The organism is Streptomyces capillispiralis, assembly GCF_007829875.1.
Lineage (GTDB): Bacteria > Actinomycetota > Actinomycetes > Streptomycetales > Streptomycetaceae > Streptomyces > Streptomyces capillispiralis.
Map to the genome: position 1 here is coordinate 7,396,190 of NZ_VIWV01000001.1, position 115,343 is coordinate 7,511,532.

At 73.8% G+C, this 115,343-nt stretch carries 70 protein-coding genes and 2 pseudogenes (2 of these 72 running past the window's edge); 36 read left to right on the forward strand and 36 right to left on the reverse strand.

From position 1 onward, the window contains the following. From FHX78_RS32370 to FHX78_RS32380, 3 genes are all read right to left on the reverse strand, one after another. Nucleotides 1-243, reverse strand: partial view of a beta-ketoacyl-[acyl-carrier-protein] synthase family protein gene (locus FHX78_RS32370; RefSeq protein ID WP_145870906.1) — the 5' portion only. Its footprint begins 1,026 nt before the window's first position; 243 of the gene's 1,269 nt are visible here — the first part of the coding sequence; its start codon is at nucleotides 241-243; its stop codon lies beyond the left edge, outside the window. Further along, the gene (locus FHX78_RS32375; protein ID WP_145870907.1) at nucleotides 240-707 is read right to left on the reverse strand and encodes a cupin domain-containing protein; all 468 of its coding nucleotides are present in this window, start codon (nucleotides 705-707) and stop codon (nucleotides 240-242) included. Before FHX78_RS32375 ends, FHX78_RS32370 begins: the two co-directional genes overlap by 4 nt. Nucleotides 708-776: 69 nt before the next feature. Next, nucleotides 777-1,901, reverse strand: coding sequence for a SchA/CurD-like domain-containing protein (locus FHX78_RS32380; protein ID WP_145870908.1), 1,125 nt, complete (start codon nucleotides 1,899-1,901; stop codon nucleotides 777-779). A gap of 272 nt (nucleotides 1,902-2,173) precedes the next feature. Here FHX78_RS32380 and FHX78_RS32385 point away from each other — a divergent pair, with 272 nt between their 5' ends. Beyond that, nucleotides 2,174-3,826: an FAD-dependent oxidoreductase gene (locus FHX78_RS32385; protein ID WP_145870909.1), complete on the forward strand. Its 1,653-nt coding sequence runs from the start codon at nucleotides 2,174-2,176 to the stop codon at nucleotides 3,824-3,826. A 20-nt stretch (nucleotides 3,827-3,846) separates the two neighbouring features. On the opposite strand, the gene FHX78_RS32390 is transcribed toward FHX78_RS32385, so the two are convergent. Together FHX78_RS32390 and FHX78_RS32395 are read right to left on the reverse strand one after the other, a co-directional pair. Further along, nucleotides 3,847-4,815, reverse strand: coding sequence for a hypothetical protein (locus FHX78_RS32390; protein ID WP_145870910.1), 969 nt, complete (start codon nucleotides 4,813-4,815; stop codon nucleotides 3,847-3,849). Nucleotides 4,816-4,957: 142 nt separating this feature from the next. Continuing rightward, a complete protein-coding gene (locus FHX78_RS32395; protein ID WP_145870911.1) occupies nucleotides 4,958-6,403 on the reverse strand; it encodes a glyceraldehyde-3-phosphate dehydrogenase in 1,446 nt (481 codons plus the stop codon). 198 nt (nucleotides 6,404-6,601) lie between these two features. On the opposite strand from FHX78_RS32395, the gene FHX78_RS32400 reads away from it, so the two are divergent. Further along, nucleotides 6,602-7,006, forward strand: coding sequence for an SseB family protein (locus tag FHX78_RS32400; protein ID WP_145870912.1), 405 nt, complete (start codon nucleotides 6,602-6,604; stop codon nucleotides 7,004-7,006). Nucleotides 7,007-7,033: 27 nt separating this feature from the next. Here the strand turns inward: FHX78_RS32400 and FHX78_RS32405 are convergent, their stop codons facing one another. The 5 genes from FHX78_RS32405 to FHX78_RS32425 form a co-directional block, all read right to left on the reverse strand. Beyond that, complete coding sequence (locus FHX78_RS32405; RefSeq protein ID WP_145870913.1) at nucleotides 7,034-7,423, reverse strand: MarR family transcriptional regulator; 390 nt, start codon at nucleotides 7,421-7,423, stop codon at nucleotides 7,034-7,036. A gap of 93 nt (nucleotides 7,424-7,516) precedes the next feature. Next, the gene (locus FHX78_RS32410; protein WP_145870914.1) at nucleotides 7,517-8,548 is read right to left on the reverse strand and encodes a LacI family DNA-binding transcriptional regulator; all 1,032 of its coding nucleotides are present in this window, start codon (nucleotides 8,546-8,548) and stop codon (nucleotides 7,517-7,519) included. Next, nucleotides 8,545-9,462, reverse strand: coding sequence for a carbohydrate ABC transporter permease (locus FHX78_RS32415; RefSeq protein WP_145870915.1), 918 nt, complete (start codon nucleotides 9,460-9,462; stop codon nucleotides 8,545-8,547). Before FHX78_RS32415 ends, FHX78_RS32410 begins: the two co-directional genes overlap by 4 nt. Continuing rightward, entirely contained in the window at nucleotides 9,459-10,385 is a 927-nt protein-coding gene (locus tag FHX78_RS32420) for a carbohydrate ABC transporter permease (protein ID WP_145870916.1), read from the reverse strand. Before FHX78_RS32420 ends, FHX78_RS32415 begins: the two co-directional genes overlap by 4 nt. Continuing rightward, the gene (locus tag FHX78_RS32425; RefSeq protein ID WP_145870917.1) at nucleotides 10,382-11,704 is read right to left on the reverse strand and encodes an ABC transporter substrate-binding protein; all 1,323 of its coding nucleotides are present in this window, start codon (nucleotides 11,702-11,704) and stop codon (nucleotides 10,382-10,384) included. The genes FHX78_RS32420 and FHX78_RS32425 overlap by 4 nt, the downstream gene beginning before the upstream one ends. A 207-nt stretch (nucleotides 11,705-11,911) precedes the next feature. Here FHX78_RS32425 and FHX78_RS32430 point away from each other — a divergent pair, with 207 nt between their 5' ends. The 4 genes from FHX78_RS32430 (at nucleotide 11,912) to FHX78_RS32445 (ending at nucleotide 16,407) form a co-directional block, all read left to right on the forward strand. Next, a complete protein-coding gene (locus tag FHX78_RS32430) occupies nucleotides 11,912-13,933 on the forward strand; it encodes a beta-galactosidase (protein ID WP_145870918.1) in 2,022 nt (673 codons plus the stop codon). Nucleotides 13,934-14,045: 112 nt separating this feature from the next. Then, nucleotides 14,046-15,605, forward strand: coding sequence for a glycoside hydrolase family 53 protein (locus tag FHX78_RS32435; RefSeq protein ID WP_145870919.1), 1,560 nt, complete (start codon nucleotides 14,046-14,048; stop codon nucleotides 15,603-15,605). Between the two features lie 95 nt (nucleotides 15,606-15,700). After that, nucleotides 15,701-16,003, forward strand: a complete 303-nt coding sequence (locus tag FHX78_RS32440) for an ArsR/SmtB family transcription factor (protein ID WP_145870920.1) — start codon at nucleotides 15,701-15,703, stop codon at nucleotides 16,001-16,003. Further along, entirely contained in the window at nucleotides 16,000-16,407 is a 408-nt protein-coding gene (locus FHX78_RS32445; protein ID WP_145870921.1) for a VOC family protein, read from the forward strand. Before FHX78_RS32440 ends, FHX78_RS32445 begins: the two co-directional genes overlap by 4 nt. A gap of 109 nt (nucleotides 16,408-16,516) precedes the next feature. On the opposite strand, the gene FHX78_RS32450 is transcribed toward FHX78_RS32445, so the two are convergent. Both FHX78_RS32450 and FHX78_RS32455 read right to left on the reverse strand, forming a co-directional pair. After that, nucleotides 16,517-17,593: a response regulator gene (locus FHX78_RS32450; RefSeq protein WP_189908644.1), complete on the reverse strand. Its 1,077-nt coding sequence runs from the start codon at nucleotides 17,591-17,593 to the stop codon at nucleotides 16,517-16,519. Further along, a complete protein-coding gene (locus FHX78_RS32455; protein ID WP_308439680.1) occupies nucleotides 17,586-17,783 on the reverse strand; it encodes a hypothetical protein in 198 nt (65 codons plus the stop codon). The genes FHX78_RS32450 and FHX78_RS32455 overlap by 8 nt, the downstream gene beginning before the upstream one ends. Before the next feature lie 434 nt (nucleotides 17,784-18,217). On the opposite strand from FHX78_RS32455, the gene FHX78_RS32460 reads away from it, so the two are divergent. Beyond that, on the forward strand, nucleotides 18,218-18,475 hold the full coding sequence (locus FHX78_RS32460) for a winged helix-turn-helix domain-containing protein (protein ID WP_189908643.1): 258 nt from the start codon (nucleotides 18,218-18,220) through the stop codon (nucleotides 18,473-18,475). A gap of 56 nt (nucleotides 18,476-18,531) precedes the next feature. Here FHX78_RS32460 and FHX78_RS32465 read toward each other — a convergent pair whose 3' ends face one another. After that, complete coding sequence (locus tag FHX78_RS32465; RefSeq protein WP_145870924.1) at nucleotides 18,532-19,449, reverse strand: fatty acid desaturase family protein; 918 nt, start codon at nucleotides 19,447-19,449, stop codon at nucleotides 18,532-18,534. A gap of 360 nt (nucleotides 19,450-19,809) precedes the next feature. Between FHX78_RS32465 and FHX78_RS32470 the strand changes: the two genes are divergently transcribed. The 3 genes from FHX78_RS32470 (at nucleotide 19,810) to aspA (ending at nucleotide 23,210) form a co-directional block, all read left to right on the forward strand. Continuing rightward, nucleotides 19,810-20,502 (forward strand): FadR/GntR family transcriptional regulator, encoded by a 693-nt coding sequence (locus FHX78_RS32470; RefSeq protein WP_145872261.1) that lies wholly within the window; start codon nucleotides 19,810-19,812, stop codon nucleotides 20,500-20,502. A gap of 64 nt (nucleotides 20,503-20,566) precedes the next feature. Further along, nucleotides 20,567-21,583, forward strand: a complete 1,017-nt coding sequence (locus tag FHX78_RS32475) for an asparaginase (RefSeq protein WP_145870925.1) — start codon at nucleotides 20,567-20,569, stop codon at nucleotides 21,581-21,583. 223 nt (nucleotides 21,584-21,806) lie between these two features. Continuing rightward, nucleotides 21,807-23,210: an aspartate ammonia-lyase gene (gene aspA / locus FHX78_RS32480; protein ID WP_145870926.1), complete on the forward strand. Its 1,404-nt coding sequence runs from the start codon at nucleotides 21,807-21,809 to the stop codon at nucleotides 23,208-23,210. Nucleotides 23,211-23,219: 9 nt separating this feature from the next. Here aspA and FHX78_RS32485 read toward each other — a convergent pair whose 3' ends face one another. From FHX78_RS32485 to FHX78_RS32520, 8 genes are all read right to left on the reverse strand, one after another. After that, nucleotides 23,220-24,383: a D-alanyl-D-alanine carboxypeptidase family protein gene (locus FHX78_RS32485; RefSeq protein WP_145870927.1), complete on the reverse strand. Its 1,164-nt coding sequence runs from the start codon at nucleotides 24,381-24,383 to the stop codon at nucleotides 23,220-23,222. Between the two features lie 91 nt (nucleotides 24,384-24,474). Beyond that, entirely contained in the window at nucleotides 24,475-25,614 is a 1,140-nt protein-coding gene (gene rho, locus FHX78_RS32490) for a transcription termination factor Rho (RefSeq protein ID WP_145870928.1), read from the reverse strand. A 532-nt stretch (nucleotides 25,615-26,146) separates the two neighbouring features. Then, nucleotides 26,147-27,316: an alanine racemase gene (gene alr, locus FHX78_RS32495; RefSeq protein WP_167531914.1), complete on the reverse strand. Its 1,170-nt coding sequence runs from the start codon at nucleotides 27,314-27,316 to the stop codon at nucleotides 26,147-26,149. A 61-nt stretch (nucleotides 27,317-27,377) separates the two neighbouring features. Beyond that, the gene (locus tag FHX78_RS32500) at nucleotides 27,378-28,613 is read right to left on the reverse strand and encodes an MFS transporter (protein ID WP_167531915.1); all 1,236 of its coding nucleotides are present in this window, start codon (nucleotides 28,611-28,613) and stop codon (nucleotides 27,378-27,380) included. Nucleotides 28,614-28,648: 35 nt separating this feature from the next. Beyond that, nucleotides 28,649-29,419: a thioesterase II family protein gene (locus tag FHX78_RS32505; RefSeq protein ID WP_145870931.1), complete on the reverse strand. Its 771-nt coding sequence runs from the start codon at nucleotides 29,417-29,419 to the stop codon at nucleotides 28,649-28,651. A gap of 10 nt (nucleotides 29,420-29,429) precedes the next feature. Next, the gene (locus tag FHX78_RS32510) at nucleotides 29,430-31,157 is read right to left on the reverse strand and encodes a non-ribosomal peptide synthetase (protein WP_145870932.1); all 1,728 of its coding nucleotides are present in this window, start codon (nucleotides 31,155-31,157) and stop codon (nucleotides 29,430-29,432) included. A gap of 1 nt (nucleotide 31,158) precedes the next feature. Beyond that, nucleotides 31,159-32,196 carry a TauD/TfdA family dioxygenase gene (locus FHX78_RS32515; RefSeq protein WP_145870933.1) on the reverse strand — a complete coding sequence of 346 codons (1,038 nt, stop codon included), beginning with the start codon at nucleotides 32,194-32,196 and terminating at the stop codon, nucleotides 31,159-31,161. A 104-nt stretch (nucleotides 32,197-32,300) separates the two neighbouring features. Further along, complete coding sequence (locus FHX78_RS32520; protein ID WP_145872262.1) at nucleotides 32,301-32,519, reverse strand: MbtH family protein; 219 nt, start codon at nucleotides 32,517-32,519, stop codon at nucleotides 32,301-32,303. Between the two features lie 353 nt (nucleotides 32,520-32,872). Between FHX78_RS32520 and FHX78_RS32525 the strand changes: the two genes are divergently transcribed. Further along, complete coding sequence (locus FHX78_RS32525; protein ID WP_145870934.1) at nucleotides 32,873-45,286, forward strand: non-ribosomal peptide synthetase; 12,414 nt, start codon at nucleotides 32,873-32,875, stop codon at nucleotides 45,284-45,286. Here FHX78_RS32525 and FHX78_RS38290 read toward each other — a convergent pair. Beyond that, entirely contained in the window at nucleotides 45,270-45,719 is a 450-nt protein-coding gene (locus FHX78_RS38290; protein ID WP_425282237.1) for a helix-turn-helix domain-containing protein, read from the reverse strand. The two genes, FHX78_RS32525 and FHX78_RS38290, sit on opposite strands and share 17 nt — an antisense overlap. A 237-nt stretch (nucleotides 45,720-45,956) precedes the next feature. On the opposite strand from FHX78_RS38290, the gene FHX78_RS32535 reads away from it, so the two are divergent. Together FHX78_RS32535 and FHX78_RS32540 are read left to right on the forward strand one after the other, a co-directional pair. After that, complete coding sequence (locus FHX78_RS32535; protein ID WP_145870935.1) at nucleotides 45,957-46,685, forward strand: class I SAM-dependent methyltransferase; 729 nt, start codon at nucleotides 45,957-45,959, stop codon at nucleotides 46,683-46,685. An 87-nt stretch (nucleotides 46,686-46,772) separates the two neighbouring features. Further along, entirely contained in the window at nucleotides 46,773-47,102 is a 330-nt protein-coding gene (locus FHX78_RS32540; protein ID WP_308439679.1) for a hypothetical protein, read from the forward strand. On the opposite strand, the gene FHX78_RS32545 is transcribed toward FHX78_RS32540, so the two are convergent. The 6 genes and pseudogenes from FHX78_RS32545 to FHX78_RS32565 all read right to left on the reverse strand — a co-directional run bounded on the left by FHX78_RS32545 (nucleotide 47,072) and on the right by FHX78_RS32565 (nucleotide 51,580). Next, nucleotides 47,072-47,815, reverse strand: a complete 744-nt coding sequence (locus FHX78_RS32545) for a GntR family transcriptional regulator (protein WP_145870936.1) — start codon at nucleotides 47,813-47,815, stop codon at nucleotides 47,072-47,074. The genes FHX78_RS32540 and FHX78_RS32545 overlap by 31 nt on opposite strands. Nucleotides 47,816-48,061: 246 nt before the next feature. Then, entirely contained in the window at nucleotides 48,062-49,036 is a 975-nt protein-coding gene (locus FHX78_RS32550; RefSeq protein ID WP_145870937.1) for an acetylxylan esterase, read from the reverse strand. A 165-nt stretch (nucleotides 49,037-49,201) separates the two neighbouring features. After that, a pseudogene (locus FHX78_RS36940) lies at nucleotides 49,202-49,345 on the reverse strand (Rv1733c family protein); the annotation flags it as partial. Nucleotides 49,346-49,592: 247 nt separating this feature from the next. After that, nucleotides 49,593-50,396, reverse strand: coding sequence for a ferredoxin reductase (locus FHX78_RS32555; protein ID WP_145872264.1), 804 nt, complete (start codon nucleotides 50,394-50,396; stop codon nucleotides 49,593-49,595). A gap of 4 nt (nucleotides 50,397-50,400) precedes the next feature. After that, complete coding sequence (locus FHX78_RS32560) at nucleotides 50,401-51,006, reverse strand: sulfite oxidase-like oxidoreductase (RefSeq protein WP_145870938.1); 606 nt, start codon at nucleotides 51,004-51,006, stop codon at nucleotides 50,401-50,403. A gap of 88 nt (nucleotides 51,007-51,094) precedes the next feature. Then, nucleotides 51,095-51,580 (reverse strand): MarR family winged helix-turn-helix transcriptional regulator, encoded by a 486-nt coding sequence (locus tag FHX78_RS32565; RefSeq protein WP_145870939.1) that lies wholly within the window; start codon nucleotides 51,578-51,580, stop codon nucleotides 51,095-51,097. 224 nt (nucleotides 51,581-51,804) lie between these two features. Here FHX78_RS32565 and FHX78_RS32570 point away from each other — a divergent pair, with 224 nt between their 5' ends. Continuing rightward, nucleotides 51,805-52,617 (forward strand): putative protein N(5)-glutamine methyltransferase, encoded by an 813-nt coding sequence (locus FHX78_RS32570; protein WP_145870940.1) that lies wholly within the window; start codon nucleotides 51,805-51,807, stop codon nucleotides 52,615-52,617. 145 nt (nucleotides 52,618-52,762) lie between these two features. Here FHX78_RS32570 and FHX78_RS32575 read toward each other — a convergent pair whose 3' ends face one another. Continuing rightward, complete coding sequence (locus FHX78_RS32575) at nucleotides 52,763-54,844, reverse strand: SpoIIE family protein phosphatase (RefSeq protein WP_145870941.1); 2,082 nt, start codon at nucleotides 54,842-54,844, stop codon at nucleotides 52,763-52,765. Nucleotides 54,845-55,097: 253 nt separating this feature from the next. On the opposite strand from FHX78_RS32575, the gene FHX78_RS32580 reads away from it, so the two are divergent. The 3 genes from FHX78_RS32580 (at nucleotide 55,098) to FHX78_RS32590 (ending at nucleotide 58,211) form a co-directional block, all read left to right on the forward strand. Further along, nucleotides 55,098-55,469, forward strand: a complete 372-nt coding sequence (locus tag FHX78_RS32580; RefSeq protein WP_145870942.1) for a hypothetical protein — start codon at nucleotides 55,098-55,100, stop codon at nucleotides 55,467-55,469. A gap of 119 nt (nucleotides 55,470-55,588) precedes the next feature. Then, nucleotides 55,589-57,604: an NADPH-dependent 2,4-dienoyl-CoA reductase gene (locus FHX78_RS32585; protein ID WP_145870943.1), complete on the forward strand. Its 2,016-nt coding sequence runs from the start codon at nucleotides 55,589-55,591 to the stop codon at nucleotides 57,602-57,604. A 31-nt stretch (nucleotides 57,605-57,635) separates the two neighbouring features. Beyond that, nucleotides 57,636-58,211: a PadR family transcriptional regulator gene (locus tag FHX78_RS32590; RefSeq protein ID WP_145870944.1), complete on the forward strand. Its 576-nt coding sequence runs from the start codon at nucleotides 57,636-57,638 to the stop codon at nucleotides 58,209-58,211. A 72-nt stretch (nucleotides 58,212-58,283) separates the two neighbouring features. On the opposite strand, the gene FHX78_RS32595 is transcribed toward FHX78_RS32590, so the two are convergent. Then, a complete protein-coding gene (locus FHX78_RS32595) occupies nucleotides 58,284-58,817 on the reverse strand; it encodes a hypothetical protein (RefSeq protein ID WP_145870945.1) in 534 nt (177 codons plus the stop codon). A 174-nt stretch (nucleotides 58,818-58,991) separates the two neighbouring features. After that, nucleotides 58,992-59,990: a fibronectin type III domain-containing protein gene (locus FHX78_RS32600; RefSeq protein ID WP_145870946.1), complete on the reverse strand. Its 999-nt coding sequence runs from the start codon at nucleotides 59,988-59,990 to the stop codon at nucleotides 58,992-58,994. 389 nt (nucleotides 59,991-60,379) lie between these two features. Between FHX78_RS32600 and FHX78_RS32605 the strand changes: the two genes are divergently transcribed. Beyond that, a complete protein-coding gene (locus tag FHX78_RS32605) occupies nucleotides 60,380-61,081 on the forward strand; it encodes a glycoside hydrolase family 75 protein (protein WP_229924036.1) in 702 nt (233 codons plus the stop codon). A gap of 126 nt (nucleotides 61,082-61,207) precedes the next feature. Here the strand turns inward: FHX78_RS32605 and FHX78_RS32610 are convergent, their stop codons facing one another. From FHX78_RS32610 to dhaK, 3 genes are read right to left on the reverse strand one after another with little or no spacing between them, the layout of a single operon-like run. Continuing rightward, nucleotides 61,208-61,618, reverse strand: a complete 411-nt coding sequence (locus FHX78_RS32610; RefSeq protein WP_145870947.1) for a PTS-dependent dihydroxyacetone kinase phosphotransferase subunit DhaM — start codon at nucleotides 61,616-61,618, stop codon at nucleotides 61,208-61,210. Further along, nucleotides 61,611-62,228, reverse strand: a complete 618-nt coding sequence (gene dhaL, locus FHX78_RS32615; protein WP_145870948.1) for a dihydroxyacetone kinase subunit DhaL — start codon at nucleotides 62,226-62,228, stop codon at nucleotides 61,611-61,613. Before dhaL ends, FHX78_RS32610 begins: the two co-directional genes overlap by 8 nt. 49 nt (nucleotides 62,229-62,277) lie before the next feature. Next, nucleotides 62,278-63,270, reverse strand: a complete 993-nt coding sequence (gene dhaK / locus FHX78_RS32620) for a dihydroxyacetone kinase subunit DhaK (RefSeq protein ID WP_145870949.1) — start codon at nucleotides 63,268-63,270, stop codon at nucleotides 62,278-62,280. A gap of 335 nt (nucleotides 63,271-63,605) precedes the next feature. Here dhaK and FHX78_RS38295 point away from each other — a divergent pair. The 7 genes and pseudogenes from FHX78_RS38295 to FHX78_RS32655 form a co-directional block, all read left to right on the forward strand. Further along, nucleotides 63,606-63,740, forward strand: a pseudogene (locus FHX78_RS38295) (IS5/IS1182 family transposase); the annotation flags it as partial. Between the two features lie 320 nt (nucleotides 63,741-64,060). Further along, the gene (ureA, locus tag FHX78_RS32630) at nucleotides 64,061-64,447 is read left to right on the forward strand and encodes an urease subunit gamma (RefSeq protein WP_145870950.1); all 387 of its coding nucleotides are present in this window, start codon (nucleotides 64,061-64,063) and stop codon (nucleotides 64,445-64,447) included. 10 nt (nucleotides 64,448-64,457) lie between these two features. Next, on the forward strand, nucleotides 64,458-65,036 hold the full coding sequence (locus FHX78_RS32635; protein WP_229924035.1) for an urease subunit beta: 579 nt from the start codon (nucleotides 64,458-64,460) through the stop codon (nucleotides 65,034-65,036). Between the two features lie 32 nt (nucleotides 65,037-65,068). After that, on the forward strand, nucleotides 65,069-66,943 hold the full coding sequence (gene ureC, locus FHX78_RS32640) for an urease subunit alpha (RefSeq protein WP_145870951.1): 1,875 nt from the start codon (nucleotides 65,069-65,071) through the stop codon (nucleotides 66,941-66,943). A gap of 6 nt (nucleotides 66,944-66,949) precedes the next feature. Continuing rightward, nucleotides 66,950-67,603, forward strand: a complete 654-nt coding sequence (locus tag FHX78_RS32645) for an urease accessory protein UreF (RefSeq protein WP_145870952.1) — start codon at nucleotides 66,950-66,952, stop codon at nucleotides 67,601-67,603. Next, the gene (ureG, locus tag FHX78_RS32650) at nucleotides 67,569-68,342 is read left to right on the forward strand and encodes an urease accessory protein UreG (RefSeq protein ID WP_167531916.1); all 774 of its coding nucleotides are present in this window, start codon (nucleotides 67,569-67,571) and stop codon (nucleotides 68,340-68,342) included. Before FHX78_RS32645 ends, ureG begins: the two co-directional genes overlap by 35 nt. Then, nucleotides 68,339-69,085, forward strand: coding sequence for an urease accessory protein UreD (locus FHX78_RS32655; protein ID WP_145870953.1), 747 nt, complete (start codon nucleotides 68,339-68,341; stop codon nucleotides 69,083-69,085). Before ureG ends, FHX78_RS32655 begins: the two co-directional genes overlap by 4 nt. 467 nt (nucleotides 69,086-69,552) lie before the next feature. On the opposite strand, the gene FHX78_RS32660 is transcribed toward FHX78_RS32655, so the two are convergent. Further along, on the reverse strand, nucleotides 69,553-72,063 hold the full coding sequence (locus FHX78_RS32660) for a DUF4118 domain-containing protein (RefSeq protein WP_145870954.1): 2,511 nt from the start codon (nucleotides 72,061-72,063) through the stop codon (nucleotides 69,553-69,555). A 110-nt stretch (nucleotides 72,064-72,173) separates the two neighbouring features. Continuing rightward, nucleotides 72,174-72,650, reverse strand: coding sequence for a GbsR/MarR family transcriptional regulator (locus tag FHX78_RS32665; RefSeq protein ID WP_145870955.1), 477 nt, complete (start codon nucleotides 72,648-72,650; stop codon nucleotides 72,174-72,176). Nucleotides 72,651-72,743: 93 nt separating this feature from the next. Between FHX78_RS32665 and FHX78_RS32670 the strand changes: the two genes are divergently transcribed. The 11 genes from FHX78_RS32670 to FHX78_RS36945 form a co-directional block, all read left to right on the forward strand. Continuing rightward, nucleotides 72,744-73,673 carry an ABC transporter ATP-binding protein gene (locus FHX78_RS32670; RefSeq protein WP_145870956.1) on the forward strand — a complete coding sequence of 310 codons (930 nt, stop codon included), beginning with the start codon at nucleotides 72,744-72,746 and terminating at the stop codon, nucleotides 73,671-73,673. A gap of 49 nt (nucleotides 73,674-73,722) precedes the next feature. Then, complete coding sequence (locus FHX78_RS32675; RefSeq protein WP_145870957.1) at nucleotides 73,723-74,493, forward strand: ABC transporter permease subunit; 771 nt, start codon at nucleotides 73,723-73,725, stop codon at nucleotides 74,491-74,493. Between the two features lie 123 nt (nucleotides 74,494-74,616). After that, the gene (locus FHX78_RS32680; protein ID WP_145870958.1) at nucleotides 74,617-75,807 is read left to right on the forward strand and encodes a cytochrome P450; all 1,191 of its coding nucleotides are present in this window, start codon (nucleotides 74,617-74,619) and stop codon (nucleotides 75,805-75,807) included. A 321-nt stretch (nucleotides 75,808-76,128) separates the two neighbouring features. After that, nucleotides 76,129-78,978 carry an ATP-binding protein gene (locus tag FHX78_RS32685; protein ID WP_145870959.1) on the forward strand — a complete coding sequence of 950 codons (2,850 nt, stop codon included), beginning with the start codon at nucleotides 76,129-76,131 and terminating at the stop codon, nucleotides 78,976-78,978. A gap of 246 nt (nucleotides 78,979-79,224) precedes the next feature. Next, nucleotides 79,225-79,725 (forward strand): hypothetical protein, encoded by a 501-nt coding sequence (locus FHX78_RS32690; RefSeq protein WP_145870960.1) that lies wholly within the window; start codon nucleotides 79,225-79,227, stop codon nucleotides 79,723-79,725. Between the two features lie 35 nt (nucleotides 79,726-79,760). Further along, nucleotides 79,761-80,273: a MarR family transcriptional regulator gene (locus FHX78_RS32695; RefSeq protein ID WP_145870961.1), complete on the forward strand. Its 513-nt coding sequence runs from the start codon at nucleotides 79,761-79,763 to the stop codon at nucleotides 80,271-80,273. 105 nt (nucleotides 80,274-80,378) lie between these two features. Then, nucleotides 80,379-81,800 carry a PfaD family polyunsaturated fatty acid/polyketide biosynthesis protein gene (locus FHX78_RS32700; RefSeq protein WP_145870962.1) on the forward strand — a complete coding sequence of 474 codons (1,422 nt, stop codon included), beginning with the start codon at nucleotides 80,379-80,381 and terminating at the stop codon, nucleotides 81,798-81,800. Then, nucleotides 81,797-82,663, forward strand: a complete 867-nt coding sequence (fabD, locus tag FHX78_RS32705) for an ACP S-malonyltransferase (RefSeq protein ID WP_145870963.1) — start codon at nucleotides 81,797-81,799, stop codon at nucleotides 82,661-82,663. The genes FHX78_RS32700 and fabD overlap by 4 nt, the downstream gene beginning before the upstream one ends. Nucleotides 82,664-82,771: 108 nt before the next feature. After that, the gene (locus FHX78_RS37985) at nucleotides 82,772-95,605 is read left to right on the forward strand and encodes an SDR family NAD(P)-dependent oxidoreductase (protein WP_145870964.1); all 12,834 of its coding nucleotides are present in this window, start codon (nucleotides 82,772-82,774) and stop codon (nucleotides 95,603-95,605) included. 2 nt (nucleotides 95,606-95,607) lie between these two features. Beyond that, a complete protein-coding gene (locus FHX78_RS37990; protein WP_145870965.1) occupies nucleotides 95,608-106,206 on the forward strand; it encodes an SDR family NAD(P)-dependent oxidoreductase in 10,599 nt (3,532 codons plus the stop codon). Continuing rightward, nucleotides 106,203-115,343 carry the 5' portion of an SDR family NAD(P)-dependent oxidoreductase gene (locus FHX78_RS36945; RefSeq protein ID WP_167531917.1) on the forward strand. It continues 5,154 nt past the right edge of the window, so 9,141 of the gene's 14,295 nt are visible here — the first part of the coding sequence; its start codon is at nucleotides 106,203-106,205; its stop codon lies off the right edge, out of view. The genes FHX78_RS37990 and FHX78_RS36945 overlap by 4 nt, the downstream gene beginning before the upstream one ends.

Here is a 115,343-nt window from a genome sequence, read left to right on the forward strand (position 1 = left end):
CGCCGCGACCACGGCGAACTGGATGTAGCGGTCCATGTTCCGGCACAGCTCGGCGTCCAGACCGTGCCGGTACGGGTCGAAGTCGCATTCGGCGGCGATGCGCGAGCGCAGGCCGGCCGGATCGAACAGGGAGATGCCGCGGGTCGCGGTGCGGCCGGCTGCGAGAAGGTCCCAGAACGCCGTCGCCCCGATGCCGCCGGGAGCGACCACACCTATACCGGTGACGGCCACTCGCCGGGTCATTTTATGGCCTCACTGGGCTCGGCCGGCCGGCCGTCCCCGGGCCCGCCGACCGTCAGCTGGGGCCCGGCGGAGGCACCTTCCGTCTCCTCCGTGTCGACGTGTCCGAGGCTCGGGTGCGGGGCGAGCGGCCCGAGGTGGAAGACCATGCGGGCCTCCTGGTCGCCGACGTTGCGGAAGCGGTGCCGCATGTCGACGGGGATCATCAGCCCCTGGTCGGCGCGGAGCGCGAACGGCTCGCCGTCCAGGTCGACTTCGAGCGCGCCGCTGACCACGTACACGAACTCCTCGGAGTACGGGTGGTAGTGCTCGCCGATGCGCTCGCCGGGCCGGATGATGGCCAGGCCCATGAAACCGCTGGTGGAGCCGACGGTGGCCGGGGTGAGGAGGGTTCTGAGGTCACCTCCGCGCCGGCGGTTGGGTTCCGTCTCGCTGAGGTCCACGATGCGTGGGTGCTGCTGGGACATGGTTGATACCTCCGGGTGTGCCGGTGACGTCCGGGCGGGCAGGGCCGCGGACGTCACCGCGGTCGAGCGTCAGGACTCCGCCGCGCTGCGGTCGGTGACGGGCAGCATGTCGGCGTGCGCCAGGAGACGGTTGAGGTTGCGTTCCGAGTCGAGGGCGCCCTCGACGCCGATCGCGGCGCCGTTCAGGAGACGTTCCAGCTCGGTCGCCTTCCCCGGGCCCGCGATGCCGAGGGCGGCGCGCGGGTCCAGGTCGAGCTCGCCGGTGACGTCGACGAGGCGCACCACGATGTCGTCCCGCTGGAACACGGTGCTCGCGTACACCGGGTTGTCGGGGATCTCCGCCGCGGCCTCGTCCTGGTGGGCGAGGAACCGGGCCAGATCCATGCCGCGGCCCGCCACGGCCGGGTAGTACAGCGCGTGCCGCCGCAGGGCGGCGGGCTCGGGGCGGCCGGCCGTCACGTGGTGCACGGCCGGGAGCGCGGCCCGGGTGAAGAACACCCGCGCGGAGTCGGGGTCGGTCAGGTCCCGGTCCTGCTCCAGATAGGGGTTGATGGCCTCCTCGACCGCGCGCACCTCGGGCTGGCGGGCGACGTGCCGCAGCGCGGCCAGCAGGTCGCCCTCCACCTCCACGGCCCGCACGACGCGGTTGCCGTGCATGAACAGCGAGGTGCGGCGCAGCCGCGTGGTGTCGTCCACCTGCGCCCTGGGCGACTTGTAGCCGGCCAGCAGCTCCGCGACCTTCGACTCGGACCCGGGCTTGACGGTGAAGGTGAGGGCGTGACGCGCCACGCCGTCGCCGACCCGGGCCGCCGACTGGAGCCCGGCCTTCGCGGCCTCCGGCGTCAGCGGCCGGCCGGGGTGGGTCTCGCGCAGGATGCTGTAGCGCATCGACCGGGTGTCCCGGACGCAGCTGTGCATCGGCCGGACGGTCTCCACGTGCTCCTCGCTGTTCACCCACGCGAGGAACGGCGGGGCGCTCTCCCACTCGCTGGTGATGAGCCACTGCGAGGGGTTCTCGATGGACTGGCACAGCTGGTCACTGATGTGACCGGGGACGGACGCGACCTTGTTGCGCATGTGCTCGTACGCGTCGAGGAACTGCTCCTGGGCCCCCTCGTACAGGTCGAGCAGCAGGATCACCCGCAGCCTGGAGCCGTCGAAAGCCGACTGCGATATGCGTCCTGACATGGTCATCCGGCGCACCTCTCCTCTTCTCCACGAAGCCCCGTCGGCGAGGCTCCGGTCCGGAAGCTCTTCACGGAAGGTCAGCAACGACACCGTGTCCGATGGGCCGGGGTCGCCATGTGTCGATGGTTGACGCGACCCCCGCGGCGCGCGAGCGACACGGGGCACCCGGGTGAACCCCGCGCCATCCGGGTGCCGCCGGGGCGCGAGGGGGCCCGCACCGGGCATGGAATGGGCGTCCCGTTCCTCAGCCCGACGCGGGCGACGCTGGAGGCGTTTCAATGAACCGATCGGACACGGCCGGCGAGGCGGTTCACCGCACGCCCGTCCTCATCGTCGGAGGCTCCCTGGTGGGGCTGTCGACATCCCTGTTCCTGGGGCGGCTCGGGGTGCCGCACACGCTGGTGGAACGCCACGCGGGCACCTCGATCCACCCGCGCGGGCGGGGGAACAACGTACGCACGATGGAGCTGTTCCGGACGGCCGGCGTCGACCGGCGCATCGAGGAGGCCGCGTCCGTCCTGGCGGACAACCACGGCATCCTGCAGACACCGACCCTGGTGGGTGACGCCGGCGAGTGGCTGTTCCGGGAGATCGACCCGGGGGGCGGGCTCGCCCGGTTCAGCCCCGCCGGATGGTGCCTGTGCAGCCAGAACGATCTCGAACCCGTGCTGCTGGACAGCGCCCGCGAACTCGGCGGTGACCTGCGCTTCGGCACCGAGATGATGTCCTTCGACCAGGACGGCGAAGGAGTGACGGCACTGGTCAAGAGCCGCGAGACGGGCGAGCACACCACCGTGCGGGCGGACTACCTCGTCGCCGCGGACGGTCCGCGCAGCCCCGTCCGCGAACGGCTCGGCATCGGGCAGAACGGCCCCGGCGACCTGTTCCACAACGTCAGCGTCACCTTCACCTCCCGCGACCTCGCCGACGTCGTCGGCGACCGCAAGTTCATCGTCTGCTACCTCACCGCTCCCGGCGCCGACGGCGCCCTGCTGCCGGTCGACAACCGGGAGCACTGGGTGTTCCACGCCCCCTGGCACCCCGAACACGGGGAGACCCTGGAGGAGTTCACCGACGAGCGGTGCGCCGCCCACATCCGGCGCGCCGTCGGCGTACCGGACCTCGATGTGACGATCACCGGCCGGGCCGCCTGGCACGCCGCCGAGCGGGTCGCCGAGCGGTACGCCGACGGCAGGGTGTTCCTGGCCGGCGACTCGGCCCACGAGATGTCACCGACCGGGGCGTTCGGCTCCAACACCGGCATCCAGGACGCCCACAACCTCGCCTGGAAGCTGGCCGCCGTGCTGGGCGGCTGGGCCGGACCCGGACTGCTCGGGTCGTACGACGCCGAACGCCGCCCCGTCGCCGAGGCGACCAGCGCCCGCGCCTCCTCCCGCTCGGTGGAGCACAGCCACCCCGGGTACACGCCCGCGGGCGGGGCCGCCGGTCCCGGGGGCAGGAAGGGCGGCATCCTCAACGTCGCGCTCGCCTACCGCTACCCGCGCGGCGCGGTGCTGGGCGCCGATCCCGCGACGCCGGTCGTCCCCGACGGGGTCGCGCTGAACGGCGAGCCGGGCAGCCGCGCCCCGCACCTGTGGCTGGACCGCGCCGGCACCCGGATCTCCACGCTCGACCTGTACGAGCGGTCGCTGGTCCTGCTGAGCTCCGAGGGCGGCGCCTGGCACGCCGCGGCGGCCGAGGCGGGGGCACGGAGGGCCGTCCCCCTCGACGCGTACCGGATCGGCGACGGGCCCGACGCGGACCTGAGGCCCGAGGCCGGTGCGGACTGGGCCCGGTCGCACGGGGTCACCCCGGACGGCGCGGTGCTGGTCCGCCCCGACGGCTTCGTCGCCTGGCGCTCCGAAGGCCCCTCGACGGACCCGGTGACGACTTTGCGCGAGGCGGTCGACACGGTCCTGGCCCGCGTCTGACGGGACGGCGGGTCCCGGCGTCAGGCGCCGCCGAAGCCGCCCTGACGCCCCCGTTCCGCCTTGGCCAGGTGCTGCTCGAACCGCTGGAGCGCGGGCCCGTCCACGTTCCACGGCCAGGGTGTGGCCATGCCCTCCAGCGCCTGGAAAACAGGGTGTGCGTCGGCGGCGCGGCCGGCCGCGCACAGCGCGTACGCCAGCACGTTCAGGTCGGCCTGCGCCGCCGCGTGCTGGAAGAAGCCCGGCTTCGCCCACAGCCCGGCGGCCTGCTCCAGCGCCGCCGCTATCTGCCCGCCCTCCCACAGCTGACCCGCGGTCATGGCCCGCACGCCGCCCTGTGCCAGCAGCCCCTGGTACTGGCGGACGGCCGCGGTCAACTCGACGGCGGCGCACGGCGCGTTGGCCGGGATCCGGGTGCGCACCACGTCGACGAAGTCGAGGACGGCCGCGCTGGAGCCCCCTTCCTCCGGCGACAGGTACGCGAGCATCTGCAGGTACGCCTCACGGTGCCAGCGGTCGCGTCCGGTGGCCTCCCGCCAGACGGCGTTGACGTCGTTCTGCCCGTACCGCTCGATCCGCGCCACCCCGAGCAGCACCACCCACGGCAGCGGATCCTCGGGTCTGAGTTCGGCGGCCAGGTAGCAGCGGGAGACCACCTGCCCGGCGTCCTCGAGGACTCCGTCCCGCAGACCGCGCGCCAGCTCGACCCAGGCGTGGAACAGCAGGGCGTCCGGGTTCCGCGGTTCCCTGCCCAGCCACGCCGCCGCGATCTCCGCCTCGGCCGTCGCCTCGGCCAGCACGGACACGCGGTGACCGAGCCGGTCCCAGTCGTCCCCGGTCTCCTCCAGCAGGGACGCGACGAGCGTGACGTCCGCGGTCCTGGCGCTCCCGCCCCGCTTGCTCAACCGCCCCAGCACACGCGCCAGCTCGGCGTCGTCGAGGGCCGGCACGATACGGGGACGTCTGCTGGTGCGACTGCTGAAGAGGGGCATGCCGGAAGACTAGGAACTGCGCGGGCCGCGGCAACCCGCACGCGACGATCGTTACCGATCTGGCCCTTGCCGCGGGGCGGCGCGGGCACACCGGCAGCGGGACCGGCCACCTCACCGGTCCCGCTGCCCTCGCGTGCTCCGGTCAGACCGCCGGGGCCGGGTACGTCGGGTACTCCACCCCGGAGACGTACTGGACGACCCGGACCACCTGGCAGGAGTAGCCGAACTCGTTGTCGTACCAGAGGTAGAGGATGGCGTTGTCGCCCTCGACCTTCAGCGCTCCGGCGTCGACGATCGAGGCGTGGCGCGAGCCGATGAAGTCGCTGGAGACCGCGTCGGGGGCGCTGATGAAGTCGATCTGACGCTTCAGCGGCGAGGTCAGCGACACCTTGCGCAGGTGGTCGAGGACCTCCTGGCGGTTGGTGGCGCGGGCCAGCTGGAGGTTGAGGATCGCGATCGACACGTCCGGCACGGGGACGCGGATGGAGCTGCCGGTGATGGTCGCGTCGAGGTCGGGCAGCGCCTTGGCGACGGCCGAGGCGGCACCCGTTTCGGTGATCACCATGTTGAGCGGCGCGGAACGGCCGCGGCGCTCCGACTTGTGGTAGTTGTCCAGCAGGTTCTGGTCGTTGGTGAACGAGTGGACCGTCTCCACGTGCCCGCGCAGCACGCCGTACTCGTCCGCCATCGCCTTGAGCGGCGGGACGATCGCGTTGGTGGTGCAGGACGCGCAGGACAGGATCCGCTCGTCCGGCTTGAGGGTGTCGTGGTTGACGCCGTGCACGATGTTGGGCACGTCGCCCTTGCCGGGCGCGGTCAGCACCACCTTGTCGATGCCGGGCCGCAGATGCAGCGAGAGCCCCTCGCGGTCGCGCCACTTGCCGGTGTTGTCGATGAGGATGGCGTTCTTGATGCCGTACGCCGTGTAGTCGATCTCCGTCGGGTCGCCCGCGTAGATCACCTTGATGGTGTTGCCGTTGGCGACGATCGTGCTGTTCGCCTCGTCGACGGTGATGGTGCCCTGGAACTGGCCGTGCACGGAGTCGCGCCGCAGCAGCGAGGCCCGCTTGACGATGTCCTGCTCCCCGCCCCGGCGGACCACGATCGCACGCAGCCGCAGACCGTTGCCGGACCCCGACTTCTCGATCAGCAGCCGGGCCAGGAGCCGGCCGATGCGGCCGAAGCCGTAGAGGACGACGTCGCGCGGCTCACGGCGGTCGATCTTGTGGGCGCCGGTGGCGCCGGCCACGGCCTCGGCGGTGAACTCCTCGACGGACAGGCCCCGGTCGTCGGACCGGTACGCCTCGGCGAGCAGGCCGATGTCGATCTGGGACGGGCCGAGGTCGAGCGTGGTGAGCGCCTGGAGGAAGGGCAGCGTCTCGGTGACCGAGAGTTCGACGCCGGCGATCTGCCGGGCGAAGCGGTGGGTCTTGAGGATGCTGACCACCGACTTGTTCACCAAGGAGCGGCTGTGCAGCAGGACGGTGACGTCCCGCTCGCGGTGCAGCTTCCCGATGATCGGGATCATCGACTCCGCGATCTCCTCGCGGTGCTTCCAATGCGTGAACGAGTCTTCGTTGACAGTCACAGGTCCATCTTTCGAGCTAGAGGGTGCTCATATGATAGCCATGCGGGTCATGGGGTCCCGAGGGGGTGCCCGGCGGTGCCGCAGCACCCGGAATTCCGCAGGATTGCCCCGCGGGCGATCGGGTACGCGTGCAGCACCGTGCCCGGGCCGGATCATGTCCCGGGTGGGCCGTACGACCACCGCTACCAGGGATCTGTCATGGAAACACCCGCGCACGAGAACAACGCCCCCACACCCGCCCAGCGGGCTCTGGACGCGCTGTCGGAGAACACCGAGGACGCGGTGGCGCTGGACGCCCTCGCCAACAGTGACGTGCTGATACCGGTACCGGACGACGCGGGCGACGAGGAGGCCGCCGACCCGGGCGCCGTGGCCCTTCCGGTGCTGGAGCAGCCGGGCGGCACCCAGGTGGTGCCCGTCTTCACCTCCGAACTGGAGATGGCGGGGCTGCTGCCCTTCGTCTCCCGGTACCGTCTGGTCCCGCTCGGCGCGCTCGCCGCCCAGTGGCCGGCCGACGACCTCTCCCTCACCATCGACGGCAGCTCCGAGCACCGTCTGACGCTCAGCTCGGAGGGAGTGCGCACCCTGCTGGCCCGCCCCTGATCCGGAAGGCCCCGGCGGGCCCGGCCGCTACTCGCCCAGGGCGCGGGCCAGGGCGGCGCGCTGCACCGGCAGCACCTCGGCGTGCAGCTCGCGGCCCCTGCCGGTGAGCGACACGAACACGCCGCGCCGGTCCTCCAGGCACATGCTGCGCTCGACCAGGCCGTCCTTCTCCAGCCGGGCGATGAGACGGGACAGCGCGCTCTGGCTGAGGTGCACGCGGCCCACCAGGTTCTGCACCCGGCACTGCTCGGCGTCCTGCGGTGCCGCGGTCGCGAGTAGGTCGAGCACCTCGAAGTCCGAGGCGCCGAGACCGTACGGGTGCAGCGCGCGGTCGATCTCGCCCAGGGTGCGCGCGTGCACGGCGAGGATGTCCCGCCACTGTTCCGCGAGCCGCGCGTCGGCCGTCTTCGCTGCCATACTCGAACGGTAACACTCGTTCGATATTCAATGAACGCACCGTGACGGCCCGTTCCGGCAGGTCACGCGGGCTCCTATGGACCGGGGGAGACCTCAGGTGGAGGCCCGCTTCACCAGCTCCGTCGGCAGGATCACCGCGGCCGGGTCCTCGCCGCCGATCTGGGCCAGCAGCACCCGCACCATCTCGCTGCTGATGCGGTCCCACGGCTGGCGGATGGTGGTCAGTTCCGGGCTGGCGGCCACCGCGGCGGGGGAGTCGTCGAAGCCGCCGACCGCGATGTCCTCCGGGACCCGGCGTCCGGCCCGGTGCAGTGCCGTCAGCACCCCCTGGGCCATCAGGTCCGAGGCGACGAACACGGCGTCCATGCCCGGTGCCCGCGCCAGCAGCCGCTCCGCGCCCGCCTCACCGCCGGCCCGGGTGTAGTCGCCGGAGACGACGAGCCGCTCGTCCGCCTCGACGCCCGCCTCGGCCAGCACCTCCCGGTACCCGGCGAGGCGTTCCACACCGCCCGGGGTGTCGAGCGGACCGGTCACCACGCCGATCCGCCGCCGGCCCAGCGCCAGCAGGTGCCGGACCATGTCGCGGGCGCCGTCCCGGTCGTCGGCGGCCACGTAACTCACCTTCGAGCCCAGCCCGATGGGCTTGCCGCACGCGACCAGCGGCACACCCGCCGCCCGCAGTTCCTCGGCCACCGGGTCACCGGAGTGGCTGGAGACCAGCAGCACCCCGTCGACGTGCCCGGCGGTGATGTACCGCGTGATGCGCCGCCGTTCGTCGTCCGTGCCGGCCAGCATCAGCAGCAGCGGGATGTCGTGCGCGGCCAGCGCCTGGGTGCAACCGCGCAGCAGCACATTGAAGTTGGGGTCCTCGAAGAACCGCTCCTGGGGCTCCGTGAGCAGGAAGCCCACCGAGTCCGAACGGCCGGTGATCAGCGAGCGGGCGTGCCGGTTGACGACGTAGCCCGTCTTGCGGATGGCGGCCTCGACCGCCTGGGCCGCGGCCGGGCTGACGTAGTGGCCGCCGTTGAGCACCCGCGAGACGGTGCCGCGCGAGACCCCTGCCTCGCGCGCCACGTCGTGGATCGTCGGCGGCCTGCGCCTGCCCCCCGTGTTGCTCATGGTCATGACTTTACGGCCCCGGAGAGCAGATCCAGACTCCAGAACCGCTGGACCACCAGGAACAGCGCGACCAGCGGAAACACCGCCAGGAACGCCCCCGTGACCACCAGCGTGTACAGCGCCGGGGTGTTGGCGCCCTGTTCGAGCAGGGTGTACAGACCGAGGGTGATCGGGAACTTCTCGTCGTCGCTGAGCATGATGTACGGCAGTAGGAAGTTGTTCCAGACCGCCACGAACTGGAACAGGAAGACCGTCACCAGTCCCGGCACCATCATCGGCAGCGCGACCCGGGTGAAGATCCGCCACTCGCCGGCGCCGTCCATCCGCCCGGCCTCCACCACGTCGGCCGGCACCGCGGCCGCGGCGTAGATCCGCGCGAGGTAGACGCCGTACGGGGAGAGGATCTGCGGCAGCAGCACCGCCAGGTAGGAGTCGGTGAGGTCCGCCTTCGCCAGCAGCAGGTACTGCGGGACGGCGAGGATCACCGGCGGCATCAGCACGCCCGCGAGCAGCACGTTGAACAGCGTCTCGCGGCCCCGGAAGCGGTAGACCGCCAGGGCGTAGCCGCTGACCGCGGACACGCACGTCGACAGCAGCGCGCCCAGCCCGGCGTACAGCGCGGAGTTGCCCATCCACCGCCAGTAGACGCCGTCGCGGTAGGCGCCCAGGTCGGAGAGGTTGCCGGCGAAGCCGGTGCCCGGCCAGAACGTGAAGGTGGAGAACAGCTCCGAGCCGGACTTGGTGGACGCGATGACCACCCAGGCGACGGGCAGCAGGCAGTAGAGCGCGCCGAGCAGCAGCGTCAGCGTCGGGACCAGCGCGGTCCGGCGGCGCCCGGCCACGCGTCGGGCGGTGTCAGGGGTGGTGCCCGTTGCGATGCCGGCCGTGGGCTCGGCCTGGTGCGGGGCCACGGAGCTCATCGGGCCGCCTCCTGCCTGTTGCGTCGGTTCGCCGCCCGCAGGAAGCCGAAGGACAGCACCAGGGTGGCGAGCGCGATGAGGGTCGCCTGCGCGGCCGCCGCGTGGATGTCGCCCTTGCCGAAGGCGTCCTGGTACACCTTCATCAGCGGACTCCAGGTGGTGGACACGGAGTTGGTGAGCGGCTTGAGGGTGGTCGGTTCGTTGAACACCTGGAGGGTCGCGATGATCGAGAAGAAGAAGGTCAGCACCAGTGAGGGCGCCACCATCGGGATCTTGATCCGCAGCGCGATCTGCAGCGGGCCGGCGCCGTCCAGCTTCGCCGCCTCGTACACCTCGGCCGGGACGGCCCGCAGCGCGGTGTAGATGACGATCATGTTGAAGCCGGTGCCGCCCCACACCGCGATGTTCGACAGGGCGAGGTACAGCGGGCCGCCGTCCAGCAGGTCCGGCTGGGGCAGGCCCAGTGCGTCCAGGACGAAGTAGAAGGGGCTGACGTCCGGCAGGTACAGGAAGCCCCACAGCAGGGCCGCCACCACACCGGGAACGGCGTACGGCAGGAAGATCGCGAGCCGGGTGAAGGAGGCGAGCCGTACCTTCTCGGAGTCGAGCATCAGCGCGAACAGCAGCGCGAGGCCCAGCATGACCGGCACCACGACGCAGCCGTAGCCGAGCACGCGCAGCGCGCCGTTCAGCAACTCGCTGTCGGACAGGGCGCCGGTGTAGTTCTCCAGGCCGGCCCAGACCTCCTCGCGGGCACCGGACCCGAGGCCGAGGCCGGAGACCCGCACCTTGCGGAGGCTGAGCCAGACGGCGTACCCGATGGGCAGCGTGAAGAACAGGAGGAACAGAACCGTCGCGGGGACCAGGAAGACGTACGGGGCGCTCCTGACCCCGTACGGCCCCCTGCGGGCCGGGGACTTCACTCGGCGACCCCGAATCCCTGCTTCTTCAGGTCGGCGACCGTGTCCCGCTGCATGGTCTCCAGGGCGGCGGTGAAGTCCGACCGGTTCTTCGCGGCGGCGCCGAAGGCGTCCTTGAACGTGGTGTAGGCGACGTTGACGTTCGGTCCCCAGGCGGACGGTGCCGTGGTCTCCGCGATCTCGGCGGCCTTCTGGTAGAAGTCGGGCTGGTTGGGGAAGTACGCCGGCGGGCTGGTGAAGGCGCCGCTGAGCTGGGCGGAGGTGGAGGCCGGGTAGATGCCGCCCTCCTTCGCCAGCGCGTTCAGCGCCTCGCCGTCGGTGTTCAGCCAGGCGGCGAACTTCGCGGCGGCGTCCTTGTCGCCGGAGTCCGTGGTCACGGCGGTGGAGGAGCCGCCCCAGCTGCCGGTGCGGCGCTCGCCGTCGTCCCACTGGGGGAGCGGGGCCATCGCCCACTTGCCCTCGGTGTCGGGCGCGGCCGTGGTCAGCGTGCCCGGCGCCCACACGGCGCTCACCCAGGCGATCTGCCGGCCGGTGTTGAGCGCCTTGTTCCAGGCCGGGGTGTACATCGGCTGGTTGTCGATGGCGCCCTCCTTCACCAGGCCGCCCCAGAACTCGGCGACCTTCCTGGTGGCGTCGTCGTCGATGCGCACCTTCCAGCGGTCGCCGGAGGTGGTCCACCACCGGGCGCCGGCCTGCTGGGCGAGGCCCGCGAACAGGCCGGAGTCGTTGGCCGAGAAGGTGGTCAGGTCCTTGTCGGGAGCCGCCTTCTTCAGCTTGCGCGCCGTCTCGGCGAACTCGTCCCAGGTGGACGGGACGGTCAGGCCGTACTGCTCGAACAGGTCCTCGCGGTAGTAGAACATCATCGGCCCGATGTCCTGCGGGACGGCGTACACGGCGTCCGTGCCGAGCGTGGTCTGCTGCCAGACACCGTCGGCGAACTTGTCCTTGGCGTCGCCCACGCTGTCCGCTATGTCGGCGAGCGCGTCATTGCTGACCAGGGTGGGCAGCGCCTGGTACTCCGCCTGCACCAGGTCGGGTGCCTTGCCGGCCTTGTGCGCGGTGAGGATCTTGGTGACCAGGGTGTCGCCGGACGCCTGCTTCTTCACCGTGACGGTGATCCGCTCCTTCTTCCCCGGCCCCTTGTTCCACAAGTCCACGACCTTGTCCATGCCGGGCGTCCAGGTCCAGTACGTCAGTGAGACCGGGCCCGACCGGGTGTCGCCGTCGTCGCCGGACTCCGAGCCGCAGGCGGCGAGTGCGGTGGCGCCGAGCGTGACCGCGACGGCGGAACTCACGAGGCGACGGCGCTTCGTGTACGGCATGGATTACTCCCCTGACCTGGGCCTCCGCCTGGCGCGAAGACCGGCTGTCCCATCGGTGCGCGGCTCGCGCCGCTTCTGTGAGCGTTCACAGTAGAGAAACATCCCGGACACTTGTCAATGCTTGTTGCTGTGCGGTTATGTTGGCTTCGCCGCCCCGCCAGGGTGTGTGCACGTTCACAAATGATCGAGTACATCGGGAGAGATTCCATGCCGGAGACCACCCCCAGGGGCCTCACCGGGCTCGCCTTCGGTGGGGACTACAACCCCGAGCAGTGGCCGGAAAGCGTCTGGGACGAGGACGTCCGGCTGATGCGGGAGGCCGGCGTCACGATGGTGAGCGTCGGGATCTTCTCCTGGGCCCTGCTGGAGCCCGCGCCCGGCGTGTACGACTTCGGCTGGCTCGACCGGAACCTGGACCTGCTGCACGCGGGCGGCGTCCGCGTCGACCTCGGCACGCCCACCGTGGTGCCGCCCGCCTGGTTCTACCGCGCCCACCCCGACGCGCTCCCGGTCACCGCGGACGGCGTGCGCCTGGAGTTCGGCTCGCGCGGCGCCATCTGCCACAGCAACGCCGACTACCGGGCGGCCGCCGCGAACATCACCACCCGGCTCGCCGAGCGCTACGGCGACCACCCCGCGCTCGCGATGTGGCACGTCCACAACGAGTACGGCGTCCCCGTCTCCGCCTGCTACTGCGACGCCTGCGCCGCCCACTTCCGCCGCTGGCTGGTGACGACCTACGGCACCGTCGACGCCGTCAACGAGGCCTGGGGTACCGCCTTCTGGGGCCAGCGCTACGCCTCCCTGGAGGAGATCAACCCGCCGCGCCGGGCCGCGACGGTCGGCAACCCCGCCCAGGCGCTGGACTACCGGCGCTTCGCCGACGCCACCATGCGCGAGAACTTCACGGCCGAACGGGACATCCTGCACCGCCTCTCACCCGGCGTCCCGGTCACCACCAACTTCATGACCGCCCTCAGCCAGTGCGACTCCGTCGACTACTGGGCCTGGGGCCGCGAGGCCGACCTCGTCACCAACGACCACTACCTGATCACCGACGGCCGCCGCACCCACGTCAACCTGGCGATGGCCGCCGACCTCACCCGCTCCGTCGCCGGCGGCGCCCCCTGGCTGCTGCTCGAACACTCCACCTCGGGCGTCAACTGGCAGCCCCGCAACCCGGCCAAGACCCCCGGCCAGATGGCCCGCAACTCCCTGGCGCACGTGGCCCGCGGCTCCGAGGGCGCGATGTTCTTCCAGTGGCGCCAGTCCCGGCGGGGCGCCGAGAAGTTCCACTCCGCGATGCTGCCGCACGGCGGCACCGACACCCGCGTCTGGCGCGAGGTGACCGGACTCGGCGCGGCCGTCGAGGCGTTGGCCCCGATCCGCGGCACCCGCACCGAGGCCGACGTGGCCGTGCTGTGGGACTGGCAGTCCTGGTGGGCGCAGAACCTCGACTGGCGCCCCAGCGAGGACCACGACGCCCGCGAACGCGCCGACGCCTACTACGAGGCGCTCTACGACCACCACCTGACCGTCGACTTCGCCCACCCGGAAGCCGACTTGTCGAGCTATCCCCTTGTCGTCGTACCGGCCCTGTACCTGATGACGGAGGCGGCCGGCCGCAACCTCGCGGAGTACGTCGAGAACGGCGGGACCCTCGTGGTGTCGTACTTCTCCGGCATCGTCGACGAGCACGACGCCGTCCACACCGGCCCCTACCCGGGCGCCCTGCGCGACGCCCTCGGCCTGACCGTCGAGGAGTTCTCCCCGCTCCTGCGCGGCGAACGGGTGCGCCTGTCCGGCCCCGACGGCGCCGGACTCGACGCCGACGTGTGGACGGAGTTCGTGGTGCCGCGCGGCGCCGAGACCGTGTGGACGTACGCCGACGGCCCGGCCGCCGGCCGCCCCGCCGTCACCCGGCACCGCCTCGGCGAGGGCACCGCCTGGTACGTCTCCACCCGGCCGGGCGCCGAGTCCCTGGCCGCCCTGCTCGGCCGGCCCCTCGCGGACGCGGGCATCGCCCCGCGCACCGACCTGCCCCGCGACGTCGAAGTGGTGCGCCGCACCGGCGAGTCGGGCACCTTCCTGTTCGCGATCAACCACACCGCCACCGACGCCAAGGTGCCGCTGGACACCCCCGGCACCGAACTGCTGACCGGTGAACGGGCCGCGGGCCGCCTCGCGGTCCCGGCCGGAGCCGTCCGGGTCGTGCGCCTCGACGGCTGAGCCGTGACTCCCCTCCGCCCGCGTGAGGACGCGAACCCGCGGGCGGAGGGCGCCCTCGCCCTCCGGGGCGCGGGGCATTCCCCACCCCACGTCGAAGGGACGACGAACGCCCATGTTCCATCCCAGACGCACCCTCCGGGCCCTGCTGCCGCCGCTCGTGGCGGGACTCGCCCTGACCGCACTGCCCGCCCAGCACGCCACCGCCGCGAGCACCCTCACCAACGGGGGTTTCGAGGCCGACGGTTCGGGCGCGGCCACCCCGAACGGCTGGTCCGAGTACGGCGACACGGCCGCCTCCTACACGGAGGCCGGCGGCCGCGGCGGCAGCCACCGCCTGTCCCACTGGTCGCCCTCGGCGTACAAGGTGGAGACGTACCAGTACCTGTCGGGTCTGGCCGACGGCGACTACAGGCTCACCGCCTGGGTCCGCTCCGGCGGCGGCCAGAAGGCGGCCTACCTCGCGCTGAGGAACTGCGGGGGCGCCGAGCAGCGCACCGGCCTCCCGGTGTCCGACTCCGGATGGATCCGGATCGTCGTGCCCGTCAAGGTGACCGGCAACAGGTGCACGGTCAGCGTCAACAGTGACGCGAACGCCGGCAACTGGATCAATGTTGACGACATCACCTTCACTCCGGGCACCGCCGGCCTGGCCGTCAAGGGTGCCGACATCTCCTCCCTGCCCAAGAGCGAGGCGATGGGCGGGGTCTACCGCAGCGCCTCCGGCGGCACGGGCGACGCGGTCGCGCTGCTGAGGTCCACCGGCATGAACTACGCCCGCGTGAAGGTGTGGGTGGACCCGGCCGACGGCTACAACGACAAGGCGCACGTCCTCGCCCTGGCGAAGCGGATCAAGGCACAGGGCATGAAGCTGCTGGTCGACTTCCACTACTCGGACGCCTGGGCCGATCCCGGCAAGCAGAACAAGCCCGCCGCCTGGGCCGGCCACTCCTACGGGCAGCTGAGGAAGGACGTCCACGACCACACGTACGACGTGCTCAGCGCGCTGAAGGCGCAGGGCACCACCGCGGACATGGTCCAGGTCGGCAACGAGATCAACGGCGGCATGCTGTGGAGCGAGGGTTCCACCGACAACTGGACGCAACTCGCCGGCCTGCTCAACTCCGGCTACGACGCCGTCAAGGCGGTCGACCCGTCCACGGTCGCGGCGCTGCACCTCGCCGAGGGCGGTGACCTCGAGGGCACCCGCTGGTGGTTCGACAACGCGGTGTCCCACGGGGTGAGGTTCGACGCCATCGGCCTGTCGTACTACGGCTACTGGCACGGCACGCTGCGCGACGTCCAGACCACCCTGGACGACGCGGCCGCCCGGTACGGCAAGCCCGTCTTCATCGCCGAGACGGCCTACCCGTTCCGTCTGGACAGCGAGGACGCGCTGGAGAACATCATCGACCTCGACAGCGAACTGGTGCCCGGCTACCCGGCCACCACGACCGGCCAGACCCGCTGGATGAACGACGTGGCGAGCATCGTGGAGGCCGTCCCGAACGGCCGCGGCCTCGGCGTCTTCTACTGGGAGGCGACCTGGACCGCCCGCGGCGGCAACGGCTGGGACCCGGCCGACCCGTCCTCCGGCAACGGCTGGGAGAACCAGGCACTGTTCGGCTACGACGACCGCGCGCTCCCGGCGACGGCCTGGTTCCGCCACCGGTAGCGGCGGAGGGGCGCGGCGGGGCGCCGGGCGGTCTCCCCGGTGTCCGGCCGCGCCCCGACTTGATAGGCAAGTGACGACTTGCCTATTCTGGGGGTGTGGCCGACGACCTCTTCAAAGCACTGGCCGACCCCACCCGCCGCACGATCATCGACGAGCTGGCGGAGCGATCCGGGCAGACGCTCTTCGAGATCTGCTCGCGCCTGAGCATGAAGCACGGGTTCGGCATCTCGCGCCAGGCGGTCTCCCAGCACCTCGCCGTGCTGGAGGCCGCCGGGCTCGTCGAGACCAGGCGGGAGGGCCGCTACAAGTTCCACGACCTGAACAGGGCCCCGCTGCGGCAGATCACCGAGCGATGGCTCGTGACGGACGCCCGGGGACCGGAGGAGAACACCCCATGAAGATCCATCTGACCAGCGTCTTCGTCGACGACCAGACCAAGGCCGAGCGGTTCTACACCGAGATCCTCGGCTTCGTGAAGAAGCACGACGTGCCGGTGGGCGAGCGGGACCGGTGGCTGACCGTCGTCTCGCCCGAGGACCCCGACGGCACCGAACTCCTCCTGGAACCCACCGGACACCCGGCCGCCAAGACCTACCGCGACGCCCTCGTCCAGGACGGCATCCCGCTCGCCCAGTTCGCCGTCGACGACGTCCGGGCGGAGCACGAGCGGCTGAGCGGCCTCGGTGTCCGCTTCACCCAGGAACCCCTGGACATGGGCCCCGTCACCACCGCCGTCTTCGACGACACTTGCGGCAACCTGATCCAGATCGCGACCGTGCCGCGCCCCGCGCCGCCGGCCTGATCCACACGACAGGCCCTGGCCGGCCAGGGGCCGGTGCCGTTCGGCGGGCGAGCCCGGTCCCGTCCCCCTTCCGTGTACGGGACCGGGCGACGCCGCGCCCGCCGGGGCTCTACTGGCTGTGCCGCTCGAGGTAGATGGAGGTGAACACGGCGACTTTGGCCCGCAGGGCCCACGGGTCGAAGGGCTTGCTGATGTAGTCGACGGCACCGGCCGCGTACCCGCGGGCGGAGTGTTCCGATCCCGTGCCCATCGCGGTCAGGAAGATGATGGGGACGTCCCGGGTCCTCGGGCGGCGTTTGATGTGCGCGCAGGTCTCGTAGCCGTCCATCTCCGGCATCTGCACGTCCATGATGATGACCGCGAAGTCGTCGTGGTCGAGCAGGGCCTTCAGGGCCTCCCGGCCGGAGGAGACCGTGACGAGCTCCTGCTCCAGCGTCGCCAGGACCGCCGTCATCGCCAGCAGGTTGTCCGGCTGATCGTCCACGACGAGGATCTTGGGCATGTCCTGGGGCCCCGCCGGCAGCACGGCCGCCGTGGCCTGCTCGACGGCGTCGAGCTGACGCTCCAGCAGATCGCAGCGGCCCTCCGCCGCGGCACGCTGGGCCTGCGCCTCCCGGAGGGCCGCTCCCAGGCGCTCGACCTCCATCCGGAGCGCGTTGCGTTCCTGGATGAGACCCGAGACGTCCGGGTGCGCCCGCGTGAGCTCGTCCGCCCGCTTGCGCTCCGCGATGCGGTCGGCCTCCAGCTGGTTGAGCCGCGTCTCCAGATCGGCGATGCGCTGGGTCCGGTCCAGCAGCGCGTCACCCAGGACGTCGCCGCGGACACTGGACCGCCGGGAGACGTGGTCGGCGTCGGCCAGCTGCTGCTCCAGGATCTCCAGCGCGTGCTTGGGGGAGGAGGCGGCGTCCACGGCCGATCCGTACAGGCTCCGGACCAGCTCGATGGCCTCGGTGGTGACGGCGGTCCCGCGATGCTCGGCGACATCGGTGAAGAGGTCGCTGATCACCTGCCACGGGGGTAACCGGGTGCCGTTCAGGTAGCGCGAGACCGTGCCCGGATCGAGCCGGCGCCGTGCCGCGTACCGGCGGACGGACAGGTGCAGGCTCTCGAAGAGCTCGCGCAGCGCCTCCGCCAACGCGCGGGAGGCGTCGTTGAGGTCGTCTCCCAGAGGCCGCAGTTCACCCATTGCTGTTCTCCTCGACCGGGCCGGCGCCGTCCTCGGCGGCGATGAGGTGGTTGAAGAAGGGCACGGCCAGTCCTGCGGCGGCGAGGCCCGCGAGCAGGCTGCGCGCGGCGCCTTCCCCGGCGACGGCCGTCAGCCCGCTCGCCGCCCCGCCGGTGAGCAGGGCGAGCAGGAATATCAGTGCTGACCTCAATGACAGCAGAGGACGGTGCACCGCGCTCTCCATTCGTCCAATCCGTCGCCGTGCGACGGGAGTTGTCCTCCGTCCGGCTGGTCGCGGACGGAGAGACCAATATGGAGGAAGCCGGAGGTGTTGCGCGGCCAGCGCTCCGAAGTGCGTCGCGCGGACGGCCCGTTGCGCGGGCACCGTCGCCGTTCCCGGACCTTTTCCGGCCGGTCACGGGCTTGGCGGCCGGCCCGTTGCCGCAGCGTTGCTCTGCAACACTGCCGGGTGTGCCCAGGGTGCCCGCGGTCCGGTGCGACCCGGCTGCACCCCGGACGCGGTGACCGGCGGACCGGGGACGGCGGGTCCCGGACAAGCTGCCGTGACCGCGGGACACGGGCGGCCCGCCGGCGGGACAGTGGAACAGCACCGGCGCGAGGAGGCCCGGCGCGGAGGTGTGCGAGATGCTGAGGACCCCCGTCAACGTGACGCGGCTGCGGATCCTGGCGTGGCTGAGGGAAGCGGGCGGCGACCGGAGCGGCTTCACCGCGGACGACGTCGCCGCGGGCCTGGGCGTGTCCCGTCCGGTAGTCCTCGCCCACCTCCGGCTGCTGACGGCCCTGGGCATGCTGCGTACCGACTGCTGCGCGGATCCCGTCGTCTACCGGTGCGACGAGGCACGGATCGCCGAGGTCGCGGAGATGTTCGAGAAGGGGTGGTAGCGGTGCCCCATGGCGCCGGCGCCCGCTGCCGGCGGCCCTCCTTCTTCCGTGGGCCCTCAGCCGGCGGCGCGCAGCGGCTCCCCGACCTGCCTGAGGTGGCGCAGGGCAGCACGGTGCGAGGCGAGCAGCCCCGTCCGGTGGTAGGGGATGCCCAGCTCCGCGCAGTACCGCTCGGTGATGACCTGGGCCCGGCCGAGGGCCGGCGTCGGCATGCTGGGGAACAGGTGGTGCTCGATCTGGTAGTTCAGCCCGCCCATGAACGCGTCGATCAGCACCCCGCCGTCCACGTTGCGCGAGGTGAGGACCTGCCGGCGCAGGAAGTCCAGCTCGGTGCCCTCCTCGATCATCGGCATGCCCTTGTGGTTGGGGGCGAAGACGGAGCCGAGGTAGATCCCGAACAGACCCTGGTGGACGGCGATGAACGCGAGCGCCTTGCCGGGGGAGAGGACCAGGAAAAGCCCGCCGAAATACACGGCGAAGTGGGCGACGAGCAGGGTTCCCTCCAGCACCGGACGCTTCATCGACGGACGGCGCAGAGCCCTGAAACTGCTGAGACTCAGATTGAGGCCCTCCAGGGTCAGCAACGGGAAGAAAAGGGCCGCCTGGTGTTTCCCGATGAACCGCGCCGGGCCCTTGGCCCGTTGCGCCTGACGCCGTGACCACACCAGGAGGTCCGGGGCGACGTCCGGGTCCTTCGTCTCGTGATTGGGGTTCGCGTGGTGGCGCGTGTGCTTGTTCATCCACCAGCCATAGCTCATGCCCAGCAGCACGTCGGCCACCAGCAGACCGCCGATCTCGCTGGGCCGCCGCCGGGAGAACACCTGGCGGTGGGCCAGGTCGTGCGCGGCCAGTCCGAGCTGCCCGAACACCACGGCGAGGGCGGCGGCGACGAAGAGCTGGCTCCAGCTGTCCCCCAGGACACAGAAGGCGGTGACACCTCCCGCGAGGGCCAGCGCGACGGCTCCGAAACGCACCGTGTAGTAGAGCGGGCGGCGCCTGAGCAGTCCCGCTTCGGCTATGCGCCGTGACAGTTCGGAGAAATCACTTCCCTTTTCGCGCCCCTCTGCGCGCCCCTTTTCGTTCCGCTCTTCGTTCTGCCTTCCGCTTCCCTCTCCGCCTTCGTGTGGGGCGGGGGTGTCCGTGAGCACTGTGGAATGGGCCATGGCGTCAGTATGGGAAAGCCGCCGGCGCCGCAGAATGATGTTGGCACCCGGAAGCGGGGTGTGGCTGGCACCACCCCGCCTTGACAGGGCGCGGGCTCGGACCGCAGGATCGGTCCCGTGAACCTGTCAGACAGCCAGACAGGTGGGTCGGGGCCGCGGCGCGTCAGCGCCATGGAAGCGGTGCTCTCCCACCTCCGCTCCGCCATCGAGCGCGGCGCGTACGCGATCGGCGACAAGCTCCCCTCCGAGGCGGAGCTGTGCCGCACCCTGGAGGTCTCCCGGCCCGTGCTGCGCGAAGCGCTGCGCGCCCTGCAGACCATGGGCCTGACCGTGTCCCGCACCGGCAAGGGCACCTTCGTCGTCGCCAACGCCGTGGAGGACCCCACCTTCGGCGACTACGCGGCCAGCGACCTCCTCGAAGTGCGCCGCCACATCGAGATCCCGGTCGCCGGGTACGCCGCCCGGCGCCGCACCCCGGAGAACCTGGACCACCTGGCCCATCTCCTGGACCGTATGGAGCGGGAGACCGACACCACCGCGTGGGTGGCGATGGACACCCTCTTCCACCTCGCCGTCGCCGAGGCCGCCCAGAATCCGGTGTTCCGCCGGGTCATCGAGGAGATCCGGGACGCGCTGGCCCGCCAGTCCGCCTTCCTCAACGAACTCGGCGACCGCCGCGAGCAGTCCAACCGCGAGCACCGCGCCATCGTCGAGGCACTGACCGACGGTTCCGAGCACGACGCCGTCGAGGCCATGACCCACCATCTCGACCGCGTCGAGAAGACCCTCACGGACATCCTGCGCCCCGCCCGCACGGGGACGCCCGCCACCGCGGGCCCCGGACGGTCCGGCGCACCGACGTGAGCCCTTCCACCACCCCGGCCGGCGCACGACCCCACGCGCCGTCCCACGACCACCCCAGGCAGTGATGAACACCAGTCTCCCCGCGGACGCACCCCTGATCCGCGAGCCCCTCCACGCCCCCGTCGCCCACCTGATACGCGGCGGTGTCGTGGAAGGCATCCACTACGGCTCCGTCGTCGTCCTCGGCCCCGACGGCGAGGTCCGGTTCCAGCTCGGCGACATCGAGGCCGCCTGCTACCCGCGCTCCGCCCTCAAGCCCGTCCAGGCGGTCGCGATGCTCCGCGCGGGGCTCCCGCTCGACGGCGCGCTGCTGTCGCTCGCCGCCGCCAGCCACTCCGGCGAGGAACACCACCTCGCCGGTGCCCGCCGCATCCTCGACCTCGCCGGACTGACCGAGGACCACCTCCGCAACGTCCCCGACCTGCCCTTCGACCCGGCCGTGCGGGACATCTGGGTGCGCGAGAACCGCCCGCCCTCCCGGCTCGCCCAGAACTGCTCCGGCAAGCACGCCGCCATGCTGTACACCACCGGGCTCAACGGCTGGTCCCTGGACGACTACCTCGACCCCGCGCACCCCCTCCAGCAGGCGATCGCCGAGATCGTCGAGGACCTCACCGGGCAGCGCGTCGCGACGGTGACCGTCGACGGCTGCGGCGCGCCGCTGTTCTCCGTCTCCCTGCACGGCCTGGCCCGCGCCGCGGCGAGGATCACCACCGCCGCGCCCGGCACCCCCGAGGCCCGGGTGGCCGACGCGATGCGCGCGCACCCGGAGACCGCCTCCGGAACCCGCCGGGACGTCGCCGCGCTGATGCGGGCGGTCCCCGGACTGCTCGCCAAGGACGGCTTCGAGGGCGTGCAGGTCGCCGCCCTGCCCGACGGCACCGCCGTCGCCGTGAAGATCGCCGACGGGGCCGACCGGGCGCGCGTCCCGGTCGCCGCGGCGGCGCTCGCCCGCGCGGGCGTGGACCCGGCCCTGCTCACCCGGTTCGCGGGAGAGCCGCTGCTCGGTGGCGGGAGGCCGGTGGGCGCGGTGCGCCCGGTGCGCGCGCTGGACCCGGTGACCGTTTCGGCCTGCGCCTGACCGCCCCGCGCGGGGCCGCCACCGTCGCCCGGACGGCCCCGCGCGGGCCGTCCGCCACGGGGCGGACACCATGGGCCGCCCCACCATGGGCCGCCCCACCATGGGCCGCCCCACCATGGGTCGCCCCGCCATGGGTCGCCCCGCCATGGGTCGCCCCACGGTGGGCCTCCCGCGTCGTGGGGCGGCGCCCACCCTCATCCTCAGAAGGAGCACCCGCACCCCCATGACCGCAGCCACCCGCCGCGAGCACGATCTGCTCGGCGACCGTGACGTCCCCGCCGAGGCGTACTGGGGCGTGCACACCCTGCGCGCCACCGAGAACTTCCCCATCACCGGCACCCCCATCTCCGCCCACCCGCACCTCGTCGACGCCCTGGCCGCCGTCAAGGAGGCCGCCGCCCTCGCCAACGAGGAGCTGGGGCTGCTGGAGCCGCGCAAGGCGGCGGCGATCGCGCAGGCCTGCCGGGAGATCCGCGCGGGCCGGCTGCACGAGCAGTTCGTGGTGGACGTCGTCCAGGGCGGCGCCGGCACCTCCACCAACATGAACGCCAACGAGGTGATCGCCAACCGGGCGCTGGAACTGCTGGGCCACGCCAAGGGCGAGTACACCCACCTGCACCCCAACGAGGACGTCAACCTCGGCCAGTCCACCAACGACGTCTACCCGACCGCCGTGAAGATCGCGACGGTGTTCGCGGTGCACGGCCTGCTGGACGCCATGGCGGTGCTGCAGGACGCCTTCGCCACCAAGGCCGTCGAGTTCCGCGACGTGCTGAAGATGGGCCGCACCCAGCTCCAGGACGCCGTCCCGATGACGCTCGGGCAGGAGTTCTCCTCGTACGCCGTCATGCTGGACGAGGACCGCAGCCGGCTCGCCGAGGCCGTCGAGCTGATCCACGAGATCAACCTGGGCGCGACCGCCATCGGCACCGGCCTCAACGCCCCCGCCGGATACGCCGAGTCGGCCCGCCGCCACCTCGCCGCGATCACCGGGCTGCCGCTGGTGACGGCCGCCAACCTGGTCGAAGCGACCCAGGACTGCGGCGCGTTCGTCCAGATGTCCGGTGTGCTCAAGCGTGTCGCCGTCAAGCTCTCCAAGAGCTGCAACGACCTGCGGCTGCTGTCCTCCGGGCCGCGCGCCGGCCTCGGCGAGATCAACCTCCCGCCGGTGCAGGCCGGTTCGTCCATCATGCCCGGCAAGGTCAACCCGGTGATCCCCGAGGTCGTCAACCAGGTCGCCTTCGAGGTGATCGGCAACGACGTCACCATCACCATGGCCGCCGAGGCCGGGCAGCTTCAGCTCAACGCCTTCGAGCCGGTCATCCTGCACTCCCTGGCCAAGTCCCTCACCCATCTGCGGGCCGCCTGCCTCACCCTCGCCGAGCGGTGCGTCGTGGGCATCACCGCCAACACCGAGGCGCTGCGTGCCACCGTCGAGAACTCCATCGGCCTGGTCACCGCCCTCAACCCGCACATCGGCTACACGGCCGCCACGGGAATAGCCAAGGAGGCCCTCGCCACCGGCCGCGGGGTCGCCGAACTCGTCCTGGAGAAGGGCCTGTTGCCTGCCGACACCCTGGCCGGTCTGCTGCGCCCGGAGGTCCTCGCGGGCACGGGCGAGGGCTGACCGTCCCGCTCAGCCTTTCGGTACCGGACCCCATCTGAGGCGCAGGAACACGGCCACGCCCGCGCCGCCCAGCAGCGCGGCACCGGCGATCGTCCAGGTCGCCGTCCGTCCCGGCCGGTCGCCGAGCCGTCCCGCGCCGGCGGCCGCGGGCTCTGCCTCCGGTCCGCCCGGCGGCCGGGGGCGCAGCGCGTCCAGCGAGCCCACCGGATCCACCCGCCCGGCCGCCCCGAACCCCCAGTCCAGCAGCGCCCGCGCCTCCTCGTACACCGCGAGGCCGCCGCCGGAACGGGGGTTCATGACCGTCGCCACGAGGGTGCGCCCGCCCCGGCGCGCGGCCGCGACCAGGGTGTGTCCGGCGTGGCTGGTGTAGCCGTTCTTGACGCCGACCAGGCCCCGGTAGGGATCGACGCCGTCCGCGCCGGTGAGTAGCCGGTTGGTGTTCACGATGCCGTAGGAGCCGCCGTCGCGGTCCGGGAACCGGGCCGCGGCCCGGGCGCAGTACCGCGCGAAGTCCGGACGGCGCAGACCGGCCCGGCCGAACACCGCCAGGTCGTACGCCGAGGACACCTGGCCGGGCGCGTCGTAGCCGTCCGGTGACTTCACCCGGGTGTCCCGGGCGCCCAGGGCGCGGGCCTGTTCCTCCATGCGCCGTGCCGTGGCCCGCCAGCCGCCGCTGAGCGCGGCCAGCACCCGCACGGCGTCGTTGCCGGAGTTGAGGAACACCCCGTTCCACAGGTCCGAGACCCGGTACGTGCGGTTCTCCGCGACCCCGACGAGGCTGCTGCCGGGGCCGATGCCCGCCAGTTCCTCCTCGCTGACGCGGTGCCGGATGCCGGCGGGCAGGACGGGCAGCACGGTGAGGGCGAACAGCGTCTTCAGGGTGCTGGCGGGCGGCAGTCTGCGGTGCGCGTCGTGCGCCGCCAGTACGGCGCCGGTGTCGGCGTCGGCGACCAGCCAGGAGCGCGCGGACAGCTCCGGGACCTCGGGCGCCCCCGGGCGCGGGCGGACGTGCGTGCCGTGCCGGTACAGCAGCGACGCGGGCGCCGCCGTGGCCGGTGGGCCGGGGTCGATGCCGGTACCGGTGGTCGCCGCGGCGGGAGCGAGTGCCAGCAGCCCGGCCGTGCACAGCGCACCGCTGGACACAGCCGCCCGCGAAGCAAATCCGACAGTCATACCGCAAACGTAGGAATGGACCCCCGGAACACCGCGCTGCCCCGGCCGGGCGCCGTCCGCGAGCACCCGGATGCCACACGCCGACGCGGTGTCAGTCGCCGGGCAGGGTCGGCCGGACGCGCCGCAGGAACGTCGCGTTGTCGGGGGTCTCCCGCATCCGCCCCAGCAGCGTCTCCAGGCCGGACGGCCCGTCCCCGGACCCCAGCACCCGGCGCAGCCCCTGGGCGGCGCTCAACTCGGCGGGAGTGAGCAGCAGTTCCTCACGCCGGGTGCCCGAGCCGGTGATGTCGACGGCGGGGAAGAGCCGGCGGGCGGCCGCCTCGCGGCTGAGCCGCAGCTCCATGTTGCCGGTGCTCTTCAGCTCCTCGAAGTAGAACTCGTCGGCGCGGGAGCCGGTCTCCACCAGGGCGGAGGCGAGGATCGTCAGCGAGCCGCCCTCCTCGGCCTGGCGGGCGGCGCCGAAGAACCGCTTGGGGCCGAGCAGCGCGGAGGCGTCGACGCCGCCGCTGAGGGTGCGGCCACCGGACGCGGCCGCGTTGTTGTAGGCACGGCACAGCCGGGTCAGCGAGTCGAGCAGTACGACGACGTCCTCGCCGGCCTCGACCCGCCGCTTGGCCCGCTCGATGACCAGTTCGGCGAGCGCGATGTGCTGCCGGGCCGGCCGGTCGAAGGTCGAGGCGTACACCTCGCCGCGCACCGAGCGGCGCATGTCGGTGACCTCCTCGGGCCGTTCGTCGAGGAGCACCACCATCAGCCGGCATTCCGGGTGGTTGCCGGCGACGGCCGCCGCGAGCTGCTGGATGAGGACCGTCTTGCCGGTCTTGGGCGGGGCCACGAGCAGTCCGCGCTGCCCCTTGCCGACCGGAGTGAGCAGGTCGGCGACCCGTCCGGCCAGGGCGGAACCCGGGTGTTCCAGGCGCAGCCGCTGCCGCGGGTGAAGGGGCGTCAGGTCGTGGAAGTCGCGTCGGCCGCGCAGTGCGCCGGGCGTACGGCCGCCGACCCGGGTGATGTCGGTCAGACCGCCCCTCTCGTTGAGGACGCCCTCCACGTCGTCACCCTTGCGCAGGCCGTGGCGGCGCAGCAGCGCGGGGGAGACGGGCGGGTCGTCGGGGGAGGGCATGCAGTTCTCTGCGCGCAGATGCCCCTTCCCGGCGGAGTCGATGTCGAGGACACCGGTGACGAGCCGGGGCTGCTGCTGTACGGGAGCGTGATCGAGCGTGGTGGTGGTCATGCGGGCCGGTCCTTTCGTGGACGACGGGCGGGGACATGCGAGCAGGGGGAGGAGACAGACCGTGCGGGGAGGGCGGACGCGCGCCTCCGGGCGGCGGGAACAGCACCCCGGTCACGGCGGGAGAGACCCTGCCGACGAGGTGGTGCGGGGAAGCCGGTGCGCCGTCGGAGACGACGGGCGGATCGGCGAACCGGAGCGACTCCGGAAAAGGATCTGAGAGGAAAAGGCACCGACGCCGGAAAAGAGGCGTGCTACGCGTGCTCCTCGTACTGTACCACCCGATGCGGTGGGCGGGTCGGGGAAAGGCGCGGGCGCTCGTCTTCCGGGCCCTTCGGCAAGAGCCCCCGGACCGGCTGGCCGGCGTCCTCAGCCATGCGCAGAACGACTTCCAACGCCTCGTGATGGTGCTGGTCTGCGTCCATGCGCTCAGCGGCACCGACATTCGCCACCTGCTGCTCACTTGTAGCGTCCTGCGCGAGGTCGATGGAGGGGCGTCTGGGGGGATTACGGCCGTGGCACCTCGTAGACGGGTTCAGCCCGTCCAGGGACGGGTGCCGACCGCCGGCACGGTCTGCCGGTTGACGTGCGGGCGATCGAAGTAGGTGGTGACCTCGCACGGGGTGGTGTTCATGGCGAGCGCCCATTCGTGGATGGTGGGCTCGCCGTCCGACTCGCTGCCGATGAGGACCACCTCCTCCCCCTCCTCCACTTTCTCGTCACCGCAGTTGACGATCATCTGGTCCATGCAGATGCGTCCGACGACGGGGTAGCGCCGGCCGCGGATGGAGACCGAGAGGCGTCCGCTGAGGGAGCGCGGGATTCCGTCGGCGTAGCCGACCGGGATCAGGGCCAGGTTGAGCGCGCTCGGCGCGACCCAGTCGTGTTCGTAGGAGACGCCTTGACCGGCTTCGACCCACTTGGTCAACGCGACGTGGCTGGTGACTCGCATGGCGGGCCGGAGGTCGAAACTGTGGCGCTCCGTGTACGGCAGCAGGCCGTAGAGGGCCGAGCCGGTTCGGATCATGTCGAGGTGGAGGTCGGGCCTGGTGAGCGCCGACAGGGATCCGGCGAGGTGGCGTCGGACGTCGAGGCCGGTGTCGACGGCCCGCCGCCACGCGTCGTCGAGTAGCTTCGCCTGTTCATCCAGCGTGTGGTGGCCCGGGACTTCGCCGTGGGAGAGGTGCGACCACACCGAGACCACCTCGATCAGGCCTTGGCTCTGGGCGGCCTTGGCGGCGTCCAGCAGGGCCGCCGAGTGCTGGAGCGCCGCCCCGCCGCGCGCGAGCCCGGTGTCGACCTCCAGGTGGACCCTGGCCGGGCGTCCGGCGCTTCGTCCGGCGTCGACCGCGAAGGCCAGGGTGCGGGCGGACTGCACCGAGACGTCCACGCCGGCCGCCGTGGCCAGGCACATGCTCTCCACCGAGTTGTGCAGCCAGGCGAGGATCGGGGCGTCGAGGCCGGCCCGGCGCAGTTCGAGTGCTTCGGCCGTGGTGTACACGCCGAGCCAGGTCGCCCCGGCGTCGAGCGCCGCGCGGGCGACGTCGATCGCGCCGTGCCCGTAGGCATCGGCCTTGACGACGGCCATCACTGCGGTGGCGGGCCGGCTGACGGCCTGTCGGACGACGCGCGTGTTGTGCGCGACGGCCGACAGGTCCACCAGCACGTTGAGGTAGCGACGTGGAACAATCGACCGAGCCTCCATAGATGAATCCATTCGTAGGGGTCGGCGGACTGCTGTTCTCCCTTCGCCGCGTCGCGGGTGCTCAGGCGGCCTCGGCCGAACTCACCCTCGGTCGGGCCGCTTCGCGCAGCAGCAGGGTGGTGGCCACGCTGCCCACTCCGGTCAGCGCGATCGCGATGCCGACCGGCACGAACTCGGCGACCACTCCGAACACCAGGGGGCCGACGCCCTGGATGCTCATGGTGACGGTATTCAGCAACGCGAAGCCCTGACCCTGGAGTCCAGCGGGAACGGCTTCCAGGAAGCGCCGCTGCAGGCCGAGCAGGTAGGCGGAGCCGGTGCCGGTGACGACGTAGGCGGCGGCGACCGACGGATAGGGCAGGTCCAGGGCGAGCGTGAGCGAGGGGGTGCCCATCACCAACAGCAGCGGCAGGACCAGCCGTTCCCGGGTGGCGGGCGCGAACGCCCGGCCGATGACGACGTCGCCGATCAGCATGCCGACCGAGGTGGCGGCCAGCAGGACGCCGGTCTGCTGGGGGCTGAACCCGCGGTGCGCGCTGTACGGGATGAGCAGACTGCCCGCCGCGGCCAGGTAGGCGGCGGGCAGGCACTGCACCATGATCAGCTTGAGCACGCCGGGGCTGGCGACCAGCGCCGCGTTGCCCCGCAGGGTCCGGCGCATGATCGACCCGCCGCCCGTCGCCGGCGCGCTCGCGCGGGGCGCCCGGGCGGGCGACAGGAACAGCCGGCTGATCGCCGCGGCGACCAGGTGCGCCCCGGCGGTGACCAGCATCGTGCGCTCCACGCCCAGCCAGACCACCAGCGTCCCGCCGGCGGCCATGCCCACCATCTGCGCGGAGACGGCGACGATGTAGGACAGCGAGCGCCCGAGGACGTAGGTGTCGCCGGTGAGGGCTTCCGCGAGGACCCTGGCCGTGGCCCCGGTGGTGACCGGGGTCAGGCAGGCCACGCCGGCGACCAGGACCAGGCTGGCGGCGACCGGGAGGTGCCCCATCGCGAGCAGCAGCCCGACCGCGCACTGGAGGGCGTAGCCGGTGCTGATGAGGGTGCGCGGGGTGAACCGGTCCGCCATCGCGGCGAGGAACAGGCCGCCGGCGGCCTGCGGCAGGAAGTTGATGGTCATCGTCACCGCGGTGAGCAGCGGTGAGCCGGTCCGGTCGTACACCAGCACCGCGAGTGCCACGGCCCGCAGGGTGTCGGACATGACGCCGAGCAGCCGGCCGGCGAAGACGGCACGGAACTGGGCGACCGCGAAGACCTGGCCGTAGGTGGCCTTCACGGTGAACTGATCGGTCATGGGCTGGGTACTCCCGGAGCCTTCCTGGATCGTTTCTACGGGTTGATCGCGCTGATCCGGGTGGGCAGGGTCCGCCATACCTCGGGGGTGTAGAAGTGCCCGCCGGGCAGCTGGTCGTGCCGGTAGGAGCCGAGGGCCAGCTCCTTCCACCGGGCGGGCGCGTCGGCCTCGATCACCACGTCCTCGGCGCCGGCGAGGAACTGCACCGGCATGGTGACGCCCAGGGCGCCGTTGTGGTGGAAGGTGTCACGCACGGCGATGTCGGCGCGCATGATCTCCACAGCCATCTCCAGCAGGTCCGGGTCGTCGAGCACGTGTTCGGCGACCAGCCCGTGGGTGCGCATCCAGGTCATCAGGTCCTCGTCGGTGTCCTGGCGGGCCGGGAACATGTCGCGCGGGGTGAGGCCGCGGGCCGGGGCGTTGCACGAGGACACCGCCAGGGCGTCGGGGACGGAGCTGCCCCGGGCCTCCAGCCGGGTGGCGACGTCGAAGGCCATCCAACCGCCCATGCTGTGGCCGAACAGGACGTAGGGGCGGTCGCCGACGGCGGAGACGACGGCGCGGGTGGCGTCCTCGGCGAGCTCGTCCCAGGTAGTGGCGAAGTCCTCCATGAAGCGGCCGTCCCGGCCGGGGTAGCAGACCAGCGCGAGGTCCACGTCCGGTGCGACGACCTCGGCCCACGGGTGGTAGGCCCCGGTGCCGCCGCCGCAGAAGCCCAGGCAGACCAGGGTGGTGGCGGCGTCGTCGAGCTGTTTCGGGCGGATCACGGCGGTGTTCTGCCGGGCCGCCCCCAGGCGGTTGGTCATGTGTTCTCCTCTAGCGCTCGGCCGTCGCGGCCGCGCCGACGTGGGTGGCCCGGACGAACTCCGCGAAGTCCCGCAGCAGCGGCCGCCGGTAGACGTCGCGGATGGACAGGGCCGTGCCGAGCTCCTTCTTGACCCGGGCCACGACGCGGATCGCCATCAGCGAGTGGGCGCCGAGGGCGAAGAAGTCGTCGTCGGCGAAGACCCGGTCCCGGCCGAGGACATCCGCCCACACGTCGGCGACCAGCTCCTCGTACTTGCCTTCCGGCTGCCGCCCGTCGATCCGGTCGGCGTCGGGGTCGGGGAGCCCGGCGAGGTCGATCTTGCCGTTGACGGTCAGCGGGAACGCAGCGATCGGGACGAGGCGTGCGGGGACCAGGTGGGCCGGCAGCTGTGCGGCCAGGTGCGCGCGCAGCGCGTCGAGGTCGACGTCGCCGACGCAGTACGCGACCAGGTCGTCGGCGCGGGCCACCACGACGGCGGCGCAGCCTTCGCGGTAGGCGGCGACGGCGGCCTCGATCTCGCCGGGTTCGATCCGGAAGCCGCGCACCTTGACCTGGCGGTCGGCCCGGCCGACGAACTCCAGTGCGCCGTCGGCCCGCCACCGGACTTCGTCGCCGGTGCGGTACATCCGGCCTCCGCCGCCGGCGAACGGGTCGGCGACGAAGCGTTCGGCGGTCAGGCCAGGGCGGTTGACGTAGCCGCGGGCGACGGCGGGGCCGGCGAGGTAGAGCTCGCCGGTGACGCCCACCGGGACCTTCGCCAGGCGGTCGTCCAGCACGTGGGCCTCGACGTCGGGCAGCGGCGGGCCTATGTGCGGCTCGTCGCCCTCGATCGGGGCGGTGGTGGAGTCGACGGTGCACTCGGTCGGCCCGTACAGGTTGTACGCCTCGACGCGGCCCTGCCGCCCGGCCTCGGCCAGTCGCCGCCACAGCGCGGGGGAGACCGGCTCGCCGCCGAGGAACAGGCGCAGCGGCAGGCTGGTGTTCCCGGGCTCCACGGCCTCCCAATGGGACGGGGTGGCGTCGACGTCGGTGATCCCGTACTCGGCCAGTGCGGCGCCGAAGCGGGCGGGGTCGCGCCGCTCCTCCTCGTCGAGGACGACGACGGTGTCGCCGCGGCAGATCCGTGCCCACTGCTGGACGGAGGCGTCGAAGGACGCGCTGGCGTTCCAGCCGACCACGCGGTGCTCGTCGGGGTAGGCGCCGACGGCTTCGAGCCGGTGCAGCAGGGAGGCCACGCCGCCCCGGGTCGCGACGACGCCCTTGGGTACGCCGGTGGAGCCGGAGGTGTAGATGACGTAGGCGGCGTCGGCGGGGGTCACAGGCACCGGCGCGGTGGCGGGGCCGACGGCGGCGGGGACGATCACCTCGACGCCGGTGAGCCGGGTCGGGCGGTCGTCGGCCGTGACGACCAGCCGCGGGCCGCAGTCGCGGATCATGAAGGCGATCCGCTCGTCGGGATGGCGCGGGTCGAGCGGCACGTAGGCTGCGCCCGTGCTCCAGGCGGCGAGCAGTGCGGTGACGAGGTCGACGCCGCGCTCCAGGCAGACGCCGACGTGGTCGCCACGGCGTACGCCGCGCTCGCGCAGGGCGCCGGCCAGGGCGGTGACGCGGTCGGCGAGCTGGGCGAAGGTGAGGCCGGCGCCGCGGGAGCGGACGGCGAGGCGGTCCGGCGTGGCGGCGGCGGCCCGCAGGAACCGGGTCAGCGGGTCGGGGCCGGTGACGTGACGGTCGGTCATCTCAGACGAACCTCGCCTCGGCGTCGACGGTGGGCAGGCAGTCCCGGACGGAGACCGGGTCGCCCATGGCGACGACGATGCGGCGCTCGCCCCGGAACGGCTCCCGGCCGTGGGCGGTGAGGATGTTGTCGACCACCATCACGTCGCCGGGCCGCCAGGAGCGCCGGACGGTGGCGGCGGCGTAAGCGGCGTTGAGGGTGGCGAGGTCGTCCCTGGTGAGCGGTTCGCCGTCGCCGAAGGACGTCTCGAAGGGGAGGCCGTCGGGGCCGAACTCGTCGACCAGGGATTCGCGGATCTCCTCGTCCAGGGACCACGAGTTCCAGAACGCCAAGTGGTTGAACCAGACTTCGTCACCGGTGTGCGGGTGCGTGATGATGCCGGCCCGGATCTGACTGGTGCTCAGGTCGTCGCCGCTCCAGCGTTCGGCGATCAAGTTCTCGGCGCAGTAGGCCTCCACCTGTTCGGCGCGGTCGGCGGCGAAGGCGGTGCGCCAGTCCAGCGAGACCAGGTCGGAGTAGTTGCGCCGCAGCGCCCAGCCGGTGGCACGCATCCGGCGCACCAGGTGGTCGGGCAGCTCGCGCAGGACCGTCCGGCAGTCGGCGACCGGAGTGGCGCCGCCCTCCGCCGGGGCGGTGAGGCAGCAGAAGACCAGTGTCCCCGGGAAGTCCAGGGTGTAGCTGTTCTCGTTGTGCATGCGGATGGGCTGGGCCGGCGGCAGGTCGGTGGAGGAGAACACGTCGTCGCCGTAGCTGTGCCGCGGTGTGGCCTTCTCCCGGTACGGGGTGCGCTGCGGGACGAGGAGGTCGCGGACGGCACTGAAGTCCTGCACGTCGCGCACCGGCAGGCCGCGCAGGTACAGCGACCCGTGGGTGCGGGTGGCGGCGCGGAGGTCGTCGTCGACCGAGCGCAGCCAGTCCAGCGCGTCGGCGAGTGAGGGCAGCTCAGGGGTGACCACCAGCGGCGGGGCCCCGGCTTCGAGCTGGATGTCGAGCCTACTGTCGAACTGGCTCGCGACTCCTTGATCGGTGGCATTCGCCATCTGACGCCGAACCTCTTCCGGAATTGTGAAAGTCGCATGACGAGAGCGTGAAATCGTCGGCGGACGCGTTGTGCGCGGGGATCATCGATCTACATGGCCGCGCATTACCGGCCGTCGCCGCGCAGTGCTTCGATCAGCGATTTCGGACGCAGGTCGGTCCAGTTCTGCTCGATATATTCGAGGCACTCCTCCCGCGCTTTCGGTCCGTGAACCGGGCTCCAGCCAGCGGGAACGTCGGCGAATGCAGGCCATAGTGAATGCTGCCCCTCGGCATTGGTCAGCACGAGGTATTGCCCTTCTGTATTATCGAAAGGATTCGTCAAATTAACCATCCCCGTAGCGGCATATTGCTTTTCGATCATCACCCTAACCGCAGCTTCGAGCGCCTGACAACCGCTCTTCGGGGGCGGCGGCGGCTCCGCGCCGGAATCGGCCGGATCCTTTCGGTCGGGCGCTAAATGGGGTGTTGATTATCTTGGACCCAGCACCTACGTTGAAATGGTCATGGCCGCTGAAACCTGCCTGTGGCGTGCCCATTGGCGCCCGGGGCCGGACCACTTACTTCTGACGGATGACAGCCGCCGACCCCACGCCCCGGTGACACCGGTCGCGCGTGCCCGGAGTCGGCGCACCGTGCCCTGTGCCGCTATTTCGGGGGAAGGACGGAAAGAGGCGTATGCCCAGGTTGCCGAGGCTTCCGCACGCACCGCAGGACACCAGGGGGGCCGACGGATCGAATTCGCCCTCCGAAGAGGCAAGCACCACCCGCGCACTCGACCCCGAACTGCTCGTCGCCGCCCGCTCGTTGGCGGCCGACAACGACACCGACCTGTTCTCCGTGCTGACGGCCGCCTTCGCGGCGGTGCTGGCCCGGTACGACGGCCCCGAGCCGATCGAGCTCGGCGGCGCGCCCGGCGAGCTGCTGGCGATCACGCCCGGGCGCGAGGACACCTTCGCCGACCTCCTCCGCACCGTCCGCCTGACCGGACGCCGGCAGGTCGACGAGGAGCGCTACCTGGCCGCCGACGCGGTGTTCCGGCCAACGGCCGACGAGCCGTCGAAGCACCAACTGGTGGTCGAGGTGCGGGAGTCCGCCGAACAGGTCCACCTGGACGTGGCCTTCGACGCCGACGCGTTCGACCACGCAACCGTCGAGCGGCTGCTCGGACACCTGACGACCCTGCTGGCCGCCTGCGTCGCCGACCCGGGCCTGCGCCCGCGCACCGAGGCCCCGCTGCTCACGGCCGCGGAGCAGCAGCGGATGCTGGTCGACTGGAACGACACCCCGACCAGGTTCGACCACGACCGCACCCTGCACGCGTGCGTCGCCGAACGGGTCGCGGCCGACCCCGACGGGGCGCTGCTGATCCACCGCGGCACGGTCTGGAGCGCCGGCCGGGTCGACAGGGCCGCCAACCGGCTCGCCCACCGGCTGCGGGCGCTCGGCGTCGGCCGGGGCGGCCGGGTCGCGCTGTGCCTGGACCGGGGACCGGACCTGATGGTGGCGATCCTGGGCATCCTCAAGGCGGGCGCCGCGTACGTCCCGATGGACGCCGACTACCCCGTCGAACGCCTGGCGTACATGATGGGCGCCGCCGACTGCCACGCCCTGGTCACCGAGGCGCCGCTGGTGCCGCGGCTGCCGCGCACCGACGTCCCGGTGGTGCTGATGGACCGGGACGCCGCGGAGCTGGAGCAGCTGCCGGACCACGCCCCCGAGGACGTCGCCGGCCCGGACGACCTCTGCTACATCATCTTCACCTCCGGCTCCACCGGCCGGCCCAAGGGCATCGCCATCCGGCACCGGGGCGTCGTCAACAACCTGCCCGACATCAGCGCCACCGCCGGGGTCGGCCCTGCGGACCGGGCGATCGCGCTGTCCTCGCCGAGCTTCGACATGTCGGTCTACGAGCTGCTGGGCCTCGCCGTGGCCGGCGGCTCGGTGGTCTTCCCCGACCCGGGCCGCAGCAAGGACCCGGCGCACTGGCACGACCTGGTGCGGGAGCACGGCGTCACGGTGTGGAACTCCGCGCCCGCGCTGCTGGAGCTCTACGTCGAGCACGTGCGCGCGCTCGACGACCGGACCGGCATCCGCACCGTGATCCTGGGCGGCGACTGGAGCCTGCCGGACCTCCCCGAGCGCCTGGAGGCCCTCTCCCCCGGCATCCGGGTGCACGTCTTCGGCGGGTTCGCCGAGGTGTCCATCTCCTCCACCTGGTTCCTGGCGGGCAAGCCGCTGCCGGGCTGGTCGAGCATCCCGTTCGGACGGCCGATGGCCGGACAGCGGCTGTACGTACTGGACGCGGCGAAGCAGCCGGTCCCGGTCGGCGTGGTGGGCGAGATCCACATGGCGGGCCTCGGCGTCGCCGAGGGGTACTACGGCAACCCGGAACTGACGGCGACGAAGTTCTTCGAGTGGTCGCACGGCCCGGTGCGCTCGGAGCGCCTGTACGCCACCGGCGACCTGGCCAGGTTCCACCCCGACGGGCTGGTGGAACTGGTCGGACGGATCGACCACCAGGTCAAGATCCGCGGCGTGCGGGTCGAGCTCGGCGAGATCGAGTCCGTGTTGCGCGAGGACCCGTCGGTGGCCCGAGCGGTGGCCCTCGCCCGCAAGGACGCCGCCGGCGACCAGCGGCTGGTGGGCTACGTGGTCGCGCGGTCCGGCGCCGAGATCGATCCGGCGGCGCTGCGGCGCCGGATCCGCACCTGGCTGCCCGAGCAGATGGTGCCGTCCGCGATCGTGGTCCTGGACGAGCTGCCGATCAGCCCGAACGGGAAGGTCGACCGCAAGGCGCTGCCGGCACCCACGTACACGGCCGCGGGCGGCCGGGAGCCGAGGGACGCCGCCGAGCGGGAGCTGTGCGCGCTCTTCGCCGAGCTGCTCGGCGTGGAGCGAGTGAGCATCGACGACAGCTTCTTCGACCTCGGCGGCAACTCGCTGCACGGCATCCGGCTGGTGCGGCGGCTGCGGGCCCGGTACGACGCGGACCTGTCGATCAGGACCGTGTTCGACGCGCCCACCGTCGCGGAGCTGGCCGCCCGGGTCGGCGGGCAGGCCGGCCGGCGGCGCGCGCCGCTGACACCGCTGGAGCGCCCCGACCCGCTGCCGCTGTCCCTGGCGCAGCAGCGGCTGTGGTTCGTCGAGCAGCTCAACGGGCCGTCGGCGCTGTACAACATCCCGTTCAGCTTCCGGATCACCGGCCCGGTCGACACCGTGGCGCTGATCGAGGCACTGCGCGACGTGGTGGACCGGCACGAGGCCCTGCGCACCGTGTTCGTGGCCGACAGCGGGGTGCCGGAGCAGCGGATCGTGGCCACTCCGGCCGCCGAGGACCTGGTCCGGCAGATGCGCCTGCCGGCCGCCGAGTTGGACGCGGCCGTCCGCTACGCGGCCCGGCAGGAGTTCGACCTGGCCACCCAGATCCCGTTCCGGGCCTGGCTGTTCGAGGCCGGGCCGGAGCTGCGCCAGCTGCTGATCGTGGTCCACCACATCGCGGGCGACGGCTGGTCGATGCGGCCGCTCGCCGACGACCTGACGGCCGCCTACGCCGCCAGGTGCGCGGGCCGGGCGCCCGGGTGGGCGCCGCTGCCGGTCCAGTACGCCGACTACACGCTGTGGCAGCGCGGCCGGCTCGGCGCGGTCGACGCGCCGGATAGCCCGCTGTACCGCCAAGTACGGTACTGGCAGAAGCAGTTGGCCGGCCTGCCGGAGCGGGTCGGCTTCCCCGCCGACCGTCCGCGTCCGGCCGTCGCCTCGCAGAACAGCGCGACGCTGCCGCTGAGCGTCCCCGCCGAACTGCACGAGCGGCTGACGGAGCTGGGCCGCCGCACCGGCACCACCTTGTTCATGGTGCTGCACGCGAGCCTGGCGGCGCTGCTCACCCGCGCCGGCGCGGGCGCCGACCTGGCGGTGGGCACGATGGCGGCCGGCCGCACCGAGGACGAACTCGACGACTTGGTCGGCTTCTTCGTCAACACCCTGATCGTCCGCACCAGCACTGCGGACAACCCGCGCTTCGCCGACCTGCTGGCCCGGGTGCGGGAGACCTGTATCGGCGCCGACGAGCACCAGGACCTGCCGTTCGACCGGCTGGTGGAAGCGCTCAACCCGGTGCGCTCGACCGCGCACCACCCCCTGTACCAGGTCAGTCTGACGCTCCAGAACACGCCGGATGCGCGGATCGAGGTGGCGGGCGCGGAGGTCTCCGCGGAGATCCTGTCCACCGGGAAGCTGCTGACCGACGTGCACTTCGACGTCACCGAGTCGTGGACCGACGACGGCCGGCCGGGCGGGATCCACCTGGTGGCGCATTACGCCCTGGACCTGTTCGAGGCGGAGTCCGTCCGCTCCCTGATGGAGGGCTGGGTCGCGGTCCTGACGCAGGCCGCCGACGACCCGGCGACCCGGGTCGGCGAGTTCCCCGCCCCCGGCGGGCGGAAGCCGGCGGCACTGCCGGCGCGCACCGGCGCGGGTGCCGGCGCTCTCGTGCCGGAGCCGCAGGACGCCCTCGGGGCCGACGGCCGGGCCCCGCGCGACGGCCAGGAGGCGCTGCTGTGCCGACTGTTCGGCGAGATTTTGGGTGTCGACCGGGTGTCGATCGATGACAACTTCTTCGCGCTGGGCGGCCATTCGCTGCTCGCCACCCGGCTGCTGGGCCGGATCCGCGCCGCCACCGGTGCCGGGCTGCGGCTGCGCCAACTGTTCGAGGCGCCGACCGTCGCCGAGCTCGCCCAGCGGCTGCGCGACAGCGCCCCGCCGCGCGAGCCGCTGACCCCGCAGGTCCGCCCGGAGCGCATCCCGCTGTCGTACGCGCAGCGCCGCCTGTGGTTCCAGGACCGCCTGCAGGGCCCGTCGTCGACGTACAACATGCCGCTCGCGCTGCGTCTGGACGGGCGGGTCGACAGCGCCGCGCTGGAGGGCGCGCTCGGCGACCTGGTGCGCCGCCACGAGTCGCTGCGGACCGTCTACCCGGACGTCGAGGGCACTCCGGAGCAGCGCGTCGTCCCGGCCGCGGAGGCGTTCGTCGAGCTCGACCGCCGCCGGCTGGACGCCGCGGACCTGGAGGGCGAGCTGCCGGCGGTCTCCTCCACCCACACCTTCGACCTGGCGCGCGATCTCCCGTTGCACGCCTGGCTGTTCGAGGTGGCGCCGGAGCGGCACGTGCTGCTGGTGATCGTCCACCACATCGCCGGCGACGGCTGGTCGCTGGTGCCGCTGGCCAAGGACCTGATGGCGGCGTACGCAGCGCGGCGCTCGGGCGGTGAGCCGGGCTGGGCCCCGCTGCCCGTGCAGTACGCGGACTACACGCTGTGGCAGTTGGAGACGCTGGGGGCCGGCGACGACCCGGCGAGTGTGATGTCCCGGCAAGTCAACTACTGGACGGAGCACCTCGCGGGGCTACCGGAAGTGGTGTCGTACCCGACCGACCGGCCGCGGCCCGCGGTGGCCTCGTACCGGGGCTCGATGGAGACCTTCGAGCTGTCCGCCGAGCTGCACAGGGAGCTGGTGGCGCTGGCGCAGGGCTCGGGCGCGACGCTGTTCATGGTGGTGCAGGCCGCGATGGCGGCGCTGCTGACCAGGATGGGCGCGGGCACGGACACCGCGGTCGGCGCGCCGATCGCGGGCCGGCTCGACAACGGCCTGGACGACCTGGTCGGGTTCTTCGTCAACACACTGGTGATCAGGACCGACACCAGCGGCGACCCGACCTTCGCGGAGCTGCTGCGGCGGGTCCGGGAGACCTGCCTGGTGGCGTACGAGCACCAGGACGTGCCCTTCGACCACCTGGTGGAGCGGGTCAACCCGCGCCGCTCGGCCGCCCACCACCCACTGTTCCAGATCATCCTGGCGGTGCAGAACAACAAGGCCCCCGACTTCGCCCTGGCGGATCTGGACGTCGCCTACGACGCGCCGCCGACCGGCCGCACCCAATTCGACCTGCACGTCGACCTGTTCGAGCAGTTCGACGAGGACGGCCGGCCGGCCGGTGTGACCTGCCACATCGACTACGCGACCGACCTGTACGACGCGGCAAGCGTGGTCCGGCTGTTCGAGCGCTGGCAGCGGATGCTGGCCGGGGCGGCGGCCGCGCCGGAGACCCGGCTCAGCCGCCTGCCGCTCCTCACCGCCGCCGAGCGCGCCGAGCTGCTGGTCGGGCGCAACGACACCGCCCACCCGGTGCTCGACGCCCCGCTGACCGAGCTGTTCGCCGCGCAGGTCCGCAGGGCCCCGGACGCGGTCGCGCTGGTCTCCCAGGACGGGGAGTGGACGTACCGGCAGCTGGACGAGCGGGCCAACCGGGTGGCGAACTGGCTGCTCGCCCGGGGCATCCGGGCGGAGGACCCGGTCGCCGTCGCCCTGCCCCGCTCGCCGGAGCTGCTCGCCGTCCTGCTCGGCATCCTCAAGGCGGGGGCCGCGTACCTCCCGGTCGACCTCGGCTATCCGGACGCCCGCATCGACTACGTGATGGCCGACGCGCACCCGGTGTGCGTCGTCACCAGCGCCGACGCGGTCAAGCGGCTCGCCGCGCTGGCGCCCGGCGCGCGGGTCGCCGACCTGGGCTCGGTGCTGGACGGCCCCGCCGACGGCGCCGCGCTGCCCGTCGTGCGGCCGGACCAGCTGGCCTACCTGATGTACACCTCAGGTTCCACCGGCCGTCCCAAGGGCATCGCGACGACCCACCGCAACGTCGCCGAGCTGGTGCAGGACCCGGCGTGGGGCAGCGGGCACAGCCGAGTGCTGGCGCACTCCCCGCACGTGTTCGACGCCTCCACGTACGAGCTGTGGGTGCCGCTGTGCTCGGGCGGCACGGTGGTGCTCGCCCCGCCCGGCGCGGCCGACCCGGCCGTGCTGACGGGGTGCATCGAGGAGTACGGCGTGACGGCGGCGTGGATGACGGCGGCGCTGTTCACGGTGATCGCCGCAGAGTACCCGCAGCGGCTGCGCACCCTGACCGAGATCTGGTCGGGCGGCGATGTGGTGCCTGCCTCGGCGGTGGACCTGGTCCGGGAGGCGGCGCCGGAGGTCCGGATCGTCGACGGCTACGGGCCGACCGAGACCACCACATTCGTCCTGCACTTCCCGATCGACGCGGACGCCGACCTCGGCGCCGGCGTCCCGGTCGGCCGGCCGCTGGCCAACACCCGGGCCTACGTCCTGGACGGGGCGCTGGAGCCGGTGGCCGACGGCGTCGCGGGCGAGCTGTACGTCGCGGGCGCGGGCCAGGCCCGCGGCTACCTGGGGCGGGCCGCGCTGACCGCCGAGCGCTTCGTCGCGGACCCGTTCGGGCCGCCCGGGTCGCGGATGTACCGGACCGGGGACGTGGTCCGCTGGTCCGCGCGGGGGCAGCTGGAGTTCATCGGCCGCGCCGACAACCAGGTGAAGCTGCGCGGCCACCGGATCGAGCCCGGCGAGGTCGAGGCGGTGCTGCGGGAGGACCCGGCGGTGCTGGCCGCCACCGTGGTGGTGCGCGAGGACGTCCCCGGCGACCGCCGCCTGGTCGGCTACGTGGTGCCGATGCCGGACGCGGACACCGACCCGGGCGACTTCGTGGCCGACTGGGAGGCGACGTACGAGACCCTGTACGGGGAGGAGAACGCCGTCGGGGCCGGCGCGGACTTCTCCGGCTGGAACAGCTCCTACACCGGCGGACCGATCCCGCTCGACGAAATGCGCGAATGGCAGGCCGCCACGGTCGGCCGGATCCTCGCGCTGGAGCCGGGCAACGTGCTGGAGATCGGCGTCGGCACCGGCCTGCTGCTCAGCGAGCTGCTGCCGCACGTGGAGTCCTACTGGGCCACCGACTTCTCCGCCTCGGTGATCGACCGACTGACCCGTCAGCTGCGCGACACCGAGTGGGCCGGGCGCACCCACCTCTCCACCCGCGGCGCGGACGACTTCGAGGGCCTGCCCGCCGGGCACTTCGACACCGTCGTGATCAACTCCGTGATCCAGTACTTCCCGTCCGGCGACTACCTGGCGCGGGTGCTGGAGGGCGCGCTGACGCTGCTGCGTCCCGGCGGGCGGATCTTCGTCGGCGACGTGCGCAACCGGATGTCGCTGCGCGCCTTCCACGTCGCGCTCCAGGCCGGACGCTTCGGCGCGGACGCCGCGGCGGCGCGGGTTCTGGAGGCGGCCGACGCGGCGTTGCGGCTGGAGCGGGAACTCGTCGTCGATCCCGGGTTCTTCACGGCGCTGACCGGGCGCGCGGACGTCGGCGCGGTCGACGTCCGGCTGAAGCGGGGCCTGGGCCGCAACGAGATGTCCCTGCACCGCTACGACGTGACGCTGCACAAGGCGCCCGTGCCCTCGCACCCAGTGGCACGGCTGCCCGAGGTGGCGTGGCCGGGTGGCGGCCTGGCGGCCGTCGAGGAGATCGTCGCGGCGCACGCCGGCGGCGTCCGGATCCGCGGCCTGCTCAACGAGCGGACCGCGGCGGAGTGGCACGCCCTACGGGCGCTGGAGGACGCCGCGCCCGGGGCCCGGCTCGCGGACCTCCCGGCGGCCGACACCGGGCACGCGCTCGACCCCGAGTCTCTGCACGCCTGGGGCGACGCCAACGGCCGGGCGGTGGTCACCACCTACTGCGGGGATCGCGCCGACCTGTTCGACGCGGTGGTGCTGCCGGCCGAACTGGCCACCGCCCCGCTCGACGGGCTGTGGCATGCCGAGTCCCGCCCGGGCGCACTGGTCAACACGCCGACCCGGACGATGGCGGCGGGCCGGCTGATCAAGGTGCTGCGCGCCGGGCTCGCCGAGCGGCTGCCGGAGTACATGGTGCCCTCGGTGCTCATGCTGATCGACACCATCCCGATGACCACCAACGGCAAGGTCGACCGCCAGGCGCTGCCGGCGCCCACGTACACCGGCGACGGCTCCGGGCGCAGCCCGCGCGACGACCGCGAGGCGCTACTGTGCGACCTGTTCACGGAGGTGCTGGGCGTCGACCGGGTCACCATCGACGACAGCTTCTTCGACCTGGGCGGCCACTCGCTGCTCGCCACCCGGCTGGTCAGCCGCGTCCGCACCGCGCTGGACGTGGAGCTCCCCGTCCGGGCGCTGTTCGAGGCACCGACCGTCGCCGAGCTGGCCCAGCGCCTGACCGGCGGGACGCGGGCCAGGCCGGTGCTGGAGCGGGCGGTGCGGCCGGCGGCGCTGCCGCTGTCGCACGCGCAGCAGCGGATCTGGTTCGAGCACAGCCTGGAAGGCCCGTCGCCGACATACAACATGCCGTTCGCGTTCCGGCTGGCCGGCGACCTGGACACGGCGGCGCTGCGCGCGGCGGTGGACGACCTGGTGGCCCGGCACGAGCCGCTGCGCACGGTCTTCCCGGTGCTGGACGGCGTTCCCGAGCAGCATGTGCTGCCGGCCGCCGAGGCAAAGGCGTCTTTCATCGAGGAGACGGTGCCGGCCGCGCAGTCCGCGGCCCGGCTCGCCGCGGCGGCCCGGCACGCCTTCCACCTGGCGGCCGAGATCCCGATCCGGACGTGGCTTTTCCGGACCGGTCCGGACGAGCACGTGCTGCTTATCCTGATCCACCACATCGCCGCCGACGGCTGGTCGATGGGCCCGCTGGCCCGCGACCTGGTGACGGCGTACACGGCCCGGCGCTCCGGCGGCGCGCCGGCCTGGGACGCGCTGCCGGTCGAGTACGCCGACTACGCGCTGTGGCAGCGGCAGTTGCTGGGCGATCCTTCCGACCCGCACAGCGAGTACACCCGGCAGCTGGAGTACTGGGCGGAGCAGCTCGCGGAGCTCCCGGACGGGGTGGGCTTCCCCACCGACCGGCCGCGGCACGCGGCGACCTCGCAGCTGGGCGCGACCACGTGGCTGGAGGTACCCGCCTGGATGCACCGGGGGCTGGCGGAGCTGGCCCGCAGTCAGGGCGCGACGACATTCATGGTGCTGCAGGCGGCCATGGCGGCGCTGCTCACCCGGTACGGCGCGGGCACCGACATCGCGATCGGCACCGGCATCGCGGGCCGCACGGACGAGGCACTGGAGGAGCTGGTCGGGTTCTTCGTCAACACCCTGGTGATGCGGACCGACACTTCGGGCGACCCGCGGTTCGTCGACCTGGTCGCGCAGGCACGGGAGACCGGCATCGCCGCGTACGAGCACCAGGACCTGCCGTTCCACCAGGTGGTGGAGCGCCTGAACCCGGAGCGCTCGGCGTCGGGGCACCCGCTGTTCCAGGTGGCGTTCTTCCTGCAGAACAGCCCGGTGGAGCGGTTCACGCTGCCCGGGATGGAGCTGGAGGTGCAGGAGGCGCCCACCGGGAACTCGGTGTTCGACCTGTTCTTCAGCGTCTCCGAGCGGTCGGACCGGGGCGGCCTGGACGTGATGGTCCAGTACCGCACCGAGCTGTTCGACGCGGCGACCGTGGAGCGGATCACCTCCCGCTGGATGGCCGTGCTCGACTTCGTCCTGGCGCACCCCGAGGCCGCACTGTCGAAGATCGACATCGTCTCGCCGGACGAGCGTGCCGAACTGCTCGGCAAGCGCAACGCCACGGAGGCGGTGTACCCGGAGCAGACCGTCGCCTCGATGATCGAGGAGTGCGCCCGGACGACGCCCGACACGCCGGCGGTGGAGGACGAGTCCACCGTCCTGACGTACCGTCAACTCAACGCCCGGGCCAACCGGTTGGCGCGCCACCTCGCCGAGCGCGGGATCCGGCCGGAGGACCGGGTCGGCGTCCACCTGGCCCGCACGCCGGACCTGGTCGTGGCGCTGACGGCCCTGCTGAAGCTCGGCGCCACCTACCTGCCGCTCGACCCGGCGTACCCGGACGACCGGCTGGCGTACCTGCTCGACGACGCCCGGCCCCGGCTCTGCCTGACCGCCGGGCGGCCCGCGCAGGTGCTCAACGGCGTGCGGAGCATCGCGCTGAACGACGACGGGACGGCGGCGGCGCTGGCCGCACAGTCGGACCAGGACCTGGACGCGGCACCGTCCCACCCCGAGCAGAGCGCGTACATCATCTACACCTCGGGCTCCACCGGCCGCCCCAAGGGCGTCCTGGTGCCGCACCGTGCCCTGCACAAGCTCGCGCAGGAGTACCGCGCCCTGATGCCGCGCGAGCGGCGGGTCGCCCAGTTCGCCGCCGCCGGTTTCGACGTCTCCCTCCAGGAGATGTGCACGGCGCTGGCGTCCGGCGCGACCCTGGTGCTCTGCCCCGACGAAGTGCGGCGCGACCCGCAGGCGCTGGTCGCCTGGATCGGCCGTCGATCCGTCACCGAGGCGCACCTGCCGAACATCGCGCTGCAGGCGCTGGTCGACGCGCTGCCCGGGACCGAGGACGACCTGGCCCCGCTGACGCACATCGTCCAGGCCGGCGAGGCGATGGCGCACTCCGCGTCGCTGCGCCGCGCGCTGGCCCGCAACCGTGCCCTGACCGTGCACAACGAGTACGGGCCGACCGAGACCGGCATCGTCGTCATCGCGTGGCGCGGGCGGGAGCTGCCGTCGTCGTCCCCCGAGGTACCGATCGGCCGGCCGATGGCGAACGTGCGCGTGTACGTGCTGGACCAGTGGCTGGGCCCGGTGGTCGACGGCGTGATCGGCGAGCTGTACGTGGCGGGCGACACGGTGGCCAACGGCTACCTGGGGCAGCGCGGGCTGAGCGCGTCCCGGTTCGTCGCCGATCCGTACGGGCCGCCCGGGTCGCGGATGTACCGCACCGGCGACCTGGTGCGCTGGAACGCCGCCGCCGAGCTGGAGTTCCTGGGCCGGGTGGACGACCAGGTGAAGATCCGCGGGTTCCGGATCGAGCCTGGCGAGGTCGAGGTGGCGCTGCGCGAGGAGCCGGGGGTGGCCGCGGCCGCGGTGACCGTCCGCGAGGACGAGCCGGGCAACCGCCGGCTGGTCGGCTACGTCGTCCCGCCGCCGGGCGGGGCGATCGACACGGTCACGCTGCGGCGGTCGCTGGAGCGGCGGCTGCCGGCGCACCTGGTGCCGTCGGCGCTGGTGGAGATCCCGGCGATCCCCGTCACCCGGAACGGGAAGCTCGACCGGCGCGCGCTGCCTGCCCCGGGCCGCCCGGCCGGTCGCGGCGGCCGCGCGCTCCGCGACGAGCGCGAGCGGGCACTGTGCGCGGTGTTCGCCGAGGTGTTGGGGATCGAGGAGGTGACTGTCGACGACAGCTTCTTCGAACTCGGCGGCCACTCGCTGCTGGCGACCCGTCTGACCGGCCGGATCCGGTCGGCGCTCGGCATCGACGTGCCGGTGCGGATGCTGTTCGAGACGCCCACCGTGGCGGGCATCACCGCCCACCTCGACGGCGCCACCGGCCATGACGCCTACGCCCCGGTGCTGTCCCTGCGCGCGGAGGGAGATGCCGCCCCGCTGTTCTGCGTCCACCCGCTGGGCGGCCTCGGCTGGCCGTACGCCGGTCTGCTGCCGCACCTCGACCGGGCGGCTCCGGTGTTCGCGCTCCAGGCGGAGGGGGTCGCCACCACCCCGGCCAGGTACATCACCCTGGAGCACATGTCCGAGGTCTACGCGGAGCGGATCGTCCGCGCCCACGGCGGCCCGGTCCACCTTCTCGGCTGGTCCTTCGGCGGAAAACTGGCCCACGCCACGGCCGTTCGGCTGGAGTCGCTCGGCGTGGAGGTGTCGTCGCTGACCATCATCGACGCGAGCCCGAACCCGGCCGGGCACCGGGAGGAGAGCGTGTACCTCGACATCCTCGGCATGCTCGGCCTCGACCGAGACGAGATCGACGACTCGATGCTGGAGTTCGAGGGCTTCATCGCCGCCCTGCGCTCCCACGCCGCGCCGCTGGCCGAACTGACCCGTGAGCAGGTGGGCAACCTCGCCGAGATCATGGCGGGCCACCTGGCACTGGCCGACCGGCACAGCGTCGGCGTCTTCCACGGCCGCACCACCCTGGTCGCGTCCAGCCTCACGCTGGCGGCCGGCACGGCCGGCACGGCCGGCACGGTCGGCGCGGAGGACTGGGCGCCGTACCTCGCCCGGCAACCCCGCTACCAGGTGGTCGACTTCGAGCACCTGCACCTGATGACGCCCGAAGCCCTCGCGGTCATCGGTCCGCTGGTGAACGCCACGCTCACCGACCAGGCCTGACCCCAGGCCTTCGGAACGCCGCCGGCCACCGTGATCGACGGTGGCCGACGGCGTTCCGGCGTTCCCGGGCGATTCGGGGGCTCCGGCGCTCCGGCGGGTCACAGCCAGCCCGCCCGGGACTGTGCTCACTACGCCACGGACACGCCCCCTCCCCGGCCCGGACCACACGGGCCAACGGCAGCTCCGAGGTCTCGACCAGCCGGGACAGGGCCGTTCCCAGGGCATCCGTCAGCCTGCACATCGTGCCGATACACGGGTTCGTACGTCCCTGCTCGATGTGCACGAGCATGCCCTTACTGACCCCGGAGCGAGCGGCCGGAGTCTCCAGGGACCACCCCTGGGCCAACCGCGCAGCGCGCACCGACAAGCGATGACAAGACACCTGGTCCAGACTCTGTCGCGAAACCCACGCAGCCTGGGTCGACATCCCCATGCCCGCTGATCACCGACAGGCCCGACTTCGCGGCGCACCCGCAGCACATGCCCCGGACCGCTGTGACCACGGGAAGGCCCGCACTGCGCAGGGCTGGCGGTGCCCGCGCCCGACCAGAAGGACTTCGCGGTAAGGGCTGCCGGGAGAAGGGGGACGGGCGCCCCGCGCGGTGGTGCGGTGGCGCGGTCCGGGAGCGGACGGCGGGCGTCCGGCCCTCCGCTCGCCTAGGCTGAACCGATGTTCAGCCCCGAAGGCCCCCGCCTGCGTGAACTGGCCGTCCAAGCGCTGTCGTCCGTGGAACGCGGCTACGACCTCCTCGCGCCGAAGTTCGACCACACCCCCTTCCGTACGCCCGACTCGGTGCTCGACGCCACCGCCTCGGCGTTGTGGCGGGCGGGCCCCTTCGGCTCCGGGCTCGATCTGTGCTGCGGCACGGGGGCGGGCGTCGACGTGCTGAGGCAGGTCTGCGAGGAGACCGTCACCGCGGTGGACTTCAGCGCCGGCATGCTGGACGTCGCGCGGGCGCGCACCCGGCCGGCGGGGCCACCGGTCACCTGGGTGCGGGCGGACGCCCGGGCGCTGCCGTTCGGGCCGGTCTTCGACCTGGTGGTGAGTTTCGGGGCGTTCGGACACTTCCTGCCGCGGGAGCTTCCGGGCCTGTTCGCGCAGGTCCACTCGGTGCTGCGACCGGGCGGGCGCTTCGTCTTCCCCGTGGTGGCCCCGCCCCGGCCCGGCTCGCTCACCCACGGGATGCTGCTGGGATTCGACGCCGCGATGCGGGTGCGCAACGCCGTCCGGCGTCCGCCGTTCGTCATGTACTACCGCGCCGTCCGCTTCGGCGACTGGGAGCGCGCGCTGACCCGGTCCGGCTTCCTGGTGGAGTACTGGGCGCTGCCCGAGTTCGGGTGGCGACGGGACGGCAGTCCCAGGGTCCGGCTGGTCGTGGCGCGGCGGCCCGAGGCGTAACGGGTTCGCCGCCCCTTTCACGGCGGCTGGACCGCCGGCGCGGCACTGGACGCCGTACGGCGGGGACGCGCCGGCGGCGCGCAGCCGGTGCGCGCGCTCACCACCCACTTCGCGGTCACCACCCTCGCCGACGCCCTGCCGCCCGCGCTGTACGCCCGTCGGCGCATCCCGCGCCCGGTGCCCACCGCCGAACCGTCGACGCACTTCACCGACGCCCTGGACGACGGGGCGCCGCGGGGCTGGGCCCTCGTCCGCATCCGCACCGAGCACGCGGGCGGCGGCTGGGCGGTCGACGACAGCGCGGTGTGGTCGTCGGGGCTGCGGCTGCCGGCGACGGGCCGCCGGGCCCGGGTGGTCCGGGCCCGGCGGAACCCCGGAGCGCCCGCTCAGAGCGCGGCCGGCACCGTGAACTCGTAGACCAGGGCGTCCTGTTGGGCGTCCATGACCAGCTCGGTGATCTCCAGCGGGCGGGCGTGCTGGTCGTGCACCCGCCGGGTGACCCGGACCGACGGTGTCCCCGCGATCCGGGTGATCGTGTCGCGGTGGTGCAGGGTCAGCCCCGCCCGGCGCATCCAGTCGTAGGCCCGCCGCAGCTCGGCGGCGCCCGTGCCGTCGGCGCGGTCGCGGTAGCGGCCCAGCTCCTCGACCTCCGCGAGGGCCACGGCGGAAAACGATGTCACGGCCGTCCGCAGTTCCCGGCCGTCGGCCGACACGGCCCAGTAGCGGTGGACCAGCGTCGGCCGGGCGGGGGCCACCAGCAGCGCCTCGGCGTGCCCGGGCGGCGGAGCCTCCCAGGTGACGGTGGCCCGGGTGACCGCGGACCGGGCGGCCCACCGGGCGCCGACCGGGAAGCCGGAGGACGCGGGGGTCTCCACCGGCAGGCCGGGCAGCGTCGCATGGCTGCCCCGCCGGTCGGTGGCGACCAGTCCGTCCCGGCGCAGGGCCTGCAGCGCCTGCCGTATGGTCTCCCGGCTGACACCGAAGTGCTCGGCCAGGTGCCGCTCGCCGGGGAGGCGTTCGCCGGGCGGTATCGTCCCGTCGCGCAGCTCGCCGAGCAGTTCCGTCGCGATCCGCCGGTAGAGGGGCTCCCCTTCGGCGAGCGGGTGGTCGTGCGGGGTGGTGCGGGCCATGCCGCGCCTCCTGTTGGTGACGGTCCGTAGCCGTGCGGGCTCATTGCGCCACCAGATCTAGCATTGGTCTAAACCACGAGGGAAGAGGGGGCCGGCAGTTCGGCCGGAACGGCACCGGGCGCCACCCCCTCCCGCGCCCGTCACGTGGCGCTCGCGGCCCCGCAACGCCGTACGGGCCGTCGCCGCGGTCCTGACCGAAAGCCTACGGGTGGCCGCCCCGGCCACCCGTCGCCCGCCCCGGACGCCTCAGATGTACGACCGCATCCAGCGCAGCTTGGCCGCCTCCTGGAAGGGGCCGCCGCCCTCGTGGTCGTTGAAGTCGTACACCTCGATCGCCTTGTCCTCGTGGGCCCAGGCGTTGAACGCCCCGAAGACCGTCGACGGCGGGCAGGTCTGGTCCTCCAGGGCCGCCGAGAACAGGGCGGGCGCACTGCCGCGGGCGGCGAAGTGCACGCCGTCGAAGTAGGACAGGGTGCGCAGCGCCTCCCCGGTGCGGCCGCGGTGCGTCTTGAGGTAGAGGCCGATCTCCCGGTACGGGTGCCGGTCCGTGAGCGTCGCCGCGCGCGGGAAGTCGCACAGGAAGGGCACGTCGGGCGCGACGCCCGCCAGGTCCGGGACCAGTCCGCCCACGGCGAGGGTGATGCCGCCGCCCTGACTGGCGCCGACGGCCACCGTGCGGCTCGCGTCGGTCAGCGGGTGCGACCGCGCCGCCTCCACCGCGCGCACGGCATCCGTGAACACCCGGCGGTAGTAGTAGTTCTCGGGCGCGTCGATCCCGCGCGTCATGAACCCGGGGTACGCCGGCCCGCCGCCCACCGGGTCCTCGGTGCCGCCGCCGGCACCCCAGGCGCTGCCCTGGCCCCGGGTGTCCATCACGAAGTGGGCGCGGCCCGTGGACGCCCACAGCAGGTGCTCGTGGGGCAGCCCGCGGCCACCGCCGTAACCGATGAACTCCACCACCAGCGGCAGCGGGGCGTCGGCTTCGGCGCCGGCGGGCAGCGTCAGCCAGCCCTTGACCGGGTGGCCGCCGAACCCGGCGAACGTCACGTCGAAGACCCGCACCGTGGACAGCCCGGTGTCGACCGGCTCGAAACGGGCGTCCAGGTCGTGCTCGCGTGCCTCCTGGAGCGTCTTGGACCAGAACGCGTCGAAGTCCTCGGGCGCCGGGGACGTGCTGCGGTACTCGCGGAGTTCGTCGAGCGGGAGGTCGAACAGGGCCATCGAAGACCGCCTTCGTGAAGGGACCGTGCGGAGCGAGGACACGGTACGTGGATCACCGGGGCGCTGGCCAGAGGTTCTCCGGATATCCGCAGGTGAAGTGTGTAGAAAGCGGTTGTCCCGGGTGGTGGCGTTCGCGGGGTTCGGTAGGGGGTGCGGTCGGCGTTCTCAGACCCCTCGGCGGGTCCACCGCGGTTCCGTGCGCGCCCAGGCCCGCTCCCACTCCGCCAGGCGGCGCCGCATGGCCGCGCCGCGCACCGCGCGGTGGGCGAGCAGCACCACGGCCGCGGCGCCTCCCGCGGCGCCGGTTCCCAACTCGCGTTCGCATCCCGACCTCCTCGCCGCCACCGCGGCCGAGGGTGTGTTGGACGGCCGGAGGGGCGGCGCCGGCGACTTCCTCCGCGGCGCGCACCGCACGCGGAACGGCCCCGGCCGGGTGCCCGGGCGGGGCCGGCGCGAAACGGACGCCCCGCTACTGGGTGCCCCACCGCCGGGATGCCCCACCGCCGCCGGGGCGCCCCTTAGCAGCACTCCCCGCCTCCCGCGGACCGTGCGCCGGTCAGCCGAAGCGCTCGATGCGGATCCGGTCCACCGGCTGCCCGGCCGCCACCAGCAGTCTTGAGGCATGTTCGGCGAAGGAATTGGAGCCACACACATAGGCCTCCCACCCACCGGGAGGCGGTTCGGCCATCAGCGGCGCCACATGTGCGGCCGCCATACGTCCGACGGCCACACCCTCCGGCGCGCTCCGTGTGAACACCGTCGTGGTCTCCGCGCCCAGCTCCCGCGCGTAGATCAGCTCCTCGGGACTTCGCGCCGACACCAGCAGCCGCAGCGGCAGGGCCAGGCCCCGGGCCCGGTGGTGCCGCACCATCGACATCAGCGGGACCACACCGGAGCCCGCGCCCACCAGCAGCGCGGGCCGGTCGCCGGGCCAGGCGAAGAAACCGCTGAGCGGGCCGCGCACCTCGACCCGGTCACCGGGCCGGGCCACCGTGTGGAACCAGCCCGACACCTCGCCGCCCTCGACATGGTCCAGGGTCAGCTCGACGTGCCCCGAGTCGTCGGGAGCGGACGCGATCGAGTAGTGGCGCTGGGCCGTGTAACCGTCCTCGGCGGTCAGCCGCAGCATCAGGTGCTGGCCGGGCACGTGGCCCGGCCAGCCGGGCACCGCGAACCGGAACGTCGCCGCGCGCGGGGTCTCCCGGCGGATCCCGGTCAGTGTGGCCGTCCGCCACACGGAGGCGGCCTGCTCGCTCACACCGACGCGTCCGGGCACGGCGAACCGCGTCGGCGGGGTGAAGCGCTCCGGTGCGGGCGGTGTCGACGGCGTCGTCCGCGTCGTCCGCGTCGTCCGCGTCATCTGCTCAGTCACCGGAGTACCGCTGCTCCTCCCAGGGGTTGCCGCGCGCGTGGTAGCCGTTGCCCTCCCAGAAGCCCGGCTCGTCGTGGTCGAGGAGCCGGAGCCCCGCGATCCACTTGGCGCTCTTCCAGAAGTACAGGTGCGGCACCAGCAGCCGCGCCGGGCCGCCGTGCTCGGCGGGCAGCGGCCGGCCGTCGTACTCCCAGGCGATCCAGGCCCGGCCGCCGGTCACATCGGCGAGCGGCAGGCTGGTGGTGTACCCGGTGTGCGCGTACGCGACCACATGTGTCGCCGACCCATGAGGTCGGACCACATCCAGGAAGGCGTCGAGCGAGACACCGCCGAACCGCACCCCGAACTTCGACCAGCTCGTCACACAGTGGATGGCGCCCTCGTACGCCGAGGCCGGCAGCGCGTGTGCCTGCTCCCAGTCCCAGGTGCGGGGCTCGGCCACCATCCCGTCGATCCGGAACGTCCAGTCGGCGGGCGCGAGGTCGGGGGTGACCTCGGCGGACAGGACGGGCCATTCGTCGCCCGCGTCGTACTGACCGGGCGGCAGACCGGGATGGTCCACGCGGGGGCGGCCGGTGAAGCCTCGGGTGATGTTCACGTGATCGGCGATTCCGTTGCGAGTGGTGCTCAAGTGTTTCCGTGCTCAACGGTACGCGGTGCCCGCCACCGGAGTGCCGCCAGGCCGTTCACGGCCGCGCGGGCCGCTCCGCCCCGGAGCCGGGCTCCGCCCCGGAGCCGGGCTCCGCCCCGGAGCCGGGCCACGCGTTGTAGCGCTCCAGATACCCGGCGAACCGGCACAGGTCCGCCTCCGGCCAGTCCGTGAGCCGCTCCCCGAAGGCGGCCCGGCGGCTCTCGGTCACCCGGTCCAGGACGCTCCGGCCGGCCGGCGTCAGCCGCACCACCTGCACCCGGTGGTCCTCCGGATCCGGGCGCCGCTCGACGAGCCCGGCCCGCTCCAGGGCGGTCACCTGGCGGCTCACCGTCGACTTGTCCAGCGCGTAGTGGGCGGCCAGGTCGGTGGCCCGGCGGCCGCCGCTCGTCTCCAGGTGCCCGAGCAGCGTGTACGACACCAGCGACAGCTCCGGGTGCATGCGCCCGGCGGACGCGCGGGCCCGGCGCGCGAAGACCGTCATCTCGCGCTGGATGGCCTCCACGGCCTCGGCTGCGTCCATCCGTACACCTCCCTGCGCGGTTCCCGGCCCCGCATGCACCGTACAACCGCGGAGATCGTCGGGTAGTGTGTCCGTCCGGCCGCGGATCGACCCGGCCGGGACGCCGAGGGAGGTGAGACCCATTACCGCTGTGTCAGGTCGGGTGCTCTCCCTCGAAGTGACGCGGACCACCGGCAACAGGTGACCGCGAGAGCGCCCTTCGGCTTCCGAAAGGCTCAGGGCTCTTGCCGCACACGCCGTCTCCGTCTCCCTCATCCCCTCCGCCCGCTTCGTCCCCGGACGCCGTCGTGGCCGCGCTGCGCGCCGCCGGCTGCGTCTTCGCCGAGGACGAGGCCGAGCTGATCCTCGACGCCGCCCGCACCCCGCGCGACGTCGCCGCGATGGTCCGGCGCCGGGCGGCCGGACTGCCCCTCGAACTCGTCGTCGGCTGGGCCAAGTTCCACGGCCGGCGCATCACCGTGGAACCGGGTGTCTTCGTCCCCCGCCGCCGCACCGAGTTCCTCGTCGAACAGGCGCTGGCGCAGTCCCCCGCGGCGGCCGTCGTCGTGGACCTGTGCTGCGGCTCGGGCGCCGTCGGCGCGGCCCTGGCGGCCGGACTCGGCGACGTCGCCCTGCACGCCGCCGACATCGATCCGGCCGCGGTGCGCTGCGCCCGCCGCAACGTCGCCCCACTGGGGGGACAGGTCCACCGGGGCGACCTGTTCGAGGCGCTCCCCGAAGAGCTGCGGGGCCGTGTCGACATCCTCGCGGCCAACGTGCCGTACGTGCCCAGCGACGAGATCGGACTGCTGCCCCCGGAGGCCCGCGACCACGAACCGCGGGTCGCGCTCGACGGCGGCGCGGACGGCCTCGACGTGCTCCGCAGGGTCGCCGCCGGGGCGCCCGGATGGCTCGCGCCCGGCGGCTGCCTCCTGGTGGAGACCGGCCGCGGCCAGGCGCCCGCCGCCGTCGACGCCTTCACCACCGCCGGACTGCGGACCCGCCTGGCGGTCTGCGAGGAGCGGTACGCCCATGTCGTGGTCGGCGTCCAGCCGTAGAAGGCGGGAAGCCGGGAGCCGGGGGCCAGCAGCCGGAAGCCGGAAACGGGAGCCGGACGAACCCCTCTCCGGCCCCCGGCCCCCGGGCGCCAGCCGTCAGCTGTCAGCTGTCAGCTGTCAGCTGTCAGCTGTCAGCCGCCAGCTGTCAGGCGTCCGGTGCTGTCGCCCGGGCGATGAGCAGGGCCACGTCGTCCGCGTTGTCGGGTTCGTGCAGGGTGCGCAGGAGGAGGTCGCAGACCTCCTCCAGAGACTCGCCGGGGTGGTCCAGCAGGGTGAGCAGCCGGTCCAGGCGCTCGTCCAGTGTGTGCCGGCGCGTCTCGACGAGACCGTCGGTGTAGAGGACCAGCCGGTCGCCCGGCTCCAGCTCGACGGCGGTCGTGGAGAACGCGACACCGCCCACGCCCAGCGGCACCCCGGTGGGCAGATCGAGCAGTTCGGGGGCGTGTCCGGCACGGACCCGGGCCGGCGGCAGATGCCCGGCGTTGGCGATGAGGCACTGGCGCTCACGGGGGTCGTGGACGACGTACACGCACGTGGCGATGGCCTGGTCCAGGCCGCTGGTGATCCGGTCCAGGTGCTCCAGGAGCACGGCCGGATCGAGGTTGAGGGAGGCCAGGGTGTGGGTCGCCGTGCGCAGTCGGCCCATGGTGGCCGCCGCGGGGATGCCGCTGCCCATCACGTCGCCCACGACCAGGGCGGTCCTGCCGCCCTCCAGCGGGATCACGTCGAACCAGTCGCCGCCCACCTCGCTGGTGGCGCCCGCAGGCTGGTAGCGGGAGGCGACCTCGAGCCCGCCCGTGACGGGCGGATGGCTCGGCAGCAGACTGCGCTGCAGGGTGAGGGCGGTGTCGCGGGCGTTCTGGTACCAGCGGGCGTTGTCGATGTGGACGGCCGCGCGGGACGCCAGCTCCCGCGCGAGCAGCAGGTCGTCCTCGTCGAACGGACGGGGGTTGCGGGTGCGGATGAGGTCGAGCGCGCCCAGTACCTCCCCGCGGGCGATCAGCGGCACCGCCAGGTACGAGTGGACGCCCGCCCGGGCCAGCAGCTCGGCCGCCTCGGGCGAACGGGCGATCCGCGCCAGGTCCTCGTCCTTCACCTGCGGCACCATCACGGGCAGCCCGGTGCGGACGCACTGGGTGATCAGCCGGTCCGGTGCGTACCGGGTCACCCGGCCCGGCGGATCGGCCGCCTCCGGCACATCGGGGGAGTCCACCCAGCGGACCGCGAGCGCCCGGATCACCGCCGGCTCGGCGGGGCCGAGGGTGCTGCGGCGGCCCTGCACCACCGCGTCCAGCAGATCCACCGCCGCCGCGTCGGCCAGCTCGGGGACGGCCACGTCGGCGAGCTCGCCCGCCGTGCGGTCCAGGTCCAGGGCGGTGCCGATCCGGGCGGAGGCGTCGGCGATCACGGCCAGCCGGCGCCGGGCGGTCTCGGCCTCCAGACTCGCCCGGTACTGCTCGGTGATGTCCACCACCGACACGGCGACCCCCAGCACCGAGCCGAGCGCGTTCTCCAGCCGGTACAGGGAGACCGACCAGGCGCGGTCCTCCTCCGGATCGGCCGGGGTGCGGCCGGTCATGGATTGGTCGACGACGGGGCGTCCGGTGTCCAGCACCTGGCGCGCGATGTCCTCGATCGCGTCGGCGTCCACCAGGGGCAGCACCTCGCGGATCGTGCGGCCCAGATGGTCCGCGGCGGTAAGGCCGTTGATCTGCTCCAGCGCCGGATTGACCGAGACGTACCGCAGGTCGGCGCTCAGCACGGCCAGCCCGATGGGGGACTGGGCGACGATCCGGGTGGACAGGGCGACGTCCTGCTCCAGACGGCGCACGGTCGCCTGGTCCACCGCGAGGCCGAGGGCGTACACCTCCCCGCGGTCGTCCAGCAGCCGCATGTTGCGGAACTCCACCAGCCGGGTGCCGCCGTCCTTGCGCCGGATGGGGAAGGCCCCGGCCCAGCTGCGGCCGGTGCGCATGACGTCGGCGAACAGTTTCACCACGAGGTCCAGGTGCTGCTCATGCACCATGATCCGGGCGGCGTACTGGCCCAGCGCCTCCCGCGCGCTGTAGCCGAACAGCTCCTCCGCCTGGGGGCTCCACAGGACGATCCGCCCCTCGGTGTCCAGGACCACCGAGGCCACGCGCAGCACGTCGAGCAGGCCGCTGGGACGCACCGGCCCGCGCACCGGTCCGTCGCCGTCGGCCGGGGGTGACCCCGCTGCACTCATCCCACGCCCCGCCTTCGCCGATCCTCACGGCACGCCGTCACGGTGCCGACACCCCTTGTTGTACCGCGCGCGGGGGCTGTTTTCCGCCGCTCCCGCCGTCCTGTTTCCAGCTTCTCCCACCATCGTGGCGGGCGCCCGCGAAGGCGTCACCGCGGCAGGGGCGTGCGGGTAGTGCTCACCGGCGGCCGGTGATTTGCTGAGTGGGGTACGGGGGATGGGGGTAGGCGGCGTGGATACGAGAGGAGCGATCACGATGGGCAGTGAGCGACCGCACCCGGAATCCGTCTCGGTCGAGATCAGCGGCTGCAGCAAGGACGACGCCCGCATCGTCTTCGACACGCTGTGCGCCTGCTTCGCGTCGGACCGGTGCTCCGACGACGTGCCGGAGGAGTTCTCCGACACCCGCCCGACGGTCTGGCTGGGCACCTTCGACGTCTCCGACACGCACGAGGGCGCGCGCCCGGCCGCCCGGCTGTCCGCGTCGGTCGACGCCGACGTGCACGGCGGCTACTGGGCGATCGACCGGTTCCGCACCACCCTGCACTCCCTGTTCACGGTGCACGACCTGAGCACGGTGCCGGGGGACCAGGAGGAGGAGCTGCACGTCCGTCTCGAAAGCCGGTGACCGCGACGCCTTCCGTCCCCGTGTCCCTGTGCCCTCCGTCACGCTTATGCAACTAGTTGCATAAAGCGGTGGGCGTGCCTTACAACTACAGGCACGACACCGCGTGCACGGAGGGCCCGATGAGCCGTTACCCCCATCTGCTGACCCCGCTCGACCTGGGCTTCACCACCCTGCCCAACCGGGTCCTCATGGGCTCCATGCACGTCGGCCTGGAGGAGGCCGAGGGCGGCTTCTCCCGCATGGCCGAGTTCTACGCCGCCCGCGCCCGCGGCGGCGTGGGCCTCATCGTCACCGGCGGCATCGCCCCCAACGACGAGGGACGGCCCTACGAGGGCGGTGCCCGGCTCACCACCGGCGCCGAGGCCGAGCAGCACCGGACCGTCACCGAGGCCGTGCACCGCGAGGGCGGACGCATCGCGATGCAGATCCTCCACTTCGGCCGGTACGCCTACCACCGCGACCTGGTCGCCCCCAGCCCGATCCAGGCGCCCATCAGCCCCTTCCCGCCGCGTGAGCTCACCGACGCCGAGGTCGAGCGCACCGTCGACGACTACGCCCGCGCCGCCCGCCTCGCCCGGCAGGCCGGCTACGACGGCGTGGAGATCATGGGCTCCGAGGGCTACCTGATCAACGAGTTCATCGCCGCCGGGACCAACCACCGCACCGACCGCTGGGGCGGCTCCTACGAGAACCGCATGCGCTTCCCCGTCGAGATCGTCCGCAGGGTCCGTGAGGCCGTCGGCGAGGACTTCATCGTCATCTACCGGCTCTCCATGCTGGACCTGGTGCCCGGCGGCTCCACCCTGGACGAGGTGATCACGCTGGCCAGGGCCGTCGAGGCGGCCGGCGCCACCATCATCAACACCGGCATCGGCTGGCACGAGGCCCGCATCCCCACCATCGCCACCTCCGTGCCGCGCGGTGCGTACACCTGGGTGACGCAGCGGCTCATGGGCGAGGTGTCGGTCCCGCTGGTCACGACCAACCGCATCAACACCCCCGAACTCGCCGAGCAGCTGCTCGCCGAGGGCCGCGCGGACATGGTGTCGATGGCCCGCCCAATGCTCGCCGACCCCGATTTCGTCGCCAAGGCCGCCGACGGCCGCCCGGAGGCCATCAACACCTGCATCGGCTGCAACCAGGCCTGCCTCGACCACACCTTCAGCGGGCAGATCACCTCCTGCCTGGTCAACCCGCGCGCCTGCCACGAGACCGAACTGGTGCTGGCCCCCACCCGCCGCCGCAAGCGGATCGCGGTCGTCGGCGCGGGACCGGCCGGCCTCGCCTGCGCGGTGAGCGCCGCCGAGCGCGGCCACGACGTGACCCTGTTCGACGCCGCGAGCGAGATCGGCGGGCAGCTCAACGTGGCCCGCAAGGTCCCCGGCAAGCAGGAGTTCGACGAGACCCTGCGCTACTTCCGCACCCGCCTCGCCGAACTGGCCGTGGACGTCCGCCTCGACACCCGCGTCACCGCCGCCGACGTCACCGGCCACGACGAGGTCGTCGTCGCCACCGGCGTCACCCCGCGCGTCCCCGACATCCCCGGCATCGACCACCCCAGCGTGCTCGGCTACCTCGACGTGCTCCGCGACGGCGCCCCCGTCGGCGACCGCGTGGCGGTCCTCGGGGCGGGCGGCATCGGCTTCGACGTCGCCGAGTTCCTCACCGACGGCGGCGACAAGGCGCACGAGGACCCCGAGACGTACTTCCGCCAGTGGGGCGTCGACCTCGACTACCGCGCCGCCGGCGGCCTCGCCGCGCCCGAGCGCCCGGCCCCGCCGCGCACCGTCCACCTGCTCCAGCGCAAGACGACCAAGGTCGGCGCCGGACTGGGCAAGACCACCGGCTGGATCCACCGCACCGAACTCCGGCACCGCGGCGTCACCATGGTCCCGGGAGTGCGCTACGACCGGATCGACGACGCCGGACTGCACGTCACGGTCGACGGCGAGAGCACCGTCCTGGAGGTCGACACCATCGTGCTGTGCACCGGCCAGGAGCCGCGCCGCGACCTCTACGAGGAACTCCTCGCCGCCGGGGCGCCCGTGCACCTGATCGGCGGAGCCGACGTGGCCGCCGAACTGGACGCCAAGCGCGCCATCAAGCAGGGCACGGAGCTGGCGGCGGCGCTGTAGGCAGGCCGCGGGCCGTCCCTAGGATGAGGCCATGTCACTCCCGCACGCGATCCTCACCGCCCTGCTCGAGAAGCCGTCGTCGGGGCTGGAGCTGACCCGCCGGTTCGACAAGTCGATCGCCTACTTCTGGTCCGCGACGCACCAGCAGATCTACCGCGAGCTGGGAAAACTGGAGGCCGAGGGCCTGATCCGGGCCCTGCCCTCCGACCAGCCGGCCCGGGGGCAGAAGCGGGAGTACGAGGTGCTGCCCGCGGGGCGGGACGAACTGGCCCGCTGGACCGCCGCCTCCCAGGACCCCAAGCCGCTCAGGGATGTGACGCTGCTGCGGCTGAGGGCGGCGGCGGTCGTCGGCACGACGGGCCTGGAAGCCGATCTGCGGCGCCACCGCGAGCTGCACGAACGGCAGCTGGCGACGTACCTGGAGATCGAGCAGCGCGACTTCCCGCCCGGCAAGGACGGGCCGGAGGACCGGCTGCGGCATCTGGTGCTGCGGGCCGGCATCGACCTGGAGACCTTCTGGACCCAGTGGCTCGACCACGCGCTGTCGGAGTTCGCCCGCCTGCCGGAGCCGGACGGCCCCGGACGGCCGGGCGCCCGGGAGACCTGACACCCGGCGGGACGGGACGACGCCGGCCGCCCGACCGGAGCGCGTCGGACGTGAAGGCGGCCGGCGCCGGCTCTACAGGTGACGCGGAGCGCCGCGCCGGCGCAGGTACCAGGCCGTGGCCACGAGGCCGGTGCCGACCAGCGCGCCGCCCGCCACCAGCGTCACCGTGCCGTAGTCCCGCGCGCCGCCGCCGATGCCGCCCATCACCCCGCGGGACGGCGAGGCAGTCGGGGACACCGAGGGGCTGGGCGCCGGGGTGACGACGACGGACTGCCGGCCCGCCGTGCTGCCGTTCGAGCACACCACGATCACCGTGTACGTGCCCGCGCCGACGTTCGACCAGGCGGCGGACTGACCGGCGCTCGTCCCCGACAGCGCCACCTGACGGCCCTGGGAGAAGCTCGTCTGGCTGCTGTTGAGCAGCGAGGCGGTGCCCCAGTGGCCGTTGACCTGGGTGCACGCGCTGGTGGCGACCGAGACCGTCGACCCGGTGGTGTTGACGGAGATCCCGGGAGCCGCCGCGGCCGGACCGGCCAGGGCGAGCGCCAGCGTGGCGGCGGCCGCCACGGCCGGACCGGAGCGGATCAGGGACTTGGAGTTGCGCATGTCGGCTGCCTTTCGGCGGCACGGCCGGCGGTACATCCCTTGCGCCGCCGAGTCGGGGAACGCCCGTGCTGCCACGAGGCCAGCCAAAGGGCAGCCGGCCGGTGGCGCACTCCGGCCGCCGCCGGGCAGGTGACGCCGTCCCCCTTCCGCCGGTACCCGGTACCCGGGATCCGGTCAGCGCCGGGTGCCCGTCGTCACCGTGCGCTCCGCGGAGAAGCCGCCCCAGGTCCCGTCCGGCAGCATCGCCCGGATCCGCACCCGGTGGGTGACCCCGTCCTCCCGGCCCACGTAGAAGCGGTACGCGGCCCGGTCGCGCGGTGCGTCACCGCCGTAGACGAGTGACGTGGCGACACGGCCGTCCAGGCGCACCTCGTACTCGGTGATCACCCCGTCCACGCGCGGCGGCACCCAGCTGAGGGCGATGTGATGGGCGCCGTCGGACCACTGGCTCGTGGCGCGGAAACCGGTGGGGGCGGTGGCCCGGCCGTCCGCGCCGCCCGCCGTGGTGAGACGGACGGTGGCGGCGGGCGGGGAGAGGTTGTCGGCCGCGTCGCGGGCCCGGACGGTGAAGGCGTAACGGGTGCCCGGCCGCAGCCCCGTGACCACGGCGGCCCGCCCGCTGCCGCCGACACTGTGGATCTTCCTGCCACCCTGGTACACGTCGTACGACACCACGCCCCGGTCGTCCGTCGAGGCGGACCACGACAACTGGGCCGCCCTGCTCCCCGCGGCCCGCCCGCGCAGTTCCGCCGGACGGGTGGGAGCGGTGGCGTCGGCCGCGGCCGCCCCGGGTGTCGTGGCCCGGACCTCCCGGCTGGGCGGCCCCAGCCGCCCGTCCGTGTCCCGGGCCCGCACGGTGAAGACGTAGGCGGTCGAGGGCCGGAGCCTGGTGACATCCACCATGTGCTCGGAGCCGGGGACCTCCTTGACCTTTGTGCTGCCCCGGTACACCTCGTAGTGGCTCACCCGCGTGTCGGCGGCGGTGACCGCGTTCCACATGACATGCACGCTGGTGGCACTGCCGGCCTCGGCCGTGACACCGGTCGGCACTCCGGGCGGCCGCTCACCGCCCGCGTCGTCCGAGCCGCCCCAGCGGCAGGAGACGATCAGCAGGAGGACCCCGCAGAGCGCGAGGAGGCGCCGCGGAAACACGGCTGGGGGAACGCCACGCACGACTCTGCCTCCCGGGGCGGCACACGGGAACGGTCCGACCAATGGTCCGTACCAATATGGCGGGATGATGCGAACACATCAAGAGGGCGGAAGTGGGAGGCACTGCCCGGCATTACGTATGCTGAGGAATCGAACGGGCCGAACCGCCTTTCGCAGTAGGTGAGTTCGGGCTCGTGGCGCGGACCGCTGTCGTCGCAGATCCCGCGCCGGCGCGGGTGGCCGGGCGGCCCGAGTCGACACGGACTCGGGCCCCGGCCCCCTGTTGCGGACCCTTTCCCGGCCGCTGGTGCGATCGTGCCCGTCCGGCCTGTCGGCGCTGTCATAACGTCATATCGTGACGAAATGGGGCAAAGTGCGCGTCAGTGTTCCCGACGAGAGGCCCCCTGACCGTGTCCCGAGTCCCGTCACTCACCCTGGCCGTGGCCGGTGTCGCCCTGCTGGCCCCCTCGACACTCTCCGCCCCCGCGCCCCAGCCCCGTACCGAAACGGCGGCGCGGCGTGCAGGCTCCGTCTCCGCCGCCGAGCTGCTGGCCGAGGTGCGCACCTGCGCGCCCGTCTCCGCCGGTCACTACCGCAAGGACCACGGCTCCCGGGCCACCGTCCCGGTGTGCGGCACCCGCGACGCCGTGTTCTGGAAGGCCGACATGGACATCGACTGCGACGGCCGCCCCGGTCCCCGCTGCAACGCCCGCACCGACCCCTACTTCTCCGCCGCCACGGCCTTCGCCCAGTCCGACGGACGCCCGCTGAGCTCCGAGGAACTCCCCTACGTGGTGGTGCCCGCGCCCAGCGCCGTATGGAACTACTGGTCCCACGGGGTGCGGGGCGGGTCGGTCGTGGCGATGGTGCACCGCGACCGGGTGCGGTACGCGGTCGTCGGCGACGTCGGCCCCGCCGACATCATCGGCGAGGCCTCCTACGCCGCGGCCGAGGCCCTCGGCATCGACCCCGACCCGCGGGGCGGCGGCACCTCCTCGGACGTCACCTACATCGTGTTCAGGAACAGCCGGGTGACCCCCATCGAGGACCACGACGCCGCGGTGACCACGGGCGAGCGGCTGGCCCGCGCGTTCGTCGACACCGACGACTGAACCGGCCAGCGGGGAGGCCCGGCCGGCCACCGCAGGAACCCCGTGCGCAAGCGGCAGCGGGGCCGCGCCACCTCCGCCGCCGACGCCACGGCCTCGCGCGGAAGCGGTCCCTCCACGCCCCCGTCGTCACACCTTCCGGTACGCGTACGCCTCCGAGGCCGCCGCCTCCACCGCGGCCAGGTCCGCGCCCGTGGACGCCGTGACCACCGCGGCCACCGCGCCCTCCACGAACGGCGCGTCCACCAGCCGGGTGTGCTCCGGCAGTTCGTCGCCCTCGGCCAGCAGGGCCTTCACGGTGAGCACCGCGCTGCCCAGGTCGGTCAGCACGGCGACCCCGGCCCCGCGGTCGACGGACGCGGCCGCCGCGGCGATCAGCTCGGCGCTGGTGCCGAAGTCACCGCTCTCGGTGCCGCCCGCCGGAGCCACGGGAACCGCCGTACCGGCCCCCGCCAGGCCCTGCGCCAGCTCCGCCACCGACGCGGCCACCGTCGCGCTGTGCGAGACCAGCACGATCCCCACCAGCTTCCCGTCACTCACTGCCGGCCTCCCCGTCCGCCGAGGCATCGACGAGCCCGGCGATCAGCAGCGCCGCCGACGTCGCCCCAGGATCCTGGTGCCCGACACTGCGTTCGCCCAGATAGCTGGCCCTGCCCTTGCGGGCCCGCAACGGCGTCGTCGCCACGGCGCCCTCCTCGGCCGCGGCGCGCGCCGCGGCGAAGGAGTCACCGAGCGCGTCCACCGCCGGCACCAACGCGTCGATCATCGTCTTGTCGCCCGGCGCGGCCCCGCCGAGCTGCATCACCGCGTCCACCCCGGCGCGCAGCGCCTCGGCGAGCTGCCGCTCGTCCACCTCGGCGGCGTCACCGAGCGCCTTGCCGGTGCGGCGCAGCAGCGTCCCGTACAGCGGGCCGGAGGCACCGCCCACCGTCGAGATGAGCAGCCGCCCGGCCTGCGTCAGCACCGCTCCGGGCGTGGCGGGCGGCTCCTTCTCCAGGGCGTCCCGCACGGCACGGAACCCGCGCTGGAGGTTGGTGCCGTGATCGGCGTCACCGATCGGAGAGTCGAGGGCGGTGAGCCGTTCCGCCTCGCGGTCCACGGACGCGGCGGTGACCGTCATCCAACGGATGAAGAAGTCGGCGTCGAGCACGGAAACTCCTTGCGTGGTAGGTACTGCTGAACCATGGCCCCGGCGTCCTTCACATGCCCCAGCGCAGCCCCGGCGTACGCACCGGCGCGTCCCACAGCCGCAGCAGCTCCTCGTCGATCTGGCACAGGGTGACCGAGGCGCCGGCCATGTCCAGGGAGGTGACGTAGTTGCCGACGAGGACGCGGGCCACGGGCACCCCCCGCTCGCCGAGCACGCGCTGCACCTCGGCGTTGAAGCCGTACAGCTCCAGCAGCGGGGTGGCGCCCATGCCGTTGACCAGGACCAGGACCGGGTTGCGCGGGGTGAGGTCCTCCAGGATCGCCTCGACGGCGACCTCGGCGATCTCCCCGGACGTCATCATCGGCCGCCGCTCCCGGCCCGGCTCGCCGTGGATGCCGATGCCCAGCTCCAGCTCGCCGGCCGGCAGGTCGAAGGTGGGGCTGCCCTTGGCCGGCGTGGTGCAGGCGCTCAACGCGACGCCGAAGCTGCGGGAGTTCTCGTTCACCTGCCGGGCGACGGCCTCCACCCGCTCCAGCGGCATGCCCTCCTCCGCCGCCGCGCCCGCGATCTTCTCGACGAACAGGGTCGCGCCGGTGCCGCGCCGCCCGGCCGTGTACAGGCTGTCGGTCACCGCCACGTCGTCGTTGACCAGCACCTTCGCGACCTGGACGCCCTCGTCCTCGGCCAGTTCCGCGGCCATGTCGAAGTTGAGCACGTCACCGGTGTAGTTCTTCACGATGAACAGCACCCCGGCCCCGCTGTCCACGGCCGCCGCGGCCCGCACCATCTGGTCGGGCACGGGGGAGGTGAACACCTCGCCGGGACAGGCCGCCGACAGCATCCCCGGCCCCACGAACCCGCCGTGCAGCGGCTCGTGCCCGGACCCCCCGCCGGACACCAGGGCCACCTTCCCGGCCACCGGGGCGTCCTTGCGCACGATCACCCGGTTCTCCACGTCCACCGCCAGCTCGGGATGGGCCGCCGCCATCCCGCGCAACGCGTCCGCGACCACGGTCTCCGGGACGTTGATCAGCATCTTCATGGGTACCTCCTGGGAAGGTTTTGGCAGGTGGGGCATTGGCCTGCATCGGCGCTGGTCAGAATAGGTAGGTGACAGATATCGATCTTGGCGGTCCATGACGGCCGTGAGCGGGTTCCCGCGGTACCGATGCTGACTCGATGCCGACTTCCATGACGCAGCGTCAGATGCCCTCCGGTGAGTCGACCGCGTGGCGACACAAGCCCTACGGGAGCAGTATCGACCTTGTGGCCGCGAAGGTCACGCGAGGCCGCACCGGAGCGTTCGGCGGGGCGAGCGACGACTGTTTCGGGCGAGGTCGGGCCTGACGCCGGGCTCCGGGCTTGTGCCGTACCTGCGGCATCGGGCACCGCCTCGCCCGCCAGGGCGCCGAGTCGTCCCGACGACGGGGCCGGCACCGCCGGCTCGTGGAACGGACCGTGCGCCGGCTGTCTGGCTGCCGACGCCTGCACCGCCGCCGCGTTCGGTGCCCCTTCTCATGGCCGCCCGCTTCGTGCACACGCTCGCATCGGCATCCGTTCGAGGGGTCCGGGGCGGATTGTGCGGCATCGTCCCGGCCGGCCGCAGGATGATCACCTACGGCGCGGCGCGGCTCAGCCGGTGGACCGTGGTCCCGCCTCTCGCTGCGGACTCCCCATCGCTGGATCCGGGAAGGGCGGTAGGCATCTCACTCCTCGCGTACCAGCGTGCCCGCTCGTCCTACGGGCGTCGGCCCGCAGTCGTCCCGGCCGCCTTCCTCGCACCGGGTTCACCAGGGGGCCAAAGTCACCATCACCACTACCGAGGAGCACGGATGCACCTGATCCCGTCGGAGCAGGAGAAGCTGCTGCTGAGCGTCGCGGGAATGCTCGCCAGCTACCGAAAGGAGCGCGGCGTCAAGCTGAACTACCCCGAGGCCGTGGCCTACATCAGCTGTTGGGTCATCGAGGAGGCCCGGGCGGGCAACTACACCGTCGACCAGATGATGAGCGACGCCGGCGTTCCCCTGGAGCAGCGCAAGGGCGACACCCAGGGTGAGGGGGAGAGCGTCCTCACCACGGCCGACGTCATGGAGGGGGTCGCCGAGATGCTCGACATCCTGCAGATCGAGGCGACCTTCCCCGACGGCCGCAAGCTCGTCACCCTCCACGACCCGATCCGTGCCCCGAAGAGCGCCCCGATGGCCGCTCCGATCCGCTGAGGACGAACCCATGCCCTACTTCCAGCCGCCGGCAGCAAGGCCCGCGCCGATGGTGTGTCCGGACGCGCGGCCCGACGGCGCCGTTCCTCCCGAACATCTGCCGCCCTCCGATCTGGACCCGGGCCGGGCCCACGACTTCTCCCGGTACGAGGTGGGCGGCGTGTGGGTCAAGGACCCGGCCGCGGAACACGTCCTCAACTTCGCGGAGGGCAAGGCCACCGTCTACGTGGTCAATGTCGGTGACCGCGACATCCAGATCGGTTCGCACATCCACCTGGCCGACGTCAACGAGGACCTGCTGTTCTTCACCGACCTGGAGGCGGCCACCGCTGCCGAGGCCGTCCTGACCGACCCCGAGCGGGCGCGGCCCGAACAGATCGCGGGGGCCCGCGAGTTGGCGCACCAGCGGTCGAAGACGCCGGGAGTGGCGCCCTGGGGCTACCGCCTTGACATCGCCCCGGGGGACTCCCTGCGGTTCAGCCCCGAGAACGCGCCCAGTGACGCGATCGAGGTCGTTCCGATCGGCGGGAGGCGACAGGTTCCGGGCCTGCGCAAGGACAAGCAGGACGGCGACGTCGATCTCGGCTGACATCGCCTCGTCAACCCAGATGGAGGAGAGCAATGGCGAACATCACCCGTGAGCAGTACGCGAAGTCCTATGGCCCGACCGTGGGCGACCAGGTCCGTCTGGGCGACACCAACCTCTGGATCGAGATCACCGAGGACCTGACCTTCGGTGGTGACGAGGCGATCTTCGGCGGCGGCAAGACCATCCGCGAGTCGATGCTGCAGGGCCTTACGACCAGTGCGCAGGGCGCCCCCGACACCGTGATCACCAACGTGATCATCCTGGACGTCGCTCCCGCCCGGGAGCGGGGAAGCGGCGATGCCGTCGTGCGTGCCGACGTCGGAATCAAGGACGGCCATGTCGTCGCCATCGGCAAGGCCGGAAACAGCGACGTCATGGACGGGGTCACGCCCGGGCTGGAGATCGGTCCCTGCACGGACGTGATCTCCGGCGAGGGCAAGATCCTCACCGCCGGTGCCGTCGACACCCATGTGCACTACATCTCGCCCTCGGCCGTCATGGAGGCCGTGGCCACCGGGACCACCACGCTGATCGGCGGCGGTGTGGGCCCCTCCGAGGGGTCCAAGGCGACCACCGTGACCCCCGGCCCGCAGCACCTGGTGAACCTGCACCGCAGCTTCGACGACCTGCCGGTCAACGTGATGCTGCTGGGCAAGGGCAACACCGTCGGCAAGGAGGGCCTGGACGAGCAGGCGCTGGCGGGCGCCGGCGGTTTCAAGATCCACGAGGACTGGGGAGCCACTCCGGCCGCGCTGGACGCCGCACTGAAGGCCGGAGAGGAGTGGGGAGTGCAGGTCACCCTGCACGCCGACTCCCTCAACGAGGCCGGCTTCGTCGAGACCACCCTCGACGCCATCGGTGGGCGCGGCGTTCACGTCTTCCACGCCGAGGGCGCCGGCGGCGGGCATGCTCCCGACATCCTGAAGGTGGCTGCCGAGGGGAACGTCCTGCCCGCCTCCACGAACCCGACGCTGCCGTACACCAGGAACACCGTGGCCGAGCACATCGACATGCTGGCCTCCGCCCATCACCTCGACCTCGGCAACAGGAACGACCAGGCGTTCGCCGACTCCCGCATCCGCTCCACGACCATGTTCGCCGAGGACGTGCTGCACGACATGGGCGCGATGTCCATCACGTCCTCCGACGCCCAGGCCATGGGCCGCATCGGTGAGGTCGTGACCCGCACCTGGCAGGTCGCCCACGTGATGAAGGAGTGGAGCCACAAGACCTTCCGGGACGCGAACTTCTTCTACCGGACCGAGCGGGGAGCCGGCGACAACGCCCGTGCACTGCGCTACGTGGCCAAGTACACGATCAACCCCGCCATCGCCCACGGCATCGACGAGTACGTCGGTTCGGTGGCGGTGGGCAAGCTGGCCGACCTGGTGCTGTGGGACCCGCGGTTCTTCGCCGTACGGCCCGAGGTGGTCATCAAGGGCGGCGCCATGGTGCTCGGCAACCTGGGCGACCCCAACGGTTCGGTGTCGACGCCGCAACCGACGTTCCTGCGCCCGGCCCTGGCCTACGCCCTCGCCTCCCAGCTGTCCTACTCGTTCGTCTCGGACACGGTCCTCAACCCGCCCTCCGGCACCGACCCGTACAGCACGGTCAGCGGCCAGGGCGTGTTCAAGGAGTCGTTGAAGGCCACCCTCGGCCTGCGGCGTGAACTGAGGGGTGCCAAGCCCGTCAAGGACGTCACGAAGGCGGACATGGTCTTCAACGGCGGGCAGTTCGGCATCGACATCGACCCGAGCACATTCAGGATCGCGGTGGAGATCCCGGGTCTCGCCACGACGCGGGATCACGGCCTCACCAAGCACCGGAGCCGTGCCGGTTTCTGGTATCTCGACCAGCCGCATCCACCGGAGAACCTGCCGCTCACCCAGCGTTACCTGATGTTCTGAGGCGCCGTGAGCACCTCCTCGCTCCTGCTCGCCCTCCTGGGCGACGCCCGGCTCCCGTCCGGGGGACACACACAGTCCGCCGGTCTGGAGCCGGCCCTGCGGGCCGGCACGACGGCCGCCCAGGTCCCCGCCTACCTGCGGGCCCGCCTCCGTACGGTCATCCGTGTCGAGGCGGGGACCGCCGTCGTTGCCCGTGCCGTGGCAGCGGGCGGCGGCGACCTGGCCGAGGTCGAGGCCGCCTGGGCCGCCCGGACCCCCAGCCGGGCACTCAGGGCCAACGGGCGGCGCCTGGGGCGCGGGTATCTGCGCGTCCTGCACACGCTGTGGCCCGGTCCCTACGACGCCCGCGCCCGCACATGGTCGCGCCCTGTCGTGCTGGGCCTGCTCGCCCACCGCGCCGCGATGGCCCCCGCCGACGTGGCCCGCCTGGTCGGGTACGACGACGTCCAGACCGTGACGGCGGCCCTGCTCAAACTCGATCCGCAGGACCCGCTGGTCGTCGCCGCGTGGGTGAAGGACCTGCTGCCCGACATCGACGAGATGGCCGCTCAGGTCGCCCACCTGCACACCCCCGAACAGATCCCGGCCCACGGCGCCCCTCTCATCGAGCGCTGGGCCGAGACCCATGACACCGCCACAGAGAGACTCTTCAGTGCGTGAGAACACCACCGCCCCCACCCGCGCCATGCGTCTGGGCGTAGCCGGTCCCGTCGGCACCGGCAAGAGCTCGCTGATCGCGACTCTCTGCCAGGCTCTCTCCGGCGAACTGCGCCTGGGGGTCATCACCAACGACATCTACACAGATGAGGACGCGCGTTTCCTCAAGAGCGCCGGGGTGCTGGACCCCGAACGGATCCGCCCGGTGGAGACGGGTGCGTGCCCGCACACCGCGATCCGCGACGACGTGACCGCCAACCTGCTGGCGGCCGAGGACCTGGAGGCCGACTTCGGCCCGCTGGACCTGGTCATCATCGAGTCCGGCGGCGACAACCTCACCGCGACCTTCTCCCCGGCCCTGGTGGACGCCCAGCTGTTCGTCCTGGACGTCGCCGGGGGCGGTGACGTCGTACGCAAGGGCGGCCCCGGCATCGCCCGCGCCGACCTGCTCGTGATCAACAAGACCGATCTGGGCCAGTACGTGGGCGTGGACGTGGAGCGCATGGCCCGCGAGGGCCGGGAAGCCCGCCGAGGCTCCCCGGTGGTCGCGCTGTCCCGGCACGACGCGGCGTCCATCGGGATGCTGACCGGCTGGGTCCGCGACACCCTCGCCCACTACCGCACCGGCGAGCACACCCCTGTCGACCCCGGCCCCATGGCCCCGCACTTCCACGCCGGCCAGGGCGGCGAGGGCGGTCACCAGCACACCCACGCACCAGCGAACCCCAGGCGGAGCGCGTGACCGGGCCGACCCGCCTGAGCGTCGCCCCCACGGGGAGCCGCAGCCGCGTCCACCACACGACCGGGCACCTGACGGTGCGGGTCATGGACCAGGACGCCGACGGAGCCAGAGTGGGCCTGCTCGCCACCCAGGCGCTGCTGCTGTCCGGCGACGACGTCCGCATCGAGGTGGACGTCGCTCCCGGCGCCTGGCTCGATGTCGTGGAGACGACCGGCACGGTCGCCTACGAAGGCGAGGCACCGTCGTCCTGGACGGTCGACGCCACCGTGGGTGACGGAGCGGTTCTGACCTGGGCCGGCAAGCCGTTCGTGGTCTCGGACGAGATCGCCACCCACCGTCGCACCCGGATCCGGCTGCACGGCACCGGCAGGACGCTGACGCAGGAGAAGGTCGTACTGGGGCGTGCCGGGCAGTTGGGCGGGGACCTGAGCATGTTCCTGGAGGCGAGCGACGACAGCGGGCCGGTGCAGGTGGAACACCTGGACCTGGGGCAGCGGGCCCGTCAACTGCCGGGCGTCTTCGGGAACCTGCGTGCCATGGACACGGTCACCGCCCTGGGGTGGACACCTGAGCCGACCGGTGCGCCGGAGGCCGGCACCACCGGGCCCGGGGAGACCTACTTTCCCCTGGACCGGTCCGGTGCCGTGCTGCGCTGGATGGGAATCGGCCGCTTCCGGGACCAGTTGTGCGACGCCACCTTCGCCGCCTGGCGTCAGGAAGCCATGCGCGACCGCCGGCACTGACACACCGCACGGCACCTGGGTCACGTCGAGGAGGAGACCGGCCTCGGAGAAGTCGATCACGGGCCGGCCGCGGACGCCGTGGCAGCCCCGGCCGGGCGACCTCGTGCCGGTACATGCGGCGCTCCCCGACCGGATGACAGAACGACCCACACATGGTCCCTCGCCAAGCGGACGAGATCGGCGCCACCCCCGCAACGATGCGGCGCGGCGGGCGGCTCCCTGGGAGCCGATGGGGAGACGACTTGGTGCTTGCGCCCGAAGTGCACGCCGGCGGTGGTGGACTTCGGGCGGTGCGTGGGCCCAGGTCGTCCACCAGGGCACTTGCCCGGGGGTGGTCTCCGTGCTCCAGGACCTCTGAGGTGCCCGCTGCCATGAACAGAGCGCCCACTGGCTGCGTGTTGCACGAGGGGATCGCCGGGATGTGGGCCGGCTGGAGTCCTCCTGCCGGAAGTACTGGCATCGCGGGTTCAGTCCAGCACCGCGGCCGGCAGGCTGAGGATCATGGTGAGGCCGCCGCCGGGGGTGTCCTCGGCGTGCAGGGTGCCTCCCACGGCCTCGGCGAAGCCGCGGGCGACCGCGAGTCCGAGGCCCACGCCGCTGCCGCGCGGGGAGTCGCCGTAGCGCTGGAAGGGGACGAAGATCCGTTCCTTGGCCTCGTCGGAGACGCCCGGTCCCCGGTCCACCACGTGCAGTTCCACCCGGCCGGCGAGGGTGCCGGCCGTTACCACGACCGGCTCGCGCGGCGGGCTGTACTTGACGGCGTTCTCGACGACGTTGGCGACCACGCGCTCCAGCAGCCCCTTGTCGGTGGTCACCATGGGCAGGCTCTCGGGGATGTCCAGGCAGACGGCCGACCCGGGGTCCGGGATCCCGGCCAGCGCCAGGGGGACGACCTCGTCCAGGTTCACCGCGCGGATGAGCGGTGCGACGGTCCCGGTCTGCAGGCGGGACAGGTCGAGCAGGTTGCCGACCAGGTGGTTGAGGCGGTCGGCGCCGTCCTCGATCGCGGCGAGGAGTTCGGCCCGGTCGTCCTCGGACCACTGCACGTCGTCCGAACGCAGCGACGTCACCGACGCCTTGATGCCGGCGAGCGGAGTGCGCAGGTCATGACTGACCGCCGCGAGCAGAGCGGTACGGATGCGGTTGCTCTCGGCGAGCTCCCTGACCCGGTCGGCCTGCGACTGCAGCCGTCGGCGGTCGAGGACGGCGGCGGCCTGCGCGGCGAAGGCGGTGAGGACCCGGCGGTCGGAGGCGGGGAGCACCCGCCCGGACAGCGCGAGCGTCATGTGTCTGCCCACCTGCACGTCCACGTCCGCGTCCTCGGGCCGCGCGGTGACGGGCTCGCCGACGCTGCCCGCGCACAGCCACGGCGCGGTGTCGTGCGCACGTTCCAGCAGGGCCGCCGAATCCATGGCGAAGGTCTCGCGCACCCGTTCCAGCAGTCCCGTCAGGCTGTTCTCGCCGCGCAGGACGCTGCCGGCGAGCGAGGAGAGGATCTCCGACTCGGTGCGCAGTGCGGCCGCCTGCTCGGTGCGGCGCGCGGCGAGGTCCACCACGGACGCCACGGACACGGCGACGCCCACGAAGACGGCGATGGCGATCAGATTCCTCGGGTCGGAGATGCTGAAGGTGTTGAGGGGCGGCGTGAAATACCAGTTGAGCAGCAGGGACCCCACGGCGGCGGACGCCAGGGCCGGCGGCCGGCCGCCCAGCAGCGCCGCCGTGACCGTCGCGGTCAGGAACAGCAGCATGTCGTTGGCCAGACCCAGGTCGGGCAGCACGGCGCTGAGCAGGAAGGTGAGGAGGACGGGGCCGAGCACACCGACGAGCCAGCCCGTGACGATCCGCGAGCGGGCGAGCCGCACGCTCCGGGCGGCCGGGCGGCCGCCGGCTGCGTGCACCGCGTCATGGGCGACGAGGTGGAGGTCCGTGCCGGGGCCGCAACCGCGGGCGACGGCGGCCGCCACGCCGGACCCGGGCAGGCGCCGCCGGTGTTCGCGCCGGGACACACCGAGCACGATCTGGGTGGCGTCCACCCCGCGGGCGAACTCCAGCAGGGCGGTGGCCGCGTCGTCGCCGACCACCTGGTGGAAGGCGCCTCCCAGGTCCTCGGTCAGCGCGCGCTGGACCGCCAGTTCCCCGGGTGGGGCCGCGGCGCGTCCGTCGCCGCGGGACATGTGCAGCGCGAGGACCTCGCCGCCGGCCGGCCGGTCCGCGAGACGGGCGGCGCGGCGTATCAGCGCGCGCCCTTCCGGGCCGCCGTTCAGACCGACCAGGATCCGCTCGCGGGGGCTCCGGACGGTGGGGGCCCGGTGCTCGCCGGGGTGGCGCCGCAGGTCCTCGTCGACCCGGTCGGCCAGCCAGAGGAGCGCCAGCCGGCGCAGCGCGGTGAGACCGGCGGGGCGGAAGCGGTTGGACAGGGCCGTGTCGACCCTGCCGGGTCCGTGGACGTTGCCGTGCGCCATCCGGCGGCGTAACGCCTCCGGTGTCATGTCGACCAGCTCGACCTGGTCCGCCAGCCGCACCACCCGGTCGGGTACGGTCTCCCGCTCGCGGACGCCGATGGCGGACTCCACCATGTCGCCGAGCGACTCCAGACACTGGATGTTGACGGTGGAGATGACGTCGATGCCGGCTTCCAGGAGTTCCTGCACGTCCTGCCAGCGCTTGGCGTTGCGGGACCCGGGGCGGTTGGTGTGGGCGAGTTCGTCGACGAGGACCACCCGGGGGCGGCGGCTCAGCACCGCGTCCACGTCCAACTCCGCGACGGGTGCGCCCCGGTGCTCCAGCCGCTTGGGCGGGACCGCCTCCAGGCCGCGCGCCATCGCCTCGGTGAGCGGGCGTCCGTGGTGCTCGACGAGGCCGATCACGCAGTCGGTGCCGCGTGCCACGCGGCGCTGCCCCTCGGCCAGCATGGCGTAGGTCTTGCCGACGCCGGGTGCCATGCCGAGGTAGATCCGGAGTCTGCCGCGAGTCATCGTCTCGTCTCCGCTCCTGAGAAGGGCCGAGTGTCACCGTCGGGGCCGGAAAGCCTGTCGCGGGCCCGCGTCCCGGCCGGCCGGGACGAGACGGGGCCGGGGAGCCGGCGTCAGCGCCCGCCGGCCTCGTACTGCTCCCGCCACTTGTCGATCAGCGCCGTCATCTCCCGCTGCATGAAGCCGTAGAAGTCCTGCATCTCGTCCAGCCGGCGGCCGGCGACGCTGTCGTGGCCCGCGGCCTTGATGCCTTCGGCGGCGGCGTTCCACATGCTGTCGAGCAGGGCGTTCTGGTTGCCCATCAGGGTCGCCCAGGCGTGTTCCCGGAAGCGGTAGTGATCGCGTCGGCTGCCGGGCGCCGGTACGCGCTCGATCATGCCGGTGGGGATCAGCTGGTTCACGGCGCCGGACACCGCACCGCTGCTGATCCGCAGTTCCCCGCAGAGATCGGCCGCCGTCATGGTCTCCTGCTGGGTGAACAGCAGCGCGGTCATGACCCGGGCGGTGGTGCGCTGCATCCCGCTCTGGGCCAGGGTCAGCGCGAGGCGCTCCGCGCACTCGCGCAGTTGGACGTCGTCCCTCTCCTCCATCAATGCCCTCCTCTTGACGAGTTCTTATCATACCGAGCACCTCGAAAACTCAGAGCATTTACAGATCTCTGAACGTTCGATACGTTGCGGGTCATGGACCATGTGATCGAGCTCCGGGAGCTCACCAAGACCTATGGCACGCGTCGCGGTCTGACCGACCTCAGCCTCGACGTCCGGCAGGGCGAAGTCTTCGGCTACCTCGGCCCGAACGGGGCCGGCAAGTCCACCACCATCAGACTGCTGCTCGACCTCATCCGGCCGACGTCGGGCCGGGCGTCGGTGCTCGGGCTCAGGCCCCGTGAGGACGGAGTGGAACTGCGCCGCAGGGTCGGCTACCTGGCCGGCGACTTCGTCTGCGACGGCCGGCAGAACGTCCGCAGTTACCTGCGCTTCCTGGCCGCCCTGCGCGGTGGTGTGCCCCAGGCGCGCATCGACGACCTCGCCGAACGGCTCGGCCTCGACCAGGCCACCAGCATCAGGAAGCTGTCCAAGGGCAACCGCCAGAAGGTCGGCCTGGTGCAGGCCTTCATGCACCAGCCGGAACTGCTCGTGCTCGACGAGCCCAGCTCCGGACTCGACCCGCTGGTGCAGCAGACCTTCCTCGACATGGTGGCGGAGGCCAGGGACGAGGGCCGGACCGTCTTCATGTCCAGCCACATCATGAGCGAGGTCGAGGCGGTTGCCGACCGCGTCGGCATCATCCGCGACGGCCGGCTCGCCGCCCTGGACACGGTGTCCAACCTGCGCACCGGCGCCGTGCGCGACATCGAGGTGACCTTCGCGTCACCGGTGCCGCCGGAGGCGTTCGCCGCCCTGCCCGGCGCGGACCGGCTCCACCTGGACCAGGACGGCACCACGCTCACCGGCCAGATCTCCGGCAGTCCCGACGCGTTGGTCAAGGCGCTGGCGCGGCACACCGTCACCGGCCTGCGCGCCACCGAACCGGCCCTCGAGGAGCTGTTCCACAGCTACTACGAGGGCGCCGAGAACGCGCCCCGCGCCCAGACGGCGCCGGCCGCCTGAGCGCGCGCCACCGTCGCAGGACCGTACCGAAAGGACGAAGGGACAACCGATGAACGCCGCTATCCTCACCAAGTACCTCTCCGACAGCCGCCGGAGCCTGACCGGCTGGGCGGCCGGGACGGCGGTGGTCGGCATGGTGTACGCCAGCACCTACCCGTCGCAGCGGGAGAACACGGCGAACCTGCCCGAGGCCCTGCGCGAAGGGCTCAACATCGACCAGACCGCGGCGGGGTACCTGCACGCCAGCGTGTTCGGCATCATCCTCCCCCTGCTCGCCATGATCTACGGCGTCACCGCCGGCACCCGGGCCGTGGCCGCCGAGGAGGAGACCGGCCGCCTCGACCTGCTCCTCGCCCACCCCGTCACCCGCACCCAGGTCGCGGTCGAGCGGTTCGGCGCGCTGATCGCCGGAGCGTTCGGCATCGCCGTCCTGGTGTGGCTCGGACTGCTGGTCATCCGCGGCGGGGCCGAGCTGACGAGCGTCACGCCCGTCGAGTTCCTCGCCCAGTGCCTCAACCTGGCGCTGCTGGCGGTCCTCTTCGGAGCCCTCGCCCTCGGCCTCGGCGCGGCGGGCGGCCGCAGGGCGGTCGTCCTGGTGACGTGCGCCGTGATCGGTGTGGTGTCCTACACCGCGCACACCTTCGCCGGCCAGATCGGAGCGGACTGGCTCGCCTACCTCTCCCCCCTGCACTACTACATCGGCGGCGAGCCGCTGCGACACGGGTTCCAGTGGGGCGACATGCTGGTGCTCGTCGTCGCGTCGGGGCTGCTGTTCGGCGCCGGCGTGCACCGCTTCAACCGGCGGGACATCAACAGCTGATCCCCTCGCGGCTCGGGTCCCGGAGGCTCTGGGGTGGGTGCTGGGGGAGACCCCAGTGTGCGCCCCGGGGCCTTCTCGCAAGGCTGCATCGACCGACCCGTCCTGCAGGGGAAAGGTGATGGGGTGTCCACGACAGACATCGAGATCCCGCCGCAGCCGAACGTGAACGACCCGGCGATCTACGACTGGTACCGCATGATGCGCAACGAGCATCCCGTCCACCGGGACCCGGCCACCGGATGGTGGGTGGTGTACCGCTACGCGGATGCCCGGCACGTCCTCACCACCCCGGGCACCTACTCGTCCGAGATGCACCGGATGGGGTTCCCCGAGTCCGGTCTGGAGAGCCTGCCGCAGATGGACCCGCCGCGGCACACCCGCGTGCGCCAGATCCTGAGCACGGCGTTCACTCCCGCGTCGATCGCCGCCTACGAGCCGCAGATCGTCCGGCTGACACACGAGATAGTGGACGAGATCGCCGGCCGCGGCCAGGTGGACCTGGTCGCGGATCTCGCCTACACCGTGCCCATCGCCGTCATCCTCGAAATTCTCGGCCTGCCGGCCGAGGACCGGGTGCTCTTCTACGACTGGGCCCGGAAGGTCATGAACGTGACCCCGGAGGAAATGGCCCAGGAGGGATACCTGGAGGCGCTCGGCGAACTGCAGCAGGAAGCGATTTCCTATCTGCGGGAGAAGGTGCGCGAGCGGAAGGACAAGGATTCCGACGACATGCTCACCCGGCTCGCCAACGCGGAACTCGACGGCGACCGGCTGACCGAGGACGAGACGGTCAATTTCGCGAACGTCATGTTCGCCGGAGGGCATATCAGTACGACGATGACCATCGCCAACGCCGTCGACCTCCTCGACCTCAATCCGGGCGCCCAGGAGGAGCTGCGCCGGAACCGCGACCTGATCCCCCAGGCCGTCGAGGAGGTGCTGCGGCACCGGCCCCCGATCACCACCGGACTGCGCGCCTCGACGCGGGAGGTGGAACTGGGCGGCGTCACGATCCCGGAGAACCAGCACGTGGCGGCGAGCTTCTGCTCCGCGAACCGGGACGAGCGGCAGTTCCCCGATCCCGAGGCCTTCGACATCCACCGCCGCAGCGAGGGGCGCCACTTCGGCTTCGGCTTCGGTACGCACCACTGCATCGGCAACGCCCTCGGCCGCCTGGAGACCAGGCTCGTGCTGAACGTCCTCTTCGACCGGTTCAAGGAGATCAGGGTCGACCGGGACGGCGACCTCGCCTGGGCCGTACCCCCGCAGATGGTGGGCTTCGACCGGCTCCCGGTCTTCCTGCAGCCCGCTTGACATCACCGGCACCGATTGCGCCACCCCTCGTCGATCACGCCGACGAGGGGTGGGCATGTCGCTTTTTGGTCGGATGACTGAATTCTGAGGATGCTTCTTGACGCCTTCTTGACGCCGCTCGGCATGGTTTCTGAGTGGGTGTCATGTGTTACGTTCCGGTGAGTCCTGTCGAGCGCGGCACGGTGAGGACGGGGGGATGTGTCACAGGTGTCGGAGCCGGATTAGAAGAGCCGCACGCCAAAAGGGCGCACGATTGTCTCGCGCTTTCCCATTCCTGGAATCTATCTGGTCGATTCGACTGTCCAACACGGGGTGTGGCACATGCGGCAGGAATTCCTGATCCTGGAACGTGATCGTGAAATGGATATGGTCCGGGCCGGTGTGCGGCAGGCGCGGAACGGCGACGGATCGGTCGTCCTGTTCGAGGGGAGCCGAGGGGCAGGCAAGACCAGCCTGCTCACGGCGGCGCGCCAGGAGGCGGAGAAGTCGGGGCTGCGCGTGCTCCACGCCCGGGCGGGGGAACTGGAACGCGGCTTCGCCTGGGTGGTCGTGCGCCAGCTCTTCGAGCACTGCCTCAACACCGGCGATCGGACCGCACACGGGGACCTGCTCGCCGGACCCGCGGCACTGGCCGGCAGCATCTTCGACTACGCCGACCCCGAACGCCTCAGCGAACCGCCCGCGGGGGACGCCGGCCTCTACCGGCTCCTGCACGGCCTGTACTGGCTCTGCAAGAACCTCTCCTCCACCGCGCCCGTGATGCTGCTCGTCGACGACGCCCACCACGCCGACACCGCCTCCCTGCGGTTCGTCGACTACCTGGTGAACCGGCTGGAGGGCAGTGGCGTCCTCCTCGTGCTCGCCCACGCGCCCGACGGGCCGGCCCCCGCGCAGGAACTGCTGCTGTCCGTCGGCCGGTCCCCGCTGGCCCGCCAGTCGGTGCTGGACCCGCTCGGCCCCGCAGCGGTGCGCGAGGCCATCACCGTACGGCTCGGCGGCATGCCGCACGACGACGTGACGGCGGCCTGCCTCGCCGCCACCGACGGGAACCCCCTGCACCTGGTGGAACTGCTCGACGAGATGCGCCGACGCGGCATCGCCCCGCACCAGGCGGCCGCCGACGCGGTCCCGGGCCTCACCCCCGTCCGCATAGCCAAGGAGGTGACGCGCCAGCTGCACCGCCTGCCGGTGTCCGCGCGGGCCCTCGCCGACGCGGTGGCCGTCCTCGGCGCCGACGCCGATCCGGGCCACTGCGCGGCGGCGGCCGAGCTGGACAACGGTGACGTCCTGCGTGCCGTGGACGCGCTGCGCGAGGCCGACATCCTCGGCACCGGGGTCCCGTACGGCTTCCGGCGTCCCGTCGTGCAGCAGATCGTGTACGAGCAGATGTCCTCGGAGGTCCGCAACGCCCTGCACGAGCGGTCCGCCCGTTCGCTGCACGCCGCGGGCGCCTGCCTGAGCACGGTCGCCGAGCACCTGTGCCGCACCGACCCCGGCCGCGACCCGTGGACGGTGCAGATCCTGCGGGCCGCCGCGGTCGAGGCGATGCGCCGGGCCGAGGCGGCGAAGGCCACCCGGTACCTGCGCCGCGCCCTGGCGGACTCCGCGGCCGAACGCGACCCCTGGATACTGGGCCAGCTGGGGTCGGCGGAACTGCGGGCCAGGCAGGCCTCCGCGATCGAACACCTCCGCGAGGCCCTGCGCCGTATGCACGATCCGGTCGTCAGGACCCGTCTGCGTCTCGAACTCGGGCTGGCGCTGACCGCTTCCGCCCAGTACGAGGAGGCACTCGCGCTGCTCGCGAAGACGGACGCCGCCCACCGGGCGGACACCGCGGCGGAGTCCGTCGGCCAGGCCGCGTCGAGCGTCGCGGCGGTGGTGGCCCGCATCACCCCGGGGCACCGCGGGGCCGGCGGGCCCCTGGGCGTCACCACCGTGTCGCGGTCGCACGCGGCCGTCGAGGCCCTGTCGCGCGGGTGCCCGTCCCACCGGGTGGCCCGGCTGGCCGCCGCCGCCCTCGCCGACGCGGCCCCGTCGTTCGACGAGGACACGGAACTGACGGACGCCGTCGTCGCGGCCTGGGCGCTGGGCCAGTGCGGTGACGCGGACACGGCCGAGCGCGTTCTGCGCGACACCGCGCACCAGGCGTTCGACGGCGGGCGGTTACTGGCCTCGGCCACCGCCTGGGGTGTCCTCAGCTGGACCCTGCTGGACACCGGCCGGCTGGCCGAGGCCGAGGCCGCGGCGCGTCAGCTGCTGCGGCAGGAGGAGTGCTCGCTGATGCTCGCGTGCGTGCCCCTGGCCGCCACGGTCCTCACGCACTGCCTCATCGAGACGGGCCGCCTCCAGGAGGCGGAGGACTGCCTCCGGGACAACCGCCTCACCGGAGTCCTGCCGCCGACGGCCCTGTTCGTCCCGCTGCGCATCGCCCGCGTCCGGCTGCATCTGCGGCAGGACCGCTTCGAGGTCGGGCTGCGGGACCTCGCGGACTGCCGTGACCAGGCAGGACAGGAGGGCTGGCTGTACCCGTCCGCGTCCTGCGAGTACCTGCCCGACGTCACCAGGGCCCTGTCCATCACCACCGGACTGCGCGCGGCCCACAAGCTCGCCGCCGACGTCACCGAACGGGCCCGCGCCTTCGGGGCGGCCCGGCCGCTGGCCGCGGCCCTGCGCACCCAGGGCGAGATCGCCGGCGGGGACGAGGGGCTGGAGATGCTGGAGGACGCCGCCCGGCTCCTCGCGTCCACGCCCTACCGGCTGGAACAGGCACGCACCCTGGTCGCGCTCGGCGCGGCGCTGCGGCGTCAGGGACGGCGCGCCGCCGCCCGGCGGCGCCTCAAGGCGGGCATGGACCTGGCCCACCGCATCGGCGCCTCCGTGCTGGAGACCTCGGCCTCGGCCGAACTCCGCCTCGCCGGCGTCCGCCAGATCAGGAGCGGACCGCAGCAGCGCGCACCGCTGACACCCGCGGAGGAACGCGTGGCCCACAAGGCGGCCGCCGGACTCAGCAACCGGGAGATCTCACAGGCCCTGTTCGTCACCGTCAAGACGGTGGAATGGCACCTCAGCCAGGCCTACGCCAAGCTGGGGATCGCCCGGCGCGGCGAGCTGTCCCGGGCACTGACCGGCGACACCCCGGCGCACGACGACGGCATCTGCCGCTCCGCCTGAACCCCGGCCCTTCCCCTCCCCGCCCGCGCGGGACCACGGGCGCCCCCGGTGGGCGCCCGTCGTCGTGCCGGGGCGTCCCCGCAGCTCAACGGCCCTGCGGCGGACCCGAACTGGGGTCGCTGCTGGGGGAGTTACGGGGGCGCGCACGGGCCGTCGTGCACCAGGCTGGCCGCCGGTCCCCCAGGGCGAGCACCTTCCCGACCGCCCGCCGGGGCCGGCCGCATGCCGAAGACGAAGGGCGGAACCGTGACCAGCACGACGGACAAGAGCTACGCCACCCTGACCGGGGCCGAACGCAGGTTCGTGGACGAAGTGGCGCGGCACTACCACGAGGCGCACGGAGTGACCTGGGAGAAGGGCCGGGTCATGGCGTGGATGATCATCAGTGACCCGATCGAGCAGACGCTGCCCCAGATCTGCGCCGCGGTGGACGCCGACATCGCGGACATCGAACAGCTCATCGAGCAGCTGACGCTCGCCGGCCTGTACCGGCGCATCGACGAGCCCGGCGGCGAGCCCCGCTACCGGCTGGTCGACGACGGCTACCCCAAGGCGGTCTCCGACACCTTCGCCAGCTGGCCGGAGTACCACCGGATCTTCCAGTTCGGCCTGGAGGTCCTCGCCGACGCCGACGACTCCCGGCGCCGGCGGATCGCGGAGATCGAGGAGCTCTTCGGGCACATCGTCGGCGACCTGGCGGACATGTCCAGGCGCTGGGAGGAACACCGCCGTACCGCCGTCGCCTGACCCGCCGTCCGGACGCACCGCGAGGAGAGCGCACCATGACCGAGCAGACCGCCCCCACCACCCTCACCGAGGGCGAGCAGGCCTTCGTCGAGAAGGTCGCCCAGTACTACTTCGAGAACGACGGCATGCCGCACGACCGCGGCCGTGTCGTCGGCTGGATGATGATCTGCGACCCGCCGGAGCAGACCGCGGCCGACATCGAGAAGGCCCTCGGCGTGCCCCGGGCCGCGATCGACCGCATCGTCGACCAGCTGACCCCGGAGAACGACCCGGTCAGCGTCTTCGAACGCACCGGCTCCCTCCAGGAGAACTACACGGTCCGGCTGCGGGAGAACAGCTGGGGCCCCAAGGTCCGCGGCATCTTCTCGGAGTTCCCGGACTTCCACCGCGTCGCCGCCGACGGGCTCGCCGCCCTCCGGTCCGAGAACGTGCCCGAGGAACGCCTGACGCGGCTGGCCAACATGGAGCGCTTCCTCGGCTTCGTCAGCACCGAGATGCCCGCCATCCTCGAGCGCTACGAGCGGCGCGGCACCGGCGCCACCGGCTGACCCGCGCCGGGCGGGCCGGCCGTGCCGGGGCCCGCCCGGAGCCCGCGGACCGCCGCCCGCACACGACGAGCCGACCGACGCGGCACAGACAGGGACGGGGCACAGATGACCACATCGCTCGTGCAGACCGGCCGGACCGCCGGCGACCGGGGCCCGATCGCCGCCGAGCACCTCGGCAGCGCGGCCTTCCGCGCCGATCACGGCGCGCGCTACGCCTACGCGGCGGGCTCCATGTACAAGGCGGTGGCGTCCGAGGAACTGGTCGTCCGGATGGGCCGGGCCGGCCTGCTGTCCTACTTCGGGGCGGGCGGCCTGCGCGCCGACCGCGTCGTCGCCGCCGTCCGCCGCTTCGAACGGGAGATCGGCGACGGCCCGTGGGGCGTCAACCTGCTGGCGTCGCACGAGAACCCCGCCAAGGAGCAGGAACAGGTGGAGCTGTTCCTGCGGCACCGGGTCCGCCGGGTCGAGGCGGCCTCCTTCATCGTCCCGACCCGGCCCCTGGTCCAGTACCGGATCAGCGGGCTGCGCACCGCGCCCGACGGCACCGTCCACGTCCCCCACCGGGTCATGGCGAAGGTGTCGCGGCCCGAGGTGGCCCAGCACTTCCTGGAACCCCCGCCGCGCCGGCTCGTCGACGAACTGCTCGCCGACGGAGCGGTCACCGCCGAGGAGGCCGCCCTGGCGCAGCGGATCACCCTCGCCGACGACCTGTGCGCCGAGGCCGACTCCGGAGGCCACACCGACCAGCGCCAACTGGTGGTGCTCCTGCCCGACATGGTGCACCGCAGGGACGGCGCGGCGGCGCGGCACCCCGCCGCCGCCCGGGTGCGCGTCGGCGCGGCGGGCGGACTGGGAGTACCGGAGGCCGTGGCGGCCGCGTTCGTCCTGGGCGCCGACTTCGCGCTCACCGGCAGCATCAACCAGTGCACCGCCGAATGCGGCACCAGCGACCGGGTGAAGGACATGCTCCAGCAGGCCGAGGTGCAGGACATGGCCGTCGTACCGGCCGGCGACATGCTGGAGACCGGGGCCCGGGCCCAGGTGCTGCGCCGCGGCCTGTTCTACCCGGCGCGCGCCAACCGGCTCTACGAGCTGTACCGCCGCCACGACTCCCTCGACGACCTCGACGAACGCACCGCCGAGCAGCTCCAGCGCCGCTACTTCCGGCGCACCTTCGACCAGGTCTGGGAGGAGACCCGCGCCTACTACGCACAGGCGAACCCGGCCTCGCTGCACCGCGCCGAGCAGGACCCGAAGCACAAGATGCTGCTGATCTTCAAGGCGTACTTCGTGCAGTCGATCCGGCTCGCCATGAACGGGTCCGAGGAGCACCAGGTCGACTACCAGATCAACTGCGGCCCCGCGCTGGGCGCCCTCAACGCCCGGCTGCGCGGCACACCGCAGGAGCACTGGCGCGAGCGCCACGTCGACGAGCTGGCCGAACTGCTGATGCGGGGCGCGGCCGACGTCCTCACCCGCAGGCTCGCCGGCCTGACCACCGACACCGCACCCGGGAGCCGCACATGACCGTCGCCCACCTCTTCGCCGGACAGGGCTCCCAGCGCGTGGGCATGGGGGCCGAACTCCTGAAGTCCTACCCCAACCTGGTCCGCCAGGCGGACGCCGCGCTCGGCTACTCGGTCGCCGACCTGTGCCTGCACGGCCCGGCGGAACGTCTGTCGGACACTCGCTTCACCCAGCCCGCCGTGTACGTCGTCGACGCCCTCGCCTACCTGGACGCGGTGCGCCGCACGGGCGTCATCCCCGACGTGGTGGCCGGGCACAGCCTGGGCGAGTACGCCGCCCTGTTCGCCTCCGGCGCCTTCGACTTCCGTACCGGCCTGGAGATCGTGGCGCGGCGCGCGGAACTCATGGCCGACGCCGGGCCGGGCGCCATGGCGGCGGTGATCGGCCTGGCGGAGAGCGCGGTCGGCGAGATCCTGGCCGCCGAGGACTGCGACGTCGACATCGCCAACCTCAACGCCCCCGACCAGATCGTCGTCTCCGGTACGCCCGAGGAGGTGCGCCGGGTCGCGAAGGTGCTCGCGGAACGCGCGAGCGCGGTCGTCCCGCTCACCGTCAGCGGGGCCTTCCACTCACGGCACATGCGCCCGGCGGCCGAGCGCCTCGAACGGTTCCTGCGGGGCCACGTCTTCGGACGGCTGAAGATTCCCGTCATCTCCAACACGACCGCCCGGCCCTACGAGGACGGCGACGTCGTCGACCTGCTCTGCCGTCAGCTGTGGTCCCCCGTCCGGTGGACCGAGACGGTGCACCACCTGCTCGCACAGCCCGACCCCGAGCTGCGGGAGATCGGCCCGGGCAACGTGCTCACCGGCCTGACCCGGCGCATCCGGGCGGCCCGCGAGACCGCGCCGGCGGCCGGCTGACGGGCCCTTCCGGCCGCAGACCGCAGACCGCAGACCGCTGACCGCAGACCGCTGACCCGAGACCGGAGACCAGCAGTGCCGACGATCGGACCGGAGGACAACGGCGCCATGAAGCCCCATGCCGTCACGGGTGATTTCCGCGTCACACGAGCCGATCTCTCGGCCTTCGCGGAGGCCGGCGGGGACCTCAGCCCGCTGCACGTCGACGAGGCGTACGCGCGCCGGACCCCCTTCGGGGGGCCGGTGGCCCACGGGGCGCTGTGCGTGCTCCACGCCCTGGCCCTGAACCCGGTGCCGCCCGGGCTGCGCCTGGCGGAGCTGCGGGCCCGGTTCCCCGGCCCCGTTCACCCGGACCAGGGCTACCGGTGGGAGGCGCACGGCGCACCGGACGGCTCCGCCGGTTCCGTACGCGTCCTCGACGGCCGGCGCACCCTGGTCGAGATCGAGGCGCGGTACGTGCCGGGAACCGTGCACGCGGCCCCCGCCAGGCCCGCACGGCCCCGGTTCACCGCCTCGGCCGCGGACACCACGGCACAGGCCCTGGTCCCCGGTGCGGAAGCGGGCGTCCGCTACCGCCCCGACTGGCCGGCGCTCACCCGGTTCGTCGACGAACGAGGGCTGACGGACCGGGGGATCGGAGTGGAGCACGCGGCCGTGCTGGCCTGGGCCAGCCAGCTCGCCGGAATGGAGGCACCCGGCCGCGCCGCCCTGGTCGCCGGCATCGACGCCGACTTCCGGCCGGGCACCGGCAGGCGGGGGTTCTCCGGCCGGGCGGTGCTCGCCGACGTGGACCCGCGCTACCGCCGGGTGCGGCTGACCGGCGAGGTGACCGCGGGACACACCACGGCGCGGGTCGAGGTCCGCGCGTTCGCCCGGCGCGAGACCACGGCGCCGGACCCGGCCCGGCTGCGCGGCCTGCTCGGCAGCGGCCCGGCAGGTGCCCGGCCGCCGGACGGTACGACGGCCGCGCCGTGCGGCGGCAGGACGGCCGTGGTGTGCGGCGGCAGCCGCGGCCTGGGCGCCGCGCTCGTCCAGGCCCTCGCCCTGGCCGGAGCCACCGTCCACATGGCCTACCGCGACAGCACGGCCGAGGCCGAGGCCCTGGTCGCCGCGCTCGGCCCGGACGGCGCCCGGGTCCACCTGCACCGGGGCGACGCCGGGGACCCCGCCTGGTGCGCCGACTTGCTGCGGGCCGTCGAGGACAGCGGCGCCGCCGCCGACCTGCTGATCCTCAACGCCGGTCCGCCCGCCCGGCCGCTGGACGTGCACCCGGACACGGTCGCGCGCTCCGCGGAGCACGTGGCCGAGGCGGTGCGGCTCGCCCAGGCCCCCCTGGCGGCGTTCACCGGCCACCTGGCCGACGGCGGCCTCGTCGTCACCGTCTCCTCCGCCTACGCCCGCACACCGCACCGCGGGCTGTCCCACTACACCGCCGCGAAACGGGCGGTGGAGGGCCTCACCGAGGCCGTCGTCTCCGAAACTCCCGGCCTGGCCGCGCTGCTCGTCCGGCCGCCGCGGCTGGCCACCACCTTCGCCGACAGCGTGGCCGACGGCTCGGCCCTCGACGTCGAACCCGTCGCCGCGGCCGTCGTCCGCGCGGTCGCCGACGGGGTCGCCGCGGGGACCACCCGCGTGCTGGCCCACTTCGGTGCGCCGGATGCCGCGCAGGCCCCGGATTCCGGGGATGCCCCGGCGGGCCCGGACGGGTTCGGCGCACCGCGGGCGGACGGCCCGTCGGGGCCCGCGGAAGGCGGCGCGCCCGGCGCTCCCGCGGGTGCCCCGGAGGACGTCCCCGTGCGTTCGGCCGCGGTGTCCGAGGGTGTGCGGGCGGACGGATCCGCGGCCGGGTCCCCCGGCCGGGGCGGGCCCGCCGGGGAAGCGGATGAGGACGCCCCCACGGGCAGTCTCGTGGTCGCCGCCACCTTCACCACCGACCCGCTCCACCCCTCCCTGGCCCACTGGTGCGAGCGGCTCGGCCTCGACCTCGCCGTACGGCCGGCCGCGTACGGGCAGGTGTTCCAGGAACTCCTGGACCCGGGCAGCGCGTTCGCGGCCAATCGGCACGGCTGCGACGTGGTCCTGCTACGGGCCGAGGACTGGCCCGACGGGCCCGAGGGCGAGCGCACCGCCGACGAGTTCGCCGCCGCCGCGCGCACCGCCGCCGCCCGCCTCCCCGCACCCCTGCTCGTCGCCCTCTGCCCGCCGTCACCCCCGGCCGTCGCCCGGCGCGGGAACGCCCTCACGGCGCTCGAGGAACGCCTGCTGGGCGCCCTCGCGGGGATCAGCGGGGTGCACACGGCCCGGCTGGCGGACCGCGGCGACGGCCACTGGGTGGCCGACCACCACGACGCGGCACGCGAGGAACACGCGCACATCCCGTACACCCCCGAGGCCTGCACCGCGCTCGGCACCTCGGTGGTCCGCATCGTCCACGCGCTGCTCGCCCGCCCCTACAAGGTGCTCGTCCTCGACTGCGACAACACCCTGTGGCGCGGGGTGTGCGGTGAGGACGGCCCGCTCGGGGTGGAAACGGCCCAGGCCCACCGTCGGCTGCAGGAGTGGGCCGTGCGCCGGCACGACGAAGGCGTACTCGTCTGCCTGGCCAGCAAGAACACCGCGGAGGACGTCGACGAGGTGTTCCGGCTGCGCCCCGACATGCCGCTGCGTCCCGAGCACATCGCCGCCCGCCGGGTCGACTGGAACCCCAAGGCCGCCAACATCGAGGCGCTCGCCGGTGAACTCGGCGTCGGACTCGACTCCTTCGTGTTCCTCGACGACAACCCGGTCGAGGTGGCGGCCGTCCGCGCGGCGGTACCCCAGGTGCTCGCCCTGTGCCTGCCCCCCGACGAGGCCGACTGGGACGCCTTCCTCGCCCGGCTGTGGGCCTTCGACCGCACCGAGGTGACCGAGGAGGACCGGCGGCGCACCCAGATGTACCGGGCGGCCCGGCACCGTGAGGAGGCCCGCGAGGCGGCGCCCTCGCTGGCCGGGTTCATCGAGGGGCTCGGGCTGCGCGTGGACGTACACGAGGCGCACGACGGCCAGCTGCCCCGGGTGGCCCAGCTCACCCAGCGCACCAACCAGTTCAACCTCGCCCCCCGGCGCAGGACCGAACCGGAGCTGCGCGCCCTGCTCGCCGACGGCACCCGGTGCTGGGTGGCGGAGGTCGCCGACCGGTTCGGCGACTACGGACTCGTGGGGGCCGCGCTCACCCGGGACGAGGGCGACGAGGTCCTGCTGGAGACCTTCCTGCTCAGCTGCCGCGTCCTCGGGCGGGGCGTGGAACACGCGTTCCTGGCCGCCGTGGCCCGGGCCGTCCGTACCGAGGGCGGCCCCGCGGTCCTGAGCGCTCGGCACCGCCCCACCGACCGGAACGCGCCCGCGCGGACCTTCTTCCGGGAGGCCATGGGCGAGCCCCTGGCCTCCGGCCCCGCGCAGGGCGAGGACGGGACACAGGTGCACCGGGCGCCGTTGGACCGCCTCGCCGGGCTCGTGTTCCGGCCCGACGACGGAGCGGCGCGGGAGGATCCGGCGGCCCGGCGCCCCGCCGCGCCCGCCGGCGTCCACCGGGCAGGGGACGCCACCCGGCGCTCCGCACTCGCCCTCCTGGCCACCGGACTGCCCGACATGGCGGCACTCCACCACGCCGTCATGGGGGAACCCGCCGCCGTGCCGGCCGTGATGTCCACCGCCGTGCCGACCCCGGTGCCCACCACCGTGCCCACGGCCGCCCCCGACGCCCGCGGGCCCGAGGGGGCCGAACCGTTCGACGCCGTACGGGCCGTGGTGGCCCGGCTCAAGCGGATGCCCCTCGCCGGGCTCACCCCGGAGACCACGCTGGAGTCCCTGCGACTGGAGTCCCTCGAGATCGTCGACGCCACCGTCGCCCTGGAGAAGGACTTCGGACGGCTGCCGAAGACCCTGTTCTTCGAGCACCGCACCCTCGGCTCCGTCGCCCGCGCCCTGCCCCGGCCCGCCGCGTCCGGCCCGCGACCGAGCGGCCCGCCCGCCGCGCCCCCCGTGCCCGCGAACGAGCCGCCCCCCGGCCGTGTCCCCGCGGCGGCCCCGGACCCCGCCCCCGCGGTCGCCCGGGCGCACTCCGCCGCAGCACCCGAGGACGGCATCGCCGTCGTCGGCATCGCGGGCCGCTATCCGGGAGCGGACGACATCACCCGGTTCTGGGAGAACCTCAAGGCGGGCGTCGAATCACTCGGCGACGTCTCCGTGCGCTGGGAGCGCAAGGACGTCGTCGACCCGCGCGGCGGGCCCGCCCGCACCTACACCTCGGCCGGCGGACTCATCGACGGCGTCGACGAGTTCGACGCCCTCTTCTTCCAGCTCGCCCCGAGCGAGGCGGAGACGATGGACCCGCAGCAGCGCCTCTTCCTGCAGACCGCGTACCACGCGGTCCAGGACGCCGGGCACACCCCCGCCGGTCTCGGCCGCGACGTCGGCGTCTACGTCGCCTCCATGGGCCCTGACTACGCGGTGCTGAGCGCCAACGCCGCCCTGGAGGGCGGCAGCCGGTACCCGAACAGCGACCTCTACCAGATCGCCAACCGGGTCTCGTACTTCATGGACTTCACCGGGCCCAGCATCGCCGTCGACACGGCCTGCTCCGGTTCCGGCGTCGCCCTCCAGCTCGCCTGCGACGCGATCCGCGCCGGAACCGTCTCGGCCGCCCTCGCCGGCGGGGTCAACGTCATCCTGCACCCCGCGCGGCGGATCCAGTACGCGCAGCTCGGCATGGTCTCCCGGGCCGGCCGGTGCATGCCCTTCGGCGCCGACGCCGACGGCATGGTGACCAGCGAGGGCGTCGGCGCCGTACTGCTGCGGCCGCTGCGCGACGCGCTCGCCGACGGCGACCACGTCTACGGCGTCATCCGGGCGGTCGGAGCCAACAGCGACGGACGCACCAACGGCTTCACCGTCCCCAGCCCGCGGGCGCAGGCCGACCTCGTCTCCCGGACCCTGCGCCGGGCCGGCACCGACCCGTCCACCATCGGATACGTCGAGGCCCACGGCACCGGCACCCCGCTCGGCGACCCCATCGAGATCCGCGGCCTGGGCAAGGCGTACGCCGGTGCCCGTCCGCCCGCGCCGATCCCCGTCGGCAGCGTGAAGGGGAACATCGGCCACACCGAGGCGGCGGCCGCCCTCGCCGGACTGACCAAGGTGCTCCTGCAACTGCGGCACCGCACCCTCGTCCCCTCCCTGCACTCCCAGCGCCTCAACCCCGACATCGACTTCGCCGCCACGCCGTTCCACGTCCAGCAGTCCACCGCCGCCTGGCCCGCCGCGCCGGGCGGCACCCCGCGCCGCGCCGCCCTCAGCTCCTTCGGCGCGGGCGGTGTGAACGTCCACCTCGTCGTCGAGGAGGCGCCCGCGCCGCCCCGTACCGCCCCGGCACCGGCCGCACCGGAACTCGTCCTCCTGTCCGCCCGGGACGAACCGGCGCTGCGCCGGGCCTGCGACCGCCTCGCCGCGCACCTGCGCACCGCCGGCCCCGAACTCCGGCTCGCCGACGTGGCGTTCACCCTGCGGGAGGGACGCGAACACTTCGACACCCGGCTCGCACTCGTGGTCACCGGGACCGAGGAACTGGCGGACCGCCTGGAGCGGCTCGCCGCGCCCGGTGGTGAACTGCGGGAAGCGGCGCGGGACACCGACGCGGCGGCGCTGGGCCTGGCCGACGACGGCGGACGGCTCGACGACGTCTTCGACGGGACACCCGGCGCCACCGACGTGCTGCGCGCCCTCGCCGACCGCGGGGAACTGCACAAGCTCGCCCGGCTCTGGTGCCGGGGAGCACGGCCGGACTGGGCGGAGATCCTGCCGTCCGCGGGCGCCCGCCGGGTGCCGCTGCCCGGCTACCCGTTCGCCCGCACCCGGCACTGGCTGTCCCGCACCGACACGGGCACCGGCCCGGTCGCGCCGCCCGCCCCGCCCCGGCGGGCCGAACTCCACGTCCCGGACTGGACCCCGGCCCAGGTCCAGGAGGGAGCGGCCGGGCAGCGGGCCCGCGTGATCGTCGTGGGCGGCACGTCCGCCTGGTCCGAGGGCGCCGACCACCGGGTGGCGCGGCCGGACGAGGTGCCCGCACCGTCCGACGGCCACCGGCACACCGTCGTGGTCGACCGCCGCGCCCTGGACCGGGCCGCCGAGCCCCTGGCGCCGTGGCTGCGGGAGATGACGGACACGCTCGACGTCCTGCCCGCCCTCGCCGACCGGAGCCCCTCCCTCACCTACGTCACCCTGGCCCGCCCCGACCGCGACGATCCCGCACCGTCCCTGGCCACCGGGTTCGGACGGGCCCTGGAGCGTGAGGCGCCCGGCTTCCGCGCGGTACGGATCGAGACCGGCCCCGGCGAACCCGCCCTGGCCCACGTCCTGTCCCTCGTCGCCACCGGCGCGCCCGAGGCCCGCGCGGACGGCCCCGGCCACCTCGTACGGACCTGGACCAGGGCCACCGTCCCCGCCGGAACCCCGCCGTTCCGGCGGGGCGGGCACTACGTCGTCACCGGAGGCGGCGGGGGCGTCGGCCGGTTGCTGACCGCGTACCTCGTCGAACGCTGGGCGGCCCGGGTGACCTGGGTGAGCCGTTCCGGCGGCGGCGCCGGACCCGGCGGCGCGGTGCGCCGGCTGCGCGCCGACGTCACGGACCCCGGCGCCCTGGCGGCCGCCCTGTCCGCCGCGCGCCGGGAGCACGGACCGGTCAACGGGGTGTTCCACGCCGCCGGGGTGCTGAACGACGGCGCGGCCCGGGACCGCACCCCGGACGAGGTGCGCGCCGTGCTCGCGCCGAAGACCTGGGGCTGCCTCGCCGTGGACGAGGCGACCTCCGGCGACCCGCTGGACTTCTTCGTGCTGATGTCGTCGTACGTCGGCACCCTCGGCAACGCCGGCCAGACGTCGTACTGCGCGGCCAACCGCTTCCTCGACGCGTTCGCCGAGCACCGCGCCTCCCTGGTGGAACGGGGGACGCGGTCCGGCCGGTCGGTGTCGGTGGCGTGGCCGCTGTGGAGCGACGGCGGGATGGACATGCCGTCCGCCGTCCGCCGTCTGACCGAGACCACCGTCGGTCTCACCCCGATCGACACCCCGGCCGCGCTGGCCGCCCTGGAGGACGCGCTCCTCCTCGGCCGCCCCCGTGTCCTCGTCGGCTTCGGCGACCGGTCGAAGATCGGCGCGGCGCTCGGCGCCGTCCCGGCGGCACCTCGGCCGGACGACGCCCCCCGGTCGGCGGCCCCGGGTGACGATCGGGCCCGGCTGCGCGACCTGGTGCGGGAGGAGGCCGCAGCCCTCGTGAAGATCCCGGCCGAACAGGTCCGCGACACCGTCGAGTTCGGCGACTACGGCTTCAACTCCCTGCTGTTCACCGACTTCGCCAACCGCCTCAACGACCGTCTCCGACTGGCCCTCACCCCGGTGGTGTTCTACCAGCACTCGACCGTCGACGCGCTGACCACGGCGCTCCTCGACAGCGCCGCCCCCGCCCTCGCGGCCCCACCGGCACCATCCGCAGCACCACAGGCACCCACCGCACCACCGGCACCGGCCGGGCTCACTCCCGGACCGGCCCGCCCCTCCGGCGCCGCGACGAGCGGCACTCCGGCCGCCGCGCCCGCCCACCGGACGGACGGCACCATGCCGCCGGTCGCCGTCATCGGCATGGCGGGACGCCTGCCCGGATCGCCGGACCTGGACGCCTACTGGACGCACCTGATCGAGGGCCACGACCTGGTCCGCCCCGGCCCCGCCGGACGCTTCGGCGCCCCCGTTCCGGCGGGCGGGTTCCTCGACGACATCCTCGGCTTCGACGCGGAGTTCTTCGCCGTGTCCCCGCGCGAGGCACGGCTGATGGACCCGCAGCAGCGGCTGTTCCTGGAAGCCGCGTGGCACGCCGTCGAGGACGCCGCGCTCCGCCCCTCCTCGCTCGCCGGCAGCCGCACCGGCGTCTTCGTCGGCGCCACCCTGTCCGACTACTCCGACCTGCTCGCCCGGGCGGGCGAGGAGGTCGCCGCCCACAGCATCACCGGGCACGTGCAGAGCGTCATCGCCAACCGGCTGTCGTACCTGCTGGACCTGCGCGGCCCCAGCGAGGTCGTCGACACCGCCTGTTCGAGCTCGCTCACCGCGCTGCACCGGGCGCTCGGCGCCCTGGAGGCGGGGGAGTGCGACCTCGCCGTCGCGGGTGGCGTGAACGCCCTCTTCTCGCCGGCCTGGTTCGACTCGCTGGGCCAGGCCGGCCTTCTCTCGCCGACCGGCCGGTGCTGGACCTTCGACGAGCGGGCCGACGGCTTCGTACGCGGCGAGGGCGTCGGCGTCGTCGTCCTCAAGCCCCTGGACCGGGCGCTGGCGGAGGGCGACCCGGTCCGCGCCGTCCTCCGGGGCAGCGCCGTCAACCACGGCGGCCGGGCCCACTCCCTGACGGCCCCCCGCCCCGAGGCGCAGGCCGAGGTCGTCACCGCCGCGCTGCGCCGGGCCGGAGCCGACCCGCGCAGCGTCTCCTACGTCGAGACGCACGGCACCGGCACCCGGCTCGGCGACCCCATCGAGATCGCGGGTCTGACCGCCGCCTTCGGCCGCTCCGGTGAGCACGGTGACGGACCCTGGTGCCACCTGGGCGCCGTCAAGGCGAACATCGGGCACCTGGAGTCCGCGGCGGGCATCGCCGGCCTGCTGAAGGTGCTGCTCGCCCTCCGCCACCGCACGCTGCCGCCGAACGCCGTGGGGGAGCGGGCCAACCCGCACCTGCGGCTCGACGGCACCCCGTTCCGGGTACCGCGCGAGGCCCAGCCGTGGCGGCCCCTCGACCCGTCCGGCAGGCCCCTCCCGCTGCGCGCCGGCGTCAGCGCCTTCGGCTTCGGCGGGGCCAACGCCCACCTGGTCGTGGAGGAGCCGCCCGCCGTCATCCCCGGCTCCCGGCCCGAACCCGGCCGGGAGCACGTCCTGGTGCTGTCGGCCCTCGACGAGCGCAGGCTGCGCGCTCACGCCCTGGCGCTGCGCGACGAACTCCGGCGCGACCGGTACGCGTTCGCCGACCTCGCGCACACCTCGCGGGTGGCCCGCGATCCGCTGCCCGCGCGGCTGGCACTGGTCGTCCCCGGCAGTGCCGAGGCCGTGGCCGCGCTCGACGCCCACCTCGCCGGGGGCACCGCCCCCGGGCTCCACACGCGGAGCAGCGGGCGGACGGCCACCGACGGCACGGGCGGCCCGCACGAGGCTGCCCGCCGCTGGGTGGCCGGCGAGGACATTCCCTGGCCGACCGAACCGCACCTGCGCCGAGTGCCCTTCCCGGCCCGCCCGTTCGACCACTCCGTCCCCTACGGTCCCCGGGCCGTCCCGCGGGCGGTGGGGGGCGACGGGGCCGGGCCGGTGGCTGCTGCGGCGGGTGCGGGGGCCGGCGGGACCGATCCGGTGACGTCCGCGCCGGGCGCGCGCGTCGGTGGAACCGGTTCGGCACCGTCCGTTCAGGCGGCTGAAGGCGGGCAGCCCGCGCCGGACACCGGGGCCGGTGGGCCGGTCGCGGGAACCCTCCGGCTGCTGGCCCGCACCTGGACGCCCGCGCCCGCCCCGGCCCGCAGCCGGTCCGGGCGGCCCGCCGTCACCCTCATCCTGGTCGGCGCGGAGGCCGGCCCCGGACTGGCCGAGGAACTGGCGGGCCTCGACGGACACGACCTCGTCGTCCTGCGCGAGCCCTCACCCCTGCCGCTGCCGTGCGCCCGCACGGTGGAGACCGATCTCGACGACCGGGAGGAGACCCTCCGCGCGGTGCGCGGGCAACTGGCCGCGTACGGGCCGTTCGACGTGGTCGTCGACGCGGTCGACGCCCTCGCCTCCCCGCAGCGCCCGCCCCGGCACGCGGGCCGGCTGGCACTGCTCCAGGAACTGGTCTCCCACGCCCGGGAGCACCCCGTCACCCTGGTGCACGTACGGCCGACGGCCACGACCCGCGGGCCCGGTGAGGCGAGCGGCGTCCTCGACGCGGCGCGCATGGCCGGTTGCGTACGGGCCCTGGGCGCGGAGTACGCCGCCGTCACCGCCCTCACCGTCGAGTACGACGCGCTGCCCGACGGCGTGCCCGGCCCCGTGGCCCTCGCCGCCGCCGAACTGCCCGCCGACGCGGGCACGGACCCCGCCGAGGTGCGCCACATCCACGGCACCCGCCGGGTGGGCGGGCTGGCGCCGGTCGCCGTTGCGGACGCCGGACTCGACGGGCGCCTGGGCTCGTTCGCCGTACGGGCGGACCGCCCCTACGTGATCACGGGAGGGACCGGCGGTCTGGGCATCGCCGCGGCGGAACTGCTCGTCACGCGCGGAGCCCGGCGGCTGGCCCTCACCGGGCGCCGGGCGCTGCCGCCCCGCGAGGAATGGGGACGGGCGGCGGCGGACGACTGGTGGAAGGACTGCGCCGACGCGATCCTCCGGATGGAGGCGGCCGGGGCGCGCGTCCTCGTCGGCCACGGCTCCCCGGAGCGGCTCCCCGCCTTCCTCGGCGAGGTCCGCGCCGCCCTCGGGACTCCCGCGGGTGTCCTGCACTGCGCGGGCGCGGTGTCGCCCACGCCCGCCTTCGTGCACAAGGACCCGCACGAGTTCGACCTCACCTGGGAGCCCAAGGGGCCGGCCCTGGCCGCACTCGACCGGGCGCTCGGGGAGGACGAGCCGGACTTCGTGGTGCTCTACTCGTCCGTCTCGGCGCACATGCCGCGGCTCGCCGTCGGCCTCTCCGACTACGCCGCCGCCAACGCGGCGCTCGACGACTACGCCGAGTACGCCGCGGCCCGCGACCGGAACGGCGCCACCCGCTGGTTGTCCCTCGCCTGGGGCAGCTGGTCGGGCATCGGCATGGGCGAGGTCACCACACCACGCTACGCCGAACTGGGGCTCGCCCCCCTGCGCCCCGCCGACGGGCTGACGCTCCTGGACGCCGCGCTGGCCACCCCGGAGCACACCACACTCGCCGCGGTCGCCACCGTGCCCCCCGCGGCCGGTCACACCGCCGCCGCGCCGGCACCGGGTGCCGCCGCCCGTACCGAGGTGCTCGCTCGTGCCACGGCGGACGGGCACCCGGAGGGGCCGGAAGGAGAGGCCGGCGCGCTCGTCGACCGCTGTGCCGACCACGTCACCGGCATCCTGGCCGACGTGCTGGGCATGCCGCGGGAACGGATCGCGCCCGGCCGGCCGTTCGCCGACCTCGGTGTCGACTCGATCCTCATCGCCGGCATCGTCGTCCGCCTGGAGAAGGCCACCGGAGCGCCCCTCGACCCGTCCGTCGTCCTGGAGCACCCGACCGTCGAACGGCTCGCCCGCCACCTGGTCCACGCCCACGGACCGGGCATCGCCCGCTGGGCGGCCGCGTCGTCCCCGGCACGGGCGACGCCGGGCACGACGGGCGTCCCTGCCGGGGGAGCCGCGCCGGCGCCGGACCGGACGGGTGTGCCGGACGCTTCGCCTCCGTCCGCGCCGGTCCCCGGCGGTGCCGGTAGGTCCGCCCTGGCGCACGGTGCCGGCGCGGCCTCCGCGGACGTGCCGCTGGCCGTCATCGGCATGGCCGGCCGGTTCCCCGGCGCCGCGGACACGGCGGCCTTCTGGGAGCTGCTGCGCCAGGGCCGTTCCGGTATCCGCGAGGTACCGCGCAGCCGCTGGGACGTGGCCTCCCGCTACTCGCCCGAGTACGCGCCGGGCATGAGCATCAGCAAGTGGGGCGGCTTCCTCGACGGCATCGAGGACTTCGACACGGCCTACTTCGGCATCCCCGAGGCGGACGCCGCACACGTCGACCCCCTGATCCGGCTCTTCCTGGAGGCGGCCGAGACGGCCCTCGCGGACGCCGGGTACCGCGGCGAGGAGCTGAACGGCCGCGCGGTCGGCGTCTTCGTCGGCTCCGGGACCAGCACGTACGCCTCCCGCATCGCGGTTCCCGGCCGGGCCACCGCCACCGGGCTCAACCAGAACTTCATCGCCGCCCACCTCGCCCACCTGCACGACCTCCGAGGCCCCAACCTCGTCGTGGACACGGCCTGTTCGTCCTCGCTGTCCGGCCTCCACCTCGCCCGGCAGTCGCTGCAACTCGGTGAGTGCGAGATGGCCTTCGTGGGCGGTGTCGACCTGCTGCTGGACGAGACGCCGTACCTCTCGCTCAGCGCGGCCCGGGCCCTGTCACCCGACGGCAGGTGCCACGTGTTCGACGCCTCCGCCAACGGCTTCGTGCCCGGCGAGGGCGCCGGCGCGATCCTGGTCAAGCCGCTGCCCGCCGCCCTCGCCGACGGCGACCGGGTCCTCGCCGTGATCGAGTCGACGGCCATGAACAACGACGGGCGCACCATGGGCCTGACCACGCCCAACCCCGACGCCCAGCAGGCGGTCGTCCGCGAGGCGCTGCGCCGGGCCGGCGCCGACCCGGCGAGCGTGTCCTACGTGGAGGCGCACGGCACCGGGACCATGATCGGCGACCCCATGGAACTGCGGGCGCTGACCGCCGTGTTCGCGCGCTCCACCGACGAGCGTCAGTTCTGCGGCGTCGGCAGCGTCAAGTCGAACGTGGGGCACCTGCTGATGGCGGCGGGCATGGCCGGTCTCCAGAAGATCGTGCTGTCCCTCGGACACCGGCAGTTGCCGCCCACCCTGCACTGCGAGCGCCCCAACCCGCGCTTCAACTTCGAGACGTCACCGCTGCGCATCCAGGACCGGCTGGAGCCCTGGCACCCCCGGCACGGAGTCCGCCGGGCCGGCCTGAGCGCGTTCGGCTTCGGCGGCACCAACTGCCACGTCGTCCTCCGCGGTCCCGTGGGCCCCGAGGAGACCGGCCACACGCCCAGGCGCGCGCCCCTGCCGCCGCCCGTGTTCCAGCGGCGCCGGCACTGGGTCGAGCGCACCGCCCAGGACGATCCGCCGCGCATCGCGCCCCGCCCGCTGCTCGAGCTGGAGGAACTGATCTAGCCATGCCGGACAACCGATCCGTCCAGCGTCCCCACGACCCGCTGCGTCCGCTCGCCGGCCGCCGCGCCGGCACCGGCGTCACCGCCGACGACCCGGCCCTCCGTGACCACCTGGTCCACCGGGTGCCCGTGCTGCCCGGCGTCTTCCTCCTCGACCTGGTGCTGCGGACCGTGCGACGCGCGGGGGTCGATCCGGCCCACGTCGTCCTGCGCCGCATCGTCTTCCACGCCCCGATCGTCGGCTCGGACGACCGGACGCCGGTGGAGGTCGTCCTCGGCGACACCGGGCCCGGACAGCCGGTGCCCGTCACCGTGCGCAGCCGCCCGGGCGGCGACCCCGGGGCGCCGTGGGAGACCAACTGCACGGCCGAACTCCACCCCGCCGACGCGTGGGCCCGGCGACGTATCGACCCGGCCGCCCTGACCGCCGCGGCACCGCGCACCGTGGACATCGACGACCTCTACGGCTTCGTCCGCGCGCTCGACATCCACCACCAGGGGTTCATGCGGGCCTCCGGCAGCGTGCACGTCACCGGAGGACACGCGCTGGCCCGCATGCGGCTCGCGGACGAGGCGGTGGCCCACCTCGGCGACTTCCACGCCCACCCGGCGGTGCTCGACTTCGCCACCCTGGTGCCGATGCTGCTGTTCCCGGAGCAGGACCTCGGCACGCCCCACCACGCCTACATCCCCCTGTACATCGAGTCGTTCCGGGCCCGTGCGGGAGTGGGTGCCGAGAACCTGGTCCATGTGCCGGGGCCGGTCACCGGCGGCTTCGACAGTGAACTCTTCCAGGCAGACATCGACGTCTGCGAGCCCGGCGGCGACGTGGTCGCCGAGTTCGTCGGCTTCCGGGCCAAGCGGGTCCGGTCCGCCGCGCTGATCACCGACCGCGGCCGGACACCCGCCGCCCGGCGCGACGCGCCCGGGCCCGCGGGGCCGGCACCGGTCGCGGAAGGCGGCTTCGAGGAGCGGATCGCGGTCCTGGTCGCCCGCCGCGCCGGCGTCGAACCCACGGCGCTCGACCGGGACCTCGGCTTCTACGAGTGCGGCCTCGGCTCGGTCGACCTGCTGAGCCTGGCCGCCGACCTCGAGGACATGCTGGGCACCGAGCTGTATCCCACGCTGCTGTTCGAGCACCCCACGGTCCGGCGACTCGCCGAGCACCTGCGAACCGAACACCCGGACGCCGTGACTCCGGCTCAGGGGGCGCCCGTACGCCAGGCCCTCGGCGCGCCCGTACTCCAGGCCTCCACGACGCAGGTCCGCCCGGCCGCGACGCCCGTACTCCCGGCCGCCGGAACGAGCGGGTCGTCGGCCCCCGGGACGGGCGAACCGCCGGCCCCCGGGAGGGGCGAGCAGGCCGCCGCCGTGCCGCCCCCGTCGCCCGCCGCGGCCGTGCCGCCGGTCTCCGGTCCCGCTCCGCTCCCCTCGCCCCCGGCCGCGGACGGGGCCCAGCCGCTGGCGATCGTCGGACTGGCCGGGCGCTACCCGGGCGCCCGGACGCCCGAAGAACTCTGGGACGTGCTCGCCGAGGGCGAGGACCGCGCCGGCCCGGTCCCGCCGGACCGCTGGGACCACGCCCCCTACTTCGACCCGGACCGCGGCACCCCGGGACGGACGTACTCCCGCTGGGGCGCCTTCTGCGACGGCGTCGCCGAGTTCGACGCGCCCTTCTTCCACCTGACCGACGACCAGGCGGAGCTGATGGACCCGCACGAGCGGCTCCTGCTGCAGACCGCGTGGGAGGCGATGGAGGACGCCGGGCTCACCCCGGAGGAACTCGCCGGGCAGACCGGCCGGGCCGTCGGTGTCTTCGCCGGTGCCATGTGGAACGACTACCAGCTCCACGGTCTGGACCGCCTGCGCGAGGGCACGGCCCGCGCCGCCGGCTCCTGGTCCTCCGCCCTGTCCAACCGCCTGTCGTACTTCTTCGACTTCACCGGGCCGAGCATCACCGTGGACACCGCCTGCTCCGCGAGCCTGGCGGCCCTGCACCTGGCCGCCGACGCCATCCGGCGGGGCGAGTGCCGTGCGGCCCTGGTCGGCGGCGTGAACCTGTCCCTGCACCCGTACAAGTACCTGCGGCTGGCCGAACTGGGGATGCTCTCACCGACGGGACGGTGCCGCCCCTTCGGCGCGGACGCGGACGGGTACGTCCCCGGCGAGGGCGTCGGCGTCCTGGTGCTCAGGCCGCTCGCCGACGCGCTCGCCTCGGGGGACCACGTCCACGGGCTCCTGCGGGGTTCGTCGCTGCTGCACAGCGGGCGCACCGGGGGCTACTCCGTGCCCAGCCCCGACGCCCAGACCCGGGTGCTCTCCGCCGCGCTGGCCGACGCGGGCGTGCCGCCGCGCTCGATCGGCTACGTCGAAGCGCACGCCTCCGGCACGGTGCTCGGCGACCAGATCGAGGTCGAGGCGCTGAGCTCGGTGTACGGACGGCACTCCGACGACCCCGGCCACTGCGTGATCGGCTCCGCCAAACCCGTCATCGGGCACCTGGAGGCGGCGGCCGGCATGGCGGGACTGACCAAGGTGCTGATGGCGCTGCGCCACCGCACCCTCCCGGCCCTCGCGGACGTCGGCGCGCCGGCCGGCGGCATCCGCTGGGAGCGGACGCCGTTCCGGCTGCCCGCCGCCCCGGAGCCGTGGCCCGCCCCGGTCGACCCGGCCGACGGCCGGCCGCTCCCGCGACGGGCCGCCGTCAGCGCCTTCGGCGCGGGCGGCGCCAACGCCCATGTGATCGTCGAGGAGTTCACCGGCCACGACACCGGCGCACCACCCGCCGGGGACCGTCCGCTGGCCGTCCCGCTGTCCGCACGGTCCGCCGACCGGCTGCGCGAACAGGCCGGAAGGCTGGCCGAGCACCTGCGGGCCCGGCCCGGCCTGCGGCTGGCCGACGTGGCGCACACCCTGCGCACCGGCCGGCGCCCCATGGAACACCGCCTCGCCGTGGTGGCCGCAACGGCCTCCGAACTCGCCGACGCGCTGGCGGCGTTCGCGGACGGACGGACACCGGACTCACCGGCCTACGCGGGCACGGAGTCCGTGGGCACGGCCTCTGCGGGCACGGAGTCCGTGAGCGCGCAGTCCGTGGGCACGGGCACGGGATCCGTGAGCACGGAGTCCGCGGGCACCGACTCTCCGGTCCCCGGTACCGGCGCGGGCACCGGCCCCGGCCCCGACGTACGCGGTGCGGGCGACGGCCCCGCCGAGGCGGCGGCCGCCCGACGGTGGGCCGGCGGCGGGCCCCCGCAATGGCCCCTCCTGGCCGGAGCCCGACGGATCTCCCTGCCGACCTACCCCTTCGCACGCCGCCGTTACTGGATCGGCGAGGCAGCGCGGGAGACACCACCCCCGGCGCACGACGAGCCGGTGACACGGCAGCCCGGCCCCTCCGGCCGCCCCGCCACCCTCCTCCACGTCCCCGACACCCGCCCCCTGCCCCTGCCCCCGGCGGCCACGGTGCCCGGCTCCCTGCCCGACGGCCCGCTGCTGGTGCTGGACGCCGACACCGACCGGGTACGGGCCCTGCGCGCCCTCCACCCCGACGTCGTCCAGGTCCGCCCCGGCATGTCGTACCTGCGCACCGGGGACGACGCGTTCGAGGTGGAGCCGGGCGACGCCGGGCACTACGCCCGCCTGGTCGACACCTTGCGGGCGCAAGGCCGCGCGCCCGGAGCGGTCCTCCACCTCTGGCCGCTGTCCGGCCGCGACACCACCGGCGACACGAGCGTCGGCGGCGTCCTGTCGGCCCTCCTGCTGTGCCGCGCCCTCGCCGTCGGCCTCACCCGGCCCCTGCCGGTGGTCTACGTCTACGCGGCGCACGGCGCGAGCCCGGCGCACGCCGCCGTGGGCGGCCTCGCCCGCAGCGTCCGCCTCGAACAGCCCAAGCTCCTGCTGAAGACGGTGTGGCACCGGACCCCGGACGTCACCGCACACACGCTGCTCGCCGAGGCGTACGCGCCCGCCGACCGCTACGGCACCGAGGTCCGGCACACCGAACGGGGCCGCCTGACCGAGGTGTTCGTCCCCGCGGGACCGCCCACCGCGTCCGTCCGGCTGAGCCGGCCCGGCGGGGTCTACCTGATCACCGGCGGGGCCGGCGGACTCGGACTGCACACCGCCCGCCGCATCGCCGCCTCCGGCGACGTGTGCGTCGCGCTGCTCGGCCGCTCGCCGCGCGGCGAGCGCACCGACGCGGCCGTGGCGGAACTGCGGGCCCTCGGCGCCCGGGCCGTGTACCTCACCGCCGACGTCACCGACCGGGAGGCGCTGGACGCCGCCGTGCGGGAGGTCCGCGAGCGGTTCGGGCCGCTGACCGGCGTGGTGCACGCCGCCGGCGTCGTGGAGGACGCCCTGGTGGTCAACAAGAGCCGGCACGCGGCCGAGCGGGTGCTCGCCCCCAAACTCTCCGGCACCGCGGCACTCGACTCCGTGACCGCCGAGGACCGGCTCGACTACCTGCTGCTCTGCTCCTCGCTCGCCGCGGCGGCGGGCAGCGCCGGAGGCGCCGACTACAGTGCCGCCAACCGCGCCCTGGACGCCTTCGCGGCCCGGCGCGAGGAACTGCGCCGGGCCGGCGAACGGCACGGCGCCACCGTCGCCGTCGACTGGCCCCTGTGGCGCGACGGCGGCATGCGCATCGAACCGGCACTGCGGGAGCGCGTCCTCGCCCGCACCGGGTCCGTCCCCCTGGACACCGCGACCGCCCTCGACGCCCTGGAGACGGCGCTCACCCTCGGGACCGAACGCGTCGTCGTCCTGCACGGTGATCCGGACCGCCTGACGGCGGCACTGGAGACCCCGGCCACCGGGGCGTCCCCGGCCGCCGACCCGCGCGGCCCCCTCGACGCCCGCGTGACCGCCTCCGTGGCCACGGCCCTGCGCCGGGCGGGCAGGACGGTGCCGGCGGCCTCGCTGCGGTCCTCCGGTTTCATGAGCCTGGGCCTGACGTCGGTGGAACTCGTCGGCCTCACGCGGGAGCTGGGTTCCTGGCTCGGTGTGGACCTGCCGGCCACCACGCTGTTCCGGTACCCGGACGGCGAACGGCTGGTGAGCCACCTCCTCGACGCCCACCCCGACGCCGTCCGCGCCGCGTTGCGCAGCGAGACGCCCCCGCCCGTACCGGACGACGCACCCGCCCCCGCCGACGCCACGTCAGTGAAGGGTGGTGACGAGGGCGTACCGGGCCGGGAGCAGCCCGTCGCCGTCATCGGCATGGCCGGGTACTTCCCCGGATCCGAGGACCCCGCCGGCCTCTGGGCCGACCTCGTCGCCGGACGGGACCTGGTGACCGGCGTCCCCGCCGACCGGTGGGACCACGCCCTCTACCACGACCCGGACGGCACACGGCCGGACGCCACCGACTGCGGCCACGGCGGCTTCCTCGACGACGTCACCCGCTTCGACGCGGCCTTCTTCGGCCTCACCCCGGCCGAGGCGGAGGGCCTCGACCCCCAGACCCGCCTCCTGATGGAGGTGTTCCACCGGACCGCCGAGGACGCCGCGGTCGCCGGCCGGCTGCGCGGCTCCTCCACCGGCACCTTCGTCGGCCGCTGCTTCAACGACTACGACCAGGCCATGACCGCAGCCGGACGGCGGATGGGCGCCCACGACGTGACCGGCACGTCCGCGACCATGGCGGCGAACCGCATCGCCCATCACTTCGATCTGGCCGGGCCCTCCCTCGTCGTCGACACCGCCTGCTCCTCCTCCCTGTACGCCCTGCACCTGGCCGTCGCCGCCGTCCGCCGGGGCGAGTGCGACATGGCGTTCGCCGCCGGGACCAACCTCGTCCTCGACCCCCAGCACTACGTGCGTAGTTCGGCACTGGGAGCCCTGTCGCCGTCCGGCCGCTGCCACACCTTCGACGACCGGGCGGACGGCTACGTACCCGCCGAAGCCGTCGTCGCCGTCCTGGTCAAACCGCTCGACCGGGCCCTCGCCGACGGCGACCCGGTCCACGCCGTCATCCGGGAGGTCGGTGTCAACCACGGCGGCCGCGCCGGCTCGGTCACCGCGCCCAGCCCCGACCGGCAGACCCGGCTGCTGCTCGACACCTGGGCACGCGCCGGCATCGAACCCGACGCCCTGGGCTACCTGGAGGCGCACGGCACCGGCACCGCGCTGGGCGACCCCATCGAGATCGAGGGCGCCGTGGCGGCCTTCCGGCACCACACGTCCCGTACGGCCTTCTGCGCGGTCGGGTCGGCCAAGGCGCACCTCGGGCACGCCGAGGGCGCGGCCGGTCTCGTCGGCGTCGTCAAGGCCGTACTGCAGATGCGGCACGGCACGATCCCCGCCATGCCCGACCACCGGACGCCCAATCCGCACTGCCGGTTCGACGGTTCCCCGCTCTTCGTCAACCCGCGCCCCCTCGCCTGGGACCCGCCCGAGGGGCGGCCCCGCCTCGCCGGCGTCAGCTCCTTCGGCTTCGGAGGCTCCTACGCGCACGCCGTCATCGAACAGGCGCCGGTGCGGACGACCGCCCCGGCCCCGCGCCGCCCCCGGCTCTTCCCGTACTCGGCCCGCGACGGCGCGGCGCTCAGGCGGCTGCTGCGCCGCCACCGCGACTTCCTCGCGGCGACGCCCGGCCTCCCGCTCGACGGGGTCGCCGCCACGCTGCACGGCGGCCGCGAGCCGATGGAACACCGCCTCGCCCTGGTCGCCGACTCCCACGAGGGCCTGCTGGCCGCGATGGACGCCTGTCTCGCCGACCCGCGGGACCCCGGCGGCGTCCGCGCGGCGGCCACCGAGGACGACCCGGACGCCACCCTGCTCGCCGCGGCGAGGGCCTGGGCGGACGGCGAACCGCTGCCCGCCGGGGCCGCGCCCGACCCGGGCACCGTGCGCCTCGCCCTGCCCACCTACCCCTTCGCCGGCGCGCGCCACTGGTTCACCGACACCGACACCGACACCGTGGCGGCCCCGGTGGAGGTCGCGCCGGCACCCTCCGGATCACCGGACACCCCGCCCGAAGTGCTCGACGTACGGCGGCACATCCGGCGGAGCGGATTCTCCGGCCGTCATGCCGCCCGCGGAATGGAACGGCTCAACGACCTGCTCAGGCGCTGGACCGCCCGGCTGCTCGCCGACGAGCCCGGCGGGCACGGCGAGCACGGCGAGCACGGCGAGTCCGGGGGGCACGGCGGGCACGGTGGGCACGGTGGGCTCCTCACCGCGCGGCGCCTGCGCGCCCTGCTGGCCGACGAGGACGCCCACGGCCGCCTCGCCGACGCGCTGGCCGCGATGACGGCCGAGGTGCCCGACCCCTCCGGCGCCGGCCCCGACTTCCCGGCGGAGTCGGCGGCGCTGGCCGCCGAGCACCCGGAACTGGCCCCCTGGCTCAGGCTGGTCGACGTCTGCCTGCCCCGTCTGCCCGACATCCTCACCGGCCGGGCGGACGCACTGGAGGTCTTCTTCTCCCCGGACCACCCGGACCTGCTCCTGGGCATCTACGACGGCAACACCGTGGCCGACCACCACAACGAGATCGTGGCCCGCCTGGTGGCCGGCCGGGTCCGCGCCCTGCGGGAGTCCCGGCCCGGCCGCCCGGTCACCCTGATCGAGATCGGCGGCGGCACGGGCGGCACCACACGCCGCCTGCTGGACGCCGTCGCCGAGCACGGCGATGCCGTCCACTACCGGTTCACCGACGTCTCCCCGGCCTTCCTGCCCGCGGCCCGCGCCCGGTTCGCCGACACCCCGGTGGACTTCACGTGCACGGTCCTCGACCTCGACCGGGACCCGCGGGAGCAGGGCTTCGCGCCGGGCTGCGCGGACATCGTCGTGGCCGCCAACTCCGTGCACGCCACGCGCCATCTGGGCGAGAGCCTCGGCCGGATCCGCGACCTGCTGGCACCCGGCGGCGCGCTGGTCCTCGAGGAACTGGTGCGCGACCACGACTGCATGACGGCCATGATCGGACCGCTGCCCGGCTACTGGTCGGCCGTGGACGCCGACGCGCGGCTGCCGCACTCCCCGTTCCTCGACGTACCGCGCTGGCGCGCCGCGCTCGCGGAGCAGGGGTTCGGGGCGACGTGGGCGCTGGGCGCGCCGGACCTGCCGGAGACCGGGTTCGACAACGCGGTGATCTACAGCCGGGTACCGGCGGACGCGCCCGCACCCGTGACACGGGACGACGCCGGCCGGCGGGAGAGCCCCCGGCCCCCTGCCCCACCCGTGCCGCCCGACCGTCCCGCCGCGCCCCCCGCACCCCTCGTGCCCGCCGTGCCCGAACCGGTGGCGCCGCGTGTGCCGGAGCCCGCGTCGGCCGATGCCGGGGAGGTCCGTGACCGGCTCCTCCCCGTCTTCGCCCGGTTCTTCGGACTGGCCCCCGACCAGGTGGACCCGGCCGCCCCGTTCGACCGCTACGGCATGGACTCCCTGAGCGCCATCCAGTTGGTGCGCACCCTGGAACCGGAGTTCGGCAGGCTGCCCAAGGTCCTGCTGTTCGAGCACCCGTCGATCGACGCGCTGGCGGCACACCTCGCCGAACACGCGCCGACCGCCTCGCGCGCGAAGCGGCCGGCGCCCGCGGCCCCGGCCGACGAGACCGGCACGCCCGGCCCGACGGGTTCCACGGAGCACACCCCGCCGCAGCCGGGGCCCCTGCGGGCCGGCGGACTCGCGGGCGGGGCGGGCGACGACCCGGTCGCCATCGTGGGCATGGCGGGACGGTACGCCCGCTCGCCCGACCTGCGGACCTGGTGGCGTCACCTGCGCGACGGGACGCACCTGGTCGGGGAGATCCCCCGGGACCGCTTCGACTGGCGGGAGGTCTTCGGCGACCCGCACCGCACTCCCGGCAAGGTCAACAGCCGCTGGGGCTCCTTCATCGACGGCGTCGACCGCTTCGACGCGGACTTCTTCGGCCTGACACCGATGGAGGCCGAACTCATGGACCCCCAGCAACGGTTGATGCTGCAAACGGCCTGGCAGGCCGTGGAGGACGCGGGGCACCGTCCCGCGGACCTGCGCGGCAGCCGTACGGGCGTCTTCATCGGCGCGACCTCCCGCGACTACGACTGGCAGCTGCACCGGGCCGGCCGGCACCGCGAGGGACACGTCGTCAGCGGCAACGGCCACTGCCTCATCGCCAACCGGGTCTCCTACCAACTCGACCTGCGCGGCCCCAGCGAGGCCGTCGACACGGCGTGCTCCAGTTCGCTCACCGCGCTGCACCGGGCGGTGCGCGCGGTCCGGCACGGCGAGTGCGACGCCGCGATCGTCGGCGGGGTGCACCTCTTCCTCACCGCGGACCTCTTCGTCGCCCTCGGACAACTCGGCATCATGTCGCCCGACGGACGGTGCGCCGCCTTCGACCGGGGCGCCAACGGCATGGTGCGCGGCGAGGGGTGCGTGGCCGTCCTGGTCAAACCGCTGTCCCGGGCGCTCGCGGACGGCGACACCGTGTACGCGCTGGTGCGCGGCAGCGGCGTCTCGCACGGCGGCGGCGGACACATGGACTCGCTCATGATGCCCAACCCGACGGCCCAGGCCGACCTGATCGCCTCGGTCCACCGCGAGGCCGGGGTGGACCCGCGCACCGTCACCTATGTGGAGGCGCACGGCACCGGCACCGAGGTGGGCGACCCGATCGAAGTACGGGGACTGCGCAAGGCGTTCGCCGCCGGGACCGGGGAGGCGGCGAGCGAGACGGCCGAACCGTGGTGCCTGCTGGGCACCGTCAAGTCCAACGTGGGCCACACCGAGGCGGCGGCGGGCCTCACCGGCGTCGTCAAGACGGTGCTCGCCATGCGCCACGGCCTGCTGCCGCCCACGCTCCACTTCACCGAGCCCAACCCGCTGCTCGACCTGGACGGGAGCCCGTTCCGGGTGGTGGACCGCCCGACCCCGTGGCCGGCCGGTGACGCCCCGAGGCGGGCGGGAGTCAGCGCCTTCGGGCTCGGCGGCACCAACGCCCACGTCCTGCTGGAGGACCACCCCGACACCCGCGCCGGGGCACCGGACGCCGGTGGCCGGCCGGTCGTCGTCCCGTTGTCCGCCCGTACCCCCGACCGCCTGCGGGCCCGGCTGCGGGACCTGCACGCCTTCCTCACCGACGACGGACCGGACCGCGGCACCCCGCCGGCCCTCGCCGACATCGCCCACACCCTCGCCACGGGACGTGACCCGATGACCCACCGCGCGGCGTTCGCCGTCGGGACGAATGCACAACTCGCCGCCTCGATACGGCGGTTGCTCGACGGGCAGCCGGGCCCCGACACCTTCACCGGATCGGCGGCCCGGGGCACCGGCGGGCCGGCCGACCCCGCCTCGCCGGACACCGACCCCTACGCGGCGGCCCGCGACTGGGCGGCCGGAACGGGCCGGCTGCCCGCGAGCGCGGGGCGGCGCATCTCCCTGCCGGCCTACCCGTTCGACCCGCAGCGCCACTGGGCGGAACCCCTCGACGACCCATCAGCGCCCGACTCGGCGGCTGACTCGGCGCCTGGCCCGGCGGCCGATCCGGTGACCGACCCGCTGACCGACTCGGCACCGGACGCGGGCGACGCGCTGCCCGGGCTGCTCCAGGCACTCAACGACGGCCGCCTCTCCGTGGACGAGGCGGAACGGCTCATGGAAGGTGTGCGGTGATCTCCAGGCAGAACCGGCGGGACATCCTCGAACGCGTCAGGACCGGCGACCTCTCCGTCTCCGACGCCGCCGCCCTCCTGAGGACGGCACGGCCGTCCGGCGCGACCCCTCCCGGCCGGCACGAGCCGGTGGCCTACACCTCCGGCTGGGTGCGCGCCGAACCGGTCGCCGGCCGGCCCCCGTCCCACGGGCGTCCGCCGCTGATCGTGCTGGACCCGGCCGCGGCCCGCCGTCCCGGCCTCGTCCGGCCGGGCACCGGCCGGGTCGTCGAGGCCGTCACCGGACCATGGCCGGCGTCGCGCCCCGACACGGTCTCCCTCACCGACGACGCGTCGTGGGAGCGGATGTGGTCCTCCCTCGGTGCCGCCGACGCGCTGCCCGATCGGATCGTCCTCGTCACGGGCGAGGGGCCCGAGCACTGCCTCGACCTGGTGTACCCGGCCGTGCGCACCCTGATCCGGGGCCGTGTCGGCGAGCGCCCGCGGATCGCCTGCGCGGCGGTGGGGGAGGACCGGGAGCAGGCAGCCGACGCGCTCGGCGGGTTCTGCTCGATCGCGGTCCGGGAGGACGGCCGCCTCCACATGGTCGCCGTGTCCTCGGACGGCCCGACCGACCCCGTGACACTGGCCCTGGAGGAACTGGCGCACCCGGCGGCGCCGTTGCACCAGGTACGGCACGACCGCACCGGACGCTGGGTGCGGACCCTGACCCCGGCCCGGCTGACGCCGGGCGAGGCGACGCTTCCCGCCGACGGGGTCCAGCTGCTGTCCGGAGGCGGGGGCGGCATCGCGCTGAGTCTGGCCGAGCACCTGACGGCAGCGCCCGGGACCCGGCTGGTCCTGCTGGGCCGCTCCCGCCCCGGCCCCCGGGCCGAGGACCTTCTGCGCCGGCTCGGCCCCGGCGCCGGCGAGCGGGTCCGCTACGTCCGCGGAGACGTGACCCGGCTGGACGACGTGCGGCAGGCCGTCGCCGAGGCCCGGTCGGCCTTCGGCCCGGTGACCGGCGTGCTGCACCTGGCCGGGGTCAACGAGGACGCGTACCTCGCCAACAAGGCATCCGGTGCGCACGCGCGCGTACTGGCCCCCAAGCTGGCCGGCGCCCGCACCCTCGACGAGGCGACGCGGGACGAGCCGCTGCACCACTTCGTGCTGTTCTCCTCGCTCGCCGGATACGCCGGGCACCCGGGGCAGGCCGACTACGCCGCCGCGAGCCGCGCGCTGGGCGGTTTCGCCTCCCACCGGGCCGCCCTGGTCGAGGAGGGCCGCCGGAGCGGGCGGACGGTGTCGGTCGGCTGGCCGTTGTGGGCCGACGGCGGCATGACCCTCAGCGACACCGACCGTGCGGCCGTCGAACAGCTCCAGGGCATGGTCGCGATGCCGACCGGTACGGGACTGGAGGCGATGGCGGCCGCGCTGGGCTCCCCGGCGCGCGAGATCGTGGTGATCCACGGCCACCGGTCGCGCATCGAACGGTTCGTCGAGCAGCGCCTCACGGGTACGGCCGGCACCCACGCCACACCCGCGGCGACGGACCCCGTACCCTCCACGGACTCGGCGGCCGAGCGGGACACCGCGGACGCGACCGGTCCGGCACGGGACCTCCTGTTCGGCCTGGTCTCACGGCTCACCCGCATCCGGCCGGGCACGCTCCGCTCCGACCAGGAGTTCTCCGCGCTCGGCATCGACTCGGTCATGATCAAGCGGCTCACGGCCGCCCTGGAGGACCGGCTCGGGCCGATGCCCGCGACCCTGCTGTTCGAGCACCGCACGATCGACGCCCTGGCCGGCCACCTGGCCGCCCACCACCGCCCGGCGCTCCTGACCACCACCACGGACCGCCCCCCGTCACCGGCGGCTCCACCCGACCCCACCTCACCCACACCCACGCCCGACGCCGCGTCGTCCCCCGTACCCACGCCCCCCGGACGCGCCGGCTCCACCGGCTCCGCCGCCCCCCTCCCGGCCGCCGCCCACGCCGGCCGGCCGGCGGGCGAGGAGCCGGCGCCCGACGACGCCATCGCCGTCATCGGACTGGCGGGTCGCTATCCCGGCGCGCGCGACGTGTCGGAGCTGTGGCGGATGCTGGCCGAGGGACGGCACGGCATCCGGGAGATACCGGCGGACCGCTGGGACAAGGACCGCTGGTTCGACCGCGGTGACCGGCGGCCGGGCACCAGCTACGGCCGCTGGGGCGGCTTCCTCGACGACGTCGCGCGCTTCGACTCGCTGTTCTTCTCCGTCGCGCCGCGCGAGGCACGGCGGATGGACCCCGCCGAGCGGCTCTTCCTGGAGGTCGCCTGGTCGGCCCTGGAGGACGCCGGATACACGCGGGCGCGGCTGCACCACGCCACCCGCACCGACGAGGGGCACGCGGTGGGCGTCTTCGTCGGTGCCACCGGCCTGGCGTACGGCCTGGTCGGCGCGGAGGAGTGGGGGAAGGGCAACCCGGTTCCCGCCTACTCGATGGAGTTCTCCCTCGCCAACCGCCTCTCGTACTTCCTGGACGTGCACGGCCCCAGCCTGACCGTCGACACCGCCTGCTCGGCCTCCCTCACGGCCCTGCACCTGGCCTGCGAGAGCCTGCGCCACGGCGAATGCCGGACGGCCGTCGTCGGCGGCGCGCACCTCAACCTGCACCCGATGAAGTACGCTATGCTCGCCGAGCAGCGCATGATCTCCCCGGACGGGGTGTGCCGGGCGTTCGGCGACGGCGGCAACGGATTCGTGCCCGGCGAGGGCGTGGGCGCCGTGGTGCTGAAACCGCTCGCCGCGGCCCGCGCGGACGGCGACCGGATCGACGCGGTCATCCGGGCCACCGCCATCAGCCACGGGGGCCGCACCAACGGCTACACCGTGCCGTCCCCGCGCGCCCACGCCTCCGTGATCGGCGCGGCCCTGCGCCGCTCCGGCATCGACCCGTCGGGCATCGGCTACGTCGAGGCGCACGGCACCGGCACCGAACTCGGCGATCCCATCGAGATCGAAGGGCTGGCCCGGGTGTTCGGCCGGGCCACCGGAGAACTCCAGTACTGTGCGCTGGGCTCCGTGAAACCCAACATCGGGCACGCCGAGGCCGCGGCCGGCATCGCCGGTCTCACCAAGATCCTCCTCCAGCTCAGGCACCGTACGCTCGTGCCCACGCTGCACAGCGACCCGCCCAACCCGAGGATCGACTTCGCCGGGACGCCGTTCCGCCTCCAGCACACCGCCGAACCGTGGCACCCCCTGCCCGGCCACACCCTGCTCCGGGCCGCCCTCAGCTCCTTCGGCGCGGGCGGCGCCAACGCCCACGCCGTGATCGAGGAGTACCGGGACCACGCCGGCGCCCGGCCCGCCGAGGGCGGGGACCAGTTGGTCGTGCTGTCCGCCAGGACACCGGACCGGCTCAGGGCCGCCGCGGGCCGGCTGGCCCGGTTCCTCGACGGCCCGGAGTCCACCGGAGCGGACCTGGCGGACATCGCCCACACCCTGCGCACCGGACGCGAGGCCTTCGACCATCGTGCCGCCTTCGTCGTACCGACCCGGGAGCGGCTGCGGGAGGCGCTCACGGAGTACGTCGCGACCGGCACCGCCCACGCGAGCGGGCACGCAGCCCCCCGAGAGCCGGGGCGGGCGACGGCGGCCGTGTCCGTCCGTCCGGCCGCCGGCAGCCTGCACGAGGCCGCCGCCCGCTGGGTGACGGGGGAGGACTCCGCGCTGCCCGAGCCCGGCGGACGGCCCGGCCGGAGCCCGCGCCTCGTGTCCCTGCCCGCCTATCCCTTCGACGGGCCCGTGCACTGGCCCGACACCGTGGACGCCCCGGCGGCCGGGGACGCCGCCCGCCCGGCCGCGGGGACACCGCTCACCGAGCGGGGCACGGCGGCGGACGGTACGGCCGAGTTCGAGGCCGGGCTCTCCCCGGACCACCCGTGGGTCGCCGACCACCTCGTCGACGGGCGGCCCGTACTGGCCGGCGCCGCCCTCCTGGAACTGGCCCGCGCGGCGGCCGAACGCACGGCGGGCCGGACCGTCGCGGAACTGACCGACGTGCGCTGGCGCACCCCGCTGGTCGTGGACGACGGCGTACAGCCCGTCGTCCGCGTACGGCCCGACGCCGGGGACGGAGCCCTCCAGGTCCGGATCGGCACCGGGGACGGACACGCCGCGCACACCACGGTCACCGTGCCCGCGGCACCCCCCGCTGACGAACCGCCCCGGGACACCGCCGCACCGCTCGACCTCGCCGCCGTACGGCAGCGCTGCCCCCGGCGGACCGGGCAGGAGGACTTCTACGACCGCGCACGGGCCGCCGGCCTCGGCTACGGCCCGTCGTACCGCCGGGTGGAGCGCCTGTGGTCCGGGGAGGGAGAGGCACTGGCCGAACTCGCTCCCGCGCCGGCCGGCCGCGCGGGCGGAGGCATCAGCGACCCCGGCACCACCGACGCCGCCCTGCACGCCGTGCACGGGGCGCTGCCCGCGTGGAGCGAACCGGCCACCCGGCCCGCGGCCGTCGCACGGGTCCTCGTGCACCACGCCGACCGGGCCGCCCGGTACGCCCACGCCCGCCTGGTGTCCGCCGACGCCGAGCGCGGGACGGCCACGTGCGACGTGCTGATGGCGGACGCGCAGGGCCGGGTCCTCGTCGAGTTCACCGGGCTGACCGTGGTGCGGCCGCCGCAGGCCGCCGAGGTGCCCCACCTCACGCCCGTCTGGCGCGTCGAGCCCCGGTCGGCCGCGCCCGGCCCCACCGGCCCGGCGCTGGTCCTCACCGCCGGCCACGACGCGGGACTCGCCGCCGCCCTGGTCCGCCGTCACGGCGAGGGCAGCCGCGCCGTCGACCTCGACCCGCCGCGCACCCGCGACGACCTGGCGGACCTGCTGCGCGCCCACCCCGCGGCGCGCGTGCTCTACTTCGCCGGCGGGGTGGACACCCGCCGCCACTCCTCCACCGACCTCGGGCACCTGGAGCGGACCCAACGGCACGGCTGCCGGGCGCTGTTCCACCTGGCGCAGGCCCTGGCCGCCGTCCGGCCGCGCGGTGTGCGGCTCGTCGTCCTGACCAACGACAGCCAGCAGCCCGAACCCGGCGGCCCCGTCGACCACCCGTTCGCGGGCGCGCTGCACGGCATGGCCCGCACCCTCGCGCGCGAACTGCCGTTCCTCGACGTCGTCTGCCTGGACCTCTCCCGCACCGACCTCACGGACCGCGGCGCGCACGGCGACGGGGACGCACTGGCCGAGGCGATCGCCGCGGAACCGCCCGGCACCCCGTTCACGGAGGTCGCGCTGCGCGAGGGCACCCGGCTCGTCAAGCGGCTCGCCCCCGTCCGGCTGCCCGCCCCGGCCGATCAGCGGCTGCCGCTGCGCCGCGGCGGCCGCTACCTCGTCGTCGGCGGCACCGGCGGTCTCGGACGCGTGATCAGCGAACACCTGCTGGGGGCCTGGGACGCCCGTCTGGTGGTGATGGGACGCCGGACCGGGGACGACCTGCCGGACGGGACGCTCGCCCGGCTGCGGGGACACGGCGGGCAGGTCGCCTACGTCTCCGGCGACGTGACCGACCCCGCCGCCACCCGCGCGGCGGTGCGCCTGATGCACGAGCGGTACGGCGGTGTCGACGGCGCCGTCCACACCGCGTTCGTACTGGCCGACCGGACCATCGCCCAGTCGGACGACGACGTCTTCGACGCCGCGTTCGCCCCCAAGACACGAGGGACCGTCGCGCTGGCCGACGCCCTCACCGCCGAACCCCTCGACTTCTTCGCCCTCTTCTCCTCGGCCATCGCCCACACCGGCAACCCCGGCCAGTCCAACTACGCGGCCGGCTCGACGTTCATGAGCGCCTACGGCGCGCACCTCGCCGAGCGGCTGCACTGGCCGGTGACCGTCTTCGAGTGGGGCTTCTGGGGCGACGAGGGCGCCGTCGCCGACGCCGAACACCACGAGCGGCTGGCCCGCTGGGGCGTCCGGCCGCTGTCCGCCGCCGACGGACTGCGCGCCTTCCGCCAGGGACTCGCCGCCGGCCTCACCCGGATCGCACCCCTGCGCGCGGACCTCGAGGAACTGGCGCGGGTGACCCCCTTGGAGCCGGTGACCCTGCACCGGCTCCCGCCGGCCGGCACCGGCCGGGACGTACTCGCCGCGCCGGTCGCGGCCGTCCGCGCGGCGCAGGACGCCGACCCCGAACCGTACGCGCCCGACTACCTCGACAGCGTGGACGACTACGCGCGCCTGGCCGTCCTGGCGGCCCTGCGCTCGGCCACCGAGTCCCTGGCACCTGGCGCCACCTGCACCCGCGCGGGCCTGCTGGCCGACCTCGCCGTCCACGAAACGCGTCGGCCCCTCTTCGACGCCCTGCTCGCGGCGCTGGAGACGGGCGGCCACCTCCGCTCCCGGGACGGCGACCGCATCACGGCGCCGGCCCCCGACGAGGGACGCCGGAAGTCCCTCCGCGACCGGCTCGTGGCTCGCTTCGGCCGGCTGGCCCCCACCCTCGACCTCCTGGACGAGTGCGCCGCCGCCCTGCCCGACGTGCTCGCCCACCGGCGGCGCGGTCTGGACGTCCTCTTCCCCGGTGGCTCCGACCGGCGCATGGCGGCGCTCTACGCCGACGATCCGCGCACCCACCACTTCAACCGCCTCACCGCGGCGGCCGTACGGGCGGCCGTCGCCGACGCGGTGGCCGCCGACCCGTCCCGGCCGGTGCGCATCCTGGAGATCGGCGCCGGCACCGGTGCCACCACGCGTGCCGTGCTCGACGCCCTGGACGACCACGCCGCGGCCGTCTCCTACGACGTCACCGACATCTCGCCCTCCCTCGTCGCCGCGACCCGGCGCCGGCTGGCCGCCGGGCGCCCGCACACGGACTTCCGCGTCCTGGACATCGCGGACGACCCCTCCAAGCAGGGCTTCGGCACCGACCGGTACGACATCGTCGTCGCCACCAACGTCCTGCACGCCACCCGGGACATCCGGCGCACCCTGCGCAACGTCGCCGAACTGACCCCCCACGGCGGCCTGCTGGTCGTCAACGAGGCCACCCGGGTCCTCGACGCGGTCACCCCCGTCTTCGGCCTCACCGACGGATGGTGGCTCGCCGAAGACGCCGAACTCAGGCTGCCGCACGGGCCGTTGCTCGCCCCGGCCACCTGGCGGGCGCTCCTCGTGGAGGCCGGGTTCGACCGCGCCCGGCGGTTCGGCGTCCCCGGCCGGCCCGACCACCAGGCCGGACAGCACGTCTTCGTCGCCGAGCGGGGCGCCTGGCGGACACCGCCGCCCGAGTCCGCCGGCCGGCCCGCGGGCGAGCAGCCCGGGGCCCGTGCCGAGGAGCCGGCCGCAGGGCGGGCGGCGGCGGTTCCGGACGGCGCGGACGACCGGCTCGGCGCGCGGACGACACAGCATCTGCGCGGCCTGTTCGCCGAACTGCTCAGGCTGCCGCTGGACGACGTGGACACGGCGGTGCCGCTCGCGTCACTGGGCACGGACTCGCTGACCGTGATGGAGGCCGTCGAACGACTGGAGCGGGACATCGGTCCCGTGCCGCAGGAGCTGCTGGTCACGGGCGAGTCGGTGCGCTCCGTCGCCGAGGCGCTGGTGGCCGTCAAGCGCGTGGAACTGGCGAAGCTGCTCGCCGTCCATCCGGAAGGTCCCTCCGCGCCCGCACCGGCCCCCGCGCCGGGCACTCCGCCGCCTCCCGCCGGGGACGCCTCCGGCCACCGGGAGCGGCCGACCGTGACACCGTCCCCCGGCACCGGCACCGGCACCGGCACCGACACCGGCACCGGCACGGCCGGCCCCGTCCCGCCGGTCGCGGAGGGCGAACCGATCGCCGTCGTGGGACTGGCGGGCCGCTACCCGGGTGCCGCGGACCCCGACACGCTGTGGGAGCACCTGCTCGCCGGACGCAGCCTCATCACCCCGGTCCCGCCCGGGCGGTGGAACGGCGCGGACCCCGCCGCCGACGCTCCCGCCGGTGCGGAACCCCCCGCCGACGGCAGCGCCAGGGGAGGTTTCCTCGACGACGTCGACCGCTTCGACCCCCTCCTGTTCCGCATCTCGCCCCGCGAGGCGGAACGCATGGACCCCGCCGAGCGGCTCTTCCTGGAGACCGTCTGGGAGGCCCTGGAGGACGCCGCCCTGCCCCCGTCCCGGCTGGCCCGCGGCCGCACCCGGCCCGACGGCCGCACCGGGGTCTTCGTCGGCGTCATGCACCACCAGTACGCCCTGCTGGGCGCCGAGGAACGCGCCCGGGGCAACGCCGTCCAGGCGTTCTCCTCCGGCTGGTCCGTCGCCAACCGCGTGTCGCACACCTTCGGCCTGACCGGACCGAGCATGGCGGTCGACACCGCGTGCTCCTCCGCCCTCACCGCCGTCCACCTCGCCGTGCGCAGCCTGCGCTCCGGAGAGTGCGGCACGGCCGTCGCCGGAGGGGTCAACGTCATCCTCCACCCCAGCCACCACACCGATCTGGCCGCCGCGCGGATGCTGTCACCGCACGGCACGCCCCGGGTCTTCGACACGGCCGCCGACGGCATCGTCACCGGCGAGGGAGTCGGCGCGCTGGTCCTCAAGCGGCTGTCGGACGCGGTGCGCGACGGCGACCGCGTGCACGCCTGCATCCTCGGCTCCGCGGTCAACGCCGACGGACCGACCGAGGCGTACGCCGTCCCCCGCGCCGCAGCGCAGGTGGAACTGATCGCCCGGGCACTCGAGTCCGCGGGCGCCGGGGCCGGCACCGTGCAGTACGTGGAGGCGCAGGCCACCGGGTCACCCGTCGGCGACCCGGTCGAACTGGCCGCGCTGCGCGAGGCCTACGGCGTGCGCGAGGACGGGCACCGGCTGCGCATCGGCTCGGTGAAGCCGAACACCGGGCACCTCGAAGCCGCCTCCGGCATGGTCCAGTTGACCAAGGTGATCCTCCAACTGCGGCACCGCACCTTCGCGCCGACCCTCGGCACCGACGGGCCGGCCACCGAGGACGGGTTCCTGGTGCCGCGCGAGCCCACGTCCTGGCCCCAGCCGCCCGCCGGTGGCCCCCGCCGGGCCGCCGTCAGCTCCTTCGGCGCGGGCGGCGCGAACGCCCACGTGATCGTCGAGGAGGCGCCGTCGCCCGTCCCCGTGGCCGGGACCGACACCGGCGGGCCGCACCCGCTGGTGCTG

Coding starts and splice junctions, on each gene's coding strand:
- FHX78_RS32575 (WP_145870941.1), bottom strand. CDS start 54,844: ATGAGTGCAGCGGGGTCACCCCCGGCCGACGGCGACGGACCGGTGCGC.
- FHX78_RS32525 (WP_145870934.1), top strand. CDS start 32,873: ATGCCCAGGTTGCCGAGGCTTCCGCACGCACCGCAGGACACCAGGGGG.
- FHX78_RS32700 (WP_145870962.1), top strand. CDS start 80,379: ATGACCACATCGCTCGTGCAGACCGGCCGGACCGCCGGCGACCGGGGC.
- FHX78_RS32535 (WP_145870935.1), top strand. CDS start 45,957: ATGTTCAGCCCCGAAGGCCCCCGCCTGCGTGAACTGGCCGTCCAAGCG.
- rho (WP_145870928.1), bottom strand. CDS start 25,614: ATGACCACCACCACGCTCGATCACGCTCCCGTACAGCAGCAGCCCCGG.
- FHX78_RS37985 (WP_145870964.1), top strand. CDS start 82,772: ATGAAGCCCCATGCCGTCACGGGTGATTTCCGCGTCACACGAGCCGAT.
- FHX78_RS32585 (WP_145870943.1), top strand. CDS start 55,589: ATGAGCCGTTACCCCCATCTGCTGACCCCGCTCGACCTGGGCTTCACC.
- FHX78_RS37990 (WP_145870965.1), top strand. CDS start 95,608: ATGCCGGACAACCGATCCGTCCAGCGTCCCCACGACCCGCTGCGTCCG.
- FHX78_RS32675 (WP_145870957.1), top strand. CDS start 73,723: ATGAACGCCGCTATCCTCACCAAGTACCTCTCCGACAGCCGCCGGAGC.
- FHX78_RS32670 (WP_145870956.1), top strand. CDS start 72,744: ATGGACCATGTGATCGAGCTCCGGGAGCTCACCAAGACCTATGGCACG.
- FHX78_RS32510 (WP_145870932.1), bottom strand. CDS start 31,157: ATGACCGACCGTCACGTCACCGGCCCCGACCCGCTGACCCGGTTCCTG.
- FHX78_RS32500 (WP_167531915.1), bottom strand. CDS start 28,613: ATGACCGATCAGTTCACCGTGAAGGCCACCTACGGCCAGGTCTTCGCG.
- FHX78_RS32695 (WP_145870961.1), top strand. CDS start 79,761: ATGACCGAGCAGACCGCCCCCACCACCCTCACCGAGGGCGAGCAGGCC.
- alr (WP_167531914.1), bottom strand. CDS start 27,316: ATGGAGGCTCGGTCGATTGTTCCACGTCGCTACCTCAACGTGCTGGTG.
- ureG (WP_167531916.1), top strand. CDS start 67,569: ATGACACCGCCACAGAGAGACTCTTCAGTGCGTGAGAACACCACCGCC.
- FHX78_RS32435 (WP_145870919.1), top strand. CDS start 14,046: ATGTTCCATCCCAGACGCACCCTCCGGGCCCTGCTGCCGCCGCTCGTG.
- fabD (WP_145870963.1), top strand. CDS start 81,797: ATGACCGTCGCCCACCTCTTCGCCGGACAGGGCTCCCAGCGCGTGGGC.
- FHX78_RS32660 (WP_145870954.1), bottom strand. CDS start 72,063: ATGACTCGCGGCAGACTCCGGATCTACCTCGGCATGGCACCCGGCGTC.
- FHX78_RS32685 (WP_145870959.1), top strand. CDS start 76,129: ATGCGGCAGGAATTCCTGATCCTGGAACGTGATCGTGAAATGGATATG.
- FHX78_RS32390 (WP_145870910.1), bottom strand. CDS start 4,815: ATGCCCCTCTTCAGCAGTCGCACCAGCAGACGTCCCCGTATCGTGCCG.
- FHX78_RS32450 (WP_189908644.1), bottom strand. CDS start 17,593: ATGGGTGAACTGCGGCCTCTGGGAGACGACCTCAACGACGCCTCCCGC.
- FHX78_RS32470 (WP_145872261.1), top strand. CDS start 19,810: ATGGAAGCGGTGCTCTCCCACCTCCGCTCCGCCATCGAGCGCGGCGCG.
- ureC (WP_145870951.1), top strand. CDS start 65,069: ATGGCGAACATCACCCGTGAGCAGTACGCGAAGTCCTATGGCCCGACC.
- FHX78_RS32545 (WP_145870936.1), bottom strand. CDS start 47,815: ATGGCCCGCACCACCCCGCACGACCACCCGCTCGCCGAAGGGGAGCCC.
- aspA (WP_145870926.1), top strand. CDS start 21,807: ATGACCGCAGCCACCCGCCGCGAGCACGATCTGCTCGGCGACCGTGAC.
- FHX78_RS32580 (WP_145870942.1), top strand. CDS start 55,098: ATGGGCAGTGAGCGACCGCACCCGGAATCCGTCTCGGTCGAGATCAGC.
- FHX78_RS32375 (WP_145870907.1), bottom strand. CDS start 707: ATGTCCCAGCAGCACCCACGCATCGTGGACCTCAGCGAGACGGAACCC.
- FHX78_RS32595 (WP_145870945.1), bottom strand. CDS start 58,817: ATGCGCAACTCCAAGTCCCTGATCCGCTCCGGTCCGGCCGTGGCGGCC.
- FHX78_RS32505 (WP_145870931.1), bottom strand. CDS start 29,419: ATGACCAACCGCCTGGGGGCGGCCCGGCAGAACACCGCCGTGATCCGC.
- FHX78_RS32430 (WP_145870918.1), top strand. CDS start 11,912: ATGCCGGAGACCACCCCCAGGGGCCTCACCGGGCTCGCCTTCGGTGGG.
- FHX78_RS32590 (WP_145870944.1), top strand. CDS start 57,636: ATGTCACTCCCGCACGCGATCCTCACCGCCCTGCTCGAGAAGCCGTCG.
- FHX78_RS32380 (WP_145870908.1), bottom strand. CDS start 1,901: ATGACCATGTCAGGACGCATATCGCAGTCGGCTTTCGACGGCTCCAGG.
- FHX78_RS32400 (WP_145870912.1), top strand. CDS start 6,602: ATGGAAACACCCGCGCACGAGAACAACGCCCCCACACCCGCCCAGCGG.
- FHX78_RS32475 (WP_145870925.1), top strand. CDS start 20,567: ATGAACACCAGTCTCCCCGCGGACGCACCCCTGATCCGCGAGCCCCTC.
- FHX78_RS32425 (WP_145870917.1), bottom strand. CDS start 11,704: ATGCCGTACACGAAGCGCCGTCGCCTCGTGAGTTCCGCCGTCGCGGTC.
- dhaK (WP_145870949.1), bottom strand. CDS start 63,270: ATGAAGATGCTGATCAACGTCCCGGAGACCGTGGTCGCGGACGCGTTG.
- FHX78_RS32405 (WP_145870913.1), bottom strand. CDS start 7,423: ATGGCAGCGAAGACGGCCGACGCGCGGCTCGCGGAACAGTGGCGGGAC.
- FHX78_RS38290 (WP_425282237.1), bottom strand. CDS start 45,719: ATGGGGATGTCGACCCAGGCTGCGTGGGTTTCGCGACAGAGTCTGGAC.
- FHX78_RS32565 (WP_145870939.1), bottom strand. CDS start 51,580: ATGGACGCAGCCGAGGCCGTGGAGGCCATCCAGCGCGAGATGACGGTC.
- FHX78_RS32635 (WP_229924035.1), top strand. CDS start 64,458: ATGCCCTACTTCCAGCCGCCGGCAGCAAGGCCCGCGCCGATGGTGTGT.
- FHX78_RS32385 (WP_145870909.1), top strand. CDS start 2,174: ATGAACCGATCGGACACGGCCGGCGAGGCGGTTCACCGCACGCCCGTC.
- FHX78_RS32550 (WP_145870937.1), bottom strand. CDS start 49,036: ATGGCCCTGTTCGACCTCCCGCTCGACGAACTCCGCGAGTACCGCAGC.
- FHX78_RS32515 (WP_145870933.1), bottom strand. CDS start 32,196: ATGGCGAATGCCACCGATCAAGGAGTCGCGAGCCAGTTCGACAGTAGG.
- FHX78_RS32665 (WP_145870955.1), bottom strand. CDS start 72,650: ATGGAGGAGAGGGACGACGTCCAACTGCGCGAGTGCGCGGAGCGCCTC.
- FHX78_RS32410 (WP_145870914.1), bottom strand. CDS start 8,548: ATGACCATGAGCAACACGGGGGGCAGGCGCAGGCCGCCGACGATCCAC.
- FHX78_RS32555 (WP_145872264.1), bottom strand. CDS start 50,396: ATGACGCGGACGACGCGGACGACGCGGACGACGCCGTCGACACCGCCC.
- FHX78_RS32415 (WP_145870915.1), bottom strand. CDS start 9,462: ATGAGCTCCGTGGCCCCGCACCAGGCCGAGCCCACGGCCGGCATCGCA.
- FHX78_RS32485 (WP_145870927.1), bottom strand. CDS start 24,383: ATGACTGTCGGATTTGCTTCGCGGGCGGCTGTGTCCAGCGGTGCGCTG.
- ureA (WP_145870950.1), top strand. CDS start 64,061: ATGCACCTGATCCCGTCGGAGCAGGAGAAGCTGCTGCTGAGCGTCGCG.
- FHX78_RS32445 (WP_145870921.1), top strand. CDS start 16,000: ATGAAGATCCATCTGACCAGCGTCTTCGTCGACGACCAGACCAAGGCC.
- FHX78_RS32460 (WP_189908643.1), top strand. CDS start 18,218: ATGCTGAGGACCCCCGTCAACGTGACGCGGCTGCGGATCCTGGCGTGG.